At 40.9% G+C, this 115,343-nt stretch carries 98 protein-coding genes and 1 pseudogene (1 of these 99 cut by a window edge); 17 read left to right on the forward strand and 82 right to left on the reverse strand.

All coding sequences use genetic code 11. The features are described from left to right. The 16 genes and pseudogenes from CTY48_RS15420 to CTY48_RS15495 all read right to left on the reverse strand — a co-directional run. A pseudogene (locus CTY48_RS15420) lies at positions 1-398 on the reverse strand (hypothetical protein); the annotation flags it as partial. A gap of 95 nt (positions 399-493) precedes the next feature. After that, the gene (locus tag CTY48_RS15425) at positions 494-1,585 is read right to left on the reverse strand and encodes a tetratricopeptide repeat-containing glycosyltransferase family 2 protein (RefSeq protein ID WP_099469347.1); all 1,092 of its coding nucleotides are present in this window, start codon (positions 1,583-1,585) and stop codon (positions 494-496) included. A 166-nt stretch (positions 1,586-1,751) separates the two neighbouring features. Beyond that, the gene (locus CTY48_RS15430) at positions 1,752-2,252 is read right to left on the reverse strand and encodes a Gx transporter family protein (RefSeq protein WP_099469348.1); all 501 of its coding nucleotides are present in this window, start codon (positions 2,250-2,252) and stop codon (positions 1,752-1,754) included. A gap of 12 nt (positions 2,253-2,264) precedes the next feature. After that, the gene (locus CTY48_RS15435; RefSeq protein WP_099470194.1) at positions 2,265-3,329 is read right to left on the reverse strand and encodes an FAD:protein FMN transferase; all 1,065 of its coding nucleotides are present in this window, start codon (positions 3,327-3,329) and stop codon (positions 2,265-2,267) included. A 145-nt stretch (positions 3,330-3,474) separates the two neighbouring features. Next, a complete protein-coding gene (locus CTY48_RS15440; protein ID WP_099469349.1) occupies positions 3,475-4,599 on the reverse strand; it encodes a hypothetical protein in 1,125 nt (374 codons plus the stop codon). A gap of 76 nt (positions 4,600-4,675) precedes the next feature. Beyond that, entirely contained in the window at positions 4,676-5,581 is a 906-nt protein-coding gene (locus tag CTY48_RS15445) for a UbiA family prenyltransferase (protein WP_099469350.1), read from the reverse strand. Positions 5,582-5,593: 12 nt separating this feature from the next. After that, on the reverse strand, positions 5,594-6,571 hold the full coding sequence (locus CTY48_RS15450) for a polyprenyl synthetase family protein (protein WP_099469351.1): 978 nt from the start codon (positions 6,569-6,571) through the stop codon (positions 5,594-5,596). Next, positions 6,564-8,591 (reverse strand): NAD(P)/FAD-dependent oxidoreductase, encoded by a 2,028-nt coding sequence (locus tag CTY48_RS15455; RefSeq protein ID WP_099469352.1) that lies wholly within the window; start codon positions 8,589-8,591, stop codon positions 6,564-6,566. Before CTY48_RS15455 ends, CTY48_RS15450 begins: the two co-directional genes overlap by 8 nt. Before the next feature lie 587 nt (positions 8,592-9,178). Then, positions 9,179-10,696: an arabinosylfuranosidase ArfA gene (arfA, locus tag CTY48_RS15460; RefSeq protein WP_099469353.1), complete on the reverse strand. Its 1,518-nt coding sequence runs from the start codon at positions 10,694-10,696 to the stop codon at positions 9,179-9,181. 33 nt (positions 10,697-10,729) lie between these two features. Further along, complete coding sequence (locus CTY48_RS15465) at positions 10,730-11,575, reverse strand: carbohydrate ABC transporter permease (RefSeq protein ID WP_099469354.1); 846 nt, start codon at positions 11,573-11,575, stop codon at positions 10,730-10,732. A 1-nt stretch (position 11,576) separates the two neighbouring features. Further along, the gene (locus tag CTY48_RS15470) at positions 11,577-12,464 is read right to left on the reverse strand and encodes a carbohydrate ABC transporter permease (protein WP_099469355.1); all 888 of its coding nucleotides are present in this window, start codon (positions 12,462-12,464) and stop codon (positions 11,577-11,579) included. An 84-nt stretch (positions 12,465-12,548) separates the two neighbouring features. After that, a complete protein-coding gene (locus CTY48_RS15475; protein WP_099469356.1) occupies positions 12,549-13,925 on the reverse strand; it encodes an ABC transporter substrate-binding protein in 1,377 nt (458 codons plus the stop codon). Positions 13,926-13,998: 73 nt separating this feature from the next. Continuing rightward, the gene (locus tag CTY48_RS15480; RefSeq protein ID WP_099470195.1) at positions 13,999-15,951 is read right to left on the reverse strand and encodes a glycoside hydrolase family 127 protein; all 1,953 of its coding nucleotides are present in this window, start codon (positions 15,949-15,951) and stop codon (positions 13,999-14,001) included. Positions 15,952-16,319: 368 nt separating this feature from the next. After that, on the reverse strand, positions 16,320-17,357 hold the full coding sequence (locus CTY48_RS15485; RefSeq protein ID WP_099469357.1) for a LacI family DNA-binding transcriptional regulator: 1,038 nt from the start codon (positions 17,355-17,357) through the stop codon (positions 16,320-16,322). Positions 17,358-17,400: 43 nt separating this feature from the next. Next, entirely contained in the window at positions 17,401-18,066 is a 666-nt protein-coding gene (locus tag CTY48_RS15490; RefSeq protein WP_099469358.1) for a cyclic nucleotide-binding domain-containing protein, read from the reverse strand. A 157-nt stretch (positions 18,067-18,223) separates the two neighbouring features. Then, positions 18,224-19,054 (reverse strand): DUF368 domain-containing protein, encoded by an 831-nt coding sequence (locus tag CTY48_RS15495; RefSeq protein ID WP_236354973.1) that lies wholly within the window; start codon positions 19,052-19,054, stop codon positions 18,224-18,226. Between the two features lie 204 nt (positions 19,055-19,258). Here CTY48_RS15495 and CTY48_RS15500 point away from each other — a divergent pair, with 204 nt between their 5' ends. After that, complete coding sequence (locus CTY48_RS15500; RefSeq protein ID WP_099469360.1) at positions 19,259-20,152, forward strand: metallophosphoesterase; 894 nt, start codon at positions 19,259-19,261, stop codon at positions 20,150-20,152. A 21-nt stretch (positions 20,153-20,173) separates the two neighbouring features. Here the strand turns inward: CTY48_RS15500 and CTY48_RS15505 are convergent, their stop codons facing one another. The 9 genes from CTY48_RS15505 to CTY48_RS15545 all read right to left on the reverse strand — a co-directional run bounded on the left by CTY48_RS15505 (position 20,174) and on the right by CTY48_RS15545 (position 29,696). Next, a complete protein-coding gene (locus tag CTY48_RS15505; RefSeq protein WP_099469361.1) occupies positions 20,174-21,184 on the reverse strand; it encodes an asparaginase in 1,011 nt (336 codons plus the stop codon). Positions 21,185-21,253: 69 nt separating this feature from the next. Continuing rightward, on the reverse strand, positions 21,254-22,282 hold the full coding sequence (locus tag CTY48_RS15510) for a patatin-like phospholipase family protein (protein WP_099469362.1): 1,029 nt from the start codon (positions 22,280-22,282) through the stop codon (positions 21,254-21,256). Positions 22,283-22,343: 61 nt separating this feature from the next. Next, entirely contained in the window at positions 22,344-24,314 is a 1,971-nt protein-coding gene (locus CTY48_RS15515; protein ID WP_099469363.1) for a subtype A tannase, read from the reverse strand. A gap of 145 nt (positions 24,315-24,459) precedes the next feature. Beyond that, complete coding sequence (locus CTY48_RS15520) at positions 24,460-25,656, reverse strand: sensor histidine kinase (RefSeq protein WP_099469364.1); 1,197 nt, start codon at positions 25,654-25,656, stop codon at positions 24,460-24,462. 3 nt (positions 25,657-25,659) lie between these two features. Next, the gene (locus tag CTY48_RS15525) at positions 25,660-26,343 is read right to left on the reverse strand and encodes a response regulator transcription factor (RefSeq protein ID WP_099469365.1); all 684 of its coding nucleotides are present in this window, start codon (positions 26,341-26,343) and stop codon (positions 25,660-25,662) included. A 140-nt stretch (positions 26,344-26,483) separates the two neighbouring features. Beyond that, positions 26,484-27,212, reverse strand: coding sequence for a DUF554 domain-containing protein (locus CTY48_RS15530; protein WP_099469366.1), 729 nt, complete (start codon positions 27,210-27,212; stop codon positions 26,484-26,486). Positions 27,213-27,229: 17 nt separating this feature from the next. Continuing rightward, positions 27,230-28,708 (reverse strand): UbiD family decarboxylase, encoded by a 1,479-nt coding sequence (locus CTY48_RS15535; RefSeq protein WP_099469367.1) that lies wholly within the window; start codon positions 28,706-28,708, stop codon positions 27,230-27,232. 58 nt (positions 28,709-28,766) lie between these two features. Continuing rightward, positions 28,767-29,129: a prenylated flavin chaperone LpdD gene (gene lpdD / locus CTY48_RS15540; RefSeq protein ID WP_099469368.1), complete on the reverse strand. Its 363-nt coding sequence runs from the start codon at positions 29,127-29,129 to the stop codon at positions 28,767-28,769. Continuing rightward, positions 29,130-29,696, reverse strand: coding sequence for a UbiX family flavin prenyltransferase (locus tag CTY48_RS15545; RefSeq protein WP_099469369.1), 567 nt, complete (start codon positions 29,694-29,696; stop codon positions 29,130-29,132). It abuts the gene before it with no gap. Between the two features lie 139 nt (positions 29,697-29,835). On the opposite strand from CTY48_RS15545, the gene CTY48_RS15550 reads away from it, so the two are divergent. Then, on the forward strand, positions 29,836-30,747 hold the full coding sequence (locus tag CTY48_RS15550) for a LysR family transcriptional regulator (protein ID WP_099469370.1): 912 nt from the start codon (positions 29,836-29,838) through the stop codon (positions 30,745-30,747). A 109-nt stretch (positions 30,748-30,856) separates the two neighbouring features. On the opposite strand, the gene CTY48_RS15555 is transcribed toward CTY48_RS15550, so the two are convergent. The 32 genes from CTY48_RS15555 to CTY48_RS15710 all read right to left on the reverse strand — a co-directional run bounded on the left by CTY48_RS15555 (position 30,857) and on the right by CTY48_RS15710 (position 65,064). Then, positions 30,857-31,348 (reverse strand): prolyl-tRNA synthetase associated domain-containing protein, encoded by a 492-nt coding sequence (locus CTY48_RS15555; RefSeq protein WP_099469371.1) that lies wholly within the window; start codon positions 31,346-31,348, stop codon positions 30,857-30,859. Between the two features lie 17 nt (positions 31,349-31,365). Continuing rightward, positions 31,366-33,114, reverse strand: a complete 1,749-nt coding sequence (gene aspS, locus CTY48_RS15560) for an aspartate--tRNA ligase (RefSeq protein ID WP_099469372.1) — start codon at positions 33,112-33,114, stop codon at positions 31,366-31,368. 476 nt (positions 33,115-33,590) lie between these two features. Continuing rightward, positions 33,591-34,364: a hypothetical protein gene (locus CTY48_RS15565; RefSeq protein ID WP_099469373.1), complete on the reverse strand. Its 774-nt coding sequence runs from the start codon at positions 34,362-34,364 to the stop codon at positions 33,591-33,593. A 307-nt stretch (positions 34,365-34,671) separates the two neighbouring features. Then, entirely contained in the window at positions 34,672-35,796 is a 1,125-nt protein-coding gene (locus tag CTY48_RS15570) for an ATP-binding protein (protein ID WP_099470196.1), read from the reverse strand. Between the two features lie 104 nt (positions 35,797-35,900). Continuing rightward, positions 35,901-36,866 carry a sulfite reductase subunit C gene (gene asrC / locus CTY48_RS15575; protein ID WP_099469374.1) on the reverse strand — a complete coding sequence of 322 codons (966 nt, stop codon included), beginning with the start codon at positions 36,864-36,866 and terminating at the stop codon, positions 35,901-35,903. Positions 36,867-36,880: 14 nt separating this feature from the next. Continuing rightward, positions 36,881-37,675 (reverse strand): anaerobic sulfite reductase subunit AsrB, encoded by a 795-nt coding sequence (gene asrB / locus CTY48_RS15580; RefSeq protein WP_099469375.1) that lies wholly within the window; start codon positions 37,673-37,675, stop codon positions 36,881-36,883. Then, positions 37,668-38,684: an anaerobic sulfite reductase subunit AsrA gene (asrA, locus tag CTY48_RS15585; protein WP_099469376.1), complete on the reverse strand. Its 1,017-nt coding sequence runs from the start codon at positions 38,682-38,684 to the stop codon at positions 37,668-37,670. The genes asrB and asrA overlap by 8 nt, the downstream gene beginning before the upstream one ends. Before the next feature lie 2 nt (positions 38,685-38,686). Next, positions 38,687-39,454 (reverse strand): formate/nitrite transporter family protein, encoded by a 768-nt coding sequence (locus CTY48_RS15590; protein ID WP_099469377.1) that lies wholly within the window; start codon positions 39,452-39,454, stop codon positions 38,687-38,689. A gap of 111 nt (positions 39,455-39,565) precedes the next feature. Beyond that, positions 39,566-40,258 carry a Crp/Fnr family transcriptional regulator gene (locus CTY48_RS15595; RefSeq protein WP_180272752.1) on the reverse strand — a complete coding sequence of 231 codons (693 nt, stop codon included), beginning with the start codon at positions 40,256-40,258 and terminating at the stop codon, positions 39,566-39,568. Between the two features lie 209 nt (positions 40,259-40,467). Next, positions 40,468-42,582, reverse strand: a complete 2,115-nt coding sequence (locus tag CTY48_RS15600; protein ID WP_180272753.1) for a methyl-accepting chemotaxis protein — start codon at positions 42,580-42,582, stop codon at positions 40,468-40,470. A gap of 176 nt (positions 42,583-42,758) precedes the next feature. Further along, positions 42,759-43,304, reverse strand: a complete 546-nt coding sequence (locus CTY48_RS15605) for a hydrolase (RefSeq protein ID WP_099469380.1) — start codon at positions 43,302-43,304, stop codon at positions 42,759-42,761. A 210-nt stretch (positions 43,305-43,514) separates the two neighbouring features. Continuing rightward, positions 43,515-44,336, reverse strand: a complete 822-nt coding sequence (locus tag CTY48_RS15610) for a MetQ/NlpA family ABC transporter substrate-binding protein (RefSeq protein WP_099469381.1) — start codon at positions 44,334-44,336, stop codon at positions 43,515-43,517. Between the two features lie 16 nt (positions 44,337-44,352). After that, complete coding sequence (locus CTY48_RS15615) at positions 44,353-45,021, reverse strand: methionine ABC transporter permease (protein WP_099469382.1); 669 nt, start codon at positions 45,019-45,021, stop codon at positions 44,353-44,355. Further along, positions 45,011-46,012 carry a methionine ABC transporter ATP-binding protein gene (locus CTY48_RS15620; RefSeq protein ID WP_099469383.1) on the reverse strand — a complete coding sequence of 334 codons (1,002 nt, stop codon included), beginning with the start codon at positions 46,010-46,012 and terminating at the stop codon, positions 45,011-45,013. The genes CTY48_RS15615 and CTY48_RS15620 overlap by 11 nt, the downstream gene beginning before the upstream one ends. Positions 46,013-46,315: 303 nt before the next feature. Further along, positions 46,316-47,221, reverse strand: a complete 906-nt coding sequence (locus CTY48_RS15625; protein ID WP_099469384.1) for a LysR family transcriptional regulator — start codon at positions 47,219-47,221, stop codon at positions 46,316-46,318. A gap of 9 nt (positions 47,222-47,230) precedes the next feature. Then, positions 47,231-48,406: a MalY/PatB family protein gene (locus CTY48_RS15630; RefSeq protein WP_099469385.1), complete on the reverse strand. Its 1,176-nt coding sequence runs from the start codon at positions 48,404-48,406 to the stop codon at positions 47,231-47,233. Positions 48,407-48,427: 21 nt separating this feature from the next. Next, positions 48,428-49,573 (reverse strand): trans-sulfuration enzyme family protein, encoded by a 1,146-nt coding sequence (locus tag CTY48_RS15635; protein ID WP_099469386.1) that lies wholly within the window; start codon positions 49,571-49,573, stop codon positions 48,428-48,430. Positions 49,574-49,733: 160 nt separating this feature from the next. Then, positions 49,734-50,744 (reverse strand): glutathione S-transferase C-terminal domain-containing protein, encoded by a 1,011-nt coding sequence (locus CTY48_RS15640; protein WP_099469387.1) that lies wholly within the window; start codon positions 50,742-50,744, stop codon positions 49,734-49,736. Between the two features lie 19 nt (positions 50,745-50,763). After that, entirely contained in the window at positions 50,764-51,717 is a 954-nt protein-coding gene (locus CTY48_RS15645; protein WP_099469388.1) for a glutathione S-transferase family protein, read from the reverse strand. A 23-nt stretch (positions 51,718-51,740) separates the two neighbouring features. Then, positions 51,741-52,244 carry a GNAT family N-acetyltransferase gene (locus tag CTY48_RS15650; protein ID WP_099469389.1) on the reverse strand — a complete coding sequence of 168 codons (504 nt, stop codon included), beginning with the start codon at positions 52,242-52,244 and terminating at the stop codon, positions 51,741-51,743. Between the two features lie 17 nt (positions 52,245-52,261). Next, a complete protein-coding gene (locus tag CTY48_RS15655; RefSeq protein ID WP_099469390.1) occupies positions 52,262-53,026 on the reverse strand; it encodes an amino acid ABC transporter ATP-binding protein in 765 nt (254 codons plus the stop codon). A gap of 3 nt (positions 53,027-53,029) precedes the next feature. Next, a complete protein-coding gene (locus tag CTY48_RS15660) occupies positions 53,030-53,776 on the reverse strand; it encodes an amino acid ABC transporter permease (RefSeq protein WP_099469391.1) in 747 nt (248 codons plus the stop codon). A 15-nt stretch (positions 53,777-53,791) separates the two neighbouring features. Continuing rightward, positions 53,792-54,742: a transporter substrate-binding domain-containing protein gene (locus CTY48_RS15665; RefSeq protein ID WP_236354977.1), complete on the reverse strand. Its 951-nt coding sequence runs from the start codon at positions 54,740-54,742 to the stop codon at positions 53,792-53,794. Positions 54,743-54,763: 21 nt separating this feature from the next. Next, positions 54,764-55,783, reverse strand: coding sequence for a glutathione S-transferase family protein (locus tag CTY48_RS15670; protein WP_099469392.1), 1,020 nt, complete (start codon positions 55,781-55,783; stop codon positions 54,764-54,766). Between the two features lie 207 nt (positions 55,784-55,990). Further along, a complete protein-coding gene (gene bcp, locus CTY48_RS15675; RefSeq protein WP_099469393.1) occupies positions 55,991-56,449 on the reverse strand; it encodes a thioredoxin-dependent thiol peroxidase in 459 nt (152 codons plus the stop codon). A gap of 3 nt (positions 56,450-56,452) precedes the next feature. After that, positions 56,453-56,884 carry a Fe-S cluster assembly sulfur transfer protein SufU gene (sufU, locus tag CTY48_RS15680; RefSeq protein ID WP_099469394.1) on the reverse strand — a complete coding sequence of 144 codons (432 nt, stop codon included), beginning with the start codon at positions 56,882-56,884 and terminating at the stop codon, positions 56,453-56,455. Further along, entirely contained in the window at positions 56,874-58,100 is a 1,227-nt protein-coding gene (locus CTY48_RS15685; RefSeq protein WP_099469395.1) for a cysteine desulfurase, read from the reverse strand. Before CTY48_RS15685 ends, sufU begins: the two co-directional genes overlap by 11 nt. Continuing rightward, a complete protein-coding gene (locus tag CTY48_RS15690; protein ID WP_099469396.1) occupies positions 58,097-59,209 on the reverse strand; it encodes a SufD family Fe-S cluster assembly protein in 1,113 nt (370 codons plus the stop codon). The genes CTY48_RS15685 and CTY48_RS15690 overlap by 4 nt, the downstream gene beginning before the upstream one ends. A gap of 11 nt (positions 59,210-59,220) precedes the next feature. After that, positions 59,221-60,627 carry a Fe-S cluster assembly protein SufB gene (gene sufB, locus CTY48_RS15695; protein ID WP_099469397.1) on the reverse strand — a complete coding sequence of 469 codons (1,407 nt, stop codon included), beginning with the start codon at positions 60,625-60,627 and terminating at the stop codon, positions 59,221-59,223. 21 nt (positions 60,628-60,648) lie between these two features. Beyond that, entirely contained in the window at positions 60,649-61,389 is a 741-nt protein-coding gene (gene sufC / locus CTY48_RS15700) for a Fe-S cluster assembly ATPase SufC (protein ID WP_099469398.1), read from the reverse strand. Beyond that, positions 61,371-61,901 (reverse strand): MarR family winged helix-turn-helix transcriptional regulator, encoded by a 531-nt coding sequence (locus CTY48_RS15705; protein ID WP_099469399.1) that lies wholly within the window; start codon positions 61,899-61,901, stop codon positions 61,371-61,373. Before CTY48_RS15705 ends, sufC begins: the two co-directional genes overlap by 19 nt. 127 nt (positions 61,902-62,028) lie before the next feature. After that, a complete protein-coding gene (locus tag CTY48_RS15710; protein ID WP_099469400.1) occupies positions 62,029-65,064 on the reverse strand; it encodes a glycoside hydrolase family 3 protein in 3,036 nt (1,011 codons plus the stop codon). 183 nt (positions 65,065-65,247) lie between these two features. Between CTY48_RS15710 and CTY48_RS15715 the strand changes: the two genes are divergently transcribed. Then, entirely contained in the window at positions 65,248-65,964 is a 717-nt protein-coding gene (locus CTY48_RS15715; RefSeq protein ID WP_099469401.1) for a LytR/AlgR family response regulator transcription factor, read from the forward strand. A 12-nt stretch (positions 65,965-65,976) separates the two neighbouring features. After that, positions 65,977-67,323 (forward strand): sensor histidine kinase, encoded by a 1,347-nt coding sequence (locus CTY48_RS15720; protein ID WP_099469402.1) that lies wholly within the window; start codon positions 65,977-65,979, stop codon positions 67,321-67,323. Between the two features lie 2 nt (positions 67,324-67,325). Here CTY48_RS15720 and CTY48_RS15725 read toward each other — a convergent pair whose 3' ends face one another. Next, positions 67,326-68,180, reverse strand: a complete 855-nt coding sequence (locus CTY48_RS15725; RefSeq protein WP_099469403.1) for a GGDEF domain-containing protein — start codon at positions 68,178-68,180, stop codon at positions 67,326-67,328. Positions 68,181-68,323: 143 nt separating this feature from the next. Here CTY48_RS15725 and CTY48_RS15730 point away from each other — a divergent pair, with 143 nt between their 5' ends. The 7 genes from CTY48_RS15730 (at position 68,324) to CTY48_RS15760 (ending at position 75,006) form a co-directional block, all read left to right on the forward strand. Next, positions 68,324-68,692, forward strand: coding sequence for a helix-turn-helix domain-containing protein (locus CTY48_RS15730; protein ID WP_099469404.1), 369 nt, complete (start codon positions 68,324-68,326; stop codon positions 68,690-68,692). 44 nt (positions 68,693-68,736) lie between these two features. Then, positions 68,737-69,324 (forward strand): hypothetical protein, encoded by a 588-nt coding sequence (locus tag CTY48_RS19740; RefSeq protein WP_180272754.1) that lies wholly within the window; start codon positions 68,737-68,739, stop codon positions 69,322-69,324. A gap of 225 nt (positions 69,325-69,549) precedes the next feature. Then, positions 69,550-71,091 carry a cardiolipin synthase gene (gene cls, locus CTY48_RS15740; RefSeq protein WP_099470199.1) on the forward strand — a complete coding sequence of 514 codons (1,542 nt, stop codon included), beginning with the start codon at positions 69,550-69,552 and terminating at the stop codon, positions 71,089-71,091. 153 nt (positions 71,092-71,244) lie between these two features. Next, positions 71,245-71,709 (forward strand): large conductance mechanosensitive channel protein MscL, encoded by a 465-nt coding sequence (mscL, locus tag CTY48_RS15745; protein ID WP_099469405.1) that lies wholly within the window; start codon positions 71,245-71,247, stop codon positions 71,707-71,709. A gap of 29 nt (positions 71,710-71,738) precedes the next feature. Next, positions 71,739-72,377, forward strand: a complete 639-nt coding sequence (locus tag CTY48_RS15750; RefSeq protein ID WP_099469406.1) for an ECF transporter S component — start codon at positions 71,739-71,741, stop codon at positions 72,375-72,377. A gap of 113 nt (positions 72,378-72,490) precedes the next feature. Beyond that, a complete protein-coding gene (locus tag CTY48_RS15755) occupies positions 72,491-73,255 on the forward strand; it encodes a response regulator transcription factor (RefSeq protein WP_099469407.1) in 765 nt (254 codons plus the stop codon). Then, the gene (locus CTY48_RS15760) at positions 73,252-75,006 is read left to right on the forward strand and encodes a cache domain-containing sensor histidine kinase (RefSeq protein ID WP_099469408.1); all 1,755 of its coding nucleotides are present in this window, start codon (positions 73,252-73,254) and stop codon (positions 75,004-75,006) included. The genes CTY48_RS15755 and CTY48_RS15760 overlap by 4 nt, the downstream gene beginning before the upstream one ends. Here the strand turns inward: CTY48_RS15760 and CTY48_RS15765 are convergent. The 16 genes from CTY48_RS15765 to CTY48_RS15840 form a co-directional block, all read right to left on the reverse strand. Continuing rightward, a complete protein-coding gene (locus tag CTY48_RS15765; protein ID WP_099469409.1) occupies positions 75,003-76,523 on the reverse strand; it encodes a glycoside hydrolase family 43 protein in 1,521 nt (506 codons plus the stop codon). The two genes, CTY48_RS15760 and CTY48_RS15765, sit on opposite strands and share 4 nt — an antisense overlap. 15 nt (positions 76,524-76,538) lie before the next feature. After that, positions 76,539-77,390, reverse strand: a complete 852-nt coding sequence (locus CTY48_RS15770; RefSeq protein WP_180272755.1) for a carbohydrate ABC transporter permease — start codon at positions 77,388-77,390, stop codon at positions 76,539-76,541. 11 nt (positions 77,391-77,401) lie between these two features. Beyond that, positions 77,402-78,304, reverse strand: coding sequence for a carbohydrate ABC transporter permease (locus tag CTY48_RS15775; RefSeq protein WP_099469411.1), 903 nt, complete (start codon positions 78,302-78,304; stop codon positions 77,402-77,404). 114 nt (positions 78,305-78,418) lie between these two features. Then, positions 78,419-79,804 (reverse strand): ABC transporter substrate-binding protein, encoded by a 1,386-nt coding sequence (locus CTY48_RS15780; protein ID WP_099469412.1) that lies wholly within the window; start codon positions 79,802-79,804, stop codon positions 78,419-78,421. A gap of 132 nt (positions 79,805-79,936) precedes the next feature. After that, positions 79,937-81,418, reverse strand: coding sequence for a methyl-accepting chemotaxis protein (locus CTY48_RS15785; RefSeq protein ID WP_143452732.1), 1,482 nt, complete (start codon positions 81,416-81,418; stop codon positions 79,937-79,939). Positions 81,419-81,422: 4 nt separating this feature from the next. Next, complete coding sequence (locus tag CTY48_RS15790) at positions 81,423-82,241, reverse strand: YitT family protein (RefSeq protein ID WP_236355069.1); 819 nt, start codon at positions 82,239-82,241, stop codon at positions 81,423-81,425. Between the two features lie 70 nt (positions 82,242-82,311). Then, positions 82,312-82,806, reverse strand: a complete 495-nt coding sequence (locus CTY48_RS15795; protein WP_099469415.1) for a GtrA family protein — start codon at positions 82,804-82,806, stop codon at positions 82,312-82,314. Positions 82,807-82,875: 69 nt separating this feature from the next. After that, positions 82,876-85,887, reverse strand: a complete 3,012-nt coding sequence (locus tag CTY48_RS15800) for a glycoside hydrolase family 3 protein (protein ID WP_099469416.1) — start codon at positions 85,885-85,887, stop codon at positions 82,876-82,878. A gap of 32 nt (positions 85,888-85,919) precedes the next feature. Next, positions 85,920-87,380, reverse strand: coding sequence for a family 43 glycosylhydrolase (locus tag CTY48_RS15805; RefSeq protein ID WP_456298592.1), 1,461 nt, complete (start codon positions 87,378-87,380; stop codon positions 85,920-85,922). Positions 87,381-87,727: 347 nt separating this feature from the next. Then, entirely contained in the window at positions 87,728-89,044 is a 1,317-nt protein-coding gene (locus CTY48_RS15810; RefSeq protein ID WP_236354983.1) for an ATP-binding protein, read from the reverse strand. Further along, positions 89,041-89,751 carry a LytR/AlgR family response regulator transcription factor gene (locus CTY48_RS15815; protein WP_099469418.1) on the reverse strand — a complete coding sequence of 237 codons (711 nt, stop codon included), beginning with the start codon at positions 89,749-89,751 and terminating at the stop codon, positions 89,041-89,043. Before CTY48_RS15815 ends, CTY48_RS15810 begins: the two co-directional genes overlap by 4 nt. Positions 89,752-89,800: 49 nt before the next feature. Continuing rightward, a complete protein-coding gene (proC, locus tag CTY48_RS15820) occupies positions 89,801-90,595 on the reverse strand; it encodes a pyrroline-5-carboxylate reductase (RefSeq protein ID WP_099469419.1) in 795 nt (264 codons plus the stop codon). Between the two features lie 107 nt (positions 90,596-90,702). Then, positions 90,703-93,000, reverse strand: a complete 2,298-nt coding sequence (locus CTY48_RS15825; protein WP_099469420.1) for a glycoside hydrolase family 31 protein — start codon at positions 92,998-93,000, stop codon at positions 90,703-90,705. A 127-nt stretch (positions 93,001-93,127) separates the two neighbouring features. Continuing rightward, positions 93,128-94,726 carry a type 2 periplasmic-binding domain-containing protein gene (locus tag CTY48_RS15830; protein ID WP_099469421.1) on the reverse strand — a complete coding sequence of 533 codons (1,599 nt, stop codon included), beginning with the start codon at positions 94,724-94,726 and terminating at the stop codon, positions 93,128-93,130. Positions 94,727-94,758: 32 nt separating this feature from the next. Next, positions 94,759-95,667, reverse strand: coding sequence for a carbohydrate ABC transporter permease (locus CTY48_RS15835; protein ID WP_099469422.1), 909 nt, complete (start codon positions 95,665-95,667; stop codon positions 94,759-94,761). Between the two features lie 11 nt (positions 95,668-95,678). Further along, positions 95,679-96,617 (reverse strand): ABC transporter permease, encoded by a 939-nt coding sequence (locus CTY48_RS15840; protein ID WP_099469423.1) that lies wholly within the window; start codon positions 96,615-96,617, stop codon positions 95,679-95,681. A gap of 156 nt (positions 96,618-96,773) precedes the next feature. Between CTY48_RS15840 and CTY48_RS15845 the strand changes: the two genes are divergently transcribed. After that, positions 96,774-98,468, forward strand: coding sequence for a sensor histidine kinase (locus CTY48_RS15845; protein WP_099469424.1), 1,695 nt, complete (start codon positions 96,774-96,776; stop codon positions 98,466-98,468). A gap of 36 nt (positions 98,469-98,504) precedes the next feature. Continuing rightward, positions 98,505-100,127: a response regulator transcription factor gene (locus CTY48_RS15850; protein ID WP_099469425.1), complete on the forward strand. Its 1,623-nt coding sequence runs from the start codon at positions 98,505-98,507 to the stop codon at positions 100,125-100,127. A gap of 76 nt (positions 100,128-100,203) precedes the next feature. Here the strand turns inward: CTY48_RS15850 and CTY48_RS15855 are convergent, their stop codons facing one another. Continuing rightward, positions 100,204-100,617 carry a DUF3783 domain-containing protein gene (locus CTY48_RS15855; RefSeq protein WP_099469426.1) on the reverse strand — a complete coding sequence of 138 codons (414 nt, stop codon included), beginning with the start codon at positions 100,615-100,617 and terminating at the stop codon, positions 100,204-100,206. Between the two features lie 116 nt (positions 100,618-100,733). On the opposite strand from CTY48_RS15855, the gene CTY48_RS15860 reads away from it, so the two are divergent. Then, the gene (locus CTY48_RS15860; protein ID WP_099469427.1) at positions 100,734-101,672 is read left to right on the forward strand and encodes a linear amide C-N hydrolase; all 939 of its coding nucleotides are present in this window, start codon (positions 100,734-100,736) and stop codon (positions 101,670-101,672) included. Here the strand turns inward: CTY48_RS15860 and yaaA are convergent. Then, the gene (yaaA, locus tag CTY48_RS15865) at positions 101,666-102,427 is read right to left on the reverse strand and encodes a peroxide stress protein YaaA (protein WP_099469428.1); all 762 of its coding nucleotides are present in this window, start codon (positions 102,425-102,427) and stop codon (positions 101,666-101,668) included. The genes CTY48_RS15860 and yaaA overlap by 7 nt on opposite strands. 117 nt (positions 102,428-102,544) lie before the next feature. Then, positions 102,545-103,342, reverse strand: coding sequence for a hypothetical protein (locus CTY48_RS15870; protein ID WP_236354986.1), 798 nt, complete (start codon positions 103,340-103,342; stop codon positions 102,545-102,547). 149 nt (positions 103,343-103,491) lie between these two features. Here CTY48_RS15870 and CTY48_RS15875 point away from each other — a divergent pair, with 149 nt between their 5' ends. Then, on the forward strand, positions 103,492-104,055 hold the full coding sequence (locus CTY48_RS15875; RefSeq protein WP_099469430.1) for a TetR/AcrR family transcriptional regulator: 564 nt from the start codon (positions 103,492-103,494) through the stop codon (positions 104,053-104,055). 179 nt (positions 104,056-104,234) lie between these two features. Here the strand turns inward: CTY48_RS15875 and CTY48_RS15880 are convergent, their stop codons facing one another. From CTY48_RS15880 to CTY48_RS15890, 3 genes are all read right to left on the reverse strand, one after another. Then, positions 104,235-109,781, reverse strand: coding sequence for a pectinesterase family protein (locus tag CTY48_RS15880; RefSeq protein WP_099469431.1), 5,547 nt, complete (start codon positions 109,779-109,781; stop codon positions 104,235-104,237). A 434-nt stretch (positions 109,782-110,215) separates the two neighbouring features. Further along, a complete protein-coding gene (locus CTY48_RS15885; RefSeq protein ID WP_099469432.1) occupies positions 110,216-110,785 on the reverse strand; it encodes a hemerythrin domain-containing protein in 570 nt (189 codons plus the stop codon). A 2-nt stretch (positions 110,786-110,787) separates the two neighbouring features. Next, positions 110,788-111,399 carry a hypothetical protein gene (locus CTY48_RS15890; RefSeq protein WP_099469433.1) on the reverse strand — a complete coding sequence of 204 codons (612 nt, stop codon included), beginning with the start codon at positions 111,397-111,399 and terminating at the stop codon, positions 110,788-110,790. Between the two features lie 174 nt (positions 111,400-111,573). Here CTY48_RS15890 and CTY48_RS15895 point away from each other — a divergent pair, with 174 nt between their 5' ends. Further along, the gene (locus CTY48_RS15895; RefSeq protein WP_180272757.1) at positions 111,574-112,437 is read left to right on the forward strand and encodes an AraC family transcriptional regulator; all 864 of its coding nucleotides are present in this window, start codon (positions 111,574-111,576) and stop codon (positions 112,435-112,437) included. 1 nt (position 112,438) lies between these two features. On the opposite strand, the gene CTY48_RS15900 is transcribed toward CTY48_RS15895, so the two are convergent. Beyond that, complete coding sequence (locus CTY48_RS15900; protein ID WP_099469435.1) at positions 112,439-113,851, reverse strand: family 4 glycosyl hydrolase; 1,413 nt, start codon at positions 113,849-113,851, stop codon at positions 112,439-112,441. 312 nt (positions 113,852-114,163) lie between these two features. On the opposite strand from CTY48_RS15900, the gene CTY48_RS15905 reads away from it, so the two are divergent. After that, positions 114,164-114,856, forward strand: coding sequence for a formate/nitrite transporter family protein (locus tag CTY48_RS15905; protein WP_099469436.1), 693 nt, complete (start codon positions 114,164-114,166; stop codon positions 114,854-114,856). Between the two features lie 11 nt (positions 114,857-114,867). Here the strand turns inward: CTY48_RS15905 and CTY48_RS15910 are convergent, their stop codons facing one another. Continuing rightward, positions 114,868-115,343, reverse strand: the 3' portion of a protein-coding gene (locus CTY48_RS15910; protein WP_099469437.1) for a DNA alkylation repair protein. 196 nt of this gene lie beyond the right edge of the window; 476 of the gene's 672 nt are visible here — the last part of the coding sequence; the start codon falls outside the window, past its right edge; it ends in the stop codon at positions 114,868-114,870.

Below are 115,343 nucleotides of genomic sequence, written 5' to 3' on the forward strand. Positions count from 1 at the left end.
TCGCCTGGCTCTCCCTGTGGGCCTTCTGGGCCTGCCTCACCCTGCGGACCCGCCGGACCTGCTTCGCCTTCTGGTCCTGACGGACCTGCTTCACCTGCCTCACCCTGTGGACCTGCTGGACCTGCTTCTCCCTGCGGACCTGCCGGACCTGCTTCACCTTGCGGACCTGCCTCACCCGGTTCGCCCTGTGGACCTGCTGGACCTGCTTCCCCCTGTGGACCTACGGGACCTGCTGGACCTTGCGCTCCCGGTATTCCCTGTGGGCCTCTTGGACCCGGGGAGCCCGGAGGACCTGGTCTGCAACAAGAAGATCCTCCACCGCATGAGCCACCAGTCGAGTTACAAAAATCAAAACAACTTTGTTGTTCTATATTATCTTCTTTCTCATACTCTTTCATAGTTTAGGCTCCTTTTACTATAAATTTAGAATATTTTCTTTTAATATCATAGAAACTATTCTAATGTATCATATGAAATGCATATAATATTAGTTCTAACTTCTTCTTTTCTCCTCTTTCCTCTTCTCTTCAAAATACTTTTTATTATAAAGCACTGCTAAATCCTCCGGCTTATAGTGTCCTGCCAGTTCATTGTAATACTCTGCTTTTTCCATATCACCCAGCCTGTCATAGCAAACTGCACATTCAATACTCGGAATATATCCCCAAAAGTCCTCCTGATGAAAGCCCCACGAGTTTTGAGGATGTTTGAGTTTTAACACCAACTCAAACCAGAAGATAGCCTGATGAAATTTATTCTGCTCTTTAAAATAATATCCGATCTGACAGCATGCCTCCCCTCTCGGCGTATCGTACCGAAAACTTCTCATCATGCTTTCCAGTGCCTTTTCAGGCTGTTTTGTAAGCTGATAACATTTTGCCAGCTCAATGCATGCCGAAATATTATCTTCCACCCATCCAAGCTCCGAATCTAAAAACTGTGAAAACATTTTTATTGCCTCATCAAATCTCTCATGGTCCTTTAATTCTCTTGCATAATAATACATTCCTCTTGGCGAAAGCTCTTCTCCTCTTTCCAATATGCTTTCGTATATTTCAACATTTCTGGCACTTGTTGTCTTTTTCATTTTTGCGTGGGTGATTGCAGCTTCTGAATGCAAAATCACACCGCCAAACTCTAAATACTCATGCACAGGCTCTTTCCACTTGAAATTTCGGCTTTTTTTTGATAGTCTCTCCCTAAAATAGGAAAAAATAACACGTCCCTGCTCGTCAAATGCTGTGTTATAACGCATCATCACAATATCGGTATCCTCTGTCAGCTCCTCTTTAAGCTCCTTAAACTTTACTCTATCCTCCGGCATAATGATATCGTCCGCATCCAGCCACAGAATAAAGTCCTTTGTTGCCTTTTCAAATACAAAATTGCGCGCCGCTGAAAAATCGTTAATCCACGGAAAATCAAAGATTTGATCCGTAAATTTAGCTGCTATCTCCTTTGTCCTGTCCGTGGAGCCTGTATCCGCGATAATAATCTCGTCTGCAAGCTGGCTCACGGATGACAGACATCTCTCCAAGACATCTTCCTCATTTTTTACAATCATGCATAGGCTAATTGTTACCATTCTTTGCTCCCAAACACACCTCGTTTATTCCTTTTATTCTATGAAGGAATGAACGAGGTGTGTTATGGAATATTAGGTCAAGGATTGAATATAAATCATTTTGAAAATAATTTGGCAGAATGCCAGGAAAGCAAGTAAATAAGTCCGCTCATGCAATGAGGGACTATCATACATCCTTGCTCACAGATTTGATTCTCTTCACCAAAATGGCACCAACCATTCCGATGACAATGCCCGTCACTGCCCCTGATATAAGCAGAAAAGGAAGATAATACAAAAGAGCCGCGCTATCCACCACCCAGATACCCATCAGTATCTGACCTACATTGTGAGAAATACCGCCAATTACACTAATTCCTGTTATGCTGAATTTTTTGGACTTATAAAACAGACACATAAGCAGCCAGCTTAACATACCGCCCGCAAAACTGAACATCATTGTAGATAGGTTTCCGAAGGTAAAGCCAACCAAAATAATTCGAATCATAGATAAAACAAAGGCTTCCTTTGCTCCCATCGTGTATAGTCCGACCAAGACAACCAGATTTGCCAATCCCAGCTTAATGCCGGGAATTGGAATCGGGATCGGAATCATACTCTCTATATAACTTAAAATGAATGCCAATGCGATCAACATTCCATAAACTGCAATCCGTTTCGACTTCATTACTGCTCCATTCTATTGCTTGATAAACTGTTCAAAGCCTGAACTATATTTCATACTTCCGTCCTTAAATACCCAGAGCGCCTCAACACCGTCTAAGGATTCAATATATTTTGCCCCATCCTCATACGGCATGTTAAAAATTGCGGTGGAGAGCATATCTCCCATTCCGGAATCCTCACATACGATGGAAACCGCCTCAAAATAATCGGCAGGCATCAGCGTACTTGGATCAATAATATGATGATACTGTTGTCCGTCCACCACATAATATCTCTGGTAAACACCGCTCGTCACAAGAGCATAATCCTCAAGGTTAAGTATATAAAGGTTTGTATTTTCACTTTCCATATCAGGATTTTGAATTCCCACACTCCACGGCTCTTCCTTGCCGTCATCTCCAAGCTTTGTTCCAATCGCCTTTATATTTCCGCCGACTGAAATCATCAAATGTTCATACCCTTTTTCTTTTATATACTGACTCACCTGCTCTGTGGCATATCCTTTTGCTATCGATCCAACATCAAGACTCATTTCAGGATCCTGCAAGTATACGGTGGATGCCTCTTCATCTATGATAACATCATCAATATTTACGTGCTGTGCCTTCTCCTGCAAAAGCTCCATCGGAGGGAGTTTTGCGTTATCCGGATCAGCAAGTCCCCTATCGCGGTAATCATGCCAGATTGACAATACGGCACCAAGAGCGATATTCTTCTTACCGTTCGTATCCTTCTCGGCCTGTATCGCAATTTTTAGCATATCAATGATTTTTTGGTCTACTTTAACCGGCTCAATACCGGCATTGTCATTAATCGTCTTTACATTGTTAATGCCGTCATAATTATTATAAATATCATACAATTCATGATACGATTTTAATTCGTCATAAATCAGCTGAGTACACTCAGTAAATTCTTCTTCACTCTTTGCATAACCAACTACTTTGGTAACTGTATCAAACAGCTCCAAAAAACTTGCCTCATATCGATTTTCTTTTGTGCCACTGCATGCGGCCATATTGACTGCCAGAACCATAACCAGCAGAATACTCACTATTTTCTTCGCCAAAGCCTTCACCTCTGCATACTTAGGTATAAACCGCGTGATGCGTATAAGTATTATTTTAATGAAAGATGGAGATGCATCATCTTTTAAGGAAATGAAATGCATCCCCATCATGGGTGCTAGAAATAAAATTATTTCTAATTATAATAAACGCTTATTATTTCGCGCTTGCTACTGCCTTCTCAACAATTGTAATGAAAGAAGTAACATGAACAGTAACAGAGCTTACTAAGTCTGCATCCGTTGCTACGCCTTCGTCTGAAACAGCAATTCCCTTAACTTCATCAACGGTCTTACCTGTTACATAAGCAGCAAATGCATCTGCCTGCTCATTCCACTCTTTACCGATTGCGGAAGCTTTTGCCATACCGTAATCTGCTCCAAGCTCCTGCTTAGTCTTTGTCTCTGCTGCTAAATCAGAAGTAACTTTACCTGTTGTATCAAAGTTTACATTACCCTGAGTAGCGTCGATTACACTGCTTGTGATTTTTCCATCAGCTGATGTTGTAAGTGCTGTATAATAAGAATAAGCCTGTGCTAAACCTTCTGCCTCTGCTGTTGCATCAGTTGATTTGTCAATTGTTGTGCTTGTAGCAAGACCTAATTTGTCATCGCTTGAAGCTCCAAGGTCTTTTGCATTGTTTACTGCCTTTTCAACAGTTGCAATAAAATCAGTTACATGAATTGTAACGGAAGCTGTTAAGTCAGCATCTGTTGCTTTACCTTCTGCTACTGCAATACCTTTTACTTCGTCTACTGTCTTACCAACTACATATGCTGCAAAAGCATCTGCCTGCTCATTCCACTCTTTACCGATTGCAGAAGCTTTTCCCATGCCATATCCTGTTCCAAGTTCCTGCTTAGACTGAACTTCAGTAGCTAAATCTGTTGTGATTTTTCCTTCTGCTGAGAAGTTAATCTTTGTCTGAACTGCGTCAATTTTACAAGCTAAAATTTTACCATCTGCATCTACTAATACAGCTGCAACAGTAGAATCTACTTCGCCAAGTCCATCTTCAGCGCCTGCATCTGTTGAGCTTGCGATTGAAGTTGTAACTGCTAAACCGGTTTTTACACCTGTTCCTTCAGTTGTAGCTGCATCTGTTGTCTCAGTTGTAGCTTCATCTGCTGTTTCTGTTGTCTCAGTTGTAGTTGCTTCTTCTGTTGTTGTAGCTGCCTGATCTGTTGTTGTTGATTCTTCAGCCTTGTTGCTGCTTCCGCATCCTGCCAGTAAAGAAACTACCAATACTGAGCTAAGTACTAATGATGCTAGTTTTTTCATAAATACCTCCGTTCCACCGCAAAGCGGTATCAAAACTTAATTTTTTATTTTTTTATTTCAATCTAATCCTTTTGAATTAGAAGAATAAACTTAGGAATATAACAATTGTATTTGTTCCCATAATAAGAACAAAATTTTTAATAGCGCAAACGAATGTGACTGCCTTATCCTGTTTCTCAAAGAATAGTTTAATATTCTTTTGTACCGGAATAATTGATACAAGGGAAAGCAGACATATCGGTGATAAAATTTTTAAAATCACCATAATCACCACTGCTGCATACGTTGCGTAATACAATCCTGCAAATAAAGAAAGTGCTTTCTCGCCGATGTAATAAGGCAGAGTAAAGCGTCTTACCTTAATATCCTTTTCCATATCACAGATATTATTCGCCAGCATAATATTTGCCGTTGTGCAAAATGGTATGACAGAAAACAAAAACAATGTAATCATCGGCATAACCTGAAATTCCAATGAAATTGTCTGGAGATTTATCTGATAAGATAAAAAGGTTCCCGCAGGTGTGTTGATGTACATTAAGATAAACGGTATCATCACGCCGTAGAAAAATCCGGATAATATCTCTCCCAGCGGCTGCCTTGATATTGGAACAGGTCCATATGTATAAAGCACACCACACAAAAAGCAGATTCCCCCGGCAGCTAAAATAACGATATCTGACAGATATGCAAGGAAAAGTCCAAGCACTGTACTCACTGCAAAAAGACAATATATAATGATAAGGGAAGTTCTTCGGTCAAAATCCAGCACCTGTGCATTTTCCTTATCCTTCGTGTCAATGTAGTTGTTGATTGCCGTTGTTGTCAAGTCAAAGAAAAACATGGACAAAAAGAAAACAAGTGTCCTCTTCCAGTCAAGCGTTTCTCCTTGATACAACAAAAACCCGATTGTCATCGCAAAGGTGATTGTGCTTGTAATTTTTGTCCTTATTTCAACATAATTTAAAAACTTCTTAACCAAACTATCCTCCGCCTATTGAACCCGCGATGCTTTGTTTAGAATATACATAATTTTAGCTCTCTTGTCATCTGTGAGCTCCAAATCCTCAATTCGCTTCATCGCTTTCTTATAATACCGTGTCACCAGTCCCTTTGTAAAATCAAGCCCGCCCGTCTTTTTCACTGCCTCGTTGATTTCATCTCTTGTAATACCGGTGTTCTCTGCCTTTTCTTTAAAATTACTCATTTCCTGAAAAGCATGAATAAGCGGCAACGTAATAACTCCCTGCTCGTAGTCAGACTGAACCGGCTTATTTGCAACCTCAATCGCCGTGTCAAAATCAATACAGTCATCCGTGAGCTGGAATATCATCCCGATGTAATATCCTATCTGCTTGTATTTTGCAATCTCTGCTTCGCTTGCCGCCAACACGACAGCTCCTGCGAAAAAGGAAGCTTCAAACAAAGCTGCTGTCTTTCCTGAGATGATTTTCAAATACTGATAGATTGATAAATTCAAATTATAATTATTCACATGCTGCTCTAATTCCCCTAGACAAAGCTTGTTGATATACTCCGGCAAATCAAGCTCAATGTATCTTTTTTTATCCCGTGAGGCGAGCATCATTTTGAGTGCCAGACTCAGGAGATAGTCACCGCATATAACAGCGGTTCTCTTTCCGTATTTCTTTTGCAGGGTCGGTTTTCCTCGACGAATGTCTGCGTTATCAATGATATCATCATGTACTAAGGATGCAAGGTGTATAATCTCAATTGCTCCAGCCGCCTTAATCGCATCAGGATGTACCTTGCCATCCTTATCCTGCGCTGCCACAATGACAGAAACTGCCCTGATATATTTTCCCTGTGAGGAAGCCAAATGCGTTAAATATTCCCGGATCAGACGGGGCGATTTTACAAGCGCCCCTTCCACCTCTTTCTTCGCAAACTCTATAGCTTCCTCGTAGGAAATCATTTCTATCTTTTCATCCAAAGTAATATTATTAATCATTGTAAATATACAACCTTCTAATCAATGGTAGTTTTTTCCATGCCTTTTTCAAAGCCGGCATTGCATAGTAATCTAATCCAAGTGTTCTTCCTGCTCCAATTAACACTGCAACTCCTGCAAATATCATCCAGAATGTTCCTAAGTACAATCCTGTTGTGCAAACAAACATAAACTGCAAAACAAGTGAAAATGCTGCCGCCGGTGAAGTGAACAAACCACCCATCAGGGCAAGACCGACTAAAATCTCTGCCAATACGATAAATATCTGCATTGCAATCTGAACATTATCATAAGGAAGAATAAATTTGTCTAAGAACCAGTTCATCAGTGGAATATCCAGCTTAAATGCATAGTCGCTTATTGTGGAGCTTGCCAAATCCTTACCTGTTACAAAAATAATTCTAACTAATCCTAAAATATCAAAATTCATCAATACATGTCCGACTGCTGTTGCTACCGTGCCTGTTGCATCTGCTGCTCCTGAAGCTGCTGCAACTGCATCTGCTGCCTGTGTCGCTGTCTCTGCTGCGCCTGTTGCCGCTGATACTGCGTCCGCCGCACCTGTTGCTGCTGCTGTTCCTGCATTTAAAATGCTGTCATACCAGCCGCTTGCTCCTCCGAAGAAGCCTGTAAGCATCGGCTCATTAAACCAGCCTTCCACAATCTTCATGATACCTTCAAACACCCAAACAGCACCGAGCCATACTCGAAGCGGTACTAATAAGAAACTTGGTGTACGGTTTGAGAAATGTCCTCCGACAAAGCTTCGGCAATTTCTAATTGTGAAGAATTCATGCTTTACATAACTGAATATTTTATTCCAGCCTAATACCTGGATAAAATAGATAATGTTGATAAAATGCTTCGCAAACATAGCAAGGAAGGACGGCAAACTAAAGAAATGGTTCGGCAGTCCGACATGAGCTACCGCATAGCGTCCGCCGATGCTGACCATAACGCCGTGGAAAGCAGGCTTGTAAGCCTTCTTCTCGCCCTTGCCTGTAATTTCATTTACAAGGTTGTGCGCAGCAATGTCCGCACTCTGCTCGCAGTTTTCAACCATCTGCGGAACCGGACATTCTTCACCTTCTGCGATAAAGTACATATTATCGCCGATTACATAGACATCCTTATCCTTTGTGGATTTCAAGTATTCATCCACCTGAATACGTCCTCCGCGCTGTGCCTCAAGACTTTTACCAGCCTCAGCAGTAATATCACAGCACTGAATTCCTGCTGCCCATATTACGGTGCAGGTTCCCATGCGGTCTATTTTTTCGCCATTCTTTAACTCAATAAAGTCTTCTCCGACACTGGATACAAATGTATTTAATCGAAGCTGTACGCCCATTTTCTCAAGACGTCTTGTAACCTTTGCAGAAAGCTTCTCCGGCATGTTTGGTATCGGTCTGCTTAATCCGTCTACATTTACTAAGGTTACTTCACTTCTCTTTATATCAAATTTTTCGCAAAGAAATGGTACATATTCGGCTAATTCACCAATCATTTCCACACCGGTAAAGCCTGCTCCGACAACATAGAAGGTCAGAAGCTTCTTTCTCTTCTCTTCATTTGTCTCGCGTGCCGCCGTGCGGAACATATCCTCAATGCGTCCTTTTAAAAGAATAGCATCATCGTAGGACCAAAGCTTGTAAGTAAATTCCTCTGCTCCCGGCGTTCCGTAAAACGTCGGCTTAGAGCCTGCTGCCAATACAAGGTAGTCATAAGCATAGCTTTCCAGCTGACCTTCTACTGACTTCTTCTCAAAATCAATGGACGCAACGGTGTCCATCTTGACATCCACTTTTCTTCCGGCAAATACCTTCTTTAAGCTAATCTTAATACTATCTTCGTCTACACGGTTTGCAGCTACCTCATGCAGTTCTGTAAGCATCGTATGGAACGGATTTTTGTCAATAATAGTGATTTTAACGTCTTCTTTTTTTAATTTTTTCGCTAATTTTTTTGCTGTTAAGATCCCGGCATAACCAGCTCCAACAATAACGATTTTTTTCTCCATAAATCCTTCTCCTTGAAAGTGGCAAGCAAAACAAACTAAGACAGTAATTGTTTCCTTGTCATAATTTTACATTTATTATTTTCGTCTTACTATTTTGCTATTTTTCTAACAATTAAAGCGGCAAATCGAAAAATTGACAAAATATTAACACATTTTCATAAACCTTTAAGCGGTTTTACGCTTAATAATAGCAAAAAATCTCCAAATATTCAAGTACGCACTTTTAGGTACAATACTATAAAAAAGATAGTTGAGAACTTTTTTCTAACCACTCAGCAATAAGTAAAGTTAAACAAAAACTTTTGTTTTTCATTCCATTTATTCATCAAAACTACTTATGATTTTTTATAAAATTTTAACAAACTGTACATTATGTAAAAATACTCTTTTTTAATATTTGATTGTTAAATTTTTTTGTTTTGTGAAAGGGGTGTCAATCAAAAAAATTTCTTATAACACAAAAACCCGAGGTTTACCCAATTTTGTTGCAAACCACGGGTTTTATTCATGACAAGTGAAGCTGTTTACGGCTTCATCTTGTTTATCACAGCAGAACGTTCACCAAGTGCACTTTCTGTTGTTTGATTTTATTTTTTCAAGAGAATCACATTCCAAGATGCCTTATGAAGCACGCTCGTAAGTGTTCCGCTATCCATAGTTGACTGATTTGTTGAAATCGGCTTCACTCTCTCCTGCCCGAAGCTGTTGACAAGTTTTAAGTCACTGTTTTCCAGCACGATATGCTCCGCTATCTTGTAACCCTCAAAGCTTCTGACATCCGTTACAAGCTCAATATCCTCGTCAATATTACGATTCACTGCGAAAATCGTAACCTCATCCTTCTCTTCGTTGTAAACCGCCACCGACTCGATATCCGTTACATTCTCATGTGTCTTGGTATCGTGCTTTGGTGTACTGATAACCGGTAACAGCGCTGTTCCCCTGCCATATTTGGAAGCGTGCATGAATGGATAGAAAATCGTCTGCTTCCATGCGCCGCCGCCGTTTGCATCGGTCATAATCGGTGCAATTACATTGACAAGCTGTGCCAGACAAGCCATTTTTACACGGTCCGCATGCTTAATTAAAGTGATAAGCATAAGTCCGACCAACAGAGCGTCCTCAAAGGTATAAATATCTTCCAGCATCGGAGGCGCCACCTGCCAAGGGTGGTTTTTCGAAATATCATCATCCGCCGCATTGGAATGGAACCATACATTCCACTCGTCAAAGCTTAGGTTGATGTTTTTCTTGCCGCGCTTTTTCGCCTTCACATAATCGCAAGTTGCAATGACGGTGCGGATAAATTCGTCCATATCATCCGATTTTGCCAAAAAGTCTGCCGTGTCATCCTCCTGATTACCATAATACTGATGTAAAGAAACATAGTCTGCATACTCATAGGTATATTCAAGCGTTGTGGACTCCCACTTCGGGAAGGTCGGCATCGTCAGGGAAGAGCTTCCGCAGGAAACAAGCTCAATCTCAGGATCCATTCGCTTCATTGCCCTTGCCGTCTCCTCTGCGATACGTCCGTATTCCTCCATCGTCTTATGACCAATCTGCCAAGGTCCGTCCATCTCATTTCCAAGACACCATGTCTTGATGCGATGAGGCTCCTTCACCCCGTGTTTGATACGAAGGTCACTGTATAGTGTTCCGCTTGGGTGGTTGCAATATTCCAAAAGATTGCAGGCATCTGCGGTTCCTCTCGTTCCGAGATTGATTGCCATCATCACCTCAGAGTTCACATCCTTTGCCCACTTGGAAAACTCGTTCAAGCCGACTTTATTTTCCTCCAGACTTCTCCATGCAAGTTCGAGTCTTTTCGGTCTATCCTCAACCGGTCCGACACTGTCCTCCCAGTTGAAGCTTGATACAAAATTACCGCCCGGATAACGGATAATCGGAACATCCAGCTCTTTCACCAACTCTATGATATCTTTTCGAAATCCATATTCATTCGCACTCTCATGTGTCGGACAATAAATACCGTCATACACCGCTCTTCCAAGATGTTCAATGAAAGAACCATACACTCGCTTATCCACCGGTGCGACGGAAAAGTCCTTGTCGATAATCATTTTCGCTTTTTTGTTTGCCATTTTCTTTCTCCTTTAATTATTTCTATATATTTTTTATCCTTTTACCGCACCCGCCGTCATACCTTCAATAAAGTATCTTTGGAAGCAGACAAATAAAATAAAGATTGGTATGATGGAGAAAAACGACCCGACAATCAGCAGGCTGTAGTTGTCCCCGTAAGGATTAATCAATGTGTTCAATCCCAATGTAAGAGTATACTTGCTTGAGGAGCGGATTACAAGGAGCGGCCACAAATAGTTATTCCATGCGCTCATTCCGTTTAAAATCGCCATTGCAGCGAATGCCGGCTTCATAATCGGAATAATCAGCCTGAAAAAGATACCGTACTCCGTGGCTCCGTCTATTCTTCCTGCCTCCAAAAGCTCCTTCGGTATTCCCAGCAAATACTGGCGGAAGAAAAAGATTGTACTTGCATTTGCCATAAACGGCAGAACAACTGCCACATAATTATCCATCAGTCCCCATACTGACATCTGCTTGTAAAGAGGAAGCATAACTACCTCAAGCGGAATGGATAAAATAATCAAAACCACAACAAACAGCAGGTTTCTTCCCTTGAATTCATACGCCGCAAATCCATAGCCTACAAAAGCGCTGACAATCAGCGTACTAAGTACGGAAATCACAGTCAAAACAATACTGTTTAAAAACCAGGACCAATACTCATGCCTTCCCGCAAACAGCAGTATGTAGTTATCAAGGCTCCATCTTTCCAGATTCAAATTCAGATTGAGACCGTACTGCAGCAAATCGCCGCCCGGTTTAAAACTCGCAATAAACAGCGCGTAAATTGGCAGTATAATCAAAATTGCAAGAATAGTAAAAAGTATCATCATCGCTATCGAGGCATATCTGTCTTTTATTTTCTTTGATTTCATTTTACTTTTCCTCCTTATCGAAGGTTCCTGTTATCTTCAGCTGTATCATGTTAATAACCATGACAACAACAAGAAGAATCAATCCAACTGCACATGCATAGCCCATTGCTCTCTTTTCAATACCCTGTCTGTATAAATAACCGACAATCGTAAGACCGATGTTGTTCGGTGAATTATTCCCTTTAAATACCATGTAGCTCTCAAGGAACATGGAGAGCCCTGCATAAATACTGATCGTAAGCACATACACGGTAGTCGGCTTGATAAGCGGAACAGAAATTTTCTTAAACTGCTGCCATTTATTTGCTCCGTCAATTGCCGCGGCCTCGTATAAGTCCGACGGAATGCTTTGTAAGCCTGCTAAAAAGTAAAGTATATTTACTCCCGTCCATCTCCAGCAAGCAATCAAAAGAAGTGCAAAATAACTTGTATTCACTCCTTTGAGCCATTTAATCGGAGAAGCACCGAAAAATGCAATAACCTGATTTGCCAGAGAGCTATTTGCCTCTCCGAACATCAATCGAAAGATTGTGCCCGCTACCACCACAGAGGTAAGTGCCGGGATAAAATAGACGGATTTAAAAAATCCGGCATGTTTCATTAATTTGCTGTTTAGAAGACTTGCAAACAACATTGGAAAAGGTATCAAAAGCACCAGTGTACCAATCATGTATTTTACACTGTTAAAAATGGCTTTAAAAAACACTTTATCCGTTAAAAGTCTGTTATAATTCTTTGTTCCGACCCACTCATCTTTTAATACATCCTGAAAGCTTAACAGTACGCCGTTGCTAATCGGTGCAACCCAAAACAACAGCACCGTTATGACAAACGGTAAGACAAATACATAAGGAGCAATCTTTTGAGAGTAAAAAAACTTTTTGAACATTCTATCGTGACTCCTTTCATAGCTGAAACAAGTAAGTCCATCCCCCGCTTGAAAAGCGGGGTGGACTTCCCTGATTATATTACTTTATTTGAATTCATTCTCCAAGGTAGCCTGCGAATCGTCAAGTGCCTCTTTTACGTCCATTCCGTTTTCAAAAATATTGTTCAGCGTAACGTTACAGAACTCATTGTTGATGGATGGCCATTTCGCATTTGACATATCACCGATTGTACCGATGTTCTCCTTGATTGCATTCAAGGTGTCAAATGGATAGTTGTTGAAATATTTTACAAACTGGTTATCCGGATTCTGTGTCAAAGCTGTATCTGTCCAAACTTCCGTATTAACAGGGTCAAATCCAAGTACGTTCCATACCTCTTCGTTTGCCTTTGCAGAAAGTTTGATATAAGCCATAACCTCTGCTGCAAGATCTGCGTTTTCACCGGAAGCTACAATCGCTGTTCCTGTTCCGCCGCCACCGATTGAAGCAAATTCATCATCATCTGTATTCCATACAGGTGTAGGAGCAATTGCTACCTTACCTGACAAGTCTGTCATGTAGTTTACATAACGTGATGTCTGCCAGAAAGGCATAATCTGTACTGCATACTCTCCTGAATTGTAAGCCGGATACGCTTCCTCATTGTCTGGCTGGCCGCCCGGAACAACACTGAATGCGCCTGTATCCTGCATACCCTTAATATAAGTTAATACCTCAACCATCGTGTCATTGTTTACATCAAGGTCGCCGTTTGCATCAAGATATCCGCCGCCTTTTTGAGCGAGCATCAGGTTAATCATCCACTGTGCGGTTGTCTCAACCGTTGCAAACTGCTTGCCTGTTGCTTCATAATATTTTACACCTGCCGCTTTAAAGTCATCCCATGTCTTGATATCTTCATAGTTGACTCCTGCCGCCTCCAAAAGCTCTGTGTTGTAGAACGCTACCGTTGCACCTACATGTGTCGGTAAGCCATAATATTTGCCGTCCTTTGAATAAATGTCAAGTCTTGCCTGAACGATTTTATCCTGATACGGTGCAATTACATCACTCAAATCCCTAAGTCCGATATCTCCCTGTAAGAATGAAGGGAATTTACCAAGCTCGATATCTACGATATCCGGTGCACCCTCTCCTGATTCCAGCGCAAGTGACAGCTTGTTGTGCATATCATCATATGCCATGTTGCTCAACACCAGCTTAACCTTTTTGTCCGGATGCTCTTCATTCCACTGCTCTGCCATATCCGTGTAGAACTGCTGATGCAGTTCGATAAAGGTCCAAACATTCAATGTCGTAACATCGTCTCCCTCTACCGCCATTTCCGTTGTACCTGCCGATCCCGGACCCGTACTTTCCCCCGTATCGGTGCTTCCTGCACTTCCTGATCCGCCGCAGCCGGCTAACAGTGAAGCTGCCATTGTCAAACTGAGAACTGTTGCTAAAAACTTCTTTTTCATTTTACCTTCCTCCATTTTCAACGTTTTTTGTTACACCTTATATCATAAACAGGCTCATTGCCTGAATGATAGACTATAATGCCTCTTTTAACCAGACGAGCATCTCGCCGGTTTTTCTGTTTCCCCACAAACCGTAAGGCACTGCCTTTAATTCCACTTCCTCAAGTTCCAAATTTCCCGTCTTATACAGCTCGTTTTCTTTCCAGTTCTTTTCGGAAATCTTTTTGCCCCTCAGCCGTATCGTCGTGACGCCTCCCAAAAGTTTCGCTTCATATTGCTCTTTCAACTCCTGCGACGTATCAACATAGACAGCCGGAAGATTTGACATGTTATCTGTCTCCTCAACACAATAGACAAACGGTCCCTTTGTTATCGCCACCTTACCTGAATCCGCTCTGACTAACGGATTGGCACGGACAAATCTTGCCTCTTCCTTGTAGGAAATTTGTATCGCCTCCTTCACACAGCAGCTCTTGATAAGCACATAACCCTTTTCGACATCCAGATTTTTCAGCAGCTCACCATTTCTTGTTATCTGAAACTCCTTCGCGTATTCCGGTATTCGAAAACCAAGTGTTACCTCCCTATCCGTATCCTCACCTGTAATCTCAACAGTGATACTGCCGCTTTGCGGATAATGATTGTCAAGCTTTATCTGAAATTCCTTTTCGCCGAGCTCTATCTTTGCCTCATTTGCAATGTACAAATTGACAAAAAGGGAATTTTCATTCTGAGAATATATATATTGTCCGAGTGAGGCAAGTGTTCTTGCAATATTCGGCGGACAGCACGCCACCCCAAACCACTTCTGTCTGACCGCCTTCACATGCTCAAGCGAGGTCCGCTCAAGACAGTTATTCGGCCAAACCGCCAACGGATTTACATAAAAGAAGCTCTTTCCGTCCAATGCAATTCCTGACAACAGTGTGTTGTACAACTCCTTTTCCACAACATCCATATAAGAGCTGTCACCTGTAATTTCAGCCATTCTCCTGCCGAAAAGCGCCAGTCCGATGGACGCGCAGGTCTCTGCATAATTGCGGTCATTCGGCAAATCATAGTCTGTCGTAAACCGTTCCAATAGCCCTGATGAGCCAATACCACCGGTAATGAACATACGCTTCTTCGTCATGTTGTTCCACAAGGTCTCACAGCTTTTCATCAGCCCGTCATCCTGAAATTCATATGCCAAATCTGCCATCGCACAGCACATGTAAACCGCCCTCACTGCATGCCCTTCCGCTGTAAGCTGTTCTCTCACCGGAAGATGTGATTGGGAATACTTTGGATCATAATTCTTAAATTCTGGAAAAATCTGTACATAATCGTCTCGTTTTTCCTCTTCCAAAAAATAATTATCTCCCACACCGCGCTGATCTATGAAATATTTTGCTAATCTTACATATTCTTTCTTCCCAGTTACCTTGGAAAGCTTCACAAGCGCCAGCTCTATTTCCTGGTGTCCCGGATAACCGTGGCACTGTCCTTCGTCCGGTCCGAACTTCTCACATATAAGGTCTGCAAATCTGGATACAATTTTTAAAAACTCATCCTTTCCTGTCGCCTCATAATATGCCACTGCCGCCTCAATCATATGCCCTGCCGTATAAAGCTCATGACCCTCTTTCAGATTGCTCCATCGTCTCGTGGGCTCTTTGATTGTATAATAGGTATTTAGATAGCCGTCCTTCTGCTGAGCCCTTCCGATCAAAGCAATTGTCTCATCGGCAAGCTTCTCAAGTTCCTGATCTCTCTCCGCCGCCAGCGTATAGGCAACCGCCTCCAGCCACTTTGCGACATCCGTATCCTGAAAAACAGCTCCGCCAAACTCTCCTTCTAATTCACCTGCCGCAATTTTAAAATTGCGGATACAGTAGCTAGGCTCTGCTTCCGGTACCCTGTCATTGAGAATGTTCCACTGATACGGTATGATTGCTTCTTTTACCAAACGAATGTAGCGATTCCAAAAATTATCATTAATTTTTATGTTCCCTAACGAGACACTGCTTTTCTTCTTACTTCCCATCATACACCTCGCTCCTCTTGCTTATATTAAACGTTTAATATAAAATACGTAGTAATTCTATTAAAAACCACAAAAATTCCATACTTTTTATATTACCTCTTATATTTTATGTTTTTTTGTGTCTTTTTAGTTATTATTATATTTATTAATACCGTTATACCATAATTCCAATCCGTTGTAAAGTATTTTTAACTATATTTCTTATTTTTTGAAACGTTTAATAAGTGCACTTTTACCAATTAGGCACAAAACACTATTTTTCGCTATAAAAAAAGGGATTAATAGATTATTAATCCTCTTTTGTTTTATCATAGGGAAGTTTCTCCAACTTTTCTATGATATAAAAATATGGTGCACCCGAACGCAAGTTATATCGATTTTACCGATTTTCGTATCACTCTTTCTCCTTCGACCGGATAAATCAACTCTTCATCCTTGGGAAATTCAATTCCTTCCAGCATCTCAATCATCAGCTCGCTGGCGCGGTATCCGATGTCGTGAAGCGGAAGGTTATTCGTCGTAAGAGGCGGCTGATAATAGCTGGAAACCTCCCGGTTATCATATCCAACCACCGAGAGATCCTTTCCGACCTGAAGCCCAAGCTCCTCCAGCCTGTCATACACTCCGCCCGCCATAATATCATTCATGCAAAAGATTGCTGTTGCCTTTTTATCCAAAAGCTCATCTGTAACCCGATAGCCCGCGCCTCTCTTCCAGTCACCGTCGTATACAAGCTCAGGGTCATATAGAAGCTGATTGTCAAACAATGCCTTCTGGTAACCTTTCAAGCGTTCTTGTGCATGGAGGCTATCCTTTTTTCCCATAATTAAACCAATTTTTTTATGTCCGTTCTCAATCAGATATTGCACCATCTGATAAGCTCCGTGCACTTCATCCACAACAACGGACGGAACCTTTGTGCTGTTTGTATAACCATATGCCATGACAGCAGGAATGGAAAGATTATCTGGGATACATTGAATGACGCGCTCATGTGCCGCCACATAGATGATACCCTCCACCTGCTTTGCCATCAGCTTTCTGATTTCCTTTCGCACCAGTTCGTAATAGTCATCACGGTTATAATACCGGTCATCGTATTTTTTGTAGAGGCGCAAATTGGTCAATAATATCTGATAATCCTCCTCCTCGCAGTGCTCCGTAATTCCGTCAATAATATCCGGTATGCTGAAAATGGTCATATCTTCTGCAATTACCCCGATGCTCCTGGTGTTTTTCATTTTGAGATGCTTTGCCACATAATTTGGAGTGTAATCTAGCTCCTTTACGGCTTTTTCCACAAGCTTGCGCGTCTTTTCGCTTGCGCCCGGTTTGCCGTTTAGAATATTGGATACCGTTGCCACCGATACATTACAGGCTCTTGCAATTTCCTTGATTGTTGCCATCTTCCCATTCCTTCCTTATTTTTTATAAATTCCATTTCTCGGCTTAAAGCACCTCAACCAGAGTCTCTAATTTTTTTGTATTAATCCGGTAACCTCGCCCGATTTTTTGAATATATCCTTCTTCATAAAGCTTCTTCAAGGTAAAGAGCAAATGGCGATAGCTCGTCCCCAAAAATCCTGCTGTCTCAGCATGTACCTCTTGGTAAATTCCGTCGCAAGCTGACAAAAGCATATAGCCTGCCAGCCTGTTTCGCAGTTCGTAATTCGGATTCTGAATAAATCGTTCCATTCCGTTTAGCATTTTTTCTGCCAGATACTTATTCAGCTGTAAAAGGAAAATGCTATCCTTCAAAAGAATATCCTTCGCTTCCCTCATCGGCAAAGATATGCAGATGCATTCATCGATGGATATAACTTCCTTCTTTTCCTCCTCCGCTTCAAGCAAGACCATTTCTCCAATAAAATCTCCTCTTTGCAGAAAGTGCTGCAATACACTTTCTCCTTCTTTGCATGTTCCATAGATCTTTGCTTTTCCCTTCAAAATAAAAGAAAGATACTCTCCATAGCTGCTAAAATCGGCAATTTTCTCATTTGAGTCATATATCTGCGCCTCCATGTTTTCCAAAACTGCCTCGAACCCCTCCACATATCCGGTATAGATGTACTGTGAAAGCAGCTGCTCTTTTTCTGTTTTCGTTAGTCTCTTCATTCGTCCACCCAGCCTTATTTATTATTTATCCCTTATCAATGAGATATCTATTACTATTATAATCCAAACTACAATATTTTTCCACTTCACATTATACACAAACACCCCTGCAATATCGTGCAGGGGTATTATTATAAAAATAGTTCACTAAATTTACTTAATCATCCGAAAACTTAGACAACGACATAATGGCAATACCGCCGAGTACAAGTGCCGCCGCCGCCATCAAAACGGACGGTATCCACCAAGATACGGAAGGCTCTGCCGGGATTGCCGGAAGTATCTTTTCACTGAATATTTCGCTGGTTGAGCCAAGCACAAAACCAATTATCATACAATAGGTTTGGTGCGGAAATTTATTCATTACAAATTCAAGCGGTTTCGTAATCAAAAATACCCCAATCAGGGTGGAAATGCCGAGAACACCGATGTATATCACATTGAATTCGGTGATTGCAAGCAGCATGGTATCATACATACCAAGCACCAGCAGCATATGGGATGTGCTGATTCCCGGCAGTACAAGCGCCAGAGCTATAATGATACCCGTCACCAAAATCATCACGTAGTGACCGATACCCGAACCTGAGGCAATGTCCAGATTGCCGGTCGGTATAAACCCGATGGAAACAACAATAATCAGTCCCAAAAGAAAATAAACAACCGAGGAAACTCCCCAGCTTCTCTCCTTCGTCTTCTGGTAGAGTGCCGGTATTCCTCCGACTACAGCTCCTAAAAAGAAAAAGGATACCATGAACGGGAACTTTTCCAGCAGCCACTGGATTACAAACGCGAGAGAGCAAATCCCGATACCTGCACCGAGACAGAATTTCACAAGAAATATCGTGTGTCCCTTTATATCCTTTAAAAAGTTACTGATAGCACTGATGAGCTTGTCATAAATCCCAAGCAAAATTGCCATCGTACCTCCGCTTACACCGGGAACACTCATCGAGGAACCGATAATAAAGCCTTTCAACATAATCATTAAAGTATTCTTCATTCTTCTATACGATATACTTAATATCTAATACTTAAGTTCTATCTTTCTCCTTTATACAAATATTGCCTATTTTATCATATGCCTAAAAAAATAGCAACAAACGAAGCATATCTAAAGAATTTTGTAAGAAATGATGGTTACAATAAATGTATCACACAGTCTATTCATCACAGACAGTAAGGAGTCAATATGTTTACAGATAAACGTCTATCAAAAGCTTACCAAAACGCCACCGTTCGATATTTTGACAAAAATTCCAAATATATTTTTTTCAGCGATTGTCACAGAGGAGACGACAGTGTCTCCGACGAGTTTGCAAGGAACCAGAATATCCTTCTTCACGCCTTGAATTACTACTACAACCATGACTATACCTATGTGGAGGTCGGAGACGGCGATGAGCTGTGGGAATATCCTGATTTCAAATCGATTCGCCTGGCACATCAGGATATTTTTCTTGAAATCAAGAAATTTTTCGATGCAGGGCGGCTTATCCTTTTATACGGAAACCACAATATCTTTCTGAAAAATAAGGCGTTTGTGAAAAAATACTACTATTATTACCGTGACGAGTACAACCGCAATAAAAGACGGCTTCTGACCGGAATCGTTGTACACGAAGCACTCATCCTGAAAAACAAAACTACAAAGCAAGAAATATTTGTCGTTCACGGGCATCAGGGAGATCTGATGAATGATCAGCTATGGCGTATCTCCATGCTCACACTGCGGTATTTTTGGCGGTATCTGCACGTAGTAGGCTTCCACAATCCGGCAAGCCCTGCCAGAAACCAATTTACAAGGCATAAGGTAGAGCGAACCTACAAAGAATGGATTCGAAAGCACAAGGTTATGCTTATATGCGGACATACGCACAGACCGCGTTTTCCGAAAAAAAATGCCCTACCATATTTCAATTCCGGATGCTGTATTCATTCAAAAGGCATCACGGGTATCGAACTGGTGGGCAATAAAATTATGATGGTTGACTGGCGGGTCCGTGCGGACACAAAGGGCAGCCTTCATATCGAGCGCTATGTAATCCGCGGTCCCGAGCCAATCAAAACATATCATTTTCAATAAAATGCAGTTTTCGCGGTTCTTTTAATAGCTTCTGTCTTCAAAATAAGGTGTTTCCATAAATCTCTTTAGTTCTTCCTTATCCGCACAATTTGACAGTGCCCACATCAGCTTCATGGTGAGGGCTTCTGTCGTCATATCGCCGGCACAAATCACATCCTGCTTTGCAAGCTTTTGTCCCACTGCATATATGCCCAAATCAATCCCCTCATACATGCACTGAGTCGTCACGACAACCGCCACTCCCGCATCAGAAAGCTTTGACAGCTCAAAAACAATATCGTATTCCTCGTGAGGAATTCCGCCAATTCCAAAGCTTTCAATGATAACACCCCTATAATTTTTCTGAATACACTCGAAAATCTCCGGGCTCATTCCTGGAAAGATTTTCAGTATAAAAATCTTTTCGCATAAATCAGTCTTTATTTTCAGTCCTGCTTGCTCATTCTGGTTTTTCAAAATGTTCTTCTTGTCAAGGTCGCTGTTATAGGTAACCTTTTCCTGCTCTATGATGGCAACATAAGGGAAATTTACGCTCTCAAACGAATCTGCACTTCTTGTCTTTTGCTTCACCGCATGGGTGCCGTTTATTATTTTACCGTCAAACGCCACAAACACTCCTTTTACATCCTCACACGCAAAACGCAGGGCATCAGACAGATTTTTCACCGCATCGGTATCCGGCTCTTCAATTGCCTTTTGCGAGCCGGTAACCACAACCGGCTTATTCACATTTTGAAGCATATAGGACAGGGCAGCGGCACTATATCCCATCGTGTCTGTTCCGTGTGTGATGACAAAGCCGTCATATTCCTCATAGTGCTCCTTCAATGCCTCTGCAATCTTTGCCATGCGCTTCGGACTCATGTTTGTGCTGTCCACGCTCATAATCGATATGCCGGATAAATCACAGTGCTCCTTCATCTCAGGCACATAGGACATCATTTGTTCCACATCTATGGAGGGGCTTAAGCCTTCCCCTGTATCGGATGAGGCAATTGTGCCTCCTGTTGCTAATAACAATATTTTTTTCATCGCTTTCATCCTCTGCTTTACAGCCTTTTTAATTTCCTATTACTAATTTAACTGATAACAAAGGACAAGTCAATTGTAATTCTGAAGCTTAATACCACCTTTCGTGTAAATGCCCTGATAATTCTTTTTCCACTCCTCATAATTCCATGCCTCCAAAAACTTTCTGGCGGCATCTACCCCATTGTAAAATAGCGCCTCGCTCTCCTCCTTCGTGATTCCAAAATCTGTTGCGCCAATATTTTTTTCTTTTCCATCTATTTCAATTGTTGTAGGAATTGTGACAGTTCTTTGAAAATCTCCGCGCGAAGCAGAAATATACTGCTTATCCTTTGCATTTAGTGCAGTGGAAACCAAAGACATAATATATTCCATAATGTTCATCTTACTATTTTTCTCGTCCGCCTCGTTTCCCTTAGCGGTACTGCCGACGAATTTAAAGCCAACTGTAGAGCACTGAGGGTAGGATTTCGTCTTGTCAAATATCCAGATCGGGTAATTGCTCAAAAGTCCTCCGTCCACTATGTAATGCACTCTTCCATCACAGCCGGTCAGTCGGTAAGGCTCGTAAAAAATCGGTATACTCATGCTCATTCGAACCGCTTTCGCAATCGGAAAGGAATCCGGCTCAATGCAAAAATCTTTTAAATCATTCGGCAAAATTAAAAGCCGTTTGTCTGTTAAATCAGAAGCCGTAATTTGCAAACGATAAGGCGTCTCCCCGCATGGGTGATAATCGGTTTTGATATCTCCAAACGTGACCTTCCCTTTCTTTTTCAAGAGCCCGGTAAGCCATTCCTCGAAGTAATCGGCGCTGTATATTCCATAATAGCGCAGAATACTGATTACCTTGCCAGGCGTGCCCAGTCTATCCACAAAGGAGGTCTGCTTGAACTTTAAATAATTGACAGTCTGCATTTCTTTTCTGATTTCTTCGCATTTGTAGCCTGCTGCCAAAAGTGCCGCTACAATGGCTCCTGCCGATGAGCCCGCCACATTGATAAATTCATAGCCCTTCTGCTCAAAGACACAGGCCGCTCCCACATGCCCGATACCGCGCACGCCGCCACCCTCAAACACTCCGTTAACGCGTTTATTCAAAAAATCACCCCCGCTTAGTATATGCGGGAGTGATTCTTGGTGTTACTATTGATTCATTTTTCTATTCTGCTACACACTCGTTGACCCATTCAATAAAGTTGGTTGAGCTGTCTCCGGTACGTTCTGCCGTTGTATGTCCCTGTGCCCATACCGTCTCAAAATCAACGTCCTCGACACCGTCATACTGCTCAAGAGCAAGCGCAAGATTTGTCTCAACCGTCAGCGCTGTATCACCCTGCTCGATACCGGTGCGGATTCTCCAGTGAGATGCCACTGTTGAAGTACCGTATCCATCATAGTAGCTGCTTAAATAGTACATCGGATTATACATATTCAGCCTCTCCTCGATTGTGCTTCCAAGTTTATCTATCGCCTGCAAGTCGTTACTGTAAGCTTCTGCGATTGAGCTGTCCCAATCAGAGTACTGTGCATATTCATCCGCATTTGTCTCTAAAAGATTTGCTAAAACAGAGTCAAAATGCAAGGAATCACTCTCATCATTTCCGAACAGATTATTTTCTGCCTGGCTGCGTTCCAAATCATCAAATGCTCCGACGGATTTGGTCGCTGTTTTGCAGTAGGTTGCAAATGCCGCAAGACTGGAGATTTTCGCAGTGTTTGTGCTTGCATCATATTCTATCCACTCTTCCTCGGCATTTAAGGAATCGATGTAGTCCTGAACAGTTTCATAGGTGGTTGATTCTTCTGAGCTCTGCTCACCACCATTCCCCATCATCTTGCCTTCACCGGCACCGCCCTCCGGCATAGCTCCTTCCGGCATCTCTCCCTCTGGGAAACCGCCCTCCGGCATTCCGCCTTCCGGCATACCTCCGCCTGCACCGCCAAAACCGCCATCGTTCATAAAGCTGCTGCTCGGTGTGTAAGGGAAGGTCGTATCACTTAAAAAGTTATTCAGGGAACGCTCTACCTCTGATACCATATAGTCATAGTAGGTGCCTGATAAATAGGCTCCGTCCTCGGACTCCTCAAGTGTTAGAACCGTACCGTTTTCATCGGTTAAGCCTAAAGCATTCAAATAAACCGCAAATGCATTTGCCAAATCCTCGGATAACGCTGAAGTCCATGTATCCTCTGCACGGGTATTCGTTGTCGCAAACTGTCCCATGTTCCACTCATATGCCTCATCCGCATAATCCAAGCTCGTAATCGGACACCAAGCCATCGCTCCGTTAATCGCGTCGCTCACATAGTTGTTATCCTCATCAAACATTGCCGCCCCAATCGAAGTCAGATATTCATAGTACAGGCTGCTGTCTCCCGTTGCACCCATCAATGTACTCTGAGCACCGCCTCCGCTATGTCCGAAGGTAAAAATACTGTCTGTATCTCCCGGTAAGGTGCCTTGGTTATAGCGATAGTAACGCACTGCCGCCTTTAAGTCCGTTACTCCCCATGGAGCGCCGCCGCTGTAAGTTAAATTGTTGCTGTCATCATATCCGTTATCTCTTCCTCTCATGCCCGCATATACATATACAAAGCCTGCCTCCAGATACTCAGAAATGCTGTCATAGCTGTATGACGTAGGTGCTGCCTGTGCAGAATAGCCTGCCGTATTTACCGGAAATACAATCGGTGCGGTCTCCGCTGTATAGCCCTGCACGCTGCCTTCTGTGTTCGCCACACATGTATAGGTTCCGTCTCCGTTATCGGTAGCCGTCATGTAGGCACCCGGAACATAAATTCCCATTGTCTCATAATCTGTTGTCTCAGGCGTTGCACAATAAACGACACCAATCTGCCAATAGACATCATTGTCACTGTCATAATTCCACTTGCTGTTATCAATGGTTAATGCCGCGTTATCTTGCTTATAGTCGCTTAACAGGGATAGGTCTATGCTGTTGGTTCCTGTCTCCTCTGTCGCCGCTGTCTGCTCTGCTTCGGCATTCGAAGTCGTTTCCTTGGTAGTCGTGCCTGTCTCAGAAGCATCCGTCGAGCCGCACGCACTCAGGGAAGTTGCCGTCATCGCTGTAATTAAGGCAAGCGCCACTGTCCTTTTAAATCGTTTCATTCAATAACCTCCTCGTTATTCCTGACAAGTGAATCCATTTGCAGATTCACCTGTGTATCTTTCAATTACTTTTTCACTATATCGCCGAAACCTTGAATAAAGCTTGAAATAACGAGAATTCACAAAACTTTAACAAAGGAAAAAGCTACATAAGTGGGAGCTTCACGCTAAATATCGTCCAGCCGTCCTCACATTTTACCGCAATTTTTCCCTTATGCTGCCGCACAATGGAGCTGGCAATCGAGAGCCCCAGCCCATATCTTCCTTCCTGTCGTCCACGCGCCTTGTCAATCCGGTAAAAGCGGTCAAATATTTTCTCCCGCTCTTCCTCCTCAATTTTATCACCTTGATTTTTTACATCCAGCACCGCTTTTCCCTTTTCCTTCTTAAGCTCAACCAAAATCTTACCCTGTGGATAAGTATGCTTAATTGCATTGTCAATCAGCACCTCAATGAGCTGCTTAAGCTGCAATTCGTTACCAAGGACATAAACTTCCTCCATACCGATTAGCTCGAGTGTAAGCCCCTGCTCATAGGCAAGGCTTTCAAAAGGCAGCACCGTTCCCTCCACAACTCTTCCAAGCGACAGCCTTATCTTTTCTATATTTTCCTCTCGTTCCACAGACGATAAAGAGAGCATCTCGTGCACAAGCCCGGTCATGCGCACATTTTCCTCTTTTACATATCCCAGATACTTGCTGCTTCTCTGCTCATTTTCCAGCATTTCAAGACTTGCCTTCATGACAGTGAGCGGCGTTTTTAATTCATGCCCGGCATCGGAAATAAACTGCTTCTGCTTGTTTAGAGCCGTAATAATCGGCTTGGTCAGCCATTCCGTCAGAAAAATTGTTGCAATAAACAAAATAATCATGCCAACTACACCAATTAAGGTTGAATATAACACTAAGCGCTGCTGTTGGTTTTGCCACAGACTATAATCCAAAAAGGAAACAATCTGCTCCCCCTCTTCCTCCATAAGCCGATACCGAAAGCGTTCAAAAACACCCTCTGTTTTATTTCTCGATCGTATATGTTTTGCGGTTTGAATCAGCGTTTCATCACTGTAAGTGCTGCCCTCATGGGCGAACACAACCGTCCCCTCCCCATTTTCGCCAATGGAGACAGAATATATTTTAGAGACTTCTCTCTCACTATTTTGGGGCGGCGTTACCTCCTCCCCTCTGATATACAGAATGTTTTCCTGGATTTCCAGCAATCTCCCTGTTTCCTTATAGTTCGAGCGGCTGTTTACCAGATTGACCGTCAAAAGAATTCCAAGCAGGATAAGCCAGAAAATGATAGTCAGAATAATCGCTGTTTTTTTCTTAAATCGTTTTACCATACTCTAATTTTTATTGGCAGCCAGACAGTAGCCAAGTCCTCTCATCGTTTTAATCTTTACCTCGGAATGGATAAAGCACAGCTTTTTTCGTAAGAAGGAGACATAAACTTCGGCATTATTGTATTCCACGCTGTTGTTATAACCCCATATCTTATCCGTTATCTGCTCCTTGGATAAAATCTGGCTCTCATTGGTGATTAGATATTCCATCAGCAAATATTCCTTACTTCCAAGCACAACCTCCTCATTGGTCCGATTGCAGGAGAGCTTGTACTGATTGCAGTCAAGCCGCAAATCGTGATAGATGAGCACATCGTCTTCCAGCTTTTTCATCCGTCTTAGCAGCACGCGAAGTCTCGCTGCCAGCTCCTTTATCTCAAACGGCTTTGCCATATAATCATCCGCTCCCATGTCAAGCCCTTGCAGCTTGTCCTCAAGCTCTGATTTTGCCGTGAGTATTAAAATTGCCACCTTGCTGTCTTTCATTCGTATACGCCGAAGCACTTCAAAGCCGTCCATCTTAGGAAGCATAATATCCAATATAATTACATCATATATTTCCGCCTCGGCACGAAAAAGTCCATCTTCTCCGTCTAAGGCGATATCGACCGCATATTTCTCTTTTTCCAGATAATCGCGTATCAAATCTGCCAGTTTATATTCATCTTCTATTACAAGTATTCTCATTTACTACCTCCAAATTTTTACACTCCCTCTATTTTTTACTATATCCGCAAAACTCCAAAAAGGCAACGACTTTCATCGTTACCTTCCCGGATCTTTTATTAACTTCTGATAACACTCCAAGACCTCATTTTCTCTCTACCTTACAGCAACGGCAAAATACAGTTCACCCAAAACCAGCTTAGCGGCATGACTAGTATCATCGCAGGAATCATATCCGCAATCGGGAAGTCCTTCAGCTTTACCATTCTAAATCCTGTTGCAAGCATCAGGAAACCTCCGCAAGCTTTGAAGTCCGCAATCATATCCGGTGTTGTCAGAGGGAAAATAAATTTTGCTCCCATAAAAAGCAGGAAGAAAATAATAAACTGAGGAATTGCCACGACAGATACAACCAAACCTAAATTACAAGCAAAGATAGCTGCTGTAAAGAAATCTAATATGGATTTTGAAATCAAAATCGTACTGTCTCCTGTCATTCCGGCATCCAAAGAGCCATAGATACCGGTTCCGCTGGCACAAAACAGGACAATAATAGTTACCAGAGTTGACAAAAATTCTTCCTGAGACATATCAGATTTTTGACCTTTAAATAATTTTGCAATGGGCTTTTGCATTTGCTCTGCCCCTTTATTAATCCACTTTCCAAGATGAAAGGCAAGTCCAAGCCCCGTTCCGATTACAATTGCAAAGATTACCGCCGGCATATATTTCATTAATCCGATGGAGCTGATACCCATTCCCATCGAGCAAACACCAAAGATAAGGGTGATACTTGCTTTAAATTCGGGGGTCAGCTTTTTTCCTACAAGTGCTCCGGCAATTCCGCCAAATACAACAGATAATGCATTAATAATTACTCCAACTGGCATAGTTTTTTCTCCTCTGTCTAAAATAAATCCGGAAGCCAATTTTTCGGATCAACCTCCATAAATTGCGCTCTCTCAAAGTGAGCCTTTTGGTCAAACGGTACCGTGCAGTCAAAAATTGCCTTACAAGCTACACCTCTCGCCCTTATTGTTTCGGAATAAGACGGCTGGTTTGACGGATCAAGAGGATGACACTGTACACCCGGAATTGGAATCATATCAATGTTCGCTTGGAAGCGTGTTGTCATCGCCCACATAACATCCTTCATATCAAAACAGTCTACATCTTCATCTACAATAAACACGTGCTTTAGCTCTGCAAAAGCACTGAATGCCAGCAGCGCTGCCTGTCTTTGACGTCCCTCATCCGAAGGAACCGATTTCTTGAACTGCATAATCGCAATATATTTTCCGCCTCCTGAGGATGCGCAGTATACGTTTTGCAGCTTGCCCGGCATTGCCTTGTCTACTAAGCCAAGAATGCTTGCCTCTGTCGGAATACCAGCCATAGAAACATGTTCTTCGCTTGGTCCGATGCAGGTCTGCATAATCGGATTGGTACGTGTTGTTACGGCTTTTACCTTGATAATCGGTAATTCCGGATTTGCAGGTCCACAATACCCCGGGAACTCCGGCATTGCCTTTCCTGTGTTGGAGTTGATATCCTCTCTGATGCGCTTATTCGGAAGAATTTCACCTTCAATTACATATTCTGCATTGGCAATTGCTCTCTCATTAATTGTCAAACATGGAACCAACTCAACCGGTTTGTTACGAATTGCGCCTGCTGCCTGCAATTCATCATAGCCTAGCGGTGTTGTAGGCGGCTCAAAGCAAGAAGCAATCTCAATCGCAGGGTCTACACCGATACTGATGGAAATCGGAAGCGCCTCACCTTTTGCCTCTGCAAGCTCTCTAAAATAGCCGATATGGCGTGCACCCGGCTGTAAAAAGATAGAAATCTCATCTTTTGACTGGAAGCACATGCGGTGAATGGTAACGTCAGATTCTTTGGTATCCGGATTGGAAGCATAGCACATTCCGAGTGTGATATATGGACCCGCATCCTCCAAAGTGTTTGTCGGTGCCGGAACTAACTTGCGGATATCAAAGCCTTCCTCGGTTGCCAAATGTACAACCTCCTGACATTTTGCCTCTTCATTTGGTATTACAACCGGAGGAATCGGATTTGCAACGGAATCCTTTAATAAAAATCCAAGCTTCTTCGGATCGCAGTTTAACAGATGTCCTACTCTGTCTCTGCTTGCAAGCAAGCCGATTGCAACTCTTGCTCCTTCATGACCTTTTACATTGTTAAAAATCATAGCAGGACCTTCCTTGGTCGGTCTCATCACTGTTCCGCCCGCCCCAACATGGCGATATACTCCTGATAATTCACCCATCGGATCTACCAAAACATCTGTTTCTACCAACTGACCCGGCAGAGTCTTTAACAGCTCTAATGCAGAGCGTAAATCATTTACTTTGTTCTCTGACATATTTTTACCTTCTTTCCTTCTTTTTCATCTATGTAATCAAATAGCATGGTTACCGTGTTTATTCGGGTTGAAATGCCAAACTGTAATTCTGCTTTACCTCCAGCAGCATTTCATCGGTTCTTTTCACAATTTCCTGTATCATTTCCTTGGTTGCATTGTCATAATGGATGCCGCACACAACCGTTACCCTGCACAGAAACAGTGCAGACAATTCCTTCGCCCATTTGCTGCTGATGCTGCCTTCCTTATGCCCCCGAAGCTCTGTATATACTTCCTCGTCTCCGTTCTTAAAAACACTGACGGCGCCGGTGTGGGCAAGTTCTCCGCCTATTAATAAAATGTGTACGTCCTTTGGCATTTTTGTGATAATGGCTTCAACCTTATGCCCATATATCTCTTTTTTTACGATGTACTGTTTCATTCAAACGCCCTCCCACCTCTTGAAGGACTCTCCTTCTATATCAAATTGGTCTAAAATTTTTGCAACAAGGTGCTTGGAGCAAGCCTCCAGTCCGTCCGGCTCATTATAAAAGCTTAAAACGAGGGGCATAATAACGGCTCCCATACTGCTTAGCTTTTGCATATTCTCAAGGTGGAGCGTGGAAAACGGACTCTCTCTCACGCCAAGTACAAGTTTTCGCCGCTCCTTCAGCACAACATCCGCCGCGCGAAGCAATAAATTATCGCTGTAACCACTGGCAATTCCCGCAACACTTTTCATACTGCAAGGAAGGATAACCATCCCTTTTGTCTTAAAGCTTCCGCTTGCTATCGAAGCACCGATATTTTCATTGTTATAAACCACATCCGCCAGTTCACAAAGCTGCTGCAGATTATAGCCTGTCTCACATTTTAACGTCAGCTCTGCTGCCTTGGAGTAAACCAGATGTGTCTCCACTGCATCTTGATTTTTTAACTGCCGAAGCAGCTCCATTGCCAGTACAATGCCGGAAGCCCCGCTGACTCCCACGATTATTCTGTCTTTCAATACGACACCTCACATTTTTTCTATTTTGGCCTGTCTAAACTGTAACCATTTTATAATTAAAATACAGTGCAATCAATTCACTTTTTGTGCTATACTATTCCATAATAGAATAGTTTAAAAGGGGGCTTCTTGTCAGATTATGAATATAGATCGTTTGAAATACTTTTTAGATTTGTCAAAAACATTGAATTATACAGAGACGGCAGAACAGTTTTTTACGACGCAAGGGAACATTTCCAAGCAGATAATCGCCTTGGAAAAAGAACTGGATACCCTTCTATTTTCCCGCGAACACAGGAAAATAGCATTGACTCCTGCGGGGAAGGCTTTGCTGCCTTACGCAGAAAAGATTTTATCTGATTATGAAGAATTTCAGGCGGCATTGATTCCGTTCCAAAATCCAAATCATTCCATCCTAAAAATCGGTACTATTCCGGTGATGCGAAATTATAAGGTTGCAGGACTGATATCCAAGTTTCACCAAAATTATCCTGATATTTTGCTGGATGTAACAGAGGTGGAGAGTATTTATCTTTTAAAAGAACTGGATTTAGGCACCTATGATATTGCGTTTGTCCGCATATTTGATCTCAATTCCAATCACTATGAAAAAATTACAGCCGGATATGATGAGTTTGCCGCGGTGCTTCCAATCACCCATCCTCTCTCTGACAGAGAAAAAATCTCTCTTACAGAGCTAAAGGAGGAGAGCTTTTATCAACTGGATCAGAGCACACAGCTTATCAACCAGTTTTATTTCCTCTGCAACAAAGCAGGCTTCAAGCCAAAGCTCAACTATACCGGAACTCATATAGACAATATATTAGATTTTGTTTCAAACGGGATGGGAGTTTCTCTCATGATGGGAAATGCGATTCGTGCATTGAATGTACCGGGAATTTCCGTTGTACCTTTAGATATTACGTTAAAGAGCGAGCTTGCTTTCATCCGTTCTAAGCACCAGAAACCGTCTGCTGCTTCCAATTACTTCTGGAAGTATTTGTCGCATCTGCTGAGTCATGTACATGAGAACAAAGCGGACAAGTCGTGACATCTTCCACTTGCATTCGTGCGCATAAATAAAAAGCGAAGTTAAAATGTTCAAATTACATTTTAACTCCGCTTTTTTATTGGTGAGCCATATTGCCCGTCGCTTCCTCTTATCGGATATATGCAGTTCCAAAAAAATTTCCGCGGTGCTCAACTACGCGCTTTAACTCCGCATAGCTAAGCCACACCGTTGCATCATTCTCATTCGGATGAACACCGATAACCGGCTCGTCAATCAAGTCTTTATCAAACCAGACCTCCACGCTGTTATCCTCATTGTTTATCACACCAAGAGGTGTCACGGAGCCTTTGGAAAGTCCCAGCTGCCGCATCAGCCTCTCCTCCGAAGCAAAGCTTAAGCGGGAGCTTCCAATTCTATCTTTCAGGTCCTTTAAGTCCACCTGCTTGTCCTGACGCAAGGTGATAAGATAGTGTTTTTTCCCGTTGTCATTTCTAAGAAACAGGTTCTTTGCTATCTTATCCTTGTGGGGAATATCAAATTCCTCTAGCTCCTCTATCGTAAAAATAGGAGGATGTTCCGAAACCTTATAGGAAATATGAAGTTCATCCAAATATGCATAAACCTTTTCTTTTTTACTCAATTTTGCCTCCTGATAAGTTACCTTATTTTGATGTGAACCTCACGAAGCTGCATTTCGGATACCTCGTTCGGTGCTCCGCACATCAAATCCTGTGCATTTCCGTTCATCGGGAACGGAATAATCTCACGGATATTCTCTTCATTTCTAAGAAGCATAATCATACGGTCAACACCCGGTGCCATTCCTGCATGAGGCGGAGCTCCAAACTGGAATGCATTGTAAAGTGCACCGAACTTATCCTTTAAATCTTCCTCTGTATAGCCGGCAATCTCAAATGCCTTTACCATGATATCCAGGTTGTGGTTTCTCACGGCACCGGAGGATAATTCCACGCCGTTGCACACGATATCATACTGGTAAGCCAGAATATCAAGCGGGTCTTTTGTATTTAACGCCTCAAGTCCTCCCTGCGGCATGGAGAAAGGATTATGGGTAAAGATAATCTGCTTTGCTTCCTTGTCATACTCAAACATCGGGAAGTCATTTACGAAGCAGAAGCGGTATGCATTCTTCTCCAATATATCCAAACGCTCTGCAAGTTCTGTACGAAGCTGCCCTGCATAATGTGCCGCACGGTCCTCCTTGTCAGCGATAAAGAAAATCGTATCTTCTGCTTCCAAGCCTGCTATCTGCGCAATCTCACTCTTTCTGTCATCCGGAATAAATTTGTCAATCGGTCCCTTGTAGCTCATATCCTCTAAAACTTCCAGATAACCTAAACCGCCCATTCCGATGGAGGTTGCAAATTTCAGAAGCTTTTCGTGGAAGCCTTTGGACTGCTTTCCATGAATCTTGATTGCACGCACGGTCTTACCGTGGAACGGTGTAAAGGTACAGTTCTGGAAAAATTCCGTCACATCTACAATTTTAAGCGGGTTACGAAGGTCTGGTTTATCTGTACCGTACTCAAGCATAGCCTGCTTGTAGCTGATAATCGGATATGGTGCCTTTGTCACTTCAAAGCCTTCCGGCGCAAATTTTTCAAACGTTGCTGTCAGCACTTCCTCGCCTGCACGGAAAACATCTTCCTGTGTCGCAAAGCTCATCTCAAAGTCCAACTGATAGAACTCGCCCGGTGAACGGTCTGCTCTCGCATCCTCGTCACGGAAACATGGAGCTATCTGGAAATACTTGTCAAACCCGGATACCATAAGAAGCTGCTTATACTGCTGTGGTGCCTGAGGCAATGCATAAAATTTTCCTTTGAATTTACGGGACGGCACAATATAATCTCTTGCTCCTTCCGGTGAGGAAGCGCAAAGAATCGGCGTCTGAATTTCCAAAAATTCCATGTCTGTCATTTTCTGTCTTAAAAAGCTGATTACCTCGGAACGGAAAATAATATTATCCTTCACCTTCTTGTTACGAAGATCCAAATAACGGTGCTTTAAGCGCAAGTCCTCACGGATTTCCTTTGAACTTGCAATCTCAAACGGAAGCTGTTTGTACACTTTTCCGAGCACTTCCACGGTAGTCGCCTCTAACTCAATTGTTCCGGTCGGAATCTTCGGATTGAAGGTCTCCTCATCACGATGCTGAACCGGTCCTTCTATACTGATACAGTCCTCTTTGCTAATTCCGTCCAAAAGATTTGTATCACGCATAACAACCTGCATTACCCCGTACATATCCCTTAAATCAATAAAGGATACACCGCCGTGGTCACGGATATTTTCTACCCAGCCTGCAATCTTCAAGGTCTGTCCGATGTCGCCCTCTCCAATGTTGTTCATTGTTTTGTTACGATAAGTGTTTGATGTGTTCATAAATTTTCCTCCAATATATATTATAAGTGTGCCTTGGCACATTTTGCGCCTAATGCGCATCAGTCGTTTTATATCATAGAAAATTCAAAAATCTTCCATAGATACAAAAAAATGTCCATCCTAAACGAATTAATCGTTCAGGACGAACATGTTATGTCCGCGGTACCACCTGATTTACTGTTATACAGTCACTCATCGGTTCAATCATAAACCCTGCTGTTGTCGCACAGCTAACGGCGCACCTACTGATTGCGGTTCTTCTGCAAGCACCTCAAATGTTCAGATTGCAGCTGGTAAAGTGTTATTCGCATAAATTCATTTTATGGAGTTCGCACTGTCCTCCACTCACTGAAAACGATAATTTATGCTACTTCTCTTCGTCATCGCTATATCTTCAAATTATATAATAACGGTCGTAAGTTGTCAACGGCTATTATAGCAGAGTTCCGGAGCTCAGTTTAAGTTTTTAATTTGGTCTAGTTCACCCATTTGTAGAATGAATAAGTTGAAACCTGCTCGGTTTTTGTGTACTTATCCGTGTATGTAACTCTTATATAAGTATAAGCCAATGCCGGATTTCTCCAGTAATTGTATTTATAATCTCTATAAGAGGATGTATAGCTATAGTTAGAAGAACTTACTTCTGTTCCAAATGTTATTTTTTTCTTATTCTTGATGGTTGTATAAACTACGTCGTCTTTCGCTTTATTATATACGCCATACTCAAGCTTTTTTAACTTATAGCCTTTTGCCATACTTATACTTACTTTACCTGATTTAGCAGTCAATAATCTTGAATTCAAATCAGTCTCGCTAAGATAATTTTTATTTCCCAGCTTTAAGCTCTTCATAGGAAGATCGCTCTTTGCATATACCGTAATCTTTTTTGAACTTTCTTTTACTCCGCTTGCATTGTAAATATCAAAGCTTACTTTATATGTTCCTTCCTTTGATGCATACATAGTAATAGTCGCACTACTTTCATTCTCTTTTTCTTCTGCATCAAATGAATTATATTGATATGTCTGTTTTGCCTTTAAATTCTTACTACTTGACTTTAAGTTTTTAATTGAGTAGCCATATGCAGGTAAATCAAAACTTACAGTGTCTGAAATATTTGGCATAACCCTAACTTTTGATGGTACTGCTACCTTACCTGTTGCCTCCACCTGATTAGCAGGAACTAGGAATAATCCTAATGCAAGCGTCAACGCAAGGAAAGCGGCAAAAATTCTTTTTGTAATCTTCATATCTTATTCTCCCTCTCGTAATAAATATTAATTTTTATTTATAAATAGTTACAAAAAATATTGTATTAGATTTGGAATATTATGTCAATATTTTGTGAACATTTTGTGAATGTTTTGCAAAAAAGAGAAGAACTATTCGTTCTCCTCTTCACGGTTCAGCCATACCATTCATAATGTGCCGAAATATACAAATATTCCAAGTATTTTACTTCATAATTGGCACATTATTCATGTAGGGCGTCCGCCCTATAGAAATGATTCTACAAAACGTCCTTAGAGTGTAAACACTCACGGTCATTTTGCCGAATCATTTCTGCATGGCTGAACTGTTATTGTCATACTCTTCTAAAAAGTGATGCTTCTCTCCCTGCTTTTTATAAGCAATTACCGTACTTAAATTAACATTTTCCACGCTGCGGAAAATATTGGCCTCAATGTACGGATTGGTTTTCTTGAGACTGGCAATCAAATCCTTAATCTCTGTTCGCTTGGAAACCGCACTTCCGTCCACCCGGCAGGCGGTGCAGTCATCAGTGAAGCGGCAGGCACATTGAATAAAACGCAAGTTGTTGTAGTCTCTCCAGCTCTTGATGTCCTCCTCGCGTATCAGATACATCGGACGTATCAGCTCCATGCCTTCAAAATTCGTGCTGTGAAGCTTCGGCATCATCGTCTGAATCTGCGCGCCGTACAGCATTCCCATAAGTATCGTCTCAATGACGTCATCATAATGGTGTCCCAGTGCAATCTTGTTGCAGCCAAGCTCCTTCGCCTTACTGTAAAGGTGACCTCTTCTCATTCTGGCGCACAAATAACACGGAGATTTTTCAACCTCGTATACCGCCTCAAATATATCACTCTCGAATACCGTAATCGGTATATTTAAAAGCTTCGCATTTTTCTCAATGACCTGTCTGTTTGTCTCATTATAGCCCGGGTCCATAACGAGAAATACCACCTCAAAGTTCACCTTTCGATAGCGCTTCAGTTCCTGAAACAGCTTTGCCATAAGCATGGAATCCTTACCACCCGAAATACAGACTGCTATTTTATCGCCTTCCTGTACCAGCTCGTATTCCTTCACAGCCTTTGTGAACCTGCTCATAATCTCCTTATGAAACTTCTTCTGGATGCTTCGCTCTATTTCCTCGTAGCGTTTTTCTTCCTTAAAGCTTTCAATCAGCCACCTTCCGTAGCCGCCCTCCAGATTGTAGGCTTCGTAGCCCTTCTCTGTAAGTTCCCTTGCCGCGTCCTCACTTATGATGCCCTTCATGCAGTAAAGAATAATCTTTTTATCCCTCGGAAGGCTGTCCATGCTTTCCATAAGCTTGTCCTCACTTATGTTCACCGCCCCCGGTATAAAACCATGCTGGTAGGCGACGCTGTCTCGCATGTCAATCAAATCATATTCCTCGGATTGTAATTGTTTCATCTGTTCCACTGTTATATTTAATGTTTTCACTTTATCACTCCACGTTTGCTGTTGATATATCCGGATTGATTATACTAGCATTTTGCAGCGAAAGCAATTACATTTTATTTATAGGTGACGCCACCCCAGTAAATACGTTCGGTTACCTCTGCAATCTCAGGCAGTTCTACATCCTTGAGTGCCCACTTCTTAAATTCCTCAAATCCGGTTCTGTCCACAATATAGCCGATATGTTCCTTGCCGCCGGGTGCATCCGGGTCAATGTATTTCTTCACATAATCGTATGTGTTTTTCACAATTTTGATAATGCTCTCCTCGTCCGCCCATTTGATAAAATCCTCGCCCAAACGGGGATTTTTCTTTCCTGTTCTGCCTAAAAGTGTAAGCCTGTAATACTTTTTTTCACTTCTTGTCCATGCCATATTGGGACAGCTAAGTACACATTCACCACAGCCGATGCATTTATGTTCATCTCTCTGCGGTCTGTAATTTACAAACTGCAACGCACCCACCGACTTCTTCGCACATGCCTTGACACAGGCTTGGCAGCTGATACATCTCTCCGGTTCAAACTGAGGCACCGTCATTCCGAGAATACCAAAATCATGCATCCTCACCTTGGCACAGTCGTTTGAGCAGCCGGTAAAAGCAATCTTAAAGTGCAAATCATTCGGAAAAATCGCTTTCTCCATTTTCTTTGCAAACGCTGTTGTCTCATAGCACGCATAAGGACAGACGCTGTTTCCCACGCAGGCAGTTATGTTTCTCGTTCCGGAAGCGCTGTAGCCTTCTCCCTCTGCCGTCTGGTTGATGCCCATTCCCTCAATAATCGGCTGTAAAAGCTCATTCACCTCATCGATTTTCTCAAATGGGATACCCAATATTTCAAAGCCCTGACGCACTGTTATATGAATTGTTCCGTTTCCGTAGGTATCTGCGATATGCTGAATCATGGACAGATATTTTGCGTCCATTCGTCCGCCCGGCACTCTGATTCTGGAGGCAGTAATCCCGCGCTCCTTGGAGACACGAAACGCATTCTTTTTTAATTTTTTTGTGTTCATATCCATATTTTCCTACCTCCTTAGTCAACCAGTTCTTTACCCTGAACGTAGTTAAAAACAGGCCCGTCCAGACAGACATATTGATTTCCGATCTTGCAGTGCCCGCATTTTCCAATTCCGCAGCACATCTTTCTCTCCTGTGAAATCCAGATATTTTCTTCCTCAAAGCCGATTTCGAGAAGTCCCTTCACTGAAAAATGCATCATTGCAGGAGGCCCAACCACGATTGCTACCGCTTTTTTTACATCGGAAAGCTTCAATTCGGGAATATATTTTGTGACAAGCCCAATTTTGTGAAGTTTCGTCTCCTCACCACTGTCAAGTGTGAGCGTCACATTCATTTTTTCTCTCCAAAGCTCAAAATCTTTTCGAAACAAAATGTCCTCCTCAGATTTAAAGCCTGTAATTATCGTCATATCTTTTCGTTCAGCGGTATTTTTTGCAAAATAATCAATCACACCTCGCACAGGTGACACACCGGTTCCGCCTGCCACGACAACAATCTCGTTTCCTTTATATAAATTTACATCAAAGCCGTTTCCGTACGGTCCGCGCAGGAACAATTTATCGCCCACGTATTGCTCAAATATTTCGTTTGTCACCTTTCCCACACGGCGAATGGTTAAATCCACAATTCCCTCCTCAATTCCACTCACGGAAATAGGAGCTTCCCCATACTTTGGAATGGAGACCTCAAAAAATTGTCCAGGCTTTACCTCTCCCTCGTATGTCATACGAAAGGTGTATTCTATGTCTGTGTGCTTAATTACTTCAACGATTTCAGACAAAAACGGGATATATTCATTCTTACTCATTTGCCAGAACCTCCTTCATTCCGTTTTCCAACTTGTTAATACAGTTTGAGAAGGAAATGTATTCGGGACATATATCATCACATCGCCCACATCCCACACACATGTGATAGCCGTTTCTTTCTTTGTAATCCAGCACCTTATGAAGAACTTTAAAGCGCATGCGGTCACCGTTTTTAGAGCGGTAATTTCCACCGCCTGCAACATCCGTATAGCCATCCACCATACAGGAAGCCCACACTCTTCTTCTCTCCCCGGCTCTTCCATTATCGGTATAGAAAATATCCTGCATCGTGAAACAGGTACAAGTCGGACAGACAAAGTTACATCTGCCGCAGTTGATGCATCTTGAATCATATTCTCGCCACAAACTTGCGTTTGCTATCTGATAGCTTAGGTTGGCAGGGATATTCACCCTTGTCTTTGTCTCAGTGACAGCCGCAGAAGTCACTTTCTTTTCTCTCACTGCATATTTTTTCAGCGCCTCTTCAAACTTCGGTGATTTGCAGTCCAGTTGATAACCATTTTCACATCGATCAATGCTCATATCATAATTATCGGAAATATTGGTCCCCATATCCACACAAAAGCAGGAATCAAAGGATTTTTCACAGCCCATCAGGACAAATATCACGTTTTCTCGAAGTCTCTTGTAATAGTGGTCACTTGGTCCGTTGTTTAAATACATTTCATCTAACCGCTTTACCCCGTGAAGGTCACAGCTTCTAAGAAATACAATCGCTCCCTTTTTCGGCGCATCCGCCTCCTTAACCTCATCCTCCGTAAAATAGAATAAGGTCTGGGAGATAGGAAGAAGCACTTCCTTAAAGGAATATTCTGCTTTTTTATCAAACACAATCTCGTCTGCCGTACTCACTTCACCGTATCTCACACTGTCCGTGTCTGAAAATCTTCCGCCGCCTTTGAAGTATTTGGGTGCATAAATCAGATATTCCTTCTTAAGCTGAGCAAGCATTTCGTTTAGCTCTTCGTTTCTTAATTCGTAACCCATCCTTATGCCTCCTTATTTTTTGAGGCAACATAATAAGGAATTGCCACAAACAAGATGCCGCCTATCATATTTCCGAGTGTTACGGTGAAAATATTGTAAAAATATCCGCCAAGACTGATTGCCTGATCGTATGGCTTTAATAAAGAAATTGTGAGCAGCGTCATATTCGCAATACTATGCTCAAATCCTGTTGTAATAAAAGCAAACAGACACCAGAAAATCATGATAAGCTTACCGCTCTCTGATTTACACTTCATACCACACCAAACACCAAGGCAGACAAGCGTGTTACACAAAATTCCCCGAAGCAACAGCGGAATAAAGGGAATACTCATCTTCGCTGCTGAAGTGCTTGCTATAAACTCTCCGACTGCCCCCTCTGCCAATCCGGCATATCGAAACAAAATCGCCAAAAGAATAGAACCTGCAAAATTACCAATAAAGCACACCACCCATAGCTTTATTGTATCCCCCACATTAACTGTTTTTTTCATGACACCGGCAATCATCACCATGTTATTTCCGGTAAATAGTTCAGCCCCCGCAATTACCACCAGACTGAGGGCAATTCCAAACGCCGCCCCCATAATAATTTTGGCAAAAGGCAGTCCGCTCAGCATACCTCCGATACTAAAAATCAGTAAAATACCAAATCCGATGTACATACCCGCCAACGCTGACAGCAGGAAATAGCCCATCGGATTTCTTTTCAGCAGCGATACCTTGGTTGATGCCGCCTTTGCCACCATCTGATACTCCTCTTGAAACATAAAAGAAATCCTCCTTGTCACTTTTTTAACAATGTAACACAAAATTTCCTTCTATGCCGTGATGAATATCACGATTGTTTATTTTTTTACAAACTTATTCATCCGGATCTATTACGCTTTTTCACTCTTAACGACTGCAATCAGCTGTTCCATGTCACAAATATAAAATCGATTTCTTTCTGCTCTTATGATTCCTTTCTCTGATAAACATTTCACAGCCCTTGAGACCGATTCCCGCTTTGAGCCAATCATATCGGCAAGAAAGGTGATGGATAAATCAAAGTTGATTTGTACTTCATCCTTTTCCGAAACTCCGAAATCCTTCGCCAGCCGCCATAGCTTTGCCGCCACCTGACGCTCTAAGTTCATCATATTGGATGTATTTCCCAACTGATGATAAAGCCTTCTTACCTTTACCGCCAAAGATCCTAGAATTGCCTTGGTCAATCCAAAATCCTGCTCCAGTAACTCTAAAAACACACCTCTTGGGATTACCAAAATGATCACCTCGCCCAAAGCCTCACAGCTGACCGACGCAACAGGCTCTTGAATGATGACCTCATTCAGCATCTCCCCCTCCCCATAAACGAAGATTGCTTTCTTATCCTGCTTCTTATTTACTTTAAAAATCGAGACATATCCCTTTATCACAAAATAAAGCTGACTTACATTTTCCTTATCCTGAAAAATAAACTCGCCCTTTTGAAACGTCTTAAGAGATGCACAAGTCACCAGCCTTTCCTTTGTGGAGGCATTGGCATATTGTAATATTTTGGGTATTGTACAAGCTTCTTTTATTGTCATCATGACCTCCTATTTAAAGAATTTCCCCGTACACAAGAAAGTGTAAGCTTTGCTCACACTTCGCGTCCAAGCGGGTTGCGAAGCAACAACTTCCACTCCGGGAGGTGCGCATAAATAATTTTTTATACCATAGGAAGTTCGGAAAACTTTCCTATGGTATAAGAAAGGAAGGATTTCTCCTTCCTTCATTTTTTCTATTCAGACTTCAGTTAAATCTTAAATCTGGAAACCAAATCACCAAGCTCCTTGGCACCTTGTCCCATCTGTTCCATCTCACTTGTAACCTGACTTGCCTTTTCAGATATTGTACCGGATTTCTGCGCGATATTTGAGGTTCCGAGAGCACCCTCCTCAGCAGCAATCGCAACTCCGTCGATTGTCTGCTTCATGCTCATAATTGCCTCGTGAACCCTTTCTGAACTATGGCTGAATTCTGATACAAGATCATCCACAAATACAGCATCCTCATTGTATTGATTTCCGGTTCTTACCAGGTGCTTATAATCTTCTATTACCTTCTCATCCATAAACTTTAGAATCTCTTCTGAGCTTTGAGAAAGGTTATCAACTGATTCCAATACATTTTTTGTAATATCCTGTATCTGATTCGCCGTCTTACTCGATGCCTCCGCAAGCTTTCTAATCTCATCTGCAACAACCGCGAAACCTTTTCCTGCTTCCCCGGCTCTTGCTGCCTCGATTGCCGCATTTAACGCCAAAAGATTCGTCTGAGAACTGATTGCCAAAATATCATCTGACAATACACCAATTTGCTCTACGGATTTTGATTTTGTAATCGCATTTAACAGGTTCTCTGAGGTAGAAGCATATACCTCATTTGCTGTTCTCTGTGATTCTTGCGCTAACGCCTTTAATTCCTGTGCTCGCTTTTTAATTTCTGCAACAGCATCGATACCGGTTTTTGTCTTTTCCACCATATCCAAAACTGAATCTTCAATTTCAGCCGAGGAAGCACTCATCTCCTCTGTAGAAGCTGACGTCTCTTCCATCTGTGCAGACAACTCTTCTGTCGTAGCCGAAATTTCCTCAATCTGAAAATTCAAATTCTCCACTGCCGTTCCGACTCCGCCGATTGATACCGTAACGCCGTCTGTCACTTGCTTTACACCCTTTATAATATCTTGTATGGACTCCTGCATCTTCCTCATGGATTTCAGAAGAATACCTACTTCATCCCCTCGTTTCAGATATTTTCCGTCTATCTGCACGGAGAAGTCTGCATTTGCCAAATTCTCCAAATAACGGGTAGCTATGACAAGCGGCTTTATTGATCTGCTGATCAGTACATAGACAATTGATGCTACAAGTATAATAAAAATCGCCATAACCAAAATAATTGCGGTTAAAAGCGTATTGTAATTCGAAAAGACATTATCAAGCGGAATATGAGCGGCAAAAGCCCAGCCCGTTGACATTGTAGTCGATACAATCGGCTCATATACAGACAGAACATCACTTCCTGTATAAATTGATTTTCCTCTTACTGTAAAAGAGCTGTGTGTTTTAATTTTATTGACAATATTGTTTTGGGATGCATCCAGGCTTGCAATATTTTTCAAAATATATTCTGTATTGCCTCCGTCCGCAACTATCACTCCTCTTTCAGTGATAAGCTGGGCATAGCCTCCCATCGGCTGTGCGGTATTTATTTTTTCCTGAAAGGAATCCATACTGATATCTGCACCGATAACGCCGAGGAAATTTCCTGAGTTGTCCATAATCGGCATTGCAAGGGAACAAATCAAAACATTTTTACCGTTTACCTCATAATAGTAAGGATCTATGAAAATAGGCTCCTTCGTATTCTTTGGCACTAAATAGTAATCTCCTGAGCCCGCCTTAGCGTAATCCTCACGGATGGTCACAGAAATTCCGTCATCTGTTCTCACAATATAAGGAAGAAATCTTCCCTTTATATCGCAGCCCTCCTGATTGCTGAATTTGGCATCCTTCCCATCATAAGCGTCAGGCTCCCATAATGCATAAATACTCAGCAGTGATGGAGTTTCCTCCAATGTGGTTTCCAACTGACTGACAATCTTTTCTCTCGTAATATTGCCTGACTGCTTTGCAAACAATACCGTGTTGCGAATTCCATTCACGGTTGTATATGCCACATCAAAATCACTTCCGACATCCTTTGCATAGCTAAGGCTCGCTTCTTCCGCAAGCATAATAGCTTGATCATACGAGTTTGTATATACATTTCCTAGGATAATTCCACTGGCTGCTATAACGCCCAGAGTTACGATGATTCCAATCATAATGCTTATCTTATAAGCAAGCTTTAAATTTTTAAACATCGTCATGTCCCCCTCTTTTGTTTTTTCGCTTTTCCTCTATAGGCATATTATAGTATTTTTTGCTGGGTCTCGTCAATGACTTTTATTTATTTTTACCAGTATTCTCATATTTTCAATTTTTCATTTGGTTATTTTGCTGTTTTTTTATATAAATATCTGAATATATGACAACATATTTAATCCTGAAATGTCTTTAAAGCCTCAATCGTCTGTTCAATCAGCTCATCCAGACTCCAGCCGAGCATATCTGCTCCGCGCTCAATTACCTCTCTGGAACAACCTGCAGCAAAGCTTTTACTCTTATATTTCTTCTTCACCGATTTTAACTCCAAATCCTGCACACTCTTTGACGGTCTCATCAAGACTGCCGCCCCGATAAGTCCGGTAAGTTCATCTACCGCATACAACACCTTTTCCATCTCATGTTCAGGCTTGATATCCACGGTGATTGCATAGCCATGGCTGGCAGTTGCACGGATGATTCTCGGATCAATTCCCTTCTCGCTCATGATTTCCTGACTCTTGATGCAATGCTCCTGGGGATACTTCTCAAAGTCTAAATCATGCAAAAGTCCCACAATCCCCCATAAATCTTCTTCCTCCCCGTAACCAAGCTTCCTTGCAAAATATTTCATCGTCTGCTCCACAATCTGAGCATGCTCCAAATGAAACGGATCCTCATTATACTCGGTCAAAATATCCCATGCTTCTTCTCTTGTCATAATAAAATTCTCTCCTTTTCTCATATCATAATAAAAAAGTGTGAGTTTACTCACACGTTGCGCCCGTGCGGGTTGCAAAGCAACTACTTCCTATCCGCATGGCGTGCATAATGTATCCATATGATATGAAATTTCATATCATATGGAAATACGCCACTTATCAATATAAGCGGCGTAATTTTTTAGAAATAGAATTCCTGTGATATAAATTTAGAATACAGGAACTACTGCTCCCTTATATTCTTCTTCAATAAACTGGCGAACTGCATCGCTTTGTAAAGCGCCTATAAGTGCCTTTATCTTCTCATCATTCTCATGTCCTGCCTGTACTGCAACAATGTTGGCATATGTAGTAGCCGCAAGGGATGCTGAATCCTCCGATGCAAGAGCGTCCGATACGCTTAATCCACCGTCGATTGCGTAGTTACCATTGATTGTTGCAAGGTCAACGTCTGCTAAAGAACGTACAATCTGAGCTGCTTCAATCTCTTCAATGTTCAGGTTTAATGGGTTCTCTGCAATATCAAGCTTTGTTGCGCTAAGTCCTACATTCTCTTTTAATTTGATAAGTCCCTGTGCCTCCAGTAAAAGAAGTGCTCTTGCCTCATTTGTTGCGTCGTTTGGAACTGCAATGGTGGCGCCCTCTGCTAAATCAGCGATAGAGGCAGTTTTTCCTGCATAAATACCAAACGGCTCAAAATGGATGGAGCCCGCAGATACGATATCTGTACCGTTTTCTGCATTAAAATCATCTAAGTATGGCTGATGCTGGAAATAGTTTGCATCCAGTTCTCCGCTGTCCAATGCAGTGTTTGGTAATACGTAGTCATTGTACTCTACGATTTCTAACGTATAACCCTCGTCTGCAAGTACATCCTTTACCTGCGCCAAAATTTCAGCGTGAGGAGCCGGTGAAGCACCTACCTTAATTGTCTTGTCATCTGTTTTGGATGCCTGTGAGCAGCCGGCTAAGGAAAATGCTGTTGTTAATAGTGCCGTCAGTAAAATAAATGATATAACTCTTTTTTTCATAATAATCTCCTCTTTTCTACGAATTCTTTATTCTCTTATCTGTCCGATTGGCAAATCTCATTCCAATCTCCTGGAATATCTGCACAATAATGACAAGCAGAACCACTGTTATGAGCATAATATCCGTTTGATAACGGTAATAACCGTAATTAACTGCGATTGCTCCAAGTCCGCCGCCGCCGACAAAGCCAGCCATAGCGGAGTATCCTAAAATAGTTGTGATGGCAATCGTACAACCTACCATCAAGGACGGTTTTGCCTCCGGCAAAAGAACCTTCCATATAATCTGAAATGTGCTGGAGCCCATCGCCAAAGCTGCTTCGATAATTCCACCATCTACCTCTTTTAAGGAGGATTCCACCATTCTCGCTACAAACGGGGTTGCTGCCGATACAAGCGGAACGATTGTTGCGGTGGAGCCGATGCTTGTTCCCACGATAAAGCGGGTAACCGGAAGCATGGCAACCAGCAAAATAATAAAAGGAATGGAACGTGTCAGGTTTACAATAATTCCCAAAACTGTGTTCAGGATTTTATTTTCCCATATTCCATTTTTATCTGTAATGAACAAAAGTACTCCTACGGGAATTCCGATAAAATAGGAAAACGCCGTTGCCACAAGGGTCATATAAAGAGATTCCTTTGCTCCTGTAAGCATTAATAATACCAACTGATTAATTTCCATTTATCTCACTCTCCTCATAATGAATTCCGATTGAATCTAAATATCCCTTTGCCCTGGCAATTGCCAGTTCATCCTCCGGCAGTTCTAAAATCATCTGTCCAAAGGCTTTACCGCCTACATCCTCTGTGCTGGCTCCTAAGATATTTACTATCGTCTGACATTTTAATACAAGGTTTGCAATGACCGGTTCAAAGGATGACTGTCCGTCAAAAACAAGTCGTAAAATCCTCTTTCCAAGCATTGTGGAAACTCCCTTACTCTTCGGGAAGATAAGCTCCTGCGCAATCTTGGACTTTGGTGAGATGAAGATGTCTTTTACGGCACCTGTCTCTTCCACCATTCCCTGCTCTAAAACTGCGACCCTGTCACATATCTGCTCCACTACCTTCATATCATGAGTGATGACTACAATGGTCACTCCGAGTGTCTGGTTGATTTTTTTCAGCAAATCTAAAATCGATCTTGTCGTATTTGGGTCCAAGGCACTTGTTGCCTCATCGCACAAGAGCACCTGCGGGTCTGTCGCTAAGGCTCTCGCTATCGCAACCCTCTGCTTTTGCCCTCCTGACAACTGGGATGGGTAGTTATCCATCCTATCCTCCAAGCCGACAAGCTTTAACAGCTCTTTTGCTTTTTCTTTTGCTTCCTTTGCCTGCATTCCTGCAATCTCTAAAGGATAGCATACATTCTTGAGCGCATTTCTCTGCTCAAGCAAATTGAACTGCTGGAAAATCATACCGATTTTCTTTCTCTCTTGTCTCAGCTCTCTGGGAGTCAATGCGGTCAACTCCACATCATTTAGAAAAATCTTTCCGGCTGTCGGTCTTTCCAATAGGTTGATACATCGCACCAAAGTGGATTTACCTGCACCGGATAAACCGATAATTCCAAATATACTTCCATCTTCAATCGTGAGATTTATGTTTTGAACCGCTTTGATTTCGTCTGCTGTTGTCTTAAATACCTTGCTTACATTCTCAATACGAATCATATTTTACCCCTTCCTGTTTGGTAATAAAAAAAACAACGCTTCTATGATTATAACATAAGATGCGCTGTTTTCACCTTCACTTTACCGGAGTAAACTATTTCTCACAGGGAAAACGGATTTAAACGCACCTGATAAAGCATGATACCACACATGCCTCTGTCATCGCAACACATTATTTCATTTGACATTATATTTAAAGTACGCATAACCGTTCTCTCCTTTCCTTCGTTTGATAAAGTCATTATATCAGATATGAAAAGAATGTGCTAATATTCAAAAATGATAGTTAGGTATAGGTAAAACCTATAGCACCCTGTTTTCATATCGTTTCAATTCTTCTATATAGATTTCACCTAAGCGGCTGACATTGGAACCCTTTCGCTTGATATAGCCAATTCGCATTTTCTCGCTCTCCGCAAGCGGCACGGCACGGTAATCATCTCCGTTTAATTCCTCGCATATAATTCCGGAGCACAGCGTATAACCGTTTAAGCCAACCATAAGGTTTAGCATTGTAGCTCTATCATCCGCCTTGATAATCCGCTTGTAATCATAGGTGCTCATCACCTCTTCGGCAAGATAGAAGGAATTGTTCTTCCCCTGCTCAAAAGCAAGGCAAGGATATTCCTCAAGCTCCTTCATCGTGATTTTATCCTTTTTTGCCAAGGGGTGTTCACCCCATAAGTACACATAGGTATCACACTGAAACAGCTCAATAAATTCCAAACTGTTTTCTTTGAGCACCTTTGACAGAACCTGCTCATTGAAATCATTTAAGTATAAAACGCCAAGTTCACTCTTAAAATTTTTTACATTTTCAATCACTTCATAGGTCTTTGTCTCATGCACCGCAAATTCATACTGCTCCATTCCCACTTTCTTTACTACCTCCACAAACGCCTTTACGGCAAAGGAGTAATGCTGCATGGAAACGCTGAATTTCTTCTTGGAATCCTTTTCAATATAGCGGTTTTCCAAAAGACGGTATTGCTCTGCCACCTGTCTTGCATAGCCGAGAAATTCCTCGCCTTCCGGCGTGATGACAATTCCTCTGTTCGAGCGGAAAAAGATGTCTGTCCCAATTTCCAGCTCTAATTCCTTGATGGTTCCGGAAAGGCTCGGCTGAGAAATGAAGAGCCGTTTTGCTGCCTCATTCATTGAACCGCAGTCTGCAATCATAATGGCGTATCTCAATTGTTGTAATGTCATTCTATCACCTTATTCTTTTAATGCCGCTTCCAGCTGAACAAGTCCCTGCTCTAACACACTTCTTGGGCAGGCATAATTGATTCGCTGAAACAGTGCGGTTTCCTTGCCGAAAATAACACCGCTGTCGAGCCAGAGCTTTGCTTTATTGAGGATAAGATTTTCAAGCTCTGTCGCCGAAAGTCCAAGCCCGCTGCAGTCAAGCCATAAAAGATACGTTCCTTCCGGCTCTACCACGCGAATATTCGGAATACGTTCCTCAATGAACTGCTTTGCAAACAAATAGTTATCCCATAAATATTCCTTTAATTCAGTGTACCATTCATGGCCTTTTGTGTAAACGGATTTTGTGGCGGCAAGGCCGATTGTGTTAATCTGACTGTAGCCAACGTTTCTCACTTCACGTCTAAATCGGCGGCGCAGCCCCTGATTCGGAATAAAAATATTGGACATCTGAAGCCCTGCTATATTAAATGTCTTGCTCGGCGCCGTACAGATTATGCTGTTTTTTCTATATTCTTCGCCAAGCTCTGCGTACACATAATGCTTTTTCCGATAGACAAAATCTCCGTGGATTTCGTCGGAAATGACGAGCACATCGTGTGCAAGGCAGATATCTCCCATTCGCCTTAATTCTTCCTCATCCCACACTCTTCCGACCGGATTATGCGGATTGCAAAGTAAAAATATCTTTACCTGATTCTCCACTATCTTTTTTTCAAAGTCCTCAAAATCAACCGTGTATCTTCCGTTCTCATAGTGAAGCTGATTGTTTACGAGTTTTCGGTTGTTGTCCACGATACATTCGGAAAATGGATAGTAAACAGGCTGCTGAATCAATACTGACTCGCCTTCCTTCGTAAATGCCCTAATCGCCTGTGCAAGGGCAAATACAACGCCCGGAGTCACGATAATCCATTCCCGCTTTGTCTCCCAGTCAAATTGCCTTTTATACCAGCCCTGAACCGCCTCGAAATAATCCTCTTTCGGGTCCGTATATCCGAAAATTCCGTGGCTTACCACCTTCTGAATATCCTCCAGCACCTCAGATGGCAACTGAAAATCCATATCTGCAACCCACAGAGGAAGCAAATCCTCTCTTCCCTGTCGTCTCATCCCAAAGTCATATTTCAGACTGCTTGTATTTTTCCTGTCAATCACGGAATCAAAATCATACTTACTTCCCATGTTGCACTACTCCTTTTTACTTTATTCCAATGCCTGTGCCAAATCGGCAATTAAATCATTCTCATTCTCAATTCCGACGGAAATGCGAAGAAGGCGTTCATCAATTCCCTGTTCCAGCCTCTTTTCAATCGGTACATCCGCATGTGTCTGGTATATCGGGTAAGTCATCAGGGTTTCCACTCCTCCTAGACTTTCTGCAAAATGAATCAGCTCTACCTTCTGTAATACTTTTTTTGCCGTCTCCTCGCTATCCACCGTAAAGGAAATCATACCGCCATAACCCTTACATTGTTTCTTAATTATCTCATGAGAAGGGTGATCTGGCAATCCGATAAAATATACTTTTTCCACCTTTTTATGCGCTTTCAGGAAGTCTGCGATGGCAACCGCATTCGCCTGATGCTTTTCCATGCGAAGAGACAATGTCTTAATGCCGCGAAGCAAAAGCCAGCTGTCAAATGGGGAAAGCCCCGCTCCGGTCGTCTTGATTAAGTAGCGAAGCTTCTCGCTGATATCCTGACGCTTCGTCACCAAAAACCCGGCTATCGTATCATTGTGACCGCCCAGATATTTCGTTCCGCTGTGCACAACAAGGTCTGCGCCGAGCAGCAAAGGCTTCTGGAAATACGGTGATAAAAACGTATTGTCTACAATGAGGAGGATATTATTCTCCTTTGCGATTGCCGCGGCTTTCTCAATATCTGTCACCTTCATCATCGGATTGGTCGGCGTCTCAATGTAGAGTGCCACCGTATTTTCCTTGATATTGTCCGTTATATTTTTCAAATTGCTTGTATCTGCATAGGTAATTTCCAGACCGTTCTTCGTATTTACGTTATCAAGAAGGCGAATCGTCCCGCCATACAAATCATCTGTCACAATAATATGGTCTCCTGGCTTAAACAACTCAAAAAACGTAGCAATTGCCGCCATTCCTGATGAAAAAGCCAGCGCGTCAACGCCGTCCTCCAAATCTGCAACAATCCTCTCTGCCTCTTCCCTTGTCGGATTTTGAAGTCTGGAATAGTCATAGCCCGTGCTTTCACCGACTGCCGGATGAGCATAGGCTGCTGTCTGATAAATCGGAAAACTGATTGCTCCTGTATTATCGACCGGTCTTCTTGCATTTTTACCATGTATACAAACTGTGTCAATTGATTTTTCCATAGCGTTTCTCCTTGCTTTTTTCTTTCATTGATGATTACCATTATACATTTCCTACTAAAATAGTGGTAATACTTTATAACGAAAATCGGCTATAGGTTTTCCCTATAGCCTTTTAATCCGTAATTATTCTGAATTTCTACTTCTATTTTTATTGCTGTTCTTAATGTCTTAAAAACTTTTCTTCGGGATTCTTGCTTAATTCCTTGCGGTTTTGCGGTGCTGACCATATTTTATCATAATCAATCTGATCGTAAAACCTGGTGCTGAATGTTTGAAAGATTCCTTCCCTTTTATCGACCGGCTTTGAGAAGCTTTTGAAATAGGTATTATTTCTAAAGGCTGGAATTTCATACAAGTCTCTGCAATAATCCCAAATATTTTTGTAATCGACAACTCTATGCTTAATCGGACCTAGGTTTCTGTAATAGTGTGTATCAAATCTTGCTAGGGTTACAAACAAGCGCACATCACTGTCCGTCACATAATCACCAAATAAAAACCGGTTCTTGGAAAGCCGTTCTTCGATTGCATCCAGTGCATTGTAAAAGTCCTCAAAGGCTTCTTCATAGGCTGTGACAGACTGAGCAAACATCATGCGGTAGGTTCCGTTATTCACATTTGGAAACAGCCAGTCATTGAACTCATCGATTTCCTTTCGGATCTCTTCCGGGTAAAGGTCCGGTGCATCTTCCTTTTGAAAAGGGCGAAAAGCGGTTTCAAAATAATTGGTAAGTCTGTGATAGTCATTGTTTACTACCTGTTTCGTCGTTACATCAACCAACGCCGGAACCGTGCATCTCCCTGTATAATCAGCGTCTGCATTGTAATACAGCTCGCTTAAAAACTGTACCCCTAATTCCGGGTCCTTTCTATCTTCATTATAGACGAATTCCCATCCGTAAGCACTGTTTTCTTTGCTGTGCCCCGCCAAATTAATTCCGATTGCCTCCTCCAAGCCTAACAGCTCTCTTACAATAGAGGCACGGTTTGACCAATGACAGCCCTTTGCCCAGAATAACCGATACTTTCCTTTTTCAGCCTTTAAGTCATTTTCTCCCTCTCCGAACGGAGTTGTAAAATGATTGGGCTGGCGGATAAAGGCTCCTCTTTCATCGATTTCGGATTCTATTTCTTTGGGACGTAATCTTACGTTAATCTCTTCGTTTGACATCTGAATACCCTCCTATTATCTAATATATCTGCCTATCTCTGCCATGAGGCGTGTTCCATATGGATAAGTCCGGTCCTTTTGGGAGAAGCCCATATGGGTTTGTGGACAGACAGCACAAATGATAGTGCTTCTTAATTGCATCAAAATCCGTGGTATCCCCAAATCCCTCCTGTTGGTATAAGTCTCTTGCATATGCCCAAAGATTTGGGAAATCAATTAATTTATTACGATTTAATAAAAAGCCGTTATGATAAGCCACATCAAATCTGGCTAGTGTAACATACAGCCGGATATCGGATTCGGTAATTTGATCACCAAATAAATATCTCTGGTGTGACAAACGCTCTTCCAGCCAGTCTAAGCGGTTAAATACAAGTTCATAAGCCTCCTCATATGCCTCTTGGCTTCTGGCAAAGCCCGCTTTATAAACTCCGTTGTTAATCTCATGAAATAAAATATCATTCAGTTCATCAATTTCTTCTCTTCGTTCCACGGGATATAGGTCCGGTGCTCCCTCTTTATGAAATTCCTTCCATTCCAACTCCCAATACTTGGTGAGATTAAAATAATCGTTGTTGACTACCTTTTTCGTTTTTAAGTCGACAACACAGGGTACCGTAAAGCGCCCCTGATATTCTGGATCTGTGCTTAAATAAATATCACTTAAATATTTTATTTTTAATACAGGGTCTTCCTCATTTTCATCTAATGTAAATGACCAGTCGGTGCGCTCAATATTCGGTCGTATCGGGTCCAGCGTTCCAACGCTGATTACGTTTTCAAGCCCTAATATTCTTCTCACAATAATGCTTCGATGTGCCCACGGGCATACGGGCGCCCATAGAATGCGGTATCTTCCTGCTTCAACGGGCAATTGTCCTTCTTCGTTTCCAAACGGCGTCGTGAAATGATTCTTTTGTCTCTCAAATCTGCCGTCTGCCTTTACTTCCTCTTTTATAAATTTGGTTGACATAACAATCAACTTCCTCTCTTCCATCACTTGTGTTCGGGTGCTTTATAGTTCATATCGGCTCTTCCATGCTCATCCTCAAACCGATAATTTTCCGGCAGCAAGAAGCCTTGCTCACTCATCCAGTCCAACTGCTCCTTTGAGCCATGAAATATACTCATACTCGTTTTATTTCTTCGAAAGCCTAATTTTTCATACAATGCTACCGTCCTTGGATGGGTATACAAGATTATATTTTGCCCTTCAAGCTGTGAAAGCAGAGCTTCAATTAACTTTCTGCCAATTCCGTAGCCTTGATATTCCTCATCAATCGCTACATTGTAGATTGCAGCCTGACACACGCCGTCCGACAATGCTCTTGCCACACCCACAATTTTATTCTCATCATAGACAAATGAGACAGCGTAACTGTTTTTAAATATAATTTCCTGCTCCCATGCCGGGTGCTTCGAGAGCCCGGAGCGTTCTAACACCTCCGATACCTCCTGCCAGTTTACATCTTCTTTTGTCGTCTTATATATAATGTTCATCACAGTCACCTTAATTCTTATATATTATACTCTAATCCTTCCAGCATATGGATTTTGACTAAAAACTCCTTCAGTCTGTCATTGCTTGGATTTTCAAATATATCTTGCGGCGTTCCATCCGCTACCACCTTGCCGTTTTCCAGAAAAATAACACGGTTTGCAACTTTTTTTACAAAATTCATCTCATGCGTCACTAACAAAATTGTATTTCCTTCCTGTGCCACCTGCTTTACCGTGAGCAACACCTCGCTCACCAGCTCAGGGTCAAGCGCAGAGGTCGGCTCATCCATCAAAAGCATCTTTGGCTCCATTGCAAGTGCCCTTGCGATTGCCACTCTCTGCTGCTGTCCGCCTGATAGGTGTCTTGGATAATGGTGAAGCCTGTCGCCCATTCCCACTTTCTCAAGCTGCTTGATTGCAATTTGTCTCGCTTCCGCTTTTTTCAGTTTTTTTACTACAATCAGACCTTCCATCACGTTTTCAAGTGCAGTCCGGTTTTTAAAAAGATTAAACTGCTGAAACACCATCTCTGTACTTTTTCGAAGCTCTAATTTTTTTTTCGCTGATTTGGTAGTCAAATCGTAGGTGTTTCCTTCAATTGTGACTTCGCCTTTCTCAGGCTTTTCCAGCAGATTAATCGCACGAAGCAGGGTTGATTTTCCTGTTCCGGAGGGTCCGATGATTGCTACCACATCACCCTGCTTGATGTCTAGGCTGATTCCGTCCAATACAACATTTTGACCAAATTTCTTGCTAACATCTCTTATCTCTACAAAGCTCATCGGTTACACCTCCATTGACAACTGTTTCTCTGCTTTCGTCTGCGGTACATCCTCCGGCACGCTCATTTTTTTCTCAATTGCACGGAAGCCCCATTCTATCACGATTGTCAGAAGCCAGTAGATAATCGCAAGTGCGCAGTAAGCCTCAAAGTAACGGTAGTTGTTTCCTGCAATAATCTTTCCTCTCGCCGTCATCTCCACTACGGAGCAGGTAAATGCCAGCGAGGTTCCTTTGATTAAGCCAATCAGAGAGTTTCCAAGAGACGGCAGTGCAACTGTCACTGCCTGTGGAAGGAGCACTCTTTTTAGAATCTGTGTTCCTGTCATCCCCATGGATTTTGCGGCTTCTACCTGTCCTTTGTCCACCGATTGGATGGCCGCTCGTATTGTTTCCGAGTCAAATGCCGATTGGTTCAGCCCCAGTGCAACAATTGCAAAGATAATCGGCGGTATTGCATTTACATTATAGGACGTACCGTTATAAAAATTAAAATATTTCAGAGCAATCGGTATCCCAAAATAGGTGAGATATAGCTGTACAATAATCGGTGTTCCTCTTACTACAGAGACAAACAATGTCGATAATTGCGATAACACAGGTATTTTCTTCATCTTTATTATGGCTATCAGCAGACCGACTACCCAGCCAATTATCAGTGCAACTACGGTCAATTCAAGCGTAACCGGCAAATATTCCAATAATTTTGGTATCTGGGTAAACACCAATTTCCCGTCAAACAAATTGCTCATAATGCTCCTCCAGTTTTAGTTTTCAGTCGGCGTATAATCCGTACCAAACCATTTCTCGTTAATTTCCTTGCTTGTTCCGTCCGCGATTACTTCCTTCAATGCCTCGTTGATTTCCTCTGTCAACTTCTCATTTCCTTTGCTGATGATCAAATAGCTGTAAGGGGATGGCAGTAAATCCTGCGCAACATCGCTGCCTAAATCAGCTCCGACTACATTAAAGTTAAATTCGTTCTGATAATATTCAAACATCGGCTTATCCATCAGCACAAAGTCATATTTTCCCGCTTCTACGTCCTGAATCTGTAAGACCAAGTCTGATTCACTGTACTCAATCTGAATTGCCTTATCCGGGTTTTCTGCATTATAGCTCTCAAGGGCTGTTGTAATATTAATACCTGCCTGTGAAATCGTCTTTAAGCCTGCCAAATCGTCCCAGCTCTCTACGGTAGCTGCCTTATCGCTGTCCTTTGCAAAAATAGCAACATACTGGTTTGCAAAAATCGGATCACTGAACAAATATTTTTCTTTTCTTTCCTCATTTGATGCAAAATTATTTACACCAATCTGATAGCGGTCTGAGTCAAGCCCTGCAAAAATAGATGGAAAATCGGTCACTTCAATTTCAAGATTATACTGAGGAAGCTTTTCAAATATCGCCTTAATCAACTCAATGTTGTGTCCGGTCAGCTCATTGTTGTCGTCCACGAAGGTAAATGGTTTTGGACTTCCGCCTGTTGCCGCATAAATCGTCACTACCTCTTCGGTGTTTGCTGCCGCTGTATCGGTTGCCTCTGCGGCACTGGTTTCTGCTGTATCCGTATCTGCTGTCTGTTCGGTAGTCTCTGTACTACTTGCACTCTCTGTGCTCTTTGTACTTGTATTTCCTGCGCAGCCTGTTAAAATTCCTGCTGCCATTGTTGTAATCATGATCCCTGCTGCCAATTTTTTAAATATATTTTTTTTCATAATATTATCCTCTTTTCTTTTTTAATAGATATATTTGCTCTTTCCAAATTTCTCTTCTCTGTTGTTTGGCTCATCCCAAATGGATAAGTCCGGCCCCTTCGGTAAAATATTGTATGGGTTGTGCGCGTGGTTTCCTAATAAATAGCCTCTCTTAATTGCATCAAAATCGGTAGCCTCCTTAAATGCCCGGATACTGTATAAATCCTTCGCATAGTTCCAAATATTTTCAAAATCTGTGATGCGGTTTCGATTTGTCTTAAACGCGAAATAGTATGCAATATCAAATCTTGCCAGTGTCACATAAAGTCGAATGTCTGAGTCGGTCAAACGGTCACCGAATAAATATCTTCCCTTGGAAAGCCTTTCTTCCAACCAGTCTAATCGATGAAACACCAAATCATATGCGTTTTCGTATGCCTCCTGTGACTGGGAAAATCCTGCTTTGTACACTCCGTTGTTGATTTCGTGAAATAAGATGCCGTTTAGTTCATCAATTTCACCTCTTAAATCCTCCGAGTACAAATCCGGCGCATTTTCTTTGTGGAATGGTTTCCACACCGTCTCCCAGTAATTGGTTAGGTGGTGGTAATCGTTATTTACCACTTTTCCGGTTTTGACATCCACAATCGTAGGAACCGTTGCTCTTCCGGTATACTCCGGCGCTGTCTTTGCATAAATCTCAGGAAGGTAACGAATTCCAAGTACCGGATCAACACCATCCTTATCAAGTGAAAATTCCCAGCCGTTTTCCGTCCTCACGGGAGCCACTGTACCGACGCTTATGACCGTTTCCAGACCGAGCAGCTTAAATGCTATAACCTGCCTGGTCGCCCACGGGCAAAGCGGAGTCCAGATCAGGCGATAACGCCCTGCCTCAACCGGAAGCTCTCCTTCCTTATCCCCAAATGGTGTGATAAAATAATTATCCTGTCTCACAAACGCTCCGGATTTGGAAAGCTCATTGACCTCTTCCGCGGTCGCCACATTTCCGAAACTAATTTTTTCTTTTTCTATCGTCTCTCTATTTTCTCCATTCGCCATAACTGTCTCCTTTTCTGTGTTCTTGTCTTCCGATTTCTGTACTGTTATCGAATAAACTCCTCTATAACTTAGTTAATATAGGCATATTATAGTATTCCGATATGAATTTGTAAATTACAAAAAAACTAAAACTGGTTATATCTAAAACTTATAACAAAAAAAGCCGATTATAAGCTTCGCTCATAATCGACTTTCTTTTTTCCGCTCTTACAGTACTAAATGCTCCAACACATCCACTGCATTGGTTTCTGTCTTTACCTTCGTCATAACCTTCTCGATAATGCCTTGTTCATCGATGATGTAAGTTGTGCGAACAGTTCCCATGCTCGTCTTACCATAGGACGTCTTTTCCTGCCATACATCATACGCTTTGATTGCCTTTAACTCGGGGTCTGCAAGTATCGGGAAAGGCAGACTATACTTTTCTGCAAACTTCTCGTGGGAAGCGACGGTGTCCTTGCTGATTCCAAGCACTACCACTCCCTTTTCCAAGAACAGATTGTAGTTGTCCGCATAGTTGCATGCCTGCTTTGTGCAGCCGGGAGTATTATCTTTGGGATAGAAGTAAATTACAACCCTTTTCCCAAGAAAATCGGATAATGTAACTTCGTTTCCATCCTTGTCCGGCAACGTAAAATCAGGTGCTTTCATTCCTTTTTCTAACATGCATCATTCCTCCTTTTCAAGAGCTTCCTCCAAGGTATGCCATGAAAGTACCGCACATTTTACTCTCGCAGGCATATTGGAAATATTCTGAAAGGCTCTCGCCTCCTCTAAAACCTCCAAGGCTTCTTCGTCTGTCACCGTCTTTTGTATCATGCCGATAAAAGTTTTTGCAAACTGCTTCGCCTCCTCCACAGTTTTTCCTTCTATCAGCTCTGCCATCATGGCGGCTGAGGCTTGGGAAATGGCACAGCCGTTTCCAAGGAGCCCTACTTCCTTTATCATACCATTTTCTACGTTTAATTCCAACTCAATATTATCGCCGCAGCTCGGATTTACACCTCGCATCTTATAATTGGGACGAATCAGAGGCTTTCTGTGGGTATTTGACTGGCTGTATTCCAATATTAAATCCGTATATAATTCATCAAGCTCCATAACCGAGCCACCTCCTTACACCTTTTAGACTTTCCGCAAGCCGGTCAATCTCGTCCTTGCTGTTGTACAGATAAACACTTGCGCGGCAGGTCGCCGGAACCTTCAAAAAGTTATGAAGCGGCTGTGCACAGTGATTTCCTGAGCGAATCGCGATTAAGTCCTTATTTACAATTGTCACCACATCATGAGGGTGTACCCCTTCTATGACAAAAGGTACGACACCGATGCGGTTTTCCAAGGAGTCAGAGCCTACAATCGTAAGATGCGGCACTCCCTTTAATTTTTCTATCAAATAAGCTGTGAGCTCATCCTCAATCGAACGGATTTGATTCATACCAATTTTTTCAATATAATCAATCGCTGCGCCAAAGCCTGCAATGCTTCCCATATTCTGGGTTCCCGCTTCAAACTTCTGCGGAACAGGTGCAAAGGTGGTCGTCTGCTCTTCCACATACTCAATCATATCTCCGCCATAAAGAAACGGCGGCATCTGCTCTAAAAGCTTCTTTTTACCATATAACACTCCAATTCCCATCGGTGCCAGCATCTTATGACCGGAGAATGCGTAAAAATCTGCCTCAAGCTTACCAAGATCCACAAAAAGATGCGGTGCACCCTGTGTTCCGTCCACAACAACCACGGCTTGGACCTTGTGTGCCATCTCAATGATGTCCTCAACTGGGTTTACATAGCCTGTCACATTGGATACCTGTGCGATTGCCACAAGCTTTGTCTTTGTGGTAATCTTTTGCTGCGCTTCCTCTTTGGTAACTCTGCCTTCTTCATTCAAATATAGATAAGTCAGTACCGCTCCTTTTGCCTTGGCAACATTCTGCCACGGAACCAGGTTGCTGTGGTGCTCGGAAACTGCCAACACAATTTCATCGCCTGCAGAAACGGCATTCATAGCGTAGCTGTATGCCACAAGATTCAGGCTCTCGGTGGCATTCTTTGTAAAAATAACCTCGCCGTCCTCCGGCACATGAAGCCATCTTTTCGTCTTTTCCCTTACGCTCTCCAGCACCTGTGTGGCTTTCATACTCAAATCGTAGGCACCACGGTGAGGATTTGCATTTTTATTTTTATAGTAATCTGCTTCCGCATCCAAAACGGCAAAAGGCTTTTGTGTCGTCGCCGCATTGTCAAGGTAGGCAAGTCGTCTTCCCATTTCATCCGTCGTTTGCAGAAGAGGAAAATCCTTTGAAAAATCAATCATGACTCATTTCCTCCTTCTTCGATGGAAGTTCTGAGGCGCTCCAATATTTCTTCCCTCAACGCATCATCAGAGAGATTGTCAAGTATTGCCGCAAACTTTGATTCAGCCAGAAGCTTTTTTGAATCTGCTTCACTTAATCCTCTGCTCATCAGATAAAATAACGTACTCTCATCCGGTCGTCCGGAGGAGGCAGCATGCTCGCCCTGCACATCATCCTCGCCGCAAAACATAAGGGGAACTGAAATATTTCTGGCATTTTTGCTCAGCATCAATACCTCTTCCTCCTCACGCCCCTTTGCGCCGCGGGAGCCGCTTATAAAATCAAGTGTGTCGCGGAATATCTTTTTGCTATGTCCGAGCAGAACTCCTCTGACACGCACGTTACTTACAGATTTAGGTGCCTGAAACTCTACACGGCTTGAAAAGTCCAACTTCTTTTCCTTTTCTCCGACATAGACCACATCCACATCCGCCTCACTTTGCTCTCCTAACAGCAGCACATTCCAGCTTGCAACAGCACCCTTTGAACCCATTTCTGCCTGTAACACAGAAAGCTTTCCGTTTTCTGCAACCGTTCCACCGAATATATCATTGTGCTCTGTATTGTCATTTAAGAGCTGGGTTTTCATCAGTTTCAAAGAAGCATTCTGCTGCACAAGCACCCTTGTACGGCCGCTGTGATAGCCTTCGCTTCCGTCTTTTGATACATATTGGATTAAAATACTGCTCTCGCTCTGCTCTCCCGCTTCAATGACAAGATCCTCCGCAAACACGTTTGTATTTTTGTCAAATTCAAACGTAATACGGATAGGCTCCTTCTCCTTGTGATGATCGGGAATTCGGATATAATAACAGACATTTCTGTTTTCCTCCAAAAATTTCTCCATCTCTTCATTCATAAATTCCTTGGAAGCGTCCTTCGGAAACGCAGCGCCGGAAATATCGTGACTGATCTCTATCGCATCAGATGCCTCAATGGAGACATCCTTTAATCCCTTTTCCTCATCGGCATACAGGCCTAAATTTGCTGTATTTACCTTCAGCCAAGACCATGTTTTTACCTGCATTCTTTCTATTTCATATTTATATTTATTTATCTTCGTTGTCATACTGTCACCTCCTATCCGATTGTCCCTTCCAATTCGAGGGTAATAAGTCTATTCATCTCGACCGCATATTCAAGCGGAAGCTCTTTTGCAATCGGCTCCACAAAGCCTCTTACAATCATCGCCTTTGCTTCCTCCTCCGAAAGTCCTCTTGTCATAAGATAAAAGACAGCCTCATCGCTGATACGCCCTATTTTTGCCTCATGTCCGATGTCCACCTCGTCATTTTGAATGTCCATAACCGGTATCGTATCTGCTCTTGAGCTGTTATCCATCATCAGAGATTCACAGATAACCGAGGATTTGGTTCCCGTTGCCTTTGGCGTGATGGTCACAGAGCTTCTGTATATTGATTTTCCGCCATCCTTAGAGATGGAACGGGAATTGATTGTTGAGGAAGTATTCGGTGCCGCATGAATAACCTTTGTTCCGGTATCCAAGTGCTGACCGCTTGACGCAAAAGTGATTCCGGTAAACTCTGATTTCGCTCCTTCACCCTTTAAAACACTTGTTGGATACAGCATCGTGACATGGGAGCCAAATGTTCCGGATATCCACTCAATCGTTCCGTTTTTTTCAACCGATGCCCTCTTTGTATTTAGGTTCATCATGTTTTTGGACCAGTTCTCAATGGTGGAATAACGAAGCTTTGCATTTTCCCGCACATACAGCTCCACACAGCCCGCGTGAAGATTGACCTCGTTGTATTTCGGTGCAGAACAACCCTCTATAAAATGAAGGCTCGCATTTTTCTCCACAACAATGAGCGTATGCTCAAACTGTCCGGCTCCGGGCGCATTTAAGCGAAAATAGGATTGGAGCGGTATCTCCACCTGAACCCCTTCCGGTACATAGACAAAGGAGCCGCCTGACCAAACCGCGCCGTGCAATGCCGCAAATTTATGATCGGTCGGGGGCACAAGCTTCATAAACAGCTCTTTTACGATATCCTCATATTCGTGAACCGCACTCTCCATATCCGTATAGATAACGCCTTGGTTTAACAGCTCCTGCTTTACATTATGGTAAACCACCTCGGAATCATACTGCGCTCCGACTCCGGCAAGTGACTCTCGCTCAGCCTTCGGAATTCCAAGACGGTCAAACGTGTCCTTGATATCCTCCGGCACGTCCTCCCAATTGTTTTTCAGGTCAGTATTCGGTTTTACATAGGTCACAATGTTGTCCATGTTAAGCTCGTGCAGGGACGGACCCCATGCCGGCATTTGAATTCTATTATAATCGTCCAGAGACTTTAGGCGATGCTCGAGCATCCAGTCCGGTTCATTTTTCTGTCTTGATATTTCGCGGACAATATCAGCGGTCAAGCCTTTATCGGACTTGTATCGTGCCACATCTGCATTTTTTATATCATAGAGTTCACGGGATATGTCCTCTACTACTGTTTTTTGTTTTTCCATTTTCTGTACCTCCAGTCTGCGTTATTTCAACACAGAGGAAAATCCTTCCTGTATCACTGTCTCGACAAGCGAAGCGTCCCCTGTCTGTACAATTTTTCCGTCTGCCAGTATATGAACATAATCAACCGGTAAGTCCTGCAATATTTTCGTGATATGAGTGATAATCAGCATTGCATTATTCTCGCTTTTAAATCGCGCAATATTTTCCGAAATAAGCTTCACGGCATCGACATCAAGCCCCGAATCGGTCTCGTCCAAAATGGCAAGCTTCGGATTCATCATTGCCATCTGCAAAATTTCGCTCTTCTTCTTCTCCCCGCCGGAAAAACCTACATTCAAATAACGTTTTGCGTAGGCAGCATCCATTCCAAGCTCTTCCATATTTTTCTTAAGCTCGTCCTTGAATGCAAAAATTTTAACCGGCTTGCCTGAACAGGCTGCCCTTGATGCCCTCAAGAAATTCTCAAGCGTAACGCCCTGAATTTCTTCCGGAGCCTGAAAAGAGAGGAAAATTCCCTTTCTCGCCCTTACATCTGGCTTTTCATCTGAGATATCCTCACCCTCAAAAAGAAGACTTCCGCCCTCCACGGCAAAACGTGGGTCACCCATAATTACATTTGCAAGGGTGGATTTTCCTGCCCCGTTTGGTCCCATCAAAACATGTACCTCGCCGGGATGTATCGTCAAATTCACTCCGTTTAAAATCTGCTTTCCTTCTACAGAAGCCTTTAAGTCCTGTATGTCTAATAAGTTCTTTTGCATTTTTCGCACCTTCCATCTGATTTTGTATCCGGTTTTTCTTCCTCACCGGCACGCTTGATATAACAGCCTTTCTTTAACTCTATTCCTGTGATAATGCCTTCAAACAGCCCCTTGATAATCTGAACGGTATCCTCGTCCAAACCCTCAATGTAAGCCTCGATTAACGCATTCATATCATCATTGTATTTATCATATCCGTCACAGGCAGTCTGTCCGCTTTCCAGCAAGCGGTAGTATACTTCCTTTTTATTTCCTTCTATGCGGTAGGATTCCAGATATCCTTTCCCCTCCAGCTTCTTCGCCAGTTGTACCACAGCCCCGTTTGTGATTCCTAAGTACTGCGATATATCTCCTGCTTTTGTGTTCTCATTTCTCTGGATACATTTGAGAAAGGAAAGCTCCGAGTAGGTCAATGCATATTCCGTCCCATAACATCGGGAGGTTCTGGCATCGCATAGCATAAGATTTGCTGCCTGATGAAATTTTTGAATTAATTCGTTTTTTGAACTCATATCGTCACCTCATTGTTATTTTATAGTAACTAAACAAAAATTGCAATATTTTTTAGCAACTAAACAATATTTTTTTTAAAAAAGTTGATACCAAGCATTTTTTGCTTTAGTACCAACTTTTCTCTGGTTACTTTCCTGCTATAACCACACTATTTTTATTCTTATTTCTTCGGATAAGTATTGCTGCACCCGAAAGCAGCAATATGCCTACGATAATATCTCCTGCAATCATCAATTTTTGCCAGCCTGCCAAACCGTAACTGATTTTTACTCCTGAAGCAATTCCCTGCATTGCATTGCTGTTTGCCGTCATATACAAAACATTATGAGCAGCCTTTCGCATTGCCCAAACAGCGGTCGCCGATGTGCTGTCTGTAAGTGAGCCATCTGCAAAAGTGTTTAATAGCATATCATTTCCTGCCCTTAATCCTTCATCACTGTCCATATAAGCACTTCCGCCAAAGTAGTCGGACACGACAGCTCCCTCAAAGCCCCATTCCTCACGTAAAATCTGTGTCATAAGTCCATAAGTTCCCCCGCCCCACTTCGTGCCGATTCTGTTATAAGAACTCATAATCGCTACACAAGCATTTATTTCTTTGGAGATCATATTTCCGGTTTCATCATTGTAGTAAATTGTCGCCTTTGCATCTTTTACACAAATTTCAAAAGGCTTCAAATAAATTTCTCGTATCGCCTGCTCATTGGCAAAGGTCGCAATACCGTTTCTGCCGTCCTCCTTGTCATTCAAGGCAAAATGCTTCAGGTAACAGAATACACCCTTTTCCATTGCTCCGGATACTTCTTGGGCTGCCATTTTGCCGCTCAAGAGACCATCTTCTGAATAGTATTCATAATTACGTCCTCCAAATGCACTCCTATGTGTATTCATAGCCGGAGCATACCAGCCGTTGAAGCCATTATAAAGTCCCTGTTCTCCAACCATAAGTCCCATATCATAGGCAAGGTCTTCATTCCACGTTGCCGCAAGCACTTCCTCTGCCGGAAAGCCGATACATATTGCATCACCGCCGTTTGCAGATACCCATGTCGACCATCCCATAGGACCATCATAGTCCAGAGTTGCCGGTTTTCCTATCCCCGTCATCTCCGCTGTATTAAACCCTGCATTTGCCAGCATATTTGAAACTTCTTTTATATCCAGTTCATCCAAGAGCAGCTCCCATGTCTCATCTGTATAATCTAGCCCTCTTACATCGATAAGGTTGATTCCATTGGAGGCATTCGTCGTCGGCATTTCCTCTGTATAAACCTTGCTACCCTCCACATTGCCAAGCAGTTCATTCTCCTCTTCACTGAAATTGCTCTCAAGCGCTGCCTTAATGGCTTCTTCTGCCTCCTTGTCAGCATCTGTCGGTGCTGTCGGGAAAGTATTCTTAAAATCTGCACGTGACATATTAAGAGGACTTCCTTCTTCTTTCGTGTCCGTAAATACAGCTGATACTTCATCAAATTGATTTTCTGCTGCTATCAGGTCAGTGCTTCTGTGATTATCACCCTCATAGACAATTTCCCCTGTAGCCTGTGAAAAATATTTGCTGCCATCTGTTGTGTCAATATCGCTCCAACTATGTGCATTTTCACTCAGATAAAACTGGTAATTACCGCTTTCCAGCACATAACAGCCTTTCTCCTTGTAGTCATAAGATGCCAGTGACTCAGCTTCAACGGTCATAGTCAAGGTTTGCGACTGCCCCGGTTTCAATAAATCAGTCTTATCAAAGGCCGCCAGGACCACCTTTGATTTCTCAATACCGCCCGGTGTATAAGGCGCCTCCGCATAAATCTGGACTACCTGCTTGCCGGACCATTTTTCGCTGTTATTTGTCACAACTACCTCAAAAGTGAATACGCCATCCTTATAAACCGGCTCCTCTGCAAACTCCATACTAAAATCTGCATAGGAAAGTCCATATCCAAACGGATATTGCACCTGTTCATCATACGAAAAGCCTTCATAATTTCCAGCTTCTTCCTCCGCTGCTGCCGTCTCATAATATCGGTATCCGACATAGATTCCTTCTTCATACTCATTGAAGCATCCGGATTCATAGCCTCCGATACTTCCATCTACATTCGTGTATGATGTATCTTCAAAGTTTTGGAAAGACGGATCTTTTGTCAGGTCGTAGACGTAGGTATCCACAAGCCTGCCTGAAGGAGTCACCTCCCCGTCAAGCACACATGCCACTGCGTCAGCTCCGTTGTCTCCGATACATCCCACCCAGACAGCCGCATCAATTCCGTATGCCTCATCATTCAGGAAACCAAGCTCCAGTGCATTTGCCGTGTTACAAACGACAATAATCTTATCAAATACTCCTGCATCTTTTTGTGCCTTTACATAGGCGAGCATTTCCATTTCTGTACTGTTAAGTTCCAGGTAGGTCTTTGCCTTATTCTCCGCACTGTCGGCAAACTCACTCATGTCAGTAGGAAGGTCACATCCCTCTCCTCCAACACGTCCGATAAATACAACCGCCGCTCCGTTATAGGAAGTGTAAGAGCTTTTTAAAGAGTCCGGATAATCCGTAACTGGAACCTCCGCTATAATATCATCCACAAAGGTTGCAACACCCATCGCAGAAATAAATCCACGTCCGGTGTATTCCACTTCCTGATCTCCCATTCCTGTGTGAAGAACAGCTTTCTTTGCCTCTGTTGAAATAGCATGGTTTGCATAAAAACTATACAATTCACTGTTGATTGAAAAATCATGATTTTCCAGAGCTGTTTTGTAATCCACAGGAGAACTCTCCGTCGCCGCACTTCCTGCACCTGTGTAAATTGGATCCACACTTGTTCTGCCAAATAGCGAAACCTTTTTTTCGTCCTCTGAAAGCGGCAATGTATTGTTCTCATTCTTTAAAAGGACAATTCCCTCTGTTTCAATATCTGCCGCCAGCTTCTGGCTTGCCTCTTGAAGTTCCTCCTCGCTTTTGTAATCTGACTTGTAGTAATTTGTGTCCGAGCTATTCGTTTCCCCGCCATTTTCAATGACGATATCACCCTTTCCGAAATACATGTTCATAACTGTATAGAGCGGTCCCGTAAGCACAATATTAACAACAATCGTCAATATCAGCACAATCGACAGCACGGTTGACCAAATTATCGTGCCTTTTTTACTGTTCTTTTTCATTTCATTCCTCCTTCTCCCGCTTTTCGCGGTTCTCTCTGAATTATAGCTTGCTTTTTGATTTTTTTAGAGAACGGGTACGAAATGATAAAATAGGGTACGAATTGTAAACCGAAAGCTGCTTTTTTATGCTACAATAGGAACAACCAAGGACCACACATTTATTTCATAAGGAGGAGAAACATCATGTATCAGGCAGCTATCGTCGAGGACGAACCTGAAATTCTGGACTATTTGAAGCATACGCTTTCTGATTATTTTCGACAGAAGAACTTTCCGGTCGCATTTGATGCCTTTTTGAAAGGCACTGGATTTCTTGATATGTTTGATAATCACTATCATTATGACATGATTTTTCTTGATATTGAAATGCCCGGTATTGACGGAATTGATATATGCCGGCATATCCGCAGCATTGCTCCTGATACATTGGTCGTTTTTATTTCCAATAAGGAGGAGCTTGTATTTCAGACATTTGAGGTGCAACCGTTTCGTTTTATTCGAAAAAGTGAATATCAGCAATTGCTTCCCTCTCTCGTCGATTCGCTGATTTCACAACTTCTTAGCAAACAGAGCTCCTTAATTTATATTACAGAGGCACTCTCAGGTGACATTTTTTCTTTTGATGTTAATCAGATTGTCTATATTGAAGCCCAACGAAAAAGCTGCTGTATCACAACGACTACCGGAAACACTATATTGCGCTGTAAGCTTATGGATTTAGATAGAGAGTTGTCGAAGTTTCATTTTATCAAGCCGCATCGCAGCTATCTTGTAAACTGCAGATATATTTTTCATATCGGAAAGACAAGTATTCGACTTTCCAATCAGCAGGAAGTACCGATCAGCCGCAACAGAATTGAAAAAGTAAAACAGGAATTTCTCTTCTATCACACGAATTAACAGGAGGTTTTTATGCTCATGCTATACCATTTTTATCGTCAGACAGAGCTGGACGGAATTATCCTATTCGCTTTTTTATCCTGTATCCTTTACATTCTGTCCGCTCCCAAAAATAAATTCTTATCCATCCGGAAATATACACTTCTCAGTACATTGACCTATGCGCTGTGTTACACACCGGTTCAGCAGCTTCATCTGATTCCGTTTACCCCTGTTGTTTACGGTCAACTCTCTCCCTATTGGTATTACTTTTTCTGCACGATTGTCATTTCCCTTTTGTGGGCGCATTTTTTATTGCAGACTTCCTTTGTTTCCAAGTTTACCTATGTCCTATTTTTTATGGCATTTATACAGCTGTATAAGATTGTCTGTCAACCTCTGTATCTGCAAGAAGGCCGCATGGACGCTAATCTATATTGTCTGCTTGATCTTTTGACATCTTTCTTTTTGTACCTGCTTTTATTTTTATTGGCACTGCTGTTTAAACGACTGAAGCTTTCTTCGACCATTCGACTTCTTCCCAGACGAAGTTTTTTTGCCCTCTACTTTCCAGTGAGCTTTCTTTTATACTATGCCTTTCTAACCAATACCAAGCATATGTCATATGACGATCCGATTCTGGCTGTCATTATTTTGACAAATCTGCCGATTATTTACTATCTGCTCTCCCATGTCATTCAAGCATATGAGGAGCAGCGTAGGCTCGACAGTGCTTTGACCCAGACTAAATCTCAGCTTGCTCGTTATCGCTTTTCTCTGGAACTTGAAGAGCAGCTAAAAAAAGAAAGACATGAGCTGAAAAATAATTATTTTTATATTCAAACTTTACTTAAGGAGAAAAAATATGAACGACTAGACATTTATTTGGAAAAAATGATAGGAGAGAATCTTTCCTTGATGAATCTTTTACAAACCGGAAATACACTGATGGATTATATCCTTAACCGGAAAATAAAAGAAGCACACAAATATCACATCAAGATCTATACAGAAATTATCGTGCCTGAACATTTGTCAATTGATGATGATATCCTTTGTACCATCCTCTTAAATCTAATTGACAATGCCATTGAAGCCAGCAAAAATGAGGAGGCTCCTGATATTCACCTCACAATGAAATGCTCGCAAAGTTATTTAATTTGCAAGATTAGCAATAAGATTAGTCACGACATTCTTGCTCTCAACCCTAATTTGCATACAACAAAAACCGAACAGGGGTCTCATGGGCTTGGAATCAAGATTGTCTCGAATGCGGTGCAGAAATGCAGCGGAATTTTCAATTATACCGTAGAAGAAGGATATTTTAACGCAAATGTCATGCTTCCGTTGGATACCAATTTCAACAGGAGCACTCCTTGATTTTATACAACCTTATTCCGCCCTTCCCGCTTTGCTTTATACAGGTTTTTATCTGCCATGTCCATCAGCTCACCTATGCTTTGGACCCCTGAAGCCTTGCCCACTGTTTTGACGCCGATGCTGCATGTAATGTCTATTTTTTGCTTCACCATCCGGAATGTATTGCTCTCAATTCTGCTTCTGAGGCGATTTGCAATTCTTTTTGCATCATTTTTCGGTATTCCGGGCAGACAGATAAGAATTTCATCCCCGCCGTATCTTGCCGCCCAGCCATTTTCCTTTTGAACCTCTTGCTGCAATAAAATAGCAAGTTCCTGCAATATTTTATCTCCCACGCCATGACCGTGAGTGTCATTAATTGTTTTAAAATAGTCAATATCAACAAACAAAATGCTGATAGGCTTATCCAGTTCAAAAGAGCTTTGCATATCAATAGGAAGACGCTCATCAATGTATCTGCGGTTATAAAGCTTCGTCAGCGCATCCGTAACCGCGAGCTCTTTTATCTGATGAATGGACATGTTATCAAGTCTGTGAATATCAGAATTATACTGCCACGTCTTAGATATATTCTGCTTCAATTCCATCTGATAGTGTTCCGCCCCAATCACGATGGGGACCGCTGTGACCGCAGTAATCCGAGAGTCCACCGTTAATATTTTAAAGGTCGCCTCCTGTGAATGCTGCAAGGTATCCATAATCTTTTTTATATACTCTGTAACCTTATCGTGCTTGAAATTCTTCTGAAAGCTTTCGTAAATAATTTCCCCGTCTGCATCCTTAATACAAACAGATGTATTTATCGATTCCAATGCATGAGCTACATACAGTAGTTCCCCCAAAGTCTTAAAAACCATCGCTACTCACCTACAATTTTTTACATGTTCTAATTGTTTTATGTATAATCCTACATTAATTTGGAGTTAATGTCAATACATCAATATCTTGTGTGATAAAATTTTATACACAATAACATTGTAAAGGGGCATATAAAAATCTTATGAAGGAAGCAAATCAAATTATTCGAGAACTTAGAGAAGACAGAGATTTAAGGCAGGCAGATGTGGCAAAAATAATCGGAACTTCACAGCAGCAATATTCCAGATGCGAAAACGGCAACAGCTATTTGCAGCCTCAATCTCTCATCACTCTCGCCAATTTTTATGATGTATCGACTGATTATTTGTTGGGAAGAACTTCTTACAAAAAAAGCATGAAATCACTTAATACAACGGTTGTCAATGATTACACGACAGGACAGCTTTTATCCGATGTCCTCGCCCTCAGCCTCCCTGCAAGACAGGCAGTCATTGATTACATTGAGCTGCAAAAGCTGAGTGAGCGAGTTAAAAAGGAAACATTTTCATAAAAAAACATATACTAATAAAAAATGCTAGGAATATAACATATTTTATGGATCAAAACAATTCTGCTTCCCCACAGACAGGCTCTATTCTCTATCTCGAGAATGCCTTTGTCGAGGAGGTAACTGCAAACGACGACGGAACCGGAAGTATTCTGGTTTCCTACGATGTGGAGACCTTCGATCACACGATACAACAGGAATCACTCCTTCTGAATATCGGGAGAAACACTGTCATCATGAATGAGTTTGCGCAGCCGATAAGTATTTCCGACCTAGAAATGGGAATGACTGTAGACGCTGCCTTCTCATCTGCCATGACGATGAGTATTCCGCCGCAGAGCAGAGCGTTTCAGATTGTGGTAAGACCAGAAACTCCCAACACGGCTATCACAACAGACCGTGTCATCGGAGCGGATATTGCAAATAATTTTCTATTTACAGGTAATCCATATGACATGATGGATCAGATGCGATTTTCCATCTCTGATGCAACCGTCATAACAGACCGGCTGGGCAATCGGATTTCTTTAAGCCAGATAGAGCCGGGCCAACTTGTCGAGATAGAGCATGCCACGTTTCAGACGATGAGCATCCCTCCACAGACTACCGCTTTTCGCATTCAGGTTTTAAGTTAAATGCGTACTTCACCCCTGCCTTTGAATCATTACCGTTTTGCCACGCGGCTGAATTATAACGATTCAAAGGCAGGGGCTTTTACATTTATCTGATGACTAGAAACTGCATCTTTGATATAATGTCGATAGACATTATATCATCCCGAATGGGATACAATTATGAGTTATGAAGTAACTTATATAATTGATAATAAATACCAAAACAGAGAGGAACAAGAGAGACTTATGAGAACGGAAGAAAAAACAAATGTAAAAAACAGCGTTGGCAGACTTGTCTTTGCAGCACTTAGTATTTTGCTCCAAATCGGCTGGATTGTGCTGATTGTCTTTCGCCTGAATGCTTACTCGACAATTATTTCTACCTTCATAAGTCTGCTTGCCGTCCTAATTGCTTTGCGAATTTACGGCAGACACACAAATGCCGCCTTTAAAATGCCTTTTATCATTTTTATTCTTGGCTTTCCTGTCTTTGGCTTATGCATGTATTTTATATTCGGCTATTCCTTTTCCGCCAAACACATTGCAAAGCATTATGAGAAAATCAATGAGGAGTTAAACAGCGATACGGCGCAAAGCTCGCGCATCCTTGAACGGCTGGAGGAAGCAGACATGCATCTTGCCAATCAATCCTGCTATATATGGAGCTATGGAAAATACCCCCTTTATCAAAATACAGATGTGGAGTATTATAAGGATGCATTGGATGGGCTGAATGCGCAGATAGAAGAGCTGGAAAAAGCACAGCAGTTTATCTTTATGGAATACCATGCAATCGAGGAATCTTCCTCTTTTTTGCGGTTAAAAGAGGTTTTGGCAAAAAAAGCAAGGGAGGGAGTAGAAGTCCGGGTTTTCTATGATGATATCGGAAGCATCGGCTTTATCAACCGTGACTTTGTAGGCCGCATGGAAAAAGAAGGAATTCAATGCAGAGTATTTAATCCGGTCGTACCCTTTTTTCATGTTTTTCTAAACAACCGTGACCATAGAAAGATTACCGTCATCGATGGAAAAGTCGGCTTCACCGGCGGCTACAATCTGGCGGACGAATATTTTAACGTGACGCATCCGTACGGACATTGGAAGGATACGGGCATCAAGCTGACGGGGGATGCAGTAAAAAGTCTCACCATTATGTTTCTTGAGATGTGGAATTCCATGAAAAAAACAGATATCGATTACAGCCAGTATCTGTGTAATTTTGATTATACAGCAAAGGAACAGGGCTATATCCAGCCCTACGCCGACAGCCCTTTGGACGATGAATATATGGGAGAAAATGTATATCTGAATTTGATTCAATCGGCAACACGCAAACTCTATATTACGACCCCATACCTGATTATAAGCGATGAAATGAGCCGTGAGCTTGGGCTGGCTGCCAAACGTGGGGTGGACGTACGCATTATCACACCGGGAATACCGGATAAAAAGCTGATTTATCAGGTGACCCGCTCCTACTATGCCGGGTTGGCACGAAACGGCGTACGCATTTACGAATATACTCCCGGCTTCCTCCATTCCAAGCAGTTTTTAAGCGATGATGAAACTGCGGTTGTGGGAACGATCAATCTGGATTACCGCAGCCTTTACCACCATTTTGAAAACGCCGTGCTCTTTCATGGTTATCAGGCAATTTCGGATGTGAAAGAGGACTTTGAGGAAACTTTTGCAGTCAGCGCGGAAGTAACGGAGAAATATCAGGACAAGCGTTTCGCCATGCTGCGGATCGGGCAGTGTATTTTGCGATTGTTCGCACCGTTGCTGTAGGGGCGCGAAGCAACTACTTCTCCTCCGCGAGGCGTGCATAAATAGTTGTAACTGTTTTTAAAATCATAGAAATTTCCCATGATATTATAATGCTTGACAGCACTTCTCCCTATCAACTAAAATAAGAAAAAACGTTAAAGGAGCAACGCGCATATGGACGTACAAAAGAAAGTAAAAAATTTGACATCCCAGGAAAACAGGAAGAAAGCCGGAGGCGTACTGGAAGAGTTTAAAATCTTTATATCCCGCGGCAATGTCATAGACCTAGCAGTCGGTGTAATCGTGGGCGGTGCTTTTACTTCCATCGTCAACTCTCTTGTAAATGACATTTTGATGCCAATTATCGGCACTATTTTGGTTGGTATCAATTTTAAGGATCTTGGCTTTACCATTCCGTGGGGAAATAATCCGTACATCAACATCGGCAGCTTTTTGCAGTCTGTCATTACCTTTTTACTGACGGCAGCCTGTGTATTTGCCATTGTAAAGGTTATCAATTCATTGAACCGAAAGAAAACAGAGGAAGCTAAGCCGGAGGAAAAGGTTGAAGAGCCAAAGATATCAGAAGAAATTCAGCTTCTCACCGAAATCCGCGATTTACTGGCAAACAAAAAATAATAGATAACGATAAAAAAGGATGATGAAACATGCAGAATAAAAAAACAATAAATTTAGTGTTAATGGCATTATTTGCAGCAATTATCTTTGTATTGGCATTTACTCCGATCGGATATATCCAGCTAGGAGTAATCAAAGCGACCATTATTCATATACCGGTTATTATCGGCTCTATTTTGCTTGGTCCAAAAAAGGGTGCTGTGCTTGGCTCGCTTTTTGGTCTGACAAGCTTAATCAGCAATACCTTTACCCCGGTACTTATGTCCTTTGCCTTTTCCCCGTTGATTCCTGTTTTCGGAACAGACAGAGGAAATGTGCTGGCCCTCGTGATTTGCTTTATTCCGCGTATTTTGGTGGGTGTGGTTCCTTATTATGTATACCGCCTGTTAGACGGACTGTTTCATCACAAATTTAAGGTCGTTACCTTTGTCATCGCCGGCATTTCCGGTTCCCTGACAAATACGCTGCTTGTTATGAACGGAATTTATTTTATTTTCAAAGACTCCTATGCCGCTGCAAGAAATATTCCGCTTGATACGGTGTATTCTGCCGTTCTTGCCATTATTTTTGCAAACGGCGTACCGGAAGCGATTGTAGCCGGTATCGTGACCTCCGGTTTATGCCGGGTGCTTATGGAAAATAAACAGATTAGAGATCTGATTGATTAAAAATGTATCACTTTTTGTCTTTTCTCTTCATTGCTTGCGTTTTCCCCTGAATACATTTTCTTTTTTTTGCAGAATATGATACACTGAATCTATCATAGCAGGGGGAATTTTATATGTATAAAGTAATTGTTATTGATGATGAGGAGAAAATTCGGGAAGGTATCGTCAATCTTTTTCCGTGGGAATCCATAGGCTTTGAGATTGCCGGAAGCTTCTCAAACGGACGGGAAGCTTTGGACTGGCTCAAGCAGAAAAAGACAGATGTAGTCCTGACCGACATCGAAATGCCAGGCATGGACGGCATTACATTGTCCTCCCACCTCTCCGAGACCGGAACGAAGGTGGTATATTTTAGCAGCTACCACACCTTTGAGTATGCAAAATCCGCTATACGAAACCGTGTCGTTGACTATCTCGTCAAACCGATTAAATATGATGAACTGACTGAGTGTTTTGAGCGCATCAAGCAGATGCTTGACGAAGAAAATACTCTCGCTGACACCGATAAGGAAGACGAGACTCTCGTTCCTCCTTCTTATTATGCTACAATTATCCAGCACACTGCCGAATATTTAAAAGCTTCCTACCGCGAGGCAACTTTGGAGGATGCGGCAAGGCAGGTGCATTTAAGCTCCTCCTATCTCTCACGTCTGTTCAAGGAAAAGGTAGGTATGAATTTCTCTGATTATCTGATGAAGGTTCGTATGGAAAAGGCAAAGGAGCTCTTGGGAGACATTTCCTACAAGCAATATGAAATTGCCTACCGCGTCGGCTACGACAATCCGAAGAACTTTTCCCGTGCTTTTAAAACTTATTTTGGTGTATCCCCAAAGGAATACCGCAATCACAGTGGGGTTGAAGAGGCGGAACAATTATGATGAAAAAATTTTTCTTTCGACGATTTAAAAATTATTTTCTCATTATGCTCCTTCCCACTTTTCTTTTGTATGCCGTTTTACTCTTTTTTATTGTAAACAAAGAGATCAATTCCATCTCGACAAAAGAAAACCATTCACTGAACAGTATTGAGACAAACATCAATCTTGTCGTGGATAACGCTCTTTATCAGCAAAATATTATGACAAACAATCCCCAATTAAGCATCTCTTTGCAAAAAATGTTAATGTTTCATGAGATGGAATATGGGGATACCATTTTTTATAACAGCATTAAATCAATTTTAAGGAGCATTGCAGATTCCCACTCCTATATCGATTCGATTTACCTCTATTTAGACGGCTACGACCGCTTTTTTAACTCAAAAAACGGACTCTGCTATTTATCCACCTTCAACGATGTGAACTGGCACGACACCTATCAAAGTCTTGATCCGTCTGTCAACCAATGGGTCAACAAACGTTATGTGGAAGAGAGCCGATACTTAGAAGATGTACCAATCATGACCTTTTACCAGAGAATGACCTTGTTAAAGGGCGTCATCGCAATCAATATCAATATCTCCGATTTTGAAAAAATGATGGACACGCTTGTGAGCAATTCGAATGAAAGCTATTATCTTCTAAACGGAAATTACGAGATCTTGGCACAGACAGAGGGTGCGGAAAGCATTTCCTTTTCCTCCTTGTTTGAGAAAAATGACAATGGACTAAAAAACTACTGGCTGAAAACCGAGGCGGGCATTTTTAATCTGAGCAGCCGCTATTATGAGGATTTTAATATTACTCTCGTCTCCTCCTTCTCCCTCAAGCAGATTTGGGACCAGTGCAAGCCCTCTCTGGTGCTATTTTTCTTAACCATATTGCTGGATTTATTTGTAATTTTCTTTCTCAGCTATACAACAACAAAGAAAAACTTTCAGCAGATTGAACATGTGATTAACGTATTCAGCGAGGCAGAAAACAACTTGCCAAGCAACGCAGCTTTGCCTACCATCGGAGATGAATATGATGTCATCATGAACAATGTCATCAACATGTTTTTAAATACTACCTTGCTAAACAGCCAGCTCGCCGAACAGAAATACCGCGAGGAAAACGCGCAGCTCTACGCTCTCCAGCTGCAAATAAACCCTCACTTTTTATTTAATACCTTGCAGACTCTTAACTTGGAGGCACTGCGTCTGTCCGGTACACCGACCTCGATGAACACAATTATTGAACAGTTGTCCGATATTTTGAAGTACTCCATTGTAAACCCCAATTCTCCTGTAAGTTTGGAGGATGAGATTACTTATCTGAAAAAATATGAGACGATTCAAAAATATCGTTTTGGGGAGCAATTCATTCTTTATTATGAGATTGACGAAGAATTAAAGAAGTATTTCATTATGCGGCTTCTCTTGCAGCCTCTTATTGAAAACAGCATGGCTCACGGTATTCTTCCGACCGGTCAGATTGGTTTTATTAAGCTTAAAATCTTTCGCCGCGCGAACCGAATTTGCTTTGCCGTCATTGATAACGGCGCCGGTATGACAAAAAAGAAAAAAGAAGCGCTGCACAAAAGAATTCATGATTTACAAAGCCGAAGCATCGGACTTTCGAATGTAAACCAGCGCCTTATTTTAAAATATGGAACGGAGTGCGGAATCAGAGTACAAAGCAAAAAGGGAATGGGAACCTGTATTTCGTTCTCCATTCCACTTGGTGAGATGGCAGAGGGCGTCGATTAAGAAAACAAAAAGGAATCTGCCTCGACGCTTCCGCCCTCGCTTCCTGCCTGATTTATGGCAAATAAACCACATTTTACACCAACCCAGCGGCCCGGTGTCATAAGAACTGTATTTCCTTCGCTCTCATAAGCCCCTTTTTTCTTTATGAAAAATTGAACATGACCTGTTATATCCACCTTCATACGAAACGCTATCTCGCTTTCCTCCCATGAGCCAAGAAGCTTCTTTTCTTCTGACTCTCCTCTTATTCCGGTAATCTGCACCAATTGCCTTTGATTGCCCTTTTGCTCAATCGCAATGGCGGTATAATCGGTTCCAAGTGATATCATTCCGACGATATCACCATCCTTGAGATTCTTCAAGCGAAGCAGTGTATCCGCATAAAAAGCAGGTGCTGTCCATTTTTGAAGCAAAAGATTTGGGACGTCGCAGAGCGGCTTTTGGCACTGCTTTGCATAGAGGGTCAAGCCACTTTCACTAAGTGAATACCACTCATCTTTGTAGTTTGCATTCCACTGCCACTGAAGTCCAAGTGATTTTCCTCTGAAATCATCGCTGTCCTCAGGGGCACCGATTGGGTATTCTCCACCCACATCAGGCTTTTTATAGGCTTCCACCGGAACACCATAGCCCTCTCCTGTATTTCTTCCTATGACAGGCCAGTCATTTTCCCATGTCATAGGCTGCAAGTGCACAATACGTCCTGCATTTTCCACATCCTGAAAATGTAAAAACCAATCCTCGCCCGTCTGCGTTGTAATCCAACCTCCCTGATGAGGTCCGTTTATCTGGGTATCACCCTGCAGCATAACAATTTTTTCCTCGTAAGGTCCATATATGTTTTTCGAGCGCAATGCAGTCTGCCATCCGGTCTTCACCCCTCCGGCGGGAGCCAGTATATAATAGTAGCCAGTGCGTTTATAGAGCTTTGGCCCCTCGATAGTCGGCTGGGTATTATGTCCGTCAAACACGTCGGCGCCGTCTCCAAGAAGGCTCATTCCGTCCCAAGCCATCGGGCTGATATGCAGAATACTTTTAATTCCGATACGGCTTTTGGCATAGGCATTGACCAGATACGCCTTTCCATCCTCATCCCACAGCGGGCATGGGTCAATCCAGCCTTTTCCTTCTTTGACGCAGACCGGCTCTGACCAGCCTCCCTCCTTTGGATTTTCGCAAGTACTCACAAAGATTCCCTCATCGGGCATCGGAAAATAGACATAATATTTCCCTTCATGAAAACGAATTGCCGGCGCCCACACACCTCTTCCGTGCGCCGGTTCATTATAGTCCGGAAATGGAATTTTCTCCATCACATAGCTTACGACTTTCCAATTGACCAAATCCTTCGAGTGAAGAATCGGAAGAGCCGGGGAGTTTGAAAAGCTGGAGGCTGCCATATAGTAGTCTCCCTCATTTCCTGCCACATCGGGATCGGAATAATCCGTGTAAAGAATCGGATTTCTATATGTTCCGTCACCTTGGTCGGCAATCCAAAGTCCTCTTTTTTCTGTCATACATACACACTCCTTCTAGCCCTTTAAGCCGGTTGTCGAGATTCCTTCCACAAAATATTTTTGTGCAAGAAAGAATAAAATAATCAATGGCAGCACCGCAACGGAAGCCATAGCCATCACCTTATCCCATTGTACCACGGACTCTGCATCAAGAGAAAGTCTCAGCGCAAGAGAAATGGTGTATTTGCTCGTGGAGTTGATAAAAATAAGGGAATTTAAATAATCATTGTACGTCCACATAAATTGAAACAGCCCTGCCGAGAATAGTGCCGGCTTCATAAGCGGCAGCAAAATATTCCAAAATACACGCAATGTTCCGCAGCCGTCCATGTAGGCGGATTCATCCAGCTCCCTTGGCAAGCCTCTCGTAAACTGTATGAGCATAAAGATAAAAAACGGATAGGTCGCTAACAGTGCCGGTACATAAAACGGAAGATAGGTATCAATCCAGCCAAAAGTATTGTAGAGACTGTAACGCGGAATGATAATAACGGCATTCGGGAGCATCAACGTAGCAATCAAAAGCATAAATAATTGCTTTTTAAACGGAAACTTAAATCTTGCAAAACCATATGCCACAACAGAACAGGATGCAACCGTCAGTAATGTAGTCGGTATAACCATCACAAAGGTGTTGATAAAAAAGTCTGTATAGGTCTGATTTCCTCCGTTGCTCTTCCACCCTCTCACAAAACTTGAAAAATCGTAGGACTTCGGAAGTAATCCTGTCGAGCCGAATATCTCTGCATTATCCTTAAATGTGGCAAAAAACATCCAGATGATTGGATATATCATCGCAATTCCAACTGCACTGATAAAAATATAGGCAATTATATTGTTAATCTTTTTTTTCGTCTTCTTATTCATCTTCATGCCTCCTAAAATTCATCACTGTCTTCATAGTAAACCCAGCCCGACGAAGAACGGAATAGCAGCAGCGTTACAATCATAATAATGATGAAAATCACCCATGAAATCGCCGATGCATAGCCAAGCTTATAATTTTTAAACGCCTCGTTGTACAGCTTCATGCCGAGTACATAGGTGGATTTTAAAGGTCCGCCCTTCGTGATGACAAACGCACTTGTGAAGCTTTGCAGTGCATTGATGGTTTGCATAATGATGTTGAAGAAAATAATCGGTGTAATCTGCGGTATCGTAATCTTCAAAAAGCAGTGAAGCTTATTTGCCCCATCAATCTGTGCTGCCTCATAGAGGGATTGCGGAACCTGCTTTAATGCCGCAAGAAACATTACCATTGAAGAGCCAAACTGCCATATTTCCAGCATACAGATTGTCTTTAAGGATATATCAGGATTTCCAAGCCACTGTACAGACGGTAAATGCAAGGAATTTAAGAGCGCATTGATTACTCCGTCATCCATAAACATAAGCTTCCAAAGGATTGCTACCGCAACACTTCCGCCAAACAAGGATGGAATGTAGTAAATCGTTCGGAACACATTGATGCCTTTCATCTTTCTGCTCATCAAAAGTGCCACAAAAAGTGCCATAATCAGTTTTCCCGGAACTGTGTAAATTGTATATATTATTGTAACTTTCAGGGAATTCCAGAATTCACTATCAACTTTAAAAAGCGTGATATAATTACCTATTCCGACCCATACCGGTGCTGAGACAATATTATACTGGGTAAATGAGTAGTAGAATGAGGCAATAAACGGATAAAGCTGTAAGAGCAAAAATCCGACCAGCCACGGCATAATATAGACGAGCCCCATGTAATCTCTTTTTTTATATTCTTTGACCTTCACTTTCATATCAAAATCTCCTTACTTTTAAGCAATCTTCAGGCAAAAAACGAAATTTTGGCGTAAAAAGGGCCGCCGCAAGCCTCTTTCTGCTATTAGAGAATTTACGGCAGCCGCCAAATCTTATTTTTTTGAATCTAAGTAGTTCTGAAACAGAGCAATGGAGCTTGCTGCCGCATCTTCCGGTGAAGTCACACCGTAGGCAACCTGATCTGCCATCTCTTTCTGTATTGTGATTGCCTCTTCCTCTGTGGACAATCCTAAATCCAGAGTACCTCTATATTGCTGTGCGATGTCTACGGTTTCCTTTGTGATACCTTCAATCTGTCCCGATGCAACACAAATTTTTTGTCCTACGCTGGTTGCCGGAATGGAACGTACCGTACCAAGTATCTCCGCTGCTTCCTGATTGTTATAGAAATATTCTAAAAACTTCATCGCCGCTTCCACATTAGCTGATTTATTATTGACCGCCATATATTGAGGGCAGTTACAATAAAATCCGTCATCCTTAGCATTCTCCATCTTTGGAAGATTGGATGCTGCAAAGCTTTGTTCCGGTGCTGCTGCTGTTGCAACCTTTGCAGTGGAAGAATAGCAAAACATTCCAATATAGGTATCGCCTGAAATCCATTTCGGGTCATTTTGTAATTCATCTCCGTAGGAAATAATGCCGGAAATCGGTGCAATTACATTGTTGTCATACAATGCCTTTATGTAATCAAGTGCTTGTGTCAGCTCTTCCTGTGTAAATCCCATTTCATTTGTTTCATCAACAAAGAATTTATTTCCTGTGAGCTGCTGTAAGTATGGTTTCAAAATGGCTTTTACCAACAAGGTCTCGCCAACGGTCAACAGATACATGTTGGAATCGTATGCCTGTACCTTCTTGCCCATCTCAATTAAGTCATCCCATGTTAAATCTTCTTTAAATTCAATTCCTACTTTTTTTGCCAATTCCGTATTATAAATCAATGCTGTACCCGCTAAACCGGTCGGAAGTCCATATTGGTTTCCATCAAAGTTTCCATTGTTTTTCAAGAAATCAGCATCAAATGTCGTCAAATCCACGATATTGCTATAGTGGTTATAATCAACAAAATAATCACCGCCGGACTTTACATATCCCGGCATCCATGCCGGATCAATCTGGATAATATCCGCTGCTGTTCCGGATGTAAGCTGTGTTGTCAGCTTCTCCTGATAACCGTCGGAGCTTAAGCTTTCTGCTTCAATGGTAATATTCGGATTTTCCTCCTGGAACTTCTTAATTACCTCCAAGGTAGCCTGTGCTCTTTCATCTCCGCCCCACCACATAAATCGTAGGTTGATAGGTTCCTCCGAAGCGTCAGCACTTTGGGTATTTGTGTCGGCAGCCGTCGTTGTTTCACTTGGAGTACCTGTCGAAGCACCTGTTGACTCCGTACTTGTCTTTCCTCCGCATGCGGTCAGACTGGCTATCATCGTAACCGCCATCAGCATTGCAGTAATTCGTTTTAACTTTTTCATGTAATACCTCCCTTAATATGATAAAGTCATTATATATTAATTTTCCCAAGTATTCGAGTCGTTTGCCTTGCCATTTATACACATTTTCAGCTCTAATTTCTTTAGGAAGGTATCAAATCTTGCGATAATTACTCAATTCTTTACAAGTTCATTTGCAAGATTATATATCTCATCAAATTTTCTGCAAAACTCATCCAGGCATAAAATAGCATCAGAAGAGTTTGTGGCTCCCTCCGCACAAGATGCAGCAACCTCCTCAGTTGTTGCTGATAGATGTGATATGTTTTCGGAAATAGTTCCAGTTGACTTTAAAATATTTCTCATTGATCCTTCCGTATTTCGAATAACCGCAGTAAGCTCTGCCACCTCTTTTTCTATCAATTCAAACTTATCTTTTGATTTCTCTATTAGTTCATTTTGCTTGATAACCGATTTAGAGGAATTTTCGATGTTTTCCTTTGTCGTATTGACCTCTTTCATCAACTCATGAATGATACCCGTAATCTTCCCGCTTGCAGCTTTTGTTTTTCCAGCCAGTTCTCTTATCTCATCTGCAACTACACCAAAGCCTTTTCCCGCCTCACCTGCCCTTGCTGCTTCAATTGATGCATTTAGTGCAAGCAGATTGGTTTGATTGGAAATGATTAAGATTGTTTCAATAATGTTCATAACATTGTTAACCCGTTCATCTAGCTTTGTAATTGATATAACTGCTGTCTTTGCCGCTCCCCCTACAATAGATGCCTGCTCTTCCAGTTCTTTGATTGTTTTATTCCCTTCATCGAGAGTATCTACTGTTCTTTGGGTTGAATTTTTCATTCTTATTGTTTCCTTTTCAACCTGTTCGGTATCCGTCTGAATAGCGGTACACATACTATTTTGCTCTTGTATGGATTGAGCCGTATTTTCAGTACTTTCAACAATACTTTTCATAGAGGAATTATTTGAATCAAAACTTTTTTTAAGTACATTTACTGTAATTCTTGCTTCTTCAAAATTTTTAATCAACTTTTTGGAAATACGTATTGTTTTTTCTGAAATATTCTTTTGAAATTCTGCTGCCTCCTGTATGGAGGATAAATTTTCTTCATTATTTTGGGTCAGCAGATGAATAATCCTGTTAGTTATATAAACGGTCAGCGCAATAACGGACACTTCAATGTAAAACAAGTCCAAAAACTGCTTATCCGTTTCCATTAAGCGAAACATTCTTGCAGCGTAAAGCAGATTAAATATAACTATTGTCGTATTCGTTATCTTCATAAGCTTTATATCCATATATGCCATACTTGCAATCAGTATAGGAATTCCATATACAAATGAATAGGTAGAGGCAGTGGTGCAAAGATCAGCCAAATGAGTCACTAAAACAGCAATAATCATTGCCAATCCTGCTGTTTTTGTAGCACCGGTTCGTACAAAAAATACGATACTTAATATAATACTAATCATCCCTATAATAGTCGGAATAAACAGCAGGGGATTTATATCATTTCCATACCGTGTATTATTTAATATAATACTAGAGGTAAATCCATAACACAAAAATACTAATGTTACAATAATTACAGAAAACACTATTTTATTTGTTCGTTTGTACTGTTCACTGTTCATAATTTTATTCTCTATATTCCTTTCCAATCAATCCTGCTGATTCGGTTACATATACAAAACTGTCATCATTTATACTTTTAATGTATTCTTTGAGTCTTATTAGCTCCCTTTTGCTGACAACTGTTTCAATTAACATTTTCTTTTTCACGTTAGAAGTGTCCATCCCTTGTATAAAGGTAACACCACGCGTCAATTCTTTACTGATGAATCCTGTTATATCTAGATAATTATCAGACATAATACGGACAATATAATATTTTTCGGTTCCAATAATCACAATATCTGTTACTTTGCTGCATATGAAATTACATATTAAAGAATAAATAATTAAAGTCACATCTTGGAATAAAATTGAGGAAGAAATGATAAGCGTATTCATTGCCATAAAAAAGGTTCCTACTGTTATTCCTTTTTTATCTTTCAGGTAAATTCCCACAATGGATTCCGGTCCATTTGCTACTGCTTGCTTTAGAATAATTCCTTGTGCAATCCCAAGCATTACTCCTCCTGTTATGGTAGCAACTATGGGATCTGTAACAAATTCTTGGAAAATCTTATCCACAAAACCTATATAAAAGGTAAACATCCCGTAACTAAACGCAGCATAAAATACCTGCTTTCGATCATATGAGAGAAATGACCAGACAAAGACAGGAATACATAAAAGAATCAGTACTAATTGCACATTAATCCCCCAAATGTGATTTAATACCATAGCTATACCACCAAAACCGGTTGCGACTAAATGATTGGCAGATAAGACAAGATTAAATCCACAGGCTGCAATAAGTTGCCCGATAAGAATCCAAATTAATTTCTTCACTATTTTCAAATCGTTCCCTCTTTTCGTATCCATTTTTCCTGGCTGTAACCTTCTGAAATTACAATTATCGCTATTTACTTTTTTTCATAATTAAGAACTTCATAGCAGGATAAAAAATAATCACCTGAATTAAAATATTAACGCAATTTGCCGCATAGATAGCCGCTCCTCCTATCAATCCGGACAATGGAGCCATAATCAGAGTCGGTACATACAAACAGATTATGTATACAAGAAACACGGTTAAAATATAAATAGGAATTGCTTTTCCCAATTTGTTGTCAGCATTAAACACCATTTTTCTCTGCACAATAAAATTGACTGTCTGGGCACATGCATAACTCAATAAAAATGATAAAAAGCTGGACATGCCGCCATTTCCCACCGGATAATGAAACGGACCCCAGTTAAAATCTATGTCAGCCAAAGATTTAAAAAGAATATGATCCCCGATTAGCAAAACTATAAAGTTTGTAATGGTTGCTATGTTGGCTAACAAATTAAACATAATAAACTCAAAAATATCAGGGTGCTTCTTTTTCCAATCTGTTATTTTACTGAACATTCATAATCCTCCGTTAAGAATGTCCTCTTTCCATATGAACGAAAGAGGACACTTCATCTTTTTATTCTTTTATGCTTCTATTTTAATGTCCTGTACTTTTCTTGATCTTCGGATGATATATACCTCTCCAAGAATAATTGCAAGTCCAATTACAAGATCAATACCGATAAATACAACAACCCATGTAGGCGTTGCAAAGTTCACATCCGACATTGCATTGCTATTGGCAAGTGCATATAAAATATTATGTGATGCCGTTCTCATTGCAAGAACACTCGTCGCACTCATATCGTCTACAAGTGCTCCCATCTGTCCTGTTGTAGAAAGCATTCTGTCATTTCCGTTACGAATGCAGCTATCTGCTTCCATATAGCCATCTCTGTAGCCGCTGAACCAGTCTGTAACAACTACACCTCTAAAGCCCCACTCGCCACGCAATACATTTTGTAACAAGGCACTGCAAGTTCCTGCATACTGGTTTCCAATGTAGTTAAAAGAAGACATCGTTGCAATGGAACCACCATCTTTAAAGGACATTTCAAAAGGTTTTAAATATATTTCGCGAATTGACTGCTCATTTGTCCAAGTACAAAGAAGCTTCTTTCGATTCGTCTCCTGATCATTTAGGGCAAAATGTTTGATATAAGTAGCTACCTTGTACTCTCCTGCCCCTTGTACCTCACTTTGACCAATCAGTCCGGACAACACACCGTCCTCTGAATAATATTCAAAATTACGTCCTGAAAATGCGGAACGGTGAATATTCATTGCTGGTCCATACCATCCGGATACATTCATTTCAACACACTGCAATCCCATAATGGAACCCCGCTCTTTTGCAAGTTCTTTATTCCAAGTCGCTGCAATCATGATCGCTGACGGAAAAGCGGTTCCTCCCTGACCGTTAAAGTTATTATAAATAGATGCCGGTCCGTCGCACTCAATTGTTTTAGGCAGATCGATGGAATTGATTGCTATCGTTGAATAACCTCCAAATGCAATCAAGTTGTTCATTTCTTCTACCGTAAGCTCATCCAACAGAGAATCCCATTGGGAATCTTCATAATCCAGTCCTATCATATCTCTGATTTTCAAACCATTTTTTGCTCCGGTGGTCGGCATTACATCGGTTTCATTATTATAATCTGCCGGATCATAATTTGCGATTGCCAAAAATCCTGCCTTTGCTTCTTCGCTCATACTGTAGCTGCTTGGAGCTGCCGTAGCTTTGTTATAATTAGCAAACTGGTCTGCTCTGCTTAAGTATGTGATATCTCCTTGCGCAAAATCAAACTGGTTTTCTGCTGCTATTGCATCACTAGAGCGTGAACCGCCGTTTGCCTCATTGTAAACAATATCTTTATCAGCGGTGACAGAATAGGAATCTAACACCGTATGGGAGTCGGAGCGAATACTGATAGCGTAATCTCCATGTTCTAAAACATAGCAGCCGTTTATCTGATCATCATAGGAAGCCATGTCTTCATAGTCAAAGGAAACGGTTACTGTCTCCGAACTACCAGGCTCTAACGTGCCTGTCTTTGCAAATTCAATTAAATTTACCTCGGCTTTTTCAATTCCGCCGTTATAATATGGAGGAGTATAATAAACCTCAACCACATCCTTTCCCGCATTATCTCCCGTATTTGTCACCGTTACTTCCATGGTGATGGTCTTCCCGTCATCTGTTACATTACCGATTTTTTGCTCAAAAGAGGTATAAGAAAGTCCATAGCCGAACGGATACTGAACCGTTGCATTATAATCGATAAAGCCTTCTGCGGCCGCGGTTTCATAGTATTTATAACCCACATAAATACCTTCCACATAATTAACAAAGGTTGCATTAAACTTTGTATCTGCCCCCGGTACATTTACTAGATCAGTCATATTATCATATTCAAATGCACCAAAGTTATTATTGATCGGGGTATTGAGAAGATCATATAAATAAGTATCCACTAATTTTCCGGATGGATTAACGCTGCCGTTTAAAATCTCGCCAAGCGCAGAAAAACCTGTTTGACCAGTTCCGGCACACCATAGGGCACTATCGATACTGTCATACTGATCAAGCCACCCTAACTCCATCGGATTTGCTGAATTCACTACAACGATTACATTGTCAAATTCCGCTGTTACCCTTTCAACCATAGCAATTTCTCTATTGCTTAACTCAAGATAATGCTTACTTGCATCAACATCGTCAGGATTGCTTGTATAGCGCACTCCCGTCCAACCAAAGATTCCGCCTTCTGCCAGTGTATCTTCGCCTGTAATACTTCTTGGAAGGTCCGCATTTTCTCCGCCTGAGCGGGAAATCACAACAACTGCCGTATTGGAATATTCTTTTGCATTTGCAAAAATTCCTGCTTCATCATATTCCTCTATCGTTGGTTCCGGAACCGTCCAGTCCTGTGCTCCCATTTCAACCATAGGACGCTCTGATTGATAACCGGCATAGAAGTCAGAAATCGTGGTATTTACCTCAAATCCCGCATCCTGTAATCCTTGCAATAGTGTCACACAGCTCTCGGCTTTTATAGCTCCTGAGCCCGTGCCTCCGTAAATCGGATTAATGGAGGACCAGCCAAATACATTTAATTTTGTTGTATCTGAGCTTAAAGGCAATGCATTTTCCTCATTTTTAAGCAATACAATACCTTCTTCTGCAATCTCTTTTACCAGTTCTTCAGATTTTGCAATTGTCTCATCCGATATGGAATGGGTGTCCGCCAGTGCTAACTCCAATAAGCTTGAAGCAGGTCCAAAGCAAATCAAGTTAATAACGATACATAAAATTAATACAATTGCCACGGCGGACTGTGAACGCACCAGATATTTCATCTTACTTGATGCTTTTCTTGTGACAAACAAAACAATTAATACAAGTATGATTGCAATGCCCGCTCCGATTAGATAAGGGATACAAGCCTGTATCATCCCGTCGATGTCATCCTTGCTTGCAGTTACTGCGGTATTACTAAGCATATGTATGATTGCTGCTGCAATTCCTACGATTACTAATGCGATAACGGCAATGATTCCCAGTGGTTTCATCCACTTGTTTTTCTTGTTCATAAATATACCATCCTCCTTTTTATATTAAAATCTTATAGTGATTTTAATTCAAATGCTTTAAAATCAATACTTCCATTCCCTCGGTATTGAAAGTATAATGCAGTAATTCCCTGCTCCACCACAGCCTCAGCCTCAAAATTCACCCAGTTTTGTGCTCTGATTACCCGAATCGGAATTGCTGCAGCTATAGTAGCAAAACTCTTTGAAACCGATACTATCATTTCCCCGTCCGCTTCCCCACGAATACGGATACTGATTGTGTTTAACCCCTTTATATCGAAGTATTTAAAGCCTGCTACAGCTTTATTTCTCATATTTGCAATGTACTGATCCGGATTATTCTCCCGGTCCTTTCCTTCCTGCGTAAAATAAGGATGCTTCGCATAACGCTTTTTAGGTGACGGGCAGTCATATCTGCCTACACCGTCTTTTGACCAAAGATTACACGCAATACGTGCTTCATATTCCCCTTTACCACTCAGCGGACCATTGTTCAAACCACAGCTTGTTACTTCTGCCTGCCTAAAGCTTCCATCCTGATTCATATGTAATGCCTCCGCACAAGCCTGTCTGGAATAAGAACTTCTATTTGTCTGCCGGTGATAAAAAATATACCATTGCCCTTTGATTTCCACCATTCCGCCATGAGTATTCCCAAGGTAATTCAAACCCTTTTCTTCCTCCTGATTGCCTTCCAGAAATAAATCACCGAGACTGATTAACGTTCCACCATATACAAATCCTCCGTCCGGTCTGTCGCTGACGGCATAGCACAACTCATGGTTATGCTTGGAGGAATACACAAAATAATATTTACCGTTAATCTTTCGCATCGAACTTGCCTCAAAAAATTCATGATCGGAAAAGGAGTCTTTCCCTTCCTTCGGAAACAGAAGAACCGGGTCTTTTTTTATGGTTACCATATCCTGTTCCAGCTCTATGACAATTCCTCCGTCTGTTTTCAACTTTTTAAAGCCGCTAGCAATAGCTGGAACCGATGTATAAAAACCGGAATACAGATAGATTTTACCGTCATCATCAATAAACACTGCCGGATCAAACGGAAGTTGGTCACCTTTTTTTCTTCCCCATATAGTTCCATCCCTATATGAGATATGTCCCAGAAATTCATACTGGCCTGCCGGGCTGTCACTAACTGCCACACCCATGATTCCCATAAAATCAAAGGCATAATACAGATAAAAACGTCCGTCCAACCCCTGAACAACATCCGGAGCAAACATAATGCGCAAGCCCAAACAATTTTTTGGATCTTGGGTTTTCTTATAAATGATTCCCTCACACTTCCAGTCCGATAGATCCTCCACCGGTGCGGACCAGCATACATAATCATTTACACAAAACATTTTTGCATTAAATCTGTCATGAGAACCATATATATACACCCGGTCACCAAAGACATAAGGCTCCGGATCCGGAATATATTCATAGCTTGGCAAAAACGGATTAAATACCTGTTTATTCAACTGCACACCTCCTCTCTCTTTCACAACGGATTATAGCACAACTATATTTTTTTATATTCTGTTTGTCATAATCTGTTTTTCTGGCGTCATAACCTGTTACAATGTATAGTTTTTAAGTTCTAAGCTTTATCCCTTTGTATATGTTGTATATATATTCGTGTAATTTTTATTTACCATGTACATATTATTGCCTGACTCCTTACACCCCAAAAGCAAGTTCAAGGTTATTTTCTTTTTACCTTAACGTGAAAAATCCGAGGCTAAAGCCCCGGATTTTATCTATCGTTTGAATCATATACTTCCATATCTACATTTATACTACTAGAAGGAAAAAACACCTCCGTTAAACCATATTAGGATATTCCATTCTCACGCATCGGTATCAACACATTCAGACAAAACCAACTATCCTGCGTATGTATCGTCATTGTACCTCCGTATTTTTCAGCCGTATACTTGATACTTTTTATCCCATAGCCATGATACGCCTTATCCCCCTTCGTGGTAATATAATTGCCCTCTCTCATTTTCAGCGAGTTTTCGTAATAGTTTTCCACCCGTATAACAAGAAAATCATTCTGCCCATAAACCGCAATCCGTATCAGCCTCTTATCCTTATCCGTTATCTTGCTTACGCTTTCAATGGCATTATCCAGTGTATTTCCAAAAATACTGCAAATATCCATTGCATTCATAAAATTTAATTTTTCTCCGTCAATCACACTGGTCATATTAATATCATGCTGAACACAGTACATTTGTTTACCTGTCAATATTGTGTCCAAAACACTGTTACCTGTCCTGTTTTGTGCTTCATAGGCATATAAGTCTGATTCCATCTCGTTCAAATATGCTTCTCTTTTCTTTTCGTCTGTTTCCTTTCGAATCACCACAATTTGATGCTTCAAATCATGATATTTCCTGTTTATCAGGTTAATACTTTCTCTAGATTGGCAGTACTGCTCATATTGTCTTTGCAAAATGGAGTGAATGGAATCCAATTCCTGCTTAATCAGCATTTCCTGCCATCTGTCCTGCAAGGCAACCAGCATAGCAACTCCGGCAAAATCAACCAAGGTTCTGATATAAAAAATTTCCATACTCATACGCCCGCTAAAAGGTGTATTTTGATAGACATAACTGATATTGCTTATTAAAAAGGTGCCCAGTGCTATAGTTGCGGCACTGAATGCCTCCTTATTTGTAACATAAAGATTATTCTCATTTTTTATTCTCTTCTTTTCAACAATATAAAAAAGAAAAAATGTCCCCCCATAACACACGAACAAAAAAGCCGTCTGCAAAGGCACACCACCAAATCCGCTTTCTGCTGCAAAGGAATATAACTGCCATTCAAAAGAAGCGGCAAATTCCGCAAACACAAATGCAATTGCCAGAAAAAAAGCTGCGTCGGTACTCGGAATATCACAGCAAAGTCTTATTCCTGCATACATAAGTATAGTTGCCATAATCATTCCTGGAATCCAAAAAGCGACCGGTACAGCTCCTATCCAGATTTGCACACAGATAAGAAGAATAAGTAAAACTCCAAGATAAAGTGCGGTGCGTTTTATTGCATGTCTTCTTTTCAAGCTCAGTATTAAAATCAGGCAAGCCGCCCATTCTGCTAATGCCGTGTATATTTTGGGAATATCCTGCATCATATTCATCCCAGTTCTCCTCCCATATACCTCGAAAGTTCTTCCATAAATCCCTTCTTTTTCGGGCGGCTTATCTGCAAAATATTTCCTGCCACAGTAACCAGATTATTATTCACACTCTCTACATAACGTAAATTTACCAAATAACAATTGTTGCATCTGTAAAAATATTTTCCTTGAAGCTTATCTTCCAGATTCTTGAGTGAATCACGTATCGTATATACATTATCATGGGTATGAAATGTAATATTATGTCCTTGACTTTCTATATAATAAATCTGGGTTACATCCAGTCTGACCATATTTCCTTCCTGAAAAACGGTAAGATAATAGGACTGTCTTGCTTTGATTTTCTTGATTGCCTTTTTCAGCTCTTGGGAAAAAGCAAAATAACTGACCGGCTTTAATACATAGTCCAAAGCTTCCACCTCATAGCCCTGAATTGCGTATTGTGCAAGATTTGTTATAAAAACAAGAAGCACATCCTTATCCAGCTTACGAATACTTTTCGCTGTACTCATTCCGTCCAAAAGCTTCATTTGGATATCCATAAAAATAATATCATAAACCGGTTTGTACTCCGTAATAATATCCATTCCGTCAGAAAATGTCTTTACACTAATCTGTTCTTGGCTTTCTTTTTCATATTTTTTTACATATTCGCAAAACTGCTCCATATATTTTATATCATCTTCTACTATTGCAAGCCTTATCATACATCTTCTCCTATTTATCCACTCCCCCAAAAAGTGCGAACAAGACCCCCTACATCCCCTTTGCTTTCTTCGTACAAGCCTTCATCGCTTCCATTACCGAGCTTCTAAAGCCCTCTTTCTCCAAAACACGCACTGCTTCTATTGTTGTGCCGCCCGGCGAGCAAACCATATCCTTTAGCTCACCCGGATGTTTGCCGGTCTCAAGCACCATTTTAGCACTGCCGTAAACTGCCTGCGCTGCAAATTTATATGCCTTGTCTCTCAGCATGCCATCGGCAACCGCCGCATCCGCCATCGCCTCAATAAACATAAATACATAAGCGGGAGAGCTGCCGCTTACCGATACTACCACGTCCATAAGGTTCTCTGATATGACCTCAACCTTTCCAAAGCCTTCCAAAACCTTACACACCTGCTCCAGCTCCTCTTTCGTGACAAGCTCATTGTAGCAGGTACCGGTAATACCCTCACATACAAGTGCAGGAGTGTTCGGCATACAGCGCACGATTTTTACAGAGTTTCCAAATCTATCACCAAGCCATTCCAAGGTCTTGCCCGGTGCTATGGTGACAACAATCTGGTTCTCCTTTATCACGCTCTTCAATTCACCGATAACGTCTTCATAATACTGCGGTTTTACCGACAAAAAGAGAATATCTGCCTCCTCAGCCACCTTTTTATTATCCTCCGTGACCTGAATCTTTAAATTCTCTTTCGCCTTTTCCAATGCGGGTGTATATGCATCGGACGCAATAATGTTTCCTGCTTCACATATCCCGTTACTGATAATGCCGCCAATCATTGCGGACGCCATATTGCCGCAGCCTATAAATCCTAATTTCATATGTCTACATCTCCTTTGTTTGTATGGCTTTAAGCTATTGCCAGTTATCTATTTTACTTTACTATGAAAAATCTCATAAATCAATACAAACTAAAAGGACTTTCGCTTTATATAAGCTTCACTTGTATCTTCTTCCCCTCAAAAGGCACTAAGATTTCTTTCCCCTCATAGGTAAGAAGAAAGCTGTCATATTTTTTCTCATACCCTCCATGTACCAATTCCGCTGTAAAATCCCCCTGTTTTGTAACACTGAATTTATATTCGTTATAAACTCCCTTTTCATAATCAAAGCTTTCACCGTCATCTTGATAATGGATATAAACTCCTTCTCCTTTGTAGATATCCAAAGTTAATGAGGTAATTTCTTTTTCTCCCACATAATTTTGAACAGGATAATTTGGTAAAATTGAGCCTGCTTTTATATACATCGGGCACTTTTCTAAAGGTGCCTTTGCAATCATAAATTGCCCACCTTCCAGCTCTTCTTGTGTGTGATAATCTACCCATTTTCCCTCCGGCAAATACACCATGCGGCTTCTTGCGCCCTGCATCACAACCGGAGCCACCAAAATACTCTCACCTACTAAAAACTCATCGTTTAATTCACGTACTCTCTCATCTGTCTCGTAATGAAGTACCAGCGGGCGCATAATAGGAAGTCCGCTTGTTTCACCGCTTACGAACAAATCATAAAAATAAGGCAAAAGCTTATATCGAAGTTCCACGTATTGACGGTATATCTCCATGGTTTCTTCTCCAAACTGCCACGGTTCCTGATATAAGCTTCCCATATTGGAATGATTTCGAAAAAGAGGTGAGAAGCAACCGACCTGCACCCATCTTGTCAAAAGCTCCGCCGTCGTATCGGAGCCGAAGCCTCCGACATCTGTTCCAACATAGCTCATACCGCTTAACCCCAAATTACATAACTGTGGGATAGCCATTTGCAAATGTGCCCAGATACTATGATTATCACCGGTCCAGCCTGTCGTATATTTCTGACTGCCTGCATAGCAAGCTCTCGTAATGACAAACGGCCGTCTTTTGTCATGCTTTTTTAAACCTGCATAGGTCGCTTTCGACATTAAGTGCCCATATACATTATGCATTTCACCATGGGTTGCAATTCTATCCTCATCCGAAAACAAGATGTCATCCGGTATCTCTCCTTTGAAACTTGCCGGTTCATTCATATCATTCCATACGCCGCGAACCCCGTGTTTTAGTAAGAGCTTTTGATTGTCTGCCCACCAGTCTCTTACCTCTTTCTTTCCAAAATCCGGATAAACAGCATCTCCCGGCCATACTTGGTTTACATATATTTCACCTTCTGCATCTTTTACAAAATAATTATGTTTGACACCCTCCTCATAAATCGGATAGCCTTTTTCTACCTTTACACCGGGATCAATTATTGTTACGATTTTAAATCCTTCTTTTGCTAAATCCTCTATTAGTTCCTTTGGATGCTCAAAGTTCTTTTTATTCCAAGTAAACACTTTGTACTTCTCCATATAATCAATATCCAAGTGAATCGTATCACAAGGAATCCTATGTTCTCGAAAAGAGGCTGCTATTTTTCTTACATCATGTTCTGTATCATATCCCCATCTGGACTGATGATATCCCAGACTCCACAACTGAGGTCTGTTAACCGTGCCGGTTAATGAGGTATATTCTTTTATAATATCTTTGATACTTTCTCCGGTAAAAAAGTAATAGTCCAAATTGCCCGCATCAGAAGCAAAGTAATAATAATCATTGCTTTCTTTTCCCATATCCCAAAAGGAGCGGTTGGTATTATCAAAAAATATTCCGTAAACACAGTTTGTTTTTAACGTAATCAAAAAAGGTATCGTTTTATACAGCGTTTTATAGCTATCTACATGTGGTTTGGGATCATCCGTATTCCACATTTCATATTCATAGCCTCTTTTATTTAAAAAGCCTGTCCTGTCCCCCAATCCATAAAAAAACTCATCACCCTCTAATTCCTTAACAACTTGTATTCTATGATTTTGCTCCTCTTTTTTATGCTCATGTCCTTCCTGCTCCATCAGTTGAATGAATTCCTCACCAAGTTCAACGCGAGGCTTTCTCTCTCCTCGATAATCCTTACATAACACGGTTCCATCTAATTTATAAAAATCAATTCGAAATCCATCGAACACGTTTATCAACATTTTCTTTGTACGAATGATTAGATTTTCTTGATTCATGATTACATCAAATTCTGTGTCTATTTTTTCTAAGTGCTCGATTGCTTTTGATTTACCATTATCTTCTGTTTTTGAGAAGATACGGACCATACAATCATTTAGGACGGAAATAGTTCCTATTCCATTCTCAAATACGACAGTGATATCCTGCTTATTTTTCTCAAAACTTATTATTTTACCTAACATATCTTTACTCCAATTCCTATAATTTTAGAAAAGAGAACACATGTATAAAACAATCTGTTCTCTTTTCTACTCATTTTTTGAAAGCTATTGTAACAACTGAATACTTTCCGATCAACAGTTATCTTTTTTATTTTGCACTTGCCTGATAATTATCATATGCATCCTTTTGAATTTTCATAAAATTATCGTAACCCATTTGCTTTAATGTTTCAATATAAGAATCCCACTCTTGTTCTACTCCGCCTTCCGTAACCCATTTTGCCTGCATGGTTGTTATGTAGGAATTAATATCTGTATACAGCGTTGACAAATCGTTTAACTGTTCATTGGTATAACTTACATTTGGATAGGCTGGTTTTGCATATTGGCTTAATTCCTTATCTAACTGAAGCTTTAAGCCGTCACCGCTGTCGGTCGGTAAATTTACTTTATCATTAAATCCATCTCCTACATATTTCGGACCAAAATCTCGGAGTGAATTTATCCAAGCAAATGTATCCGCTGAATTTCCATCTGTAGGAGCAAGCAAGGAGTAAGTATCACCCTCTTTTTCAATGCCTACACCAAAGGAACCATAAAATGTCTGAATGGAGGCATCTTCTGTATAGAACTGATCCATCCAACGAAGCAGCGCTGCCGGATCTTTACAAGCGGTTGTTATCATAAATTCATTTCTGCTGTAATTCCAATGTTCCGGGTCAGAGGAAACATAACATTCTCCATCCGGACCTTCTAATGCAGGTAAAGCAGCATACTGTGAAGCATTTGCTCCAAACGTAGCGTCTGTTGTCCAACCAGGAGCGGAACCTACCACTGAAGTTTCACTCATTAATTTGGCATCACGCATGGAAGTATCCTGCGTATAAATTTCCGGATCAATGAGTCCTTCGCTGTAAGCTTTGTGCATCCATGCAATACCTTCTTTGTAAGAATCAAGAGTAGGTAAAAATGCCGGCTCGTTGTCTTTTACTGTCATTAGATAAGTACCGTCTGCACCGATGGTCGTTCCGAAAGGAAGTAAGAAAAACATGGTGGAATCTGCATAACCCTGGCCATATGGAATTTCATCATTCGGATCACCATTTCCATTGGCATCCTGCTCTTTAAATGCTTTTAATACATTGTAATATTCTTCATAAGTCTGCGGCATACTTAAGCCAAGATTATCAAGCCATTCTTGATTGATAAACATTTGATTAGACACGACTGGTCTGCAAGGTTTTTTGCTTGGAAGACCATAGATATGTCCGTCGGACGAGGTTGCCAACGCTTTCATAATCGGGTCTTTTTCCAAAATTGCCTTAAAGTTAGGCATGTTTTCATCAATGTACTCATCTAACGCTATAAATGAATTTTGATTGGTTGCGATATCAGAAGCCGTGAAGCATATGGAACCTAAAAATGCATCCGGCAAGTCACCGCCAGCCATTAATACCGCTTTTTTATCCGTCCAGTCTGAATTCAAAATGGTATCCCAGGCAATGGAGATACCTGCATTTGTCGCTGCATCGTCCACGAAGCCTTCATGATAATCTTCACCCCAATCCGCCCAGCGTACCGTTGTTACTTTAAAGGAATCTTGACTTACCGTCTCAGTTTCTTTGCTTTGACTTTCCTGATTTGATGTACTTTCCACTTCATTATTTGTTTGTGTTCCTCCGCAACCTGTTGCTGTAACTGCTAACATTGCTGTCATAACCATAATACTTACTACTTTTTTAATCATATTCTTCTCCCTTTCTTACGCACTTTTCATGCTCATTCTTTAATGGCACCTATCATAACACCCTGATTAAAATATTTCTGTAAAAATGGATACAGAAGCATAATGGGAAGAGTGGATACCACGATAGATGCATATTTCATCATATCAGATAATCTTCTAAGCTCAGAAGCCATTTCCCCGGTGGCCGCCCCCAGAAGAGACTGATTTGATATCAAAATTCTTCTCAGCAATAGCTGCAATGGCTGTAGGCTTTCGTTTTGCAAATAAATCAAAGCATTGAACCACGAATTCCATATTCCTACTGCCGTCCATAATCCAATAACCGCTATAATCGCTTTGGATAACGGAATTACAAATTGAAAGAAATACCGTATGGTTCCGCAGCCGTCAATCTGTGCAGATTCCCATAATCCTTCCGGTATACTTGTGTTAAAAAATGTTCGTGCAACAATAATATTATAAGATGATACCGAAAACGGTACGATCATAACCCAAAATGAATCTAACAAATGAAAATCCTTTACTACCAAATAAATAGGAATTAGACCTCCACTGATAAACATCGGTATGATATAAAACAAATTAATCCATTTTCTCCCCAGCATATCCTTTCTTGACATCGCGTACCCCGCCGTAATATTTACGACTAAAGCAACCAAAGTTCCTGCCAACGTATAAAAAATCGTATTTGCATAGCTGCGCCAAATGGAAGATTGTTTAAACAGTTCCACATATCCGTCGAGCATCCAATGTTTCGGCCATATCCAAACCTCCCCATTTGCCACATCAGCCGGATTGCTGAAAGATGCTATAATAATAAACCATAGGGGGTAAACAACCGCTGCTATCATTAAAACTGCAATCGTATGTATTATAATATCTACTAATCTGTCCCTGGGACTTTTCTTCATTCTGCTGGATTTTACATTTACTTTTTCCATTTAAATCCTCCTTATATCAAGCTGGTATCTGTCATTTTCTTCGAAAACCAGTTGACGATTAGCAGTACAGCTAAATTAACTACTGTATTAAAAAGACCAATGGCAGTGGACAGACTATATTGAAAGCTTTGCATACCTACTTTATATACATAGGTTGATATTATTTCACTTCCCATAGCATTCTGTGTGTTTTGTAAAAGAAAAACTTTTTCAAAGCCTATACTTAATATACTTCCCGCCCTTAATATCAGCAATATCATAGCAGTGGATAATATCAACGGAAGATCAATATAACGGATTTTCTGCATGACTGATGCTCCGTCAATGGTTGCCGCTTCATAATAGGTAGGGTCAATTGCTGACAACGCGGCTAAGAATATAATGCTGTCCCACCCTAAATGCTGCCAGATATCGCTCCATACATATACATGCTTAAATGCCGAAACACTTGCCATAAGGTTAGGAATTTCAATACCAAACAGACGAAATACATTTGCTATAATACCACTGCTTGGTGATAAGAAAATAAGAATTAAGCCGCACATTACCATAGTGGAAATAAAATGTGGAAGGTAAGTTGTCACTTGAAATATCTTCTTAAACTTCTGATTTCTAATTTGATTACATAACAAAGCTAATGCAATCGGTAACGGAAAACCGACTATAATCCCGTAAATACTAATTGCCAATGTATTTTTTAGCGTGATACCAAACTGATAAGAATTAAAAAACTTAAGAAAGTGTTTGAAACCAACCCATGGACTTCCCATAATCCCAAGCGCGGGTGTAAAATCCTTAAAGGCAATGATCAATCCATACATAGGCAAATAGGCAAAACAAAGCAAAAGAACAGCGGACGGAAATAAAAGAATATATAGGGGTATACTCTTTTTCAGCCTTCTCCCCAAAGAAGCCTGCGTGCCTTTTGCAACTTTTGTTACATTTTTCATATTACATCCTCCTTTAGCCTGAATTCTAACATAATCAATCAAAGGTCTATAGAACTATTCCGTCTTACCTCTAGCACTTTTTGGTCTTTCTTCCAAATCCGGTAGAATCTAGAAATATATTCTTGTATAATACTAATAAATAGTACAGGAGGCATTATGAAGAGAAAAAGATCTCGTTCCAGTCATTCACTTGAACATTTTATAAAGGTATTAATCAGTTTGTCCATTCCGATCATTGTAATTAACATTGCGGTAAGCTTTGTTTCCATCATAACGACCAGAGAGCAGAACATGATTCACATTTCGAATACGATTGCTTTATATCAGGAAGAAACCGTTAGAAAAATAGCAGCCGTCGAGCATTTTGTCCGGTGGACAGTAATTCACGAACCTCTCATTGATACGCTGGAAACAAACGAGGACTTTGGCGACAGGCTGGAAGCCATAACAACTTTTCGCACGCGGGTAAGTGACAATCAATACGGCACCGGAAAAGAATTTGAATATTTCTTATATTTGGAAGAACAAGATCTTTTCCTAAATTGTTCTGCCCTAAACCTTTCTTATTCCGATTATCTTCTATGTAAAAAGGAATTGTTAGAAAAGATTAAAAGCAAAGAAACGCTTAAAAACAGCAATGACTGGAAAATACTTAAGATACGGGATAATTACTACTTTTATTATATTATTACCTATAATAATCGAACCTTTATCTCCTTTATCTCTGCAAAAGATATCTTGACGCCGCTTGAGGATATTAATCTGGGTACTAACGGCTATATGCTTATGAAAGATATGAATCACACGATTCTATCCTCCACAGGGACCAAAGGTGATAGCAGCTTAGGCAATTCTTTATTCTTAAGCCGTTTAAATATTGATAATAAAGCTTCTACCCTGCCTTTTACCTTACATATTTTTATTGATAACTGGTTTTATGAACGAATTATTCTTATGCAGATTATTGTTGTTATTATGGCTTTTATTGTTGCACTTACCTTGTTTGTCTTTGTATACTACACTCAGAAAAAGGTAATACAACCAATACAGAGTTTTTCTCTTAATCTTGCAAAAATAAACGATAATACGAACCTCTTGGATCTTCAGGACAGTAATATTATTGAATTAGAGCAAGCTAACCAACAGTTTAAGAATCTGATGCGGGAAATAACGAAGTTAAAGATTAATCTTTATGAACAGGAACTAGAAAAAAAGAGGATTCAGATAGGCTTTTTACAACAGCAAATAAAACCTCATTTTTACTTAAACTGTCTGACCACCATTTACAGTATGGCACAGACAAAGAATTATAAAGAGATAGAATCCATGGCACTCTTTACCTCCAAATATCTACGTTACTTATTTCAGACGAATAAAGATTTTGTAAAGCTGGAATATGAATTAAGTCACGTAAATGCTTATCTGAATATACAAACGTTACGATATGGTTCCGCTTTTTCTTATACATACATTGAGGATACTGCTGCAAATGAAGGGCTTATCCCGCCATTGATCCTTATGACATTTATTGAAAATACAATTAAACATTGCGTGTCCTTAACCATAACATTAAATATTACTTTAACTACCCAAAAACTACAGAGAAACGGAAAGGATTATTTGCATATTGCATTAAAAGATACCGGCCCCGGCTTCACGAATGAGGTTTTGACTGTTTTAAACAATCATCAATCGCTTGTCAGTGAAGACGGAACTCGAATCGGAATAACAAATGCTATCGAAAGACTGACATTCTTATATGGCAATGAATACAAATTATTGTTTTCGAATAATGCTGATATGGGAGCTTGCATTGAATTAGTATTACCCTTTAGCAACGAAGATAAGTAGACAAGGTAATAACTGATATAATTGGGAGGGAGATAAATGAACATCTTACTGGTTGACGACGATCGCTTTGTTTTAGGCGCATTGAATCAAAATATAGATTGGAAAACACTAGGGTTTGAGGACGTATACAGCGCTTCAAATATAACCCAGGCAAAAGAAGTCATAAAAGATAAATCAATAGAAATTTTAATTACAGACATTGACATGCCTCAGGGAAGCGGCATTGATTTACTTACCTGGGTCAGGGAAGAAAATTATGATATTCAGACTATCTTCTTAACTAATTATGCTGAATTTAATTTTGCGCAAAAAGCCATCGCATTACAGAGTTTTGGATATTACTTAAAACCAATCGAATTTGACAAACTGGAATTAATCGTAAGAAAGGCAATTCAAAAAGCTGAATACACCAAAAAAGCAAAAAATGCAGCCAGTATTTCAAATGCATGGGAAGATATCAAGGAAAGCATTTCAAAACATTTTTGGAGTGAATTTCTGAAACAAGAAAAACTTTATTCAACAGAAGAATTGCATTCCCTTCTGGCAAAAAATCATCTTACCTACCATACAACGGATCAATTTATTACTATTTTATTTGATATATTCACCATATCCTTATCGGATCAAAATGTTATTACTAAGTGTTTTCATGCTCCTAGCAAGCTTTCTTTCGAATTTGAAACTGCTTTTTATGAAATATTTAAAGAGGTGCTATCACCAAATGATGTTCTTTTCGAGAAAAACACTTCGGGCGGCAGTTTTATTTCCATCATAAACTGTACCAATGCTGAATCAGGAGCTTTACTTGCTAAACTGAAGCGATATTGTGAAAAACTAATCTATTCTATGAATAAAAAATACGAGGCTTCCCTTAGCTGTTATATTGGGCTTCCGCTCACCTTCCAAACCTTTCATGAGGGGTTAGAGCAGTTGCAGTCAATGAGCAAAAATAGAATAGATTGCAGAAACAAAGTCTTTATGTTAAACGAATACATACCCATTGAAACGGATTACTCCTTACCTAATTTAAAACTTCTCGATGAATATCTGCAATTGGGAAAACATGCTTTCTTTCTTGCATATTGTGAAGATTATCTCTCTCAATTGTCATCCTCGGACAAATTAAACTATGACGTTTTAGCCAGCTTTCAAGTTGATGTCATACAGCTTATTTATTCGTTTCTAAAGGAAAAGGGTATTCTGGCACATAAGTTAATCCAAGGGAAAACCAATGATACATTACTGGAACTATCCCTAAAGTCCAGAGAAAGTATGATTATTTATATCTCTTATCTTGTAAATACTGCACTGGACTATGTTGCTTTCTCTGCCTGCGATAAATCGGTTGCTTCCATTATCTGTGAATACATTGATATCCACTTTGCTGAAGATATCAATCGTAACAGCTTAGCTGAAATTGTTTATCTGGACCCCGATTATACCGCAAAGCTTTTTAAAAAAGAAACCGGGTGCTCTCTTGTCAATTATATTATTAAAAAGCGTATTGACACGGCAAAAGACTTATTAGTCCATACAGATTTATCCGTTAATATGATTTCTGATAAAATAGGCTATGGCAACTACTCTTATTTTACTAAACTTTTTAAAAAAGTAGCAGGCGTTACACCTATGGATTATCGAAAAACAAATGGCAAATAGCTTAACTATTATAAAATAAACGAGAGGAATCCTAATACTATAGTTTTCCTCTCGTTTATTTTAAGTTTTAATCATTCTATTCAACAGTATTATTATCCACTTTGTCTTGACTGCTTTTCTTACTCATGGTTTCATGTTCAAGCTTCAATTCTTTGTACAGCTCAATTGCATTCCAATATTGATTTGTCTCCGTCAGGATTGCCTTACAATTTACTTTCGGTATCCCATTCTTTCGAAAAGCCGCTATTAAACTGTCAATTTGTGCACTTTTCAATCCCACCATAATTAACATTTCATCTTCTAATTCTTCACCTTCATACTTTTCTTCTATGGATTCAATTCCCTTTACTCCGGCAATATAACCGATAGGCTGATTATAATTTTCTTTCATTACCTTCTTTAAACGAAATCCTAAGGGCATCAAAGCTAAGGTGATTTTGCGGTTACGCTCTGTATCATTAAAATTATATAATAAAACCGTTGGCTTCATAATCCATTCCTCCCTTTTTCAAACAAAAACACTTCTATCATTTTATCATATTTACTGATATAGCGCCATTTCTTTTCATATAATACTATAACTAATACTTTGGGGGACATTTATATATGTGTACGGCAATGACGTTACAATCCAAGTCCAATGAGCTGTTTTTGGGGAGAACGATGGATTTTTCACATGATATTATGCCACAGCTTTATATTATACCCCGCTCCTATACCTGGTATAACACCTTAGATAATTCTCAAATCAGTGATTCTTACCAATTTATTGGACTTGGCCAGGAGCTTGACGGTATTTTTGGCTTTTTTGACGGAGTAAATGAGAAAGGGTTTGCGGGAGCCGCTTTATATTTTGCCGGATATGCCCAATACGATACCGTACCTCGTAATGGAAGCACACCGGTTGCATCCGTTGATTTTCTCCACTATATTCTGAGCAGATGTGCTTCTTTAGGGGAGTTACAAACTCTTTTAAAAGGAATTACTATCATCGGTATTCCTGATCCGGTTACAAACACAGTAGCACCTCTGCACTGGATTGTTACTGACAGAAGCGGAGCCTGTGCCGTAATCGAAGCAACGGATAAAGGCATAGAGATGATAAATAATCCGATTGGCGTTATGGCAAACAGCCCTAACTTTAATTGGCACATGACAAATTTAAGAAACTATATGGAAACTTCTCCAAAACAAACGGAGAAAGTCTTTTGGGATAGTGTCCCATTAACTCCTTTTGGTCAGGCTGCAGGAACCATAACTCTGCCAGGCGGCTTTACCTCTCCGGAACGTTTTGTGCGAACCACTTATCTAAAGTCACATTTGCCAAAGCCAGAGGATAGCCCGGAAGCAATTGCGGCTGGTTTTCATATTCTGGGAAACGTCTCCATACCAAAGGGTGCTGTCATAAGTAATCGGAGCACTTATGATTATACAAAATATACAGCATTCATCAATACCAGTACATGCGAATACTTTTATAGAACTTATGATGATATGACAATTAGGACCGCCAGCCTTTGGCAAACAAACAAGACAGCTCAATGAACTGTCTTGTGTTTATTTCTGAGAAATACATATTTTTTTTCATCCGATAAATCTTTCGCATATACATAATTTAACCGATTGAATTTCTTAATCTCCCCTACGTCCTCTATCTTATTCTCTGCCATGAAACGTACCATTTCGCCTCTTGCCATTTTAGCATAAGTTCCTTTTTCTATTACTTTTTCATCTTTGATTTCTCCAAATACACAAGTCACAAATACCGTATCCTGTTTCAGATAAGGGGTGATGCATTTGCTGTATTCCTTCGATGCCAGATTAACAATACAATCACTTTCCGATAACAGGTTCTCGGCAAGACTGTCTTTCCAGAAATGATATAGAGAATTGGTATGCCAGTCCTTAAGAACAGCCTGCATCTCTAACCGGTAAGGGACAACTCCGTCAAAAGGGCGGAGTATACCATAAAAGCCTGATACGATACGCAGATGTTCTTCTATATACTCCAGATGACTGCTTTCAAATACCTCAGCCTTGATGTAATTAAACTGTAATCCGTCGTAGGACAGGATACAAGGCGTCAGGTTTTTATACAAATCCATTGTCTGAATACGGCGATAGTTTTGCTCTGCAATGCTGTCGTTGCATTTCCAGATGGATTTTAATTCGGCATAGCTCAATGTTCTAAGATAAGCGAAAAGAGATTCGGTTTCTTTCATAAAATGAGGCAGTGCCTTATGGGGCAAGGTATCGGAATCTATCCTCATTTTCTTGGCGGGTGATATAATAATTCTCATTTGTATCTCCTTGTATGTACAGCAATTCTGATATAGCAAATAGAACCTCCGTTACGGAAGCTCTATCTACAATTATAAATGATTTTTTTAGAAAAGTATAGCCTCCCTTTCAAGCTCCTACCATACTGTTTTCATGCCATTTTCTAGCTTTTTTGGCTTTTGCGGCATTCTCCTTAGCACCACGATATTTCTGATTGCATATCCGATACTGACAATTCCGATGCAGTAGAACCAAGGGTTATTGGAAAATGAAAAATAATCGCTTGCAAGTGCCCACATATTGTGCGGCAGAAATGAGTTAATCGTGCCAAGTAATATAACAATGGCAAGCTTATAAGAAGCTCCGATTTGTGTCTTTCTCTTTTCCCAATACAGACCCGGTACAATTGCGATTAAAATATTAGTAAAGATAAACCACTTAAACATATATGGATCGTTCATAAAAACACGGAACAGATTTACAACGCCGATGAAAACCACAATCTGTCCGACCACTCTGAACCATGCTTCTTTTACTGTAACCGGTCCGTCGTGCAAATGCCCCCAGATTTCCTGTCTTTCTATGTAAATAGACTTATACAGATTATATATCTCGAACAGATTCCATATTACAAGCGCAACCGATGCGAGCGTGAAGAACCAAAAACCTCCGGTAGCCTTTGCTGCAAGCGCAAATACGATAGCTCCCATGGAATCATGTGCAAAATAAAAGGTGTGCATCCAGACCGGATAAGGTGCACTTTTTTCTCTTCGAACAAGCTGAAAGCTGTAAATATACTCCATATAGCCAAAGAAAAATGTCAGTCCCGCTATTATCAAAATCAGAATGAACTGCGGATTGTCAGGACTAAAGGCATAGGTAAAGTCCTCCAAGGTGTAGTTGCCGGGGTAAAAGTGAAATAGTTTCTCTAACATAATCATATCTCCTTTTCATCATTTATTGATTATTCTACATATGTGTATTATAATTTTGTTATTATGCATAATCAATTGCCAATACTTTTGTTGTTGTGTATTAATCCACAAAAATGAAATATTTGATGAATAAAAGGAGTGAATTTATTATGGCTAAGACCGACCGCAGAATTCTAAAAACAAAAGAAAGCATACGAAATGCTTTTATGCAACTTGTACATAAAAAGGATTTCCAAGCCATCACCATCACGGAGCTAGCGGAACTGGCAAATATAGACCGGAAAACATTTTATCTTCACTATACCTCTATACATGATATTTTGAAGGAATTTGAAGCCGAATTGGCTGATAAGGTGATTTTACTGTTAAGAAACACCCAAACATTTGAAATGGACGCATTTTTCTATGGTCTAACCGATATTATGTTAGAGCATATCGATTTTTACCGCCATATCTCACGTGATACTTCCTATTCGTTTTTAATGTCCGAGTGTAAAAATATATTAAAAGATGCCCTGAAACACTCCTTTTACGAAAGCTCCGCCTTGCCCATTGAAAAGTTCAATGTCTATTCTGAGTATGTGTCTTCGGGCATTATCGGCATCTACACGGATTGGCTTAACAACAATTCCAAAATGGAATTGGATGAGCTGACCTCACTTGCAAAGGAAGCGTTGACGGGAAGCTGGAGTATTATTACAAAGAAAAACTAAAAAAGTGTGGGCTTTGCTCGCACTTCGCGCCCGAACGGATTGCGAAGCAACTATTTCTCTCTCTGCCGCTTTCTAAATCTTTAGGTTCTGAAATCTAATTCAAAAGACTTTAAAAACCATTGTAAAACTAATAATTTTAGCTAGTTTTACAATGGTTTTTATATTACTTATTTATCTAATTATTTTTTAACTGTGATCTTGATTGTAGCTTTCTTGTTACTTCCATCTTTTGCAGTTGCTGTAATTGTTACCTTTCCTGCTTTCTTAGCTGTTACAACACCTTTGGAGTTAACTGTTGCAATCTTACTATCTGAAGATTTCCAGGTTACATTTTGATTTTTAGCTGTAACCGGACTAATGGTCAATGAAAGTGTTTGTTTTGCTTTTACTTTCATTGTCTTTGAGCCTGAAACTTTTATATTTGAAACTTTCAAAACTTTTGTTGTTGCATTTAATGTAACTTTTGCTGTTTTTCCGTCTGCTGTCTTAGCTGTAATTGTTACTTTTCCGGTACCTACAACTTTTACTTTTCCTTCCGAACTTACTGTTGCTCTTTTCTTATTCGATGTGGTCCATGTTACTTTTGCATTCTTAGAATCTGCATTACTAGGTGTTACTACTGCTTTAAAGCTGTATGATTGTCCTTTTTGAACTTTAATTGTTCCGCTTACTTTTTGATTATTAAGTTGAAGCCCAACTTTTGTTACTTTCTGACTTACCGTCACGTTACATGTTGCTGTCTTGTCGCCCGCTTTTGCAGTGATTGTAGCTGTTCCATTTCCTACTGCTGTTATTTTACCATTCGATACGGTTACAACTTTTGCATTTGATGAGGACCATGTTACTGTCTTATTTGCTGCATTTGATGGAGCCACTGTTGACTTAAGTGTCTGTGATGCTCCAATTGTATCAAACGTTAAGGATGTCTTGTCTAAACCGAATGAAGTTACTTTTTGCGCTACTGTTACTTCACAAGCAGCCGATATACTTCCTACTGTTGCTTTAATTGTTGCCGTACCGTTTCCTACTGCTGTTATTACTCCTCCGGATACAGTTGCAACTTTTGTATCTGATGATGTCCATTCTACTGTTTTATTAACAGCATCAGCCGGTACTACGGTTGCTTTAATCGTCTGGGAAGCTCCAATTGTATCAAATGTTATTGTATTATGGTCCAGAACAACATCTGTAACATCTATTACCTCCACATTTTCATTATACTCTGTCTTCAACCACTGAATATAATTCATTGTAACTTTTCCTGCCCCTGTATAAGGAACTACGTTGGTTTCAAGAGTAGTTGCATCATACAATGCAGGTACTTCATACGGAAGGCTTGCTAAGAATCCATCTACATCAAGTACTTTTCCTTCTGCCTCTATTTCTTCTGAATAATAATTTATTTCAAGGGAAGAAGTATTGCTGCCTAATGTATGCAGGGAATTAAGTGCTGCAATATAACCTCCTGGGCTTGCCATATTACCGCTTTGTGCCGGGCATTCTATGTTTATCATACTTGTATTATGAACCAGAACTTTAGAATCACAAGTGGCAAGGGAACCATTGCTTACAATTTTGCTGGCTAATGACGTACCATTTACACTGTCTATTGCTCTTAGTTCTTGTTTTAAATTATAAAGATTTGTTGAATCCATTACACAGTTGTATACATGAGAATTACCTCCGCGCATTCTAGGCATACGGTCCATGGAATCTTTATAGTAATTATAAGCTAATGTTACATTAAGATTTTCATAATTAGCCTCTGTGTCAGATGCACCTACAAGGTGGGTCTTCTTCTGACCCGCTGCGTAAGCTCTTATCTGTGCCTTCGTCATTCCCTCATCAAGTAATGAAGCATAATAAGGATAAGTCTCTTTATTATTTTCTAATTCTTCCATCATTGTATTGAAAAAGGTTCCGTCTTCACTTTCCGGTAAAAATTCACACCATGAAATAGTTACATCCATCGTATCATCCGCATTTGCTTTCTTAACATCTGCAATACCGTCATATGCTTTATAGAAGGTACAGTGATCAATCCATATACCTGTGCTTCCGCTTTCAATGGTTATATAATCCCAGTCGTTTCTATCATATTCGCTGTGACCTTCGTCCCACTCCCAAAGTTCATCAAATTTAATATTTCTGATAATAATGTTCTTAGAAGCATTAATATTGATACAGGTATGTAAAATACTTGAGCCGTTCTGTGAGAATATTGTAATATTTGCCATTTCCTTCAAGGAAAGTTTCGAAACTCCTGTTTCCATTAAGGTCGGATGTGTGATCGGTGTAATGGCTGATGATATGATACTTGAATATTCTTCCAACAAATCACCGATTTCATTTGTTCCAAGGGCAATATCTTTTGTTATTTCAATTACACTCTTTTTACCTGATTTCTTTATAGATGACAGAGCTCTTAAAAATTCTTCTGCATTGGATGCTTTATAATAATTATCGGAAGTTTCAAGTAATAATCCGCCGCCGGTTGTTCCGTAACCATCTGCATATCCGCTTAATCCATAGTTTCCAAGTCCTGCGTCGTTGGTATCATCCGGATTAGCTGTATCTGAGTCATATTCCTTCTCTATGTAATTTTCATCTGTTGTTGTAACAATACTTCCGACATACTCTGCTGCATTTGTGGTGATTACCGTATATGGGTCCCATCCAAGAGATGAGGTTTCAATTATTGTTGCTGCCTGTGAAGATGAAATCTGTGGTCGGTTCGTATTAATTAAAAAACCTTTTCCATAGGTATAATATTCACTAAATCTTGCAGCCTTCCATGCATTTCCACTCATGTCCGCATACGGAAAGGTCTTATAAATAACACTGCTCATGTAACAGTTAATAAATGTTGCAGAAGCATCCGCTCCCCAAGGACGGGCTAAAAGATATTTCGTTCCTGTGCATCCTTCTTCTGCTACTATTCTACAATTATTAAATATATAACCATAGGAAAGTGAAGCTGATGTCTTCGGTGCTGTAACATAACCACTGTTTTTAACAGAATGATATCTGAATACTAAGTCACAGTCATTAAATAAAGCTTGTCCGTCTGTACCATATATATAATCCACATTTCCCGTAATATAACATTTGTAATAATATTGTTTGTTACTGTTCGCCTGTAAGGTATCCTGATACCCTAAAAATTTTACATTTACAAAGGTACTTTGGTTAGCATCTACTCGGATGGCATCTGCAGAACCGTTGCTCTCCGTTCCTTTATACTCATAAGAATTTTCAAAGGTAATATTTTCTGCTGAAAATCCCGTTGCTGTTTTCGTAATATAAGTTGCACATCTTGTGCTGGTATCTCCGCCTACTGTTGTCTCATCACAGTAATAAATTCTTGTTAACTCTCTGTCTTCACCAATTAATGTAATATACGGTGATGATACAGTTAAATGTTCAAAATAGTCCCCGGTTTTAACTAAAATAATTACTCTGTCCGTATTTGAGGAACTAACTGAATTCACTGCCGCCTGTACGGTACTGTAAACTTTAACACCACTTATTGTATCTGATTCTTCTCCATCCGTACCCGTATAAGCACAATCTACAATAATATCATAATTTGTAAGATATACAAAATTATATATTTTTCTTGTTATCTTTCCCTTTGAATCTGTTAAATGTAATTCTACATCATTTCTGCCCTCTTGCAGTACAGCCTCAAAAGCAAATTTGCCTTTTACCCCTACTTCTTTTGTATCCTGCACAGAACCGTTCACAACAAGCTCAATGGTTCCTGCTCCTTCCGATACTCCTTCTAATGCAGCCTTATTGGTATAAACCGTATCATATGATTTCTTCGTAATTGTAATTTCTACCGCTTCTTCATCATAAACATATTCTCCCACATGCCCCGCTGATGGAAGGGTAAGGATTACTTCTGAACCGTTACTTGTATTATCTGCTGATTTGCATACGATATAATAATAATAAGGTGTCTCATTTACAAGGTTTGTATCTTCATAGGAGAGCGTTTCTACTGTGGCAATTAATGTATACTCTGTCTCTTCTGAAGACATTCTGTAAATTTCATATGTTTCGGCACCTTCTACTTTTGTCCAGCTAAGTGAAATTGCTGAATCACTACTTTCTGCTGAAACTGTTGTTTCTCCTAATGGTGCCTGCAAAATAGCTGCTTCTGAAGCAACTGCCTGTGTTGTCTTGCTTCCGCAAATTCCTGAAATTCTAAATCTATATCTGCCGCTATCTGAAATGGATGCGGTATAAGTTTTCTCTGTAACTGCTTCTGAAAGAGTTATATATGTGTCTCCGTCATCGGAAGATAACTCTACTTTATATGCTCCGTCATCTTTGCAGTCATCACCTTCCCAGTTTACTGATATAGATAATCTATCCTCTGAAATAACCGGTTTCTCCACACTTGCTACATTTGGAGCTTCTCCGACTGCTTCGTAACAATCATTTTGGTCATATAACACATTACCACTTGCATCTTTATATACAAGATTTGTAATAACCGCATCTGCATTGGAAACTCCAAAACCAAATCTTACTTTATCCGTAATGGCAAGTGATACATTGGAACTGGAATAGCCATCTTCTCTGGCATATTCTGTTCCGTCCGGTGTAACTGCAACGAAACTAATCTTGCTTTCGTTCTTTTTAATCTTTACATGAATTCTATCCCCTAAAGCCCATGTTGCATTGATACCACCGGCGCCAATACTGCCTGTGGACTTGCTATAAAAATTTCTAAGACTGTTATCTCCTCGCAATGCTATTGTTGCCAATCGGGAAACTGTCGAATTACTTTCCTCATAAATTCCTGCTGTGATACCGTAAGAAGAAGAACTTCCTACGCTTGTTATTAAAATGTCTGCCTCAATCTCATTTAATTCTGCAGTACCATCAAACAAATAGTAGCCGTTTGGTTTTGAAAGATCAGAATTCTTTGATGTACTGTCCGAATTGCTTAAATATAATCTATGTCCGATTGCTTTCACACTTAAATTATCTTCAACTAATATGCCAGGCATTGCCGTCTGCTCATTAGCCACCGGTGATTCTTCATTTGCATCTGCATTTTTAACCACCATTTTATGTATGTATGATGTTCCTGCGGATGAGCTAATCTCAAATGTTAACGTTCTCGCTGCACCTGTATATGTAAATGTGATAGTTTCCCCATCCGTTCCAGATTTTAGTAAGTTCGAATCATAAGTACATGACTCACCATCATCTAACTCTGTGGTCATATCTATCGCTGCATCTGTCTGGCTATATGCACAAACGGCAAATTGAATTTCAGCATCTCCTGCAACTTTCACTTCAAGTGTAGTGGCATCTTTCACGACTATTCCGTGTGGATCATTATATTTGAACTCTCCGTTAAGAGTCCATAAGCCATCCTCTGATACAAAACTTGTAATATAATCAGTTGATGAAATGATTCCGCTTGTAAAATCATATGTATAAGTAGTTCCGGTCTCGGGCTCACTCATTGCTCCTGACTCGTTGACTTCCATTGCCTCTGTAGATACTACTTCTACATCTTCGACTTCTGTTTCTGCTGCAGATACCTCTTGCGTCTCTTCCACATCTGTTTCTGCTTCAGCCGTCTCCATGTTAGACTCTTGTGCCGCGTAGCTGGTTATTCCATCAAAAGAGATGGATGTTAATACTAATGCTAACGCCATAACAATTGTCAATGTTCGTTTTAACTTCCTAAACAATTGCATAATAATCCCTCCTTAAATATAGTAATAAAACTTTTGTAATTTATTTCCCGTCTTGGCATATTCTACATTATGCAAACGTTCTTTTCAAGCATTTATTGTAACTTTTTCATATTTTGTTAGTATTTCACAATTATTTTTTCGGGATTTTTATATAATTTATTGGTTTTATTTGCATTTTTTTATGCATTTAATGAAATATCGCTCAATTCTGCAAAACTCAAAATCCTTTCTATACGGAAAATCAGTTCCATATGCTTCTACTTTTGCAAACGTGTTCATTTTTATTCATTCTATATACTAATTTACTATTCAAATTGTGCAGCTTATGAGCAGAAGCGAGTAGGTGTAGACTTTCACTAGCAAGACTAGTGCCATGTCGGTCAAACATATAAAAAAGCCCCTTACTCTTTCAAGCAGGGGCCTTCTCAATTAATCTAAAGTAAAGAAGGAAGATACTTCTCTTCTAACTCTTTTAAAATACTTAAATATTTTTCCTGAATTTTATTTTCTGTCGCCTCGTCTTCAAACACCTTCACACGCTCATCCACCGATTTTAGAATGTCCTCGGCAAGACTTTTCTCAGCATAGGTGTAAACCACTTCGTTTTCCTTACCGATATGGCGGGTTAAAAGATTTGCGTAGCCCGCAGCGTTTGCCAGAATTTCCAGCTTATATTCCGTTTTAGGCTCTTCCTTGTACTGGTTTAATGCAGCTTCCAAATCCATCATATATCTTCTTCCAAGGTCATGCTCCACGAGCATACCATGCTGAATCAGGTTTGCTCCGACCGTTCCCAGATGATTGGTCATCTCAAGGAATAAAATCTGCTCCTCCTTGCCGTGATGATGCTTGTCCGCGTAGTTTCTTGCAAACTCAATCATTTTTCTGAAATCCTCATCATTTACGTCTCTGCCCTCTATAACCTGGCAGCAAGCCGCCCTCACTACATCAATAAGTCTAAGTATATTGTCATGTTCCATGACCATTAATTCAACACTGTACATGCTTAATCCTCCTTTTTAATTTTTCGAATTCCGGTTTCGCTCTCTTCTAATACGAGTCCGCTCTCGGAAAGCATCCCTTTTATCATCTGACTGCGAAGTGTATAGTACACTTTGATATCTCCTTCCACCTCATCCCAGTATTCCTGATGGATGCAAATGGTCTGTCTCCAAACGGCACGCTCCGCGCTCTGCTCCATCGGCTCGTTTACCCTGTCGCAAGGCATTCCGTCCAAAAGACTGTCGTTTAGCAGCTTAAATGCCTCATCCGCACCTGCACCCTTTGCTACTGCATGGCATGTTCCAAAAGAAAATGCAATTTTCTTTAGCTCTTCTAATCTGTTCTCGTCCTCCTTTAAAAGCGATGTCACAATAAAAGCAAGTCTCGCCTCAGATATTCCGATTTGATATTGAAGCCAGCCATGGATGTTGCTCTGGTCAATAATCTCCTCCAACGGACGGCGCTCCGCTACTCCGCAGTTCATATCTGCCTTCTCTCCAAGAGTTGTATCCCAGCCGTTTGTCTCGGAGGCACTTAAAATATCCTGAATAAGCTCCTCCTGTAATTGAATTTTGTTATAAAGCCAATAGTGGATTGGTCCTAAAAATGCGCTCATATTTACACCTCACATTATTCTTTCTACTAAGTTATTTTTACCAATTAATTTATTATCATCCTATCATAGGTATTCTTTTATTTCAGTAACAATTGTGACATTATTGTATTTTTTTATATGTTTTGGTACTATAGAATTAATCATAAAACAAAAGCAGCAGTCAGGAGGGAAACTTTGGAGAAAATTATTTATCAGGAGACAAAGCAGCTTATCGGTATTGACAGAGTAATCAGGGATTATGACTTTACCATGCCCATCAAGCATCTTCATAATGAATATGAGCTTTATTACCTCGTAAAAGGGCAGCGTTACTATTTTATTGAGAATGAGTCTTATCTCGTCGAACAAGGCTCACTCGTCATTATCAATAAGAATCAGGTTCACAAGACGGCTACCTATGAAAATCCTTGTCATGACCGCATTGTGCTGAACTTTCACGAATCTATCGTGGCAGAGCTGGCTGCTTTGGCTAATTTTTCGACCGGTTCTTTTTTTCAAAATTATTACGGGGTCCTGCCGCTTGACAAAGATTTGCAAAAACGAGTGCAATATTTATTGCTTCAGATTTATAAGGAATTAAAAAATAAGGAGGCACATTCCTCCTCCATGGTTTCTATGTATATAATGGAAATTCTCATTCATGCAGACCGCCTTGCCCGCTCCATGAACTCATTAAACCGTGGTGTTTTGGCACAATCCGAGAAGCATAAAAGGGTAAATCAGACTGCCACTTATATTCAAAGCAACTATGGCGACAAAAAGCTCTCTCTGGACAGCATTGCCGATTCTCAGTTTATCAGCAAATCCTATTTGAGCCGTATTTTTAAAGAGGTTACGGGGTTTACTGTGAATGAATATCTGCACATATGCAGAGTACAGGAGGCGAAAAAACTGTTAGAACAGACCGAGAATTCAGTCCGCGCGATAGCAAACAAAGTAGGATTCGAGACCTCCTCCTACTTTGAACGTATCTTTAAAAAATATACGGGAAATACACCGCTGAAACACCGGAAAAAATATAAATCAGAGGAAAGCTAGACTATTTGTCAAGCTGTTCCTTCCAGCCCTCCGGCAGGTAGCGAAGTGTATTCTTAATCATGTCATTTACCAAGACCTTGACTTCGCTTTCGTTCACTCTTGTTTTTATAAGCGGGTCATTTAAAAATGCTTGTTCCACTAATTTCACATTTTTTGTGAGAGCTGCTTCCAATATAAGCTCATGATTTTCCACATGTGGCTCAATCAGCTCCAATACATTTTCTGGAATGCTTCCTGCATAAATCGGTCTGATGGCATCTCTCTCAAAGAGTGCATTTGTCTCCACTACAGCATTCTTTGGCAGGTTTGCTATCTGTCCGCTCGTGTTCGGAATATTTACGTTGCTCACGATTCTGTCCAGTCCGCACAGCGCTTTAATCAGTAAAATACCTTCCTCACCCGACGGCTCCAGCTTTACTTCTTCCTCGCCTGAAACCAGCTTTCTGCTCTTCTCCAGACGGTTTGACAAGTCCTCTTTTCTCCAATCAACCGTAGTCAGGCCAAACTGCCATTTTTCCACTGTCTCAGGATCTTTCAAATACTCTTCACCCAGCATAAACTCTGCCAAATGACGGTCACCTGCTGCCGCAATCAGCCCATAACGGTTGAATAAATCGAATTTTACCCTGTGTTTGCATGCAAACATATAATTCAGCCAGTTTGCATCCTTCTCATCAAGCCCTTCCTCATAATGCTTATCAATATACTCACGGTATACCTCAAACAAGTCAATTCCTTTATAAGATGCACTGTCAAACCAGGTAAAATGATTGATGCCAAGTACATTGACATATATCTCATTTCTTGGAATATTTTCAATTCCAAGCTTTTCTTCGCAAATCGTCTTCAGCATCTTCTGTGTTCCAAACACCTCGTGACAACAGCCAAACGCCTTGATTTCAGGGAATACCTGATATAATGTTTTAACGCACAGTGTCATCGGATTGGTGTAGTTGATAACCCACGCCTTCGGTGCATAGGTTTTTACCGCTTCCGCGATTTCTACAAACATCGGTATGGTCCGCAGTGCACGTATCATTCCGCCCGGTCCTGCCGTATCTCCTACAGACTGATAAATTCCGTAGCGCTCCGGATAGTGAACATCTGAGTCCATTTCATCAAAGGTCCCCGGTAAAATGGAAATAATAACAAAGTCAATATCCTCCAATGCCTCTTTCCATGAGTCAACCGTTGTGTAATTCCATTTTCCAACAGCATAATCCATTTGGGTAATCTTATTTCCGATTACCTCGTTTGCTTTTGCCGCCTCCCTGTCAATATCATATAAACGAATTGTTCCGCTCATTGACGGCTCCAGTGCTAAATCCGCCATAAAAGACCAAGCCCAGCCACGTGAGCCGCCCCCAATGTACGCTATTTTTACGTCCTCTGCTTTATTACTTTTGTAAATCATAGTCTGCCACCCTTTCTTAAAGTTTTATCGCGATAAGCTCACTATATAGCGCATCGGAAACACAGTCAATTATTCTGCTGATTTCCGCCATTTTTGGTGTCTTAATTTTTCATTTTAGTACAATATTGACTTTTTAACAGCAGCACACTTTTTTATATTTTCCTGCATGTTTTTTACATTTTTCTGCATGCTTTGTTCAAAATCGCATACTTAACGCAGCTTACTTGTATTATTTGTCCCATATGTTATAATGTCGAAGGACATTATAACCCCGGATGGGATATAGTATGAATTACGAAGTAATTCTATATAATGTCGAAGGATATTATAACATATGGGATATACATACGAATTACAAAGAAAAGGAAGATCGAAAAGATGAAAACATTTGTTAAAGCAATAATGGCCGGAATTGCGATCAGCACGGGCGGAATTATTTATTTAACCCTTGAAAACCATATTGCAGGGTCATTTTTATTCTCCATCGGATTATTTACAATTTATTCCTTTGGATTAAATCTATACACAGGTAAAATATGCTACATTCCTCTGGAAAAGCCGTCTTACCTGGCAACCGTACTTATTGTATGGATGGGAAACTTTGTCGGAACCGGATTGATGGGTGTTATTTTCCGTTTTACAAAGCAGGCGAAAATAATAGAGCATACCGCTGAGATTGTATCATTAAAGCTATCCGATACTTTATTTAGCACCTTTATCATGGCAATCATGTGCGGTATCATGATGTGCATTGCAGTCGTTGGATTCCAGACTATCCAAGACACGGTAGGAAAGCATTTGGCACTGATACTTCCTATTATGGTATTTATCCTTTCCGGATATGAACATAGTATCGCCGATATGTTTTATTTCACAATGGCAGGCGCTTGGAATGCAAAAGCTTTTCTTTACATAATTGTTATATCGCTCGGTAACTTAGTGGGTGGCGCTTCCATCCCATTTGCATTAAAGAAGTTTGGCGAAGAAAGCATCATGAGCCACTAAAAAAGAGAGGATTATCCCTCTCTTTTTTTAATTACCGCCGTAATCCAATTTGGAGCATAGGCAGAAGTACAGCCTTTTGATACCTTTAGCTCCCGATATACTCCCAGTTCTTCCCCGAGAGAAATGCACCTCTCTGTAAATTTTGGATTGCGGATTCCGATTTCGCACAGGGCATGGTTCATCGCCCATTGTGTTTTTGGAGTTGCTGCTTGCAATTTGGCTTTTATCGTTGTAAGGAGCTCTTCCAGTTCACCATCTGTCAATTTACCCTCGGCAACTTGGTGAACAATCAAATTCCAGCCTGCCCTTCCTAAATGGTCCTTATCCGAATCAACCCATTCGTTTAGAAGAGTATCCGCTTCCTCGTGGTAGCAGACAACTTCACCGATGAACTTGTCAGTCAGGTCAGAATAGGTTAGCTCAGAAACCATACTCCTTATTTCATCTAATGACAGCTCTTTTGCATGGAACATCATGCATGCAAGCC

Source organism: Konateibacter massiliensis (genome assembly GCF_900184995.1).
Taxonomy (GTDB): Bacteria; Bacillota; Clostridia; order Lachnospirales; family Lachnospiraceae; genus Lachnotalea; species Lachnotalea massiliensis.

Coding starts and splice junctions, on each gene's coding strand:
- asrA (WP_099469376.1), bottom strand. CDS start 38,684: ATGGGTTACGAATTAAGAAACGAAGAGCTAAACGAAATGCTTGCTCAG.
- CTY48_RS15470 (WP_099469355.1), bottom strand. CDS start 12,464: ATGTTCAAAAAGTTTTTTTACTCTCAAAAGATTGCTCCTTATGTATTT.
- CTY48_RS15425 (WP_099469347.1), bottom strand. CDS start 1,585: ATGGTAACAATTAGCCTATGCATGATTGTAAAAAATGAGGAAGATGTC.
- CTY48_RS15905 (WP_099469436.1), top strand. CDS start 114,164: ATGTCGAAGGATATTATAACATATGGGATATACATACGAATTACAAAG.
- CTY48_RS15770 (WP_180272755.1), bottom strand. CDS start 77,390: ATGAATAAGAAGACGAAAAAAAAGATTAACAATATAATTGCCTATATT.
- CTY48_RS15720 (WP_099469402.1), top strand. CDS start 65,977: ATGCTCATGCTATACCATTTTTATCGTCAGACAGAGCTGGACGGAATT.
- CTY48_RS15875 (WP_099469430.1), top strand. CDS start 103,492: ATGGCTAAGACCGACCGCAGAATTCTAAAAACAAAAGAAAGCATACGA.
- CTY48_RS19740 (WP_180272754.1), top strand. CDS start 68,737: ATGGATCAAAACAATTCTGCTTCCCCACAGACAGGCTCTATTCTCTAT.
- CTY48_RS15825 (WP_099469420.1), bottom strand. CDS start 93,000: ATGTTAGGTAAAATAATAAGTTTTGAGAAAAATAAGCAGGATATCACT.
- CTY48_RS15430 (WP_099469348.1), bottom strand. CDS start 2,252: ATGAAGTCGAAACGGATTGCAGTTTATGGAATGTTGATCGCATTGGCA.
- CTY48_RS15710 (WP_099469400.1), bottom strand. CDS start 65,064: ATGAAAAAGAACAGTAAAAAAGGCACGATAATTTGGTCAACCGTGCTG.
- CTY48_RS15860 (WP_099469427.1), top strand. CDS start 100,734: ATGTGTACGGCAATGACGTTACAATCCAAGTCCAATGAGCTGTTTTTG.
- CTY48_RS15715 (WP_099469401.1), top strand. CDS start 65,248: ATGTATCAGGCAGCTATCGTCGAGGACGAACCTGAAATTCTGGACTAT.
- CTY48_RS15845 (WP_099469424.1), top strand. CDS start 96,774: ATGAAGAGAAAAAGATCTCGTTCCAGTCATTCACTTGAACATTTTATA.
- CTY48_RS15620 (WP_099469383.1), bottom strand. CDS start 46,012: ATGATTCGTATTGAGAATGTAAGCAAGGTATTTAAGACAACAGCAGAC.
- CTY48_RS15565 (WP_099469373.1), bottom strand. CDS start 34,364: ATGAAGATTACAAAAAGAATTTTTGCCGCTTTCCTTGCGTTGACGCTT.
- CTY48_RS15900 (WP_099469435.1), bottom strand. CDS start 113,851: ATGATTTACAAAAGTAATAAAGCAGAGGACGTAAAAATAGCGTACATT.
- CTY48_RS15760 (WP_099469408.1), top strand. CDS start 73,252: ATGATGAAAAAATTTTTCTTTCGACGATTTAAAAATTATTTTCTCATT.
- CTY48_RS15775 (WP_099469411.1), bottom strand. CDS start 78,304: ATGAAAGTGAAGGTCAAAGAATATAAAAAAAGAGATTACATGGGGCTC.
- yaaA (WP_099469428.1), bottom strand. CDS start 102,427: ATGAGAATTATTATATCACCCGCCAAGAAAATGAGGATAGATTCCGAT.
- CTY48_RS15595 (WP_180272752.1), bottom strand. CDS start 40,258: ATGACAATAAAAGAAGCTTGTACAATACCCAAAATATTACAATATGCC.
- CTY48_RS15570 (WP_099470196.1), bottom strand. CDS start 35,796: ATGAAACAATTACAATCCGAGGAATATGATTTGATTGACATGCGAGAC.
- CTY48_RS15615 (WP_099469382.1), bottom strand. CDS start 45,021: ATGGAAATTAATCAGTTGGTATTATTAATGCTTACAGGAGCAAAGGAA.
- CTY48_RS15660 (WP_099469391.1), bottom strand. CDS start 53,776: ATGAGCAATTTGTTTGACGGGAAATTGGTGTTTACCCAGATACCAAAA.
- CTY48_RS15855 (WP_099469426.1), bottom strand. CDS start 100,617: ATGAAGCCAACGGTTTTATTATATAATTTTAATGATACAGAGCGTAAC.
- lpdD (WP_099469368.1), bottom strand. CDS start 29,129: ATGAAACAGTACATCGTAAAAAAAGAGATATATGGGCATAAGGTTGAA.
- CTY48_RS15795 (WP_099469415.1), bottom strand. CDS start 82,806: ATGTTCAGTAAAATAACAGATTGGAAAAAGAAGCACCCTGATATTTTT.
- CTY48_RS15670 (WP_099469392.1), bottom strand. CDS start 55,783: ATGGCGAATGGAGAAAATAGAGAGACGATAGAAAAAGAAAAAATTAGT.
- CTY48_RS15755 (WP_099469407.1), top strand. CDS start 72,491: ATGTATAAAGTAATTGTTATTGATGATGAGGAGAAAATTCGGGAAGGT.
- CTY48_RS15835 (WP_099469422.1), bottom strand. CDS start 95,667: ATGGAAAAAGTAAATGTAAAATCCAGCAGAATGAAGAAAAGTCCCAGG.
- CTY48_RS15530 (WP_099469366.1), bottom strand. CDS start 27,212: ATGCCAGTTGGAGTAATTATTAATGCATTATCTGTTGTATTTGGCGGA.
- sufC (WP_099469398.1), bottom strand. CDS start 61,389: ATGCAAAAGAACTTATTAGACATACAGGACTTAAAGGCTTCTGTAGAA.
- CTY48_RS15830 (WP_099469421.1), bottom strand. CDS start 94,726: ATGATTAAAAAAGTAGTAAGTATTATGGTTATGACAGCAATGTTAGCA.
- CTY48_RS15535 (WP_099469367.1), bottom strand. CDS start 28,708: ATGTCAGAGAACAAAGTAAATGATTTACGCTCTGCATTAGAGCTGTTA.
- CTY48_RS15840 (WP_099469423.1), bottom strand. CDS start 96,617: ATGAAAAATGTAACAAAAGTTGCAAAAGGCACGCAGGCTTCTTTGGGG.
- CTY48_RS15655 (WP_099469390.1), bottom strand. CDS start 53,026: ATGAGCTTTGTAGAGATAAGAGATGTTAGCAAGAAATTTGGTCAAAAT.
- CTY48_RS15880 (WP_099469431.1), bottom strand. CDS start 109,781: ATGCAATTGTTTAGGAAGTTAAAACGAACATTGACAATTGTTATGGCG.
- CTY48_RS15605 (WP_099469380.1), bottom strand. CDS start 43,304: ATGACAAGAGAAGAAGCATGGGATATTTTGACCGAGTATAATGAGGAT.
- CTY48_RS15690 (WP_099469396.1), bottom strand. CDS start 59,209: ATGACAACGAAGATAAATAAATATAAATATGAAATAGAAAGAATGCAG.
- CTY48_RS15490 (WP_099469358.1), bottom strand. CDS start 18,066: ATGAAGAGACTAACGAAAACAGAAAAAGAGCAGCTGCTTTCACAGTAC.
- CTY48_RS15870 (WP_236354986.1), bottom strand. CDS start 103,342: ATGTTAGAGAAACTATTTCACTTTTACCCCGGCAACTACACCTTGGAG.
- CTY48_RS15785 (WP_143452732.1), bottom strand. CDS start 81,418: ATGAACAGTGAACAGTACAAACGAACAAATAAAATAGTGTTTTCTGTA.
- CTY48_RS15750 (WP_099469406.1), top strand. CDS start 71,739: ATGCAGAATAAAAAAACAATAAATTTAGTGTTAATGGCATTATTTGCA.
- CTY48_RS15625 (WP_099469384.1), bottom strand. CDS start 47,221: ATGACATTACAACAATTGAGATACGCCATTATGATTGCAGACTGCGGT.
- CTY48_RS15485 (WP_099469357.1), bottom strand. CDS start 17,357: ATGGCAACAATCAAGGAAATTGCAAGAGCCTGTAATGTATCGGTGGCA.
- CTY48_RS15635 (WP_099469386.1), bottom strand. CDS start 49,573: ATGGAAAAATCAATTGACACAGTTTGTATACATGGTAAAAATGCAAGA.
- CTY48_RS15450 (WP_099469351.1), bottom strand. CDS start 6,571: ATGATTAATAATATTACTTTGGATGAAAAGATAGAAATGATTTCCTAC.
- CTY48_RS15465 (WP_099469354.1), bottom strand. CDS start 11,575: ATGAAATCAAAGAAAATAAAAGACAGATATGCCTCGATAGCGATGATG.
- cls (WP_099470199.1), top strand. CDS start 69,550: ATGAGAACGGAAGAAAAAACAAATGTAAAAAACAGCGTTGGCAGACTT.
- CTY48_RS15730 (WP_099469404.1), top strand. CDS start 68,324: ATGAAGGAAGCAAATCAAATTATTCGAGAACTTAGAGAAGACAGAGAT.
- CTY48_RS15810 (WP_236354983.1), bottom strand. CDS start 89,044: ATGAATATGATGCAGGATATTCCCAAAATATACACGGCATTAGCAGAA.
- CTY48_RS15765 (WP_099469409.1), bottom strand. CDS start 76,523: ATGACAGAAAAAAGAGGACTTTGGATTGCCGACCAAGGTGACGGAACA.
- CTY48_RS15500 (WP_099469360.1), top strand. CDS start 19,259: ATGTTTACAGATAAACGTCTATCAAAAGCTTACCAAAACGCCACCGTT.
- CTY48_RS15725 (WP_099469403.1), bottom strand. CDS start 68,180: ATGGTTTTTAAGACTTTGGGGGAACTACTGTATGTAGCTCATGCATTG.
- CTY48_RS15520 (WP_099469364.1), bottom strand. CDS start 25,656: ATGGTAAAACGATTTAAGAAAAAAACAGCGATTATTCTGACTATCATT.
- asrB (WP_099469375.1), bottom strand. CDS start 37,675: ATGAGTAAGAATGAATATATCCCGTTTTTGTCTGAAATCGTTGAAGTA.
- CTY48_RS15505 (WP_099469361.1), bottom strand. CDS start 21,184: ATGAAAAAAATATTGTTATTAGCAACAGGAGGCACAATTGCCTCATCC.
- CTY48_RS15645 (WP_099469388.1), bottom strand. CDS start 51,717: ATGTCAACCAAATTTATAAAAGAGGAAGTAAAGGCAGACGGCAGATTT.
- proC (WP_099469419.1), bottom strand. CDS start 90,595: ATGAAATTAGGATTTATAGGCTGCGGCAATATGGCGTCCGCAATGATT.
- CTY48_RS15610 (WP_099469381.1), bottom strand. CDS start 44,336: ATGAAAAAAAGAGTTATATCATTTATTTTACTGACGGCACTATTAACA.
- CTY48_RS15590 (WP_099469377.1), bottom strand. CDS start 39,454: ATGTTTCAAGAGGAGTATCAGATGGTGGCAAAGGCGGCATCAACCAAG.
- CTY48_RS15650 (WP_099469389.1), bottom strand. CDS start 52,244: ATGAACATTATATATAAGACGACAAAAGAAGATGTAAACTGGCAGGAG.
- CTY48_RS15455 (WP_099469352.1), bottom strand. CDS start 8,591: ATGGAGAAAAAAATCGTTATTGTTGGAGCTGGTTATGCCGGGATCTTA.
- CTY48_RS15665 (WP_236354977.1), bottom strand. CDS start 54,742: ATGAAAAAAAATATATTTAAAAAATTGGCAGCAGGGATCATGATTACA.
- CTY48_RS15780 (WP_099469412.1), bottom strand. CDS start 79,804: ATGAAAAAGTTAAAACGAATTACTGCAATGCTGATGGCGGTTACGATG.
- CTY48_RS15515 (WP_099469363.1), bottom strand. CDS start 24,314: ATGAAACGATTTAAAAGGACAGTGGCGCTTGCCTTAATTACAGCGATG.
- mscL (WP_099469405.1), top strand. CDS start 71,245: ATGGACGTACAAAAGAAAGTAAAAAATTTGACATCCCAGGAAAACAGG.
- CTY48_RS15685 (WP_099469395.1), bottom strand. CDS start 58,100: ATGATTGATTTTTCAAAGGATTTTCCTCTTCTGCAAACGACGGATGAA.
- CTY48_RS15440 (WP_099469349.1), bottom strand. CDS start 4,599: ATGAAAAAACTAGCATCATTAGTACTTAGCTCAGTATTGGTAGTTTCT.
- CTY48_RS15630 (WP_099469385.1), bottom strand. CDS start 48,406: ATGGGAAGTAAGTATGATTTTGATTCCGTGATTGACAGGAAAAATACA.
- arfA (WP_099469353.1), bottom strand. CDS start 10,696: ATGGCAAACAAAAAAGCGAAAATGATTATCGACAAGGACTTTTCCGTC.
- CTY48_RS15890 (WP_099469433.1), bottom strand. CDS start 111,399: ATGAGCGCATTTTTAGGACCAATCCACTATTGGCTTTATAACAAAATT.
- CTY48_RS15495 (WP_236354973.1), bottom strand. CDS start 19,054: ATGATTATGTTGAAAGGCTTTATTATCGGTTCCTCGATGAGTGTTCCC.
- CTY48_RS15475 (WP_099469356.1), bottom strand. CDS start 13,925: ATGAAAAAGAAGTTTTTAGCAACAGTTCTCAGTTTGACAATGGCAGCT.
- CTY48_RS15850 (WP_099469425.1), top strand. CDS start 98,505: ATGAACATCTTACTGGTTGACGACGATCGCTTTGTTTTAGGCGCATTG.
- CTY48_RS15525 (WP_099469365.1), bottom strand. CDS start 26,343: ATGAGAATACTTGTAATAGAAGATGAATATAAACTGGCAGATTTGATA.
- sufU (WP_099469394.1), bottom strand. CDS start 56,884: ATGGAGCTTGATGAATTATATACGGATTTAATATTGGAATACAGCCAG.
- CTY48_RS15480 (WP_099470195.1), bottom strand. CDS start 15,951: ATGGGAAGTAAGAAGAAAAGCAGTGTCTCGTTAGGGAACATAAAAATT.
- bcp (WP_099469393.1), bottom strand. CDS start 56,449: ATGTTAGAAAAAGGAATGAAAGCACCTGATTTTACGTTGCCGGACAAG.
- aspS (WP_099469372.1), bottom strand. CDS start 33,114: ATGAACACATCAAACACTTATCGTAACAAAACAATGAACAACATTGGA.
- asrC (WP_099469374.1), bottom strand. CDS start 36,866: ATGGATATGAACACAAAAAAATTAAAAAAGAATGCGTTTCGTGTCTCC.
- CTY48_RS15705 (WP_099469399.1), bottom strand. CDS start 61,901: ATGAGTTCAAAAAACGAATTAATTCAAAAATTTCATCAGGCAGCAAAT.
- CTY48_RS15885 (WP_099469432.1), bottom strand. CDS start 110,785: ATGTACAGTGTTGAATTAATGGTCATGGAACATGACAATATACTTAGA.
- CTY48_RS15800 (WP_099469416.1), bottom strand. CDS start 85,887: ATGAACAAGAAAAACAAGTGGATGAAACCACTGGGAATCATTGCCGTT.
- CTY48_RS15815 (WP_099469418.1), bottom strand. CDS start 89,751: ATGATAAGGCTTGCAATAGTAGAAGATGATATAAAATATATGGAGCAG.
- CTY48_RS15550 (WP_099469370.1), top strand. CDS start 29,836: ATGAATATAGATCGTTTGAAATACTTTTTAGATTTGTCAAAAACATTG.
- sufB (WP_099469397.1), bottom strand. CDS start 60,627: ATGGAAAAACAAAAAACAGTAGTAGAGGACATATCCCGTGAACTCTAT.
- CTY48_RS15600 (WP_180272753.1), bottom strand. CDS start 42,582: ATGTTTAAAAATTTAAAGCTTGCTTATAAGATAAGCATTATGATTGGA.
- CTY48_RS15640 (WP_099469387.1), bottom strand. CDS start 50,744: ATGTCAAACGAAGAGATTAACGTAAGATTACGTCCCAAAGAAATAGAA.